The organism is Nocardia sp. NPDC041819 (assembly GCF_055590505.1).
This window is the reverse complement of record NZ_JBVJAP010000015.1, coordinates 1-113,520: the sequence shown is the minus strand read 5'-3', so window position 1 is coordinate 113,520 and position 113,520 is coordinate 1. Positions and strand designations below refer to the sequence as shown.

At 69.3% G+C, this 113,520-nt stretch carries 107 protein-coding genes and 1 pseudogene (1 of these 108 only partly in view); 57 read left to right on the top strand and 51 right to left on the bottom strand.

The features are described 5' to 3' along the window. Positions 1-726, top strand: the 3' portion of a protein-coding gene (locus ACZ6DL_RS31315; RefSeq protein ID WP_062973874.1) for an acyl-CoA dehydrogenase family protein. It extends 447 nt beyond the left edge of the window; only the last 726 of its 1,173 coding nucleotides appear in the window; its start codon lies beyond the left edge, outside the window; its stop codon occupies positions 724-726. A 9-nt stretch (positions 727-735) separates the two neighbouring features. Continuing rightward, positions 736-1,860: an acyl-CoA dehydrogenase family protein gene (locus ACZ6DL_RS31310; RefSeq protein WP_466056494.1), complete on the top strand. Its 1,125-nt coding sequence runs from the start codon at positions 736-738 to the stop codon at positions 1,858-1,860. A gap of 39 nt (positions 1,861-1,899) precedes the next feature. On the opposite strand, the gene ACZ6DL_RS31305 is transcribed toward ACZ6DL_RS31310, so the two are convergent. After that, on the bottom strand, positions 1,900-2,334 hold the full coding sequence (locus ACZ6DL_RS31305; RefSeq protein WP_466056492.1) for a hypothetical protein: 435 nt from the start codon (positions 2,332-2,334) through the stop codon (positions 1,900-1,902). A 291-nt stretch (positions 2,335-2,625) separates the two neighbouring features. On the opposite strand from ACZ6DL_RS31305, the gene ACZ6DL_RS31300 reads away from it, so the two are divergent. Next, positions 2,626-2,907 carry a hypothetical protein gene (locus ACZ6DL_RS31300; RefSeq protein WP_466056490.1) on the top strand — a complete coding sequence of 94 codons (282 nt, stop codon included), beginning with the start codon at positions 2,626-2,628 and terminating at the stop codon, positions 2,905-2,907. 89 nt (positions 2,908-2,996) lie between these two features. Next, entirely contained in the window at positions 2,997-3,404 is a 408-nt protein-coding gene (locus ACZ6DL_RS31295) for a hypothetical protein (protein ID WP_466056489.1), read from the top strand. On the opposite strand, the gene ACZ6DL_RS31290 is transcribed toward ACZ6DL_RS31295, so the two are convergent. The 3 genes from ACZ6DL_RS31290 to ACZ6DL_RS31280 form a co-directional block, all read right to left on the bottom strand. Further along, a complete protein-coding gene (locus ACZ6DL_RS31290) occupies positions 3,370-4,995 on the bottom strand; it encodes a serine/threonine-protein kinase (RefSeq protein WP_466056487.1) in 1,626 nt (541 codons plus the stop codon). The two genes, ACZ6DL_RS31295 and ACZ6DL_RS31290, sit on opposite strands and share 35 nt — an antisense overlap. A gap of 4 nt (positions 4,996-4,999) precedes the next feature. Then, positions 5,000-6,823 carry a serine/threonine-protein kinase gene (locus ACZ6DL_RS31285; RefSeq protein ID WP_466056485.1) on the bottom strand — a complete coding sequence of 608 codons (1,824 nt, stop codon included), beginning with the start codon at positions 6,821-6,823 and terminating at the stop codon, positions 5,000-5,002. A gap of 124 nt (positions 6,824-6,947) precedes the next feature. Further along, the gene (locus ACZ6DL_RS31280; protein ID WP_466056483.1) at positions 6,948-8,081 is read right to left on the bottom strand and encodes a serine/threonine-protein kinase; all 1,134 of its coding nucleotides are present in this window, start codon (positions 8,079-8,081) and stop codon (positions 6,948-6,950) included. A gap of 123 nt (positions 8,082-8,204) precedes the next feature. Here ACZ6DL_RS31280 and ACZ6DL_RS31275 point away from each other — a divergent pair, with 123 nt between their 5' ends. The 8 genes from ACZ6DL_RS31275 (at position 8,205) to ACZ6DL_RS31240 (ending at position 17,401) form a co-directional block, all read left to right on the top strand. Continuing rightward, positions 8,205-8,975, top strand: coding sequence for a deoxyribonuclease IV (locus ACZ6DL_RS31275; RefSeq protein WP_466056481.1), 771 nt, complete (start codon positions 8,205-8,207; stop codon positions 8,973-8,975). Between the two features lie 385 nt (positions 8,976-9,360). Next, positions 9,361-10,290 (top strand): TauD/TfdA dioxygenase family protein, encoded by a 930-nt coding sequence (locus ACZ6DL_RS31270; protein ID WP_466056479.1) that lies wholly within the window; start codon positions 9,361-9,363, stop codon positions 10,288-10,290. 162 nt (positions 10,291-10,452) lie between these two features. Further along, the gene (locus ACZ6DL_RS31265) at positions 10,453-11,673 is read left to right on the top strand and encodes a CaiB/BaiF CoA transferase family protein (RefSeq protein WP_466056477.1); all 1,221 of its coding nucleotides are present in this window, start codon (positions 10,453-10,455) and stop codon (positions 11,671-11,673) included. Further along, positions 11,670-11,837, top strand: a complete 168-nt coding sequence (locus tag ACZ6DL_RS31260; protein WP_157106853.1) for a hypothetical protein — start codon at positions 11,670-11,672, stop codon at positions 11,835-11,837. The genes ACZ6DL_RS31265 and ACZ6DL_RS31260 overlap by 4 nt, the downstream gene beginning before the upstream one ends. Next, complete coding sequence (locus ACZ6DL_RS31255; protein ID WP_466056475.1) at positions 11,834-12,760, top strand: hydroxymethylglutaryl-CoA lyase; 927 nt, start codon at positions 11,834-11,836, stop codon at positions 12,758-12,760. The genes ACZ6DL_RS31260 and ACZ6DL_RS31255 overlap by 4 nt, the downstream gene beginning before the upstream one ends. Before the next feature lie 62 nt (positions 12,761-12,822). Next, a complete protein-coding gene (locus tag ACZ6DL_RS31250; protein ID WP_466056473.1) occupies positions 12,823-13,599 on the top strand; it encodes an ABC transporter ATP-binding protein in 777 nt (258 codons plus the stop codon). Between the two features lie 34 nt (positions 13,600-13,633). Continuing rightward, positions 13,634-16,162 (top strand): ABC transporter permease, encoded by a 2,529-nt coding sequence (locus ACZ6DL_RS31245; RefSeq protein ID WP_466056471.1) that lies wholly within the window; start codon positions 13,634-13,636, stop codon positions 16,160-16,162. Positions 16,163-16,579: 417 nt separating this feature from the next. Then, complete coding sequence (locus ACZ6DL_RS31240) at positions 16,580-17,401, top strand: phosphatase PAP2 family protein (RefSeq protein ID WP_466056469.1); 822 nt, start codon at positions 16,580-16,582, stop codon at positions 17,399-17,401. Between the two features lie 255 nt (positions 17,402-17,656). Here ACZ6DL_RS31240 and ACZ6DL_RS31235 read toward each other — a convergent pair whose 3' ends face one another. The 4 genes from ACZ6DL_RS31235 to ACZ6DL_RS31220 form a co-directional block, all read right to left on the bottom strand. Then, a complete protein-coding gene (locus ACZ6DL_RS31235; protein WP_466056467.1) occupies positions 17,657-18,814 on the bottom strand; it encodes a VWA domain-containing protein in 1,158 nt (385 codons plus the stop codon). 136 nt (positions 18,815-18,950) lie between these two features. Beyond that, positions 18,951-21,359 (bottom strand): DUF5682 family protein, encoded by a 2,409-nt coding sequence (locus tag ACZ6DL_RS31230; RefSeq protein ID WP_466056465.1) that lies wholly within the window; start codon positions 21,357-21,359, stop codon positions 18,951-18,953. After that, positions 21,356-22,456: an ATP-binding protein gene (locus ACZ6DL_RS31225; RefSeq protein WP_466056463.1), complete on the bottom strand. Its 1,101-nt coding sequence runs from the start codon at positions 22,454-22,456 to the stop codon at positions 21,356-21,358. Before ACZ6DL_RS31225 ends, ACZ6DL_RS31230 begins: the two co-directional genes overlap by 4 nt. Then, positions 22,453-25,320: an SWIM zinc finger family protein gene (locus ACZ6DL_RS31220; protein WP_466056461.1), complete on the bottom strand. Its 2,868-nt coding sequence runs from the start codon at positions 25,318-25,320 to the stop codon at positions 22,453-22,455. The genes ACZ6DL_RS31225 and ACZ6DL_RS31220 overlap by 4 nt, the downstream gene beginning before the upstream one ends. 433 nt (positions 25,321-25,753) lie before the next feature. On the opposite strand from ACZ6DL_RS31220, the gene ACZ6DL_RS31215 reads away from it, so the two are divergent. From ACZ6DL_RS31215 to ACZ6DL_RS31200, 4 genes are all read left to right on the top strand, one after another. Further along, the gene (locus ACZ6DL_RS31215; RefSeq protein ID WP_466056459.1) at positions 25,754-28,198 is read left to right on the top strand and encodes an AAA family ATPase; all 2,445 of its coding nucleotides are present in this window, start codon (positions 25,754-25,756) and stop codon (positions 28,196-28,198) included. Positions 28,199-28,205: 7 nt separating this feature from the next. After that, positions 28,206-28,694: a hypothetical protein gene (locus ACZ6DL_RS31210; RefSeq protein WP_466056457.1), complete on the top strand. Its 489-nt coding sequence runs from the start codon at positions 28,206-28,208 to the stop codon at positions 28,692-28,694. 116 nt (positions 28,695-28,810) lie between these two features. Then, positions 28,811-29,200 carry a YchJ family protein gene (locus ACZ6DL_RS31205; protein WP_466056455.1) on the top strand — a complete coding sequence of 130 codons (390 nt, stop codon included), beginning with the start codon at positions 28,811-28,813 and terminating at the stop codon, positions 29,198-29,200. A gap of 18 nt (positions 29,201-29,218) precedes the next feature. Further along, on the top strand, positions 29,219-29,494 hold the full coding sequence (locus ACZ6DL_RS31200) for an Rdx family protein (RefSeq protein ID WP_040869283.1): 276 nt from the start codon (positions 29,219-29,221) through the stop codon (positions 29,492-29,494). Between the two features lie 15 nt (positions 29,495-29,509). Here the strand turns inward: ACZ6DL_RS31200 and ACZ6DL_RS31195 are convergent, their stop codons facing one another. Further along, positions 29,510-29,734, bottom strand: coding sequence for an FmdB family zinc ribbon protein (locus ACZ6DL_RS31195; protein WP_466056453.1), 225 nt, complete (start codon positions 29,732-29,734; stop codon positions 29,510-29,512). 305 nt (positions 29,735-30,039) lie between these two features. Here ACZ6DL_RS31195 and ACZ6DL_RS31190 point away from each other — a divergent pair, with 305 nt between their 5' ends. Then, positions 30,040-31,635, top strand: coding sequence for a carboxylesterase/lipase family protein (locus tag ACZ6DL_RS31190; RefSeq protein WP_466056451.1), 1,596 nt, complete (start codon positions 30,040-30,042; stop codon positions 31,633-31,635). Between the two features lie 128 nt (positions 31,636-31,763). Here ACZ6DL_RS31190 and manB read toward each other — a convergent pair whose 3' ends face one another. From manB to rfbD, 3 genes are all read right to left on the bottom strand, one after another. After that, positions 31,764-32,843, bottom strand: coding sequence for a mannose-1-phosphate guanylyltransferase (manB, locus tag ACZ6DL_RS31185; protein WP_040869274.1), 1,080 nt, complete (start codon positions 32,841-32,843; stop codon positions 31,764-31,766). 44 nt (positions 32,844-32,887) lie between these two features. Beyond that, complete coding sequence (locus ACZ6DL_RS31180; protein WP_040869272.1) at positions 32,888-33,784, bottom strand: glycosyltransferase family 2 protein; 897 nt, start codon at positions 33,782-33,784, stop codon at positions 32,888-32,890. Positions 33,785-33,853: 69 nt separating this feature from the next. Further along, on the bottom strand, positions 33,854-34,723 hold the full coding sequence (rfbD, locus tag ACZ6DL_RS31175; RefSeq protein WP_466056449.1) for a dTDP-4-dehydrorhamnose reductase: 870 nt from the start codon (positions 34,721-34,723) through the stop codon (positions 33,854-33,856). Positions 34,724-34,833: 110 nt separating this feature from the next. Between rfbD and ACZ6DL_RS31170 the strand changes: the two genes are divergently transcribed. The 3 genes from ACZ6DL_RS31170 (at position 34,834) to ACZ6DL_RS31160 (ending at position 38,522) form a co-directional block, all read left to right on the top strand. Then, a complete protein-coding gene (locus ACZ6DL_RS31170) occupies positions 34,834-36,390 on the top strand; it encodes an LCP family protein (protein WP_466056447.1) in 1,557 nt (518 codons plus the stop codon). Between the two features lie 3 nt (positions 36,391-36,393). Next, on the top strand, positions 36,394-37,116 hold the full coding sequence (locus tag ACZ6DL_RS31165; protein ID WP_040869268.1) for a TIGR03089 family protein: 723 nt from the start codon (positions 36,394-36,396) through the stop codon (positions 37,114-37,116). Positions 37,117-37,220: 104 nt separating this feature from the next. Next, a complete protein-coding gene (locus ACZ6DL_RS31160; RefSeq protein ID WP_466056445.1) occupies positions 37,221-38,522 on the top strand; it encodes a cytochrome P450 in 1,302 nt (433 codons plus the stop codon). Here ACZ6DL_RS31160 and ACZ6DL_RS31155 read toward each other — a convergent pair whose 3' ends face one another. After that, a complete protein-coding gene (locus ACZ6DL_RS31155; RefSeq protein ID WP_466056443.1) occupies positions 38,523-39,227 on the bottom strand; it encodes a response regulator in 705 nt (234 codons plus the stop codon). Then, positions 39,224-40,729: a sensor histidine kinase gene (locus ACZ6DL_RS31150; RefSeq protein WP_466056591.1), complete on the bottom strand. Its 1,506-nt coding sequence runs from the start codon at positions 40,727-40,729 to the stop codon at positions 39,224-39,226. The genes ACZ6DL_RS31155 and ACZ6DL_RS31150 overlap by 4 nt, the downstream gene beginning before the upstream one ends. Positions 40,730-40,917: 188 nt before the next feature. On the opposite strand from ACZ6DL_RS31150, the gene ACZ6DL_RS31145 reads away from it, so the two are divergent. Continuing rightward, on the top strand, positions 40,918-42,282 hold the full coding sequence (locus ACZ6DL_RS31145) for a cation:dicarboxylate symporter family transporter (protein WP_466056441.1): 1,365 nt from the start codon (positions 40,918-40,920) through the stop codon (positions 42,280-42,282). A gap of 119 nt (positions 42,283-42,401) precedes the next feature. On the opposite strand, the gene ACZ6DL_RS31140 is transcribed toward ACZ6DL_RS31145, so the two are convergent. Beyond that, a complete protein-coding gene (locus ACZ6DL_RS31140; protein ID WP_466056440.1) occupies positions 42,402-42,617 on the bottom strand; it encodes a DUF4287 domain-containing protein in 216 nt (71 codons plus the stop codon). A 131-nt stretch (positions 42,618-42,748) separates the two neighbouring features. After that, positions 42,749-43,174, bottom strand: a complete 426-nt coding sequence (locus ACZ6DL_RS31135) for a DUF4267 domain-containing protein (RefSeq protein ID WP_466056439.1) — start codon at positions 43,172-43,174, stop codon at positions 42,749-42,751. 107 nt (positions 43,175-43,281) lie between these two features. Between ACZ6DL_RS31135 and ACZ6DL_RS31130 the strand changes: the two genes are divergently transcribed. Continuing rightward, complete coding sequence (locus tag ACZ6DL_RS31130; protein WP_466056437.1) at positions 43,282-43,851, top strand: TetR/AcrR family transcriptional regulator; 570 nt, start codon at positions 43,282-43,284, stop codon at positions 43,849-43,851. Between the two features lie 190 nt (positions 43,852-44,041). Next, complete coding sequence (locus tag ACZ6DL_RS31125; RefSeq protein ID WP_466056435.1) at positions 44,042-45,511, top strand: phytoene desaturase family protein; 1,470 nt, start codon at positions 44,042-44,044, stop codon at positions 45,509-45,511. A 71-nt stretch (positions 45,512-45,582) separates the two neighbouring features. Here the strand turns inward: ACZ6DL_RS31125 and ACZ6DL_RS31120 are convergent, their stop codons facing one another. The 7 genes from ACZ6DL_RS31120 to ACZ6DL_RS31090 form a co-directional block, all read right to left on the bottom strand. Continuing rightward, on the bottom strand, positions 45,583-46,509 hold the full coding sequence (locus tag ACZ6DL_RS31120) for a cation diffusion facilitator family transporter (protein WP_466056433.1): 927 nt from the start codon (positions 46,507-46,509) through the stop codon (positions 45,583-45,585). 74 nt (positions 46,510-46,583) lie between these two features. Continuing rightward, the gene (manA, locus tag ACZ6DL_RS31115; RefSeq protein WP_466056431.1) at positions 46,584-47,804 is read right to left on the bottom strand and encodes a mannose-6-phosphate isomerase, class I; all 1,221 of its coding nucleotides are present in this window, start codon (positions 47,802-47,804) and stop codon (positions 46,584-46,586) included. Continuing rightward, positions 47,804-49,006 carry a serine/threonine-protein kinase gene (locus ACZ6DL_RS31110; RefSeq protein ID WP_466056429.1) on the bottom strand — a complete coding sequence of 401 codons (1,203 nt, stop codon included), beginning with the start codon at positions 49,004-49,006 and terminating at the stop codon, positions 47,804-47,806. Before ACZ6DL_RS31110 ends, manA begins: the two co-directional genes overlap by 1 nt. A 118-nt stretch (positions 49,007-49,124) precedes the next feature. Next, the gene (locus ACZ6DL_RS31105; RefSeq protein WP_466056427.1) at positions 49,125-50,501 is read right to left on the bottom strand and encodes a phosphomannomutase/phosphoglucomutase; all 1,377 of its coding nucleotides are present in this window, start codon (positions 50,499-50,501) and stop codon (positions 49,125-49,127) included. Between the two features lie 51 nt (positions 50,502-50,552). Beyond that, a complete protein-coding gene (locus tag ACZ6DL_RS31100; RefSeq protein WP_040869368.1) occupies positions 50,553-50,933 on the bottom strand; it encodes a DUF3499 domain-containing protein in 381 nt (126 codons plus the stop codon). 299 nt (positions 50,934-51,232) lie between these two features. Next, positions 51,233-51,712 carry a metallopeptidase family protein gene (locus ACZ6DL_RS31095; RefSeq protein ID WP_168434228.1) on the bottom strand — a complete coding sequence of 160 codons (480 nt, stop codon included), beginning with the start codon at positions 51,710-51,712 and terminating at the stop codon, positions 51,233-51,235. 123 nt (positions 51,713-51,835) lie between these two features. Continuing rightward, positions 51,836-52,069: a WhiB family transcriptional regulator gene (locus ACZ6DL_RS31090; RefSeq protein ID WP_029901515.1), complete on the bottom strand. Its 234-nt coding sequence runs from the start codon at positions 52,067-52,069 to the stop codon at positions 51,836-51,838. Between the two features lie 492 nt (positions 52,070-52,561). On the opposite strand from ACZ6DL_RS31090, the gene cofD reads away from it, so the two are divergent. The 15 genes from cofD to hpf all read left to right on the top strand — a co-directional run bounded on the left by cofD (position 52,562) and on the right by hpf (position 68,252). Next, a complete protein-coding gene (gene cofD, locus ACZ6DL_RS31085; protein WP_466056425.1) occupies positions 52,562-53,560 on the top strand; it encodes a 2-phospho-L-lactate transferase in 999 nt (332 codons plus the stop codon). Next, a complete protein-coding gene (locus tag ACZ6DL_RS31080) occupies positions 53,557-54,903 on the top strand; it encodes a coenzyme F420-0:L-glutamate ligase (protein ID WP_466056423.1) in 1,347 nt (448 codons plus the stop codon). Before cofD ends, ACZ6DL_RS31080 begins: the two co-directional genes overlap by 4 nt. A 37-nt stretch (positions 54,904-54,940) precedes the next feature. Then, positions 54,941-55,459 (top strand): NUDIX hydrolase, encoded by a 519-nt coding sequence (locus tag ACZ6DL_RS31075; RefSeq protein WP_466056421.1) that lies wholly within the window; start codon positions 54,941-54,943, stop codon positions 55,457-55,459. 187 nt (positions 55,460-55,646) lie between these two features. Then, a complete protein-coding gene (locus ACZ6DL_RS31070; RefSeq protein WP_466056419.1) occupies positions 55,647-56,894 on the top strand; it encodes an alkane 1-monooxygenase in 1,248 nt (415 codons plus the stop codon). A 73-nt stretch (positions 56,895-56,967) separates the two neighbouring features. Next, positions 56,968-57,141 (top strand): rubredoxin, encoded by a 174-nt coding sequence (locus ACZ6DL_RS31065; protein WP_040869243.1) that lies wholly within the window; start codon positions 56,968-56,970, stop codon positions 57,139-57,141. Next, a complete protein-coding gene (locus tag ACZ6DL_RS31060; protein WP_040869242.1) occupies positions 57,138-57,320 on the top strand; it encodes a rubredoxin in 183 nt (60 codons plus the stop codon). Before ACZ6DL_RS31065 ends, ACZ6DL_RS31060 begins: the two co-directional genes overlap by 4 nt. Before the next feature lie 40 nt (positions 57,321-57,360). After that, a complete protein-coding gene (locus tag ACZ6DL_RS31055; RefSeq protein ID WP_391464519.1) occupies positions 57,361-57,981 on the top strand; it encodes a TetR/AcrR family transcriptional regulator in 621 nt (206 codons plus the stop codon). Positions 57,982-58,172: 191 nt separating this feature from the next. After that, positions 58,173-59,309: an alkane 1-monooxygenase gene (locus tag ACZ6DL_RS31050; RefSeq protein WP_466056416.1), complete on the top strand. Its 1,137-nt coding sequence runs from the start codon at positions 58,173-58,175 to the stop codon at positions 59,307-59,309. A 127-nt stretch (positions 59,310-59,436) separates the two neighbouring features. Beyond that, positions 59,437-60,921 carry an adenosylhomocysteinase gene (gene ahcY, locus ACZ6DL_RS31045; protein WP_062973810.1) on the top strand — a complete coding sequence of 495 codons (1,485 nt, stop codon included), beginning with the start codon at positions 59,437-59,439 and terminating at the stop codon, positions 60,919-60,921. A 144-nt stretch (positions 60,922-61,065) separates the two neighbouring features. Then, complete coding sequence (locus ACZ6DL_RS31040) at positions 61,066-61,713, top strand: dTMP kinase (protein WP_466056414.1); 648 nt, start codon at positions 61,066-61,068, stop codon at positions 61,711-61,713. 78 nt (positions 61,714-61,791) lie between these two features. Next, a complete protein-coding gene (gene mtrA / locus ACZ6DL_RS31035) occupies positions 61,792-62,469 on the top strand; it encodes an MtrAB system response regulator MtrA (protein WP_039800350.1) in 678 nt (225 codons plus the stop codon). Positions 62,470-62,513: 44 nt separating this feature from the next. Further along, complete coding sequence (gene mtrB, locus ACZ6DL_RS31030; RefSeq protein WP_466056589.1) at positions 62,514-64,520, top strand: MtrAB system histidine kinase MtrB; 2,007 nt, start codon at positions 62,514-62,516, stop codon at positions 64,518-64,520. Beyond that, positions 64,517-66,340 carry an MtrAB system accessory lipoprotein LpqB gene (gene lpqB, locus ACZ6DL_RS31025; RefSeq protein ID WP_466056412.1) on the top strand — a complete coding sequence of 608 codons (1,824 nt, stop codon included), beginning with the start codon at positions 64,517-64,519 and terminating at the stop codon, positions 66,338-66,340. The genes mtrB and lpqB overlap by 4 nt, the downstream gene beginning before the upstream one ends. A 349-nt stretch (positions 66,341-66,689) precedes the next feature. Then, the gene (locus ACZ6DL_RS31020) at positions 66,690-67,334 is read left to right on the top strand and encodes a ComF family protein (protein WP_466056410.1); all 645 of its coding nucleotides are present in this window, start codon (positions 66,690-66,692) and stop codon (positions 67,332-67,334) included. A 303-nt stretch (positions 67,335-67,637) separates the two neighbouring features. Continuing rightward, entirely contained in the window at positions 67,638-68,252 is a 615-nt protein-coding gene (hpf, locus tag ACZ6DL_RS31015) for a ribosome hibernation-promoting factor, HPF/YfiA family (RefSeq protein WP_245664033.1), read from the top strand. Between the two features lie 63 nt (positions 68,253-68,315). Here hpf and ACZ6DL_RS31010 read toward each other — a convergent pair whose 3' ends face one another. From ACZ6DL_RS31010 to ACZ6DL_RS30995, 4 genes are read right to left on the bottom strand one after another with little or no spacing between them, the layout of a single operon-like run. Beyond that, entirely contained in the window at positions 68,316-69,392 is a 1,077-nt protein-coding gene (locus tag ACZ6DL_RS31010) for an MAB_1171c family putative transporter (RefSeq protein WP_466056408.1), read from the bottom strand. After that, a complete protein-coding gene (locus tag ACZ6DL_RS31005) occupies positions 69,389-69,913 on the bottom strand; it encodes a hypothetical protein (RefSeq protein WP_396981779.1) in 525 nt (174 codons plus the stop codon). Before ACZ6DL_RS31005 ends, ACZ6DL_RS31010 begins: the two co-directional genes overlap by 4 nt. 47 nt (positions 69,914-69,960) lie before the next feature. Further along, complete coding sequence (locus ACZ6DL_RS31000) at positions 69,961-70,395, bottom strand: hypothetical protein (RefSeq protein WP_466056406.1); 435 nt, start codon at positions 70,393-70,395, stop codon at positions 69,961-69,963. A gap of 10 nt (positions 70,396-70,405) precedes the next feature. Next, entirely contained in the window at positions 70,406-71,107 is a 702-nt protein-coding gene (locus ACZ6DL_RS30995; protein ID WP_357044789.1) for a helix-turn-helix domain-containing protein, read from the bottom strand. A 310-nt stretch (positions 71,108-71,417) separates the two neighbouring features. Between ACZ6DL_RS30995 and ACZ6DL_RS30990 the strand changes: the two genes are divergently transcribed. Next, complete coding sequence (locus tag ACZ6DL_RS30990) at positions 71,418-72,710, top strand: acetyl-CoA C-acyltransferase (RefSeq protein ID WP_466056404.1); 1,293 nt, start codon at positions 71,418-71,420, stop codon at positions 72,708-72,710. A gap of 79 nt (positions 72,711-72,789) precedes the next feature. Here ACZ6DL_RS30990 and ACZ6DL_RS30985 read toward each other — a convergent pair whose 3' ends face one another. The 7 genes from ACZ6DL_RS30985 to ACZ6DL_RS30955 all read right to left on the bottom strand — a co-directional run bounded on the left by ACZ6DL_RS30985 (position 72,790) and on the right by ACZ6DL_RS30955 (position 79,951). Next, positions 72,790-72,957 carry a hypothetical protein gene (locus tag ACZ6DL_RS30985; RefSeq protein ID WP_157172863.1) on the bottom strand — a complete coding sequence of 56 codons (168 nt, stop codon included), beginning with the start codon at positions 72,955-72,957 and terminating at the stop codon, positions 72,790-72,792. Between the two features lie 145 nt (positions 72,958-73,102). Further along, positions 73,103-73,723, bottom strand: coding sequence for a 5,6-dimethylbenzimidazole synthase (gene bluB, locus ACZ6DL_RS30980; protein ID WP_466056587.1), 621 nt, complete (start codon positions 73,721-73,723; stop codon positions 73,103-73,105). A gap of 127 nt (positions 73,724-73,850) precedes the next feature. Next, entirely contained in the window at positions 73,851-75,107 is a 1,257-nt protein-coding gene (locus ACZ6DL_RS30975; protein ID WP_466056402.1) for a fatty acid desaturase family protein, read from the bottom strand. 99 nt (positions 75,108-75,206) lie between these two features. Then, positions 75,207-76,643 carry a fatty acid desaturase gene (locus tag ACZ6DL_RS30970; RefSeq protein WP_466056400.1) on the bottom strand — a complete coding sequence of 479 codons (1,437 nt, stop codon included), beginning with the start codon at positions 76,641-76,643 and terminating at the stop codon, positions 75,207-75,209. 44 nt (positions 76,644-76,687) lie between these two features. Then, positions 76,688-77,845 carry a ferredoxin reductase gene (locus tag ACZ6DL_RS30965; protein ID WP_393239217.1) on the bottom strand — a complete coding sequence of 386 codons (1,158 nt, stop codon included), beginning with the start codon at positions 77,843-77,845 and terminating at the stop codon, positions 76,688-76,690. Positions 77,846-77,970: 125 nt separating this feature from the next. Continuing rightward, a complete protein-coding gene (locus tag ACZ6DL_RS30960; RefSeq protein WP_466056585.1) occupies positions 77,971-78,519 on the bottom strand; it encodes a DUF6912 family protein in 549 nt (182 codons plus the stop codon). 10 nt (positions 78,520-78,529) lie between these two features. Continuing rightward, entirely contained in the window at positions 78,530-79,951 is a 1,422-nt protein-coding gene (locus ACZ6DL_RS30955; protein WP_466056398.1) for a WS/DGAT/MGAT family O-acyltransferase, read from the bottom strand. A gap of 492 nt (positions 79,952-80,443) precedes the next feature. Between ACZ6DL_RS30955 and secA the strand changes: the two genes are divergently transcribed. Together secA and ACZ6DL_RS30945 are read left to right on the top strand one after the other, a co-directional pair. Beyond that, complete coding sequence (gene secA / locus ACZ6DL_RS30950) at positions 80,444-83,308, top strand: preprotein translocase subunit SecA (protein WP_466056396.1); 2,865 nt, start codon at positions 80,444-80,446, stop codon at positions 83,306-83,308. Positions 83,309-83,500: 192 nt separating this feature from the next. After that, a complete protein-coding gene (locus ACZ6DL_RS30945) occupies positions 83,501-83,878 on the top strand; it encodes a YybH family protein (RefSeq protein WP_466056394.1) in 378 nt (125 codons plus the stop codon). A 5-nt stretch (positions 83,879-83,883) separates the two neighbouring features. Here ACZ6DL_RS30945 and rsgA read toward each other — a convergent pair whose 3' ends face one another. After that, complete coding sequence (gene rsgA / locus ACZ6DL_RS30940) at positions 83,884-84,765, bottom strand: ribosome small subunit-dependent GTPase A (protein WP_062973782.1); 882 nt, start codon at positions 84,763-84,765, stop codon at positions 83,884-83,886. Positions 84,766-84,881: 116 nt separating this feature from the next. Further along, positions 84,882-86,174, bottom strand: a complete 1,293-nt coding sequence (gene aroA, locus ACZ6DL_RS30935; RefSeq protein ID WP_466056392.1) for a 3-phosphoshikimate 1-carboxyvinyltransferase — start codon at positions 86,172-86,174, stop codon at positions 84,882-84,884. Between the two features lie 501 nt (positions 86,175-86,675). Here aroA and ACZ6DL_RS30930 point away from each other — a divergent pair. Continuing rightward, a pseudogene (locus ACZ6DL_RS30930) lies at positions 86,676-86,815 on the top strand (hypothetical protein); the annotation flags it as partial. A 380-nt stretch (positions 86,816-87,195) separates the two neighbouring features. Here ACZ6DL_RS30930 and ACZ6DL_RS30925 read toward each other — a convergent pair. After that, positions 87,196-88,704: an aldehyde dehydrogenase family protein gene (locus ACZ6DL_RS30925; RefSeq protein ID WP_466056390.1), complete on the bottom strand. Its 1,509-nt coding sequence runs from the start codon at positions 88,702-88,704 to the stop codon at positions 87,196-87,198. 166 nt (positions 88,705-88,870) lie between these two features. On the opposite strand from ACZ6DL_RS30925, the gene ACZ6DL_RS30920 reads away from it, so the two are divergent. Next, a complete protein-coding gene (locus ACZ6DL_RS30920; protein WP_466056388.1) occupies positions 88,871-89,659 on the top strand; it encodes an SOS response-associated peptidase in 789 nt (262 codons plus the stop codon). 294 nt (positions 89,660-89,953) lie between these two features. Here ACZ6DL_RS30920 and ACZ6DL_RS30915 read toward each other — a convergent pair whose 3' ends face one another. Continuing rightward, on the bottom strand, positions 89,954-90,253 hold the full coding sequence (locus ACZ6DL_RS30915) for a hypothetical protein (protein ID WP_466056386.1): 300 nt from the start codon (positions 90,251-90,253) through the stop codon (positions 89,954-89,956). A gap of 74 nt (positions 90,254-90,327) precedes the next feature. Next, on the bottom strand, positions 90,328-90,822 hold the full coding sequence (ybaK, locus tag ACZ6DL_RS30910) for a Cys-tRNA(Pro) deacylase (protein ID WP_393239243.1): 495 nt from the start codon (positions 90,820-90,822) through the stop codon (positions 90,328-90,330). A 296-nt stretch (positions 90,823-91,118) separates the two neighbouring features. On the opposite strand from ybaK, the gene ACZ6DL_RS30905 reads away from it, so the two are divergent. After that, the gene (locus ACZ6DL_RS30905; RefSeq protein WP_063053296.1) at positions 91,119-91,751 is read left to right on the top strand and encodes a sigma-70 family RNA polymerase sigma factor; all 633 of its coding nucleotides are present in this window, start codon (positions 91,119-91,121) and stop codon (positions 91,749-91,751) included. A 20-nt stretch (positions 91,752-91,771) separates the two neighbouring features. After that, the gene (rsrA, locus tag ACZ6DL_RS30900; RefSeq protein ID WP_393239326.1) at positions 91,772-92,038 is read left to right on the top strand and encodes a mycothiol system anti-sigma-R factor; all 267 of its coding nucleotides are present in this window, start codon (positions 91,772-91,774) and stop codon (positions 92,036-92,038) included. Between the two features lie 79 nt (positions 92,039-92,117). On the opposite strand, the gene ACZ6DL_RS30895 is transcribed toward rsrA, so the two are convergent. After that, positions 92,118-92,192, bottom strand: a complete 75-nt coding sequence (locus ACZ6DL_RS30895; protein ID WP_022597109.1) for a 50S ribosomal protein bL37 — start codon at positions 92,190-92,192, stop codon at positions 92,118-92,120. 90 nt (positions 92,193-92,282) lie between these two features. Between ACZ6DL_RS30895 and ACZ6DL_RS30890 the strand changes: the two genes are divergently transcribed. Further along, positions 92,283-92,498 carry a biotin/lipoyl-binding carrier protein gene (locus ACZ6DL_RS30890; RefSeq protein WP_357131864.1) on the top strand — a complete coding sequence of 72 codons (216 nt, stop codon included), beginning with the start codon at positions 92,283-92,285 and terminating at the stop codon, positions 92,496-92,498. 22 nt (positions 92,499-92,520) lie between these two features. After that, complete coding sequence (locus ACZ6DL_RS30885) at positions 92,521-94,035, top strand: sensor histidine kinase (RefSeq protein WP_357046112.1); 1,515 nt, start codon at positions 92,521-92,523, stop codon at positions 94,033-94,035. A 437-nt stretch (positions 94,036-94,472) separates the two neighbouring features. Here the strand turns inward: ACZ6DL_RS30885 and ACZ6DL_RS30880 are convergent, their stop codons facing one another. Further along, positions 94,473-94,727, bottom strand: coding sequence for a WhiB family transcriptional regulator (locus ACZ6DL_RS30880; protein WP_011211115.1), 255 nt, complete (start codon positions 94,725-94,727; stop codon positions 94,473-94,475). 255 nt (positions 94,728-94,982) lie between these two features. Continuing rightward, positions 94,983-95,927 (bottom strand): diacylglycerol/lipid kinase family protein, encoded by a 945-nt coding sequence (locus tag ACZ6DL_RS30875; RefSeq protein WP_062973767.1) that lies wholly within the window; start codon positions 95,925-95,927, stop codon positions 94,983-94,985. A 199-nt stretch (positions 95,928-96,126) separates the two neighbouring features. Between ACZ6DL_RS30875 and ACZ6DL_RS30870 the strand changes: the two genes are divergently transcribed. Next, positions 96,127-96,540, top strand: a complete 414-nt coding sequence (locus ACZ6DL_RS30870) for a hypothetical protein (protein ID WP_040869183.1) — start codon at positions 96,127-96,129, stop codon at positions 96,538-96,540. Here ACZ6DL_RS30870 and ACZ6DL_RS30865 read toward each other — a convergent pair. The 6 genes from ACZ6DL_RS30865 to ACZ6DL_RS30840 form a co-directional block, all read right to left on the bottom strand. Beyond that, positions 96,519-97,226: an endonuclease V gene (locus ACZ6DL_RS30865; protein WP_466056383.1), complete on the bottom strand. Its 708-nt coding sequence runs from the start codon at positions 97,224-97,226 to the stop codon at positions 96,519-96,521. The two genes, ACZ6DL_RS30870 and ACZ6DL_RS30865, sit on opposite strands and share 22 nt — an antisense overlap. Before the next feature lie 3 nt (positions 97,227-97,229). Beyond that, a complete protein-coding gene (locus ACZ6DL_RS30860; RefSeq protein WP_466056381.1) occupies positions 97,230-97,757 on the bottom strand; it encodes a GNAT family N-acetyltransferase in 528 nt (175 codons plus the stop codon). Continuing rightward, positions 97,754-98,359, bottom strand: a complete 606-nt coding sequence (locus ACZ6DL_RS30855; RefSeq protein WP_466056379.1) for an acid phosphatase — start codon at positions 98,357-98,359, stop codon at positions 97,754-97,756. The genes ACZ6DL_RS30860 and ACZ6DL_RS30855 overlap by 4 nt, the downstream gene beginning before the upstream one ends. A gap of 83 nt (positions 98,360-98,442) precedes the next feature. Continuing rightward, positions 98,443-98,955, bottom strand: a complete 513-nt coding sequence (locus tag ACZ6DL_RS30850) for a nitroreductase/quinone reductase family protein (RefSeq protein WP_466056377.1) — start codon at positions 98,953-98,955, stop codon at positions 98,443-98,445. A 42-nt stretch (positions 98,956-98,997) separates the two neighbouring features. Next, the gene (locus ACZ6DL_RS30845) at positions 98,998-100,227 is read right to left on the bottom strand and encodes an Rv3212 family protein (RefSeq protein ID WP_466056375.1); all 1,230 of its coding nucleotides are present in this window, start codon (positions 100,225-100,227) and stop codon (positions 98,998-99,000) included. 27 nt (positions 100,228-100,254) lie between these two features. Further along, positions 100,255-102,018 carry a DEAD/DEAH box helicase gene (locus ACZ6DL_RS30840; RefSeq protein WP_466056583.1) on the bottom strand — a complete coding sequence of 588 codons (1,764 nt, stop codon included), beginning with the start codon at positions 102,016-102,018 and terminating at the stop codon, positions 100,255-100,257. A gap of 409 nt (positions 102,019-102,427) precedes the next feature. On the opposite strand from ACZ6DL_RS30840, the gene ACZ6DL_RS30835 reads away from it, so the two are divergent. The 3 genes from ACZ6DL_RS30835 to ACZ6DL_RS30825 are packed head-to-tail and all read left to right on the top strand — an operon-like array spanning position 102,428 to position 105,126. Then, a complete protein-coding gene (locus ACZ6DL_RS30835; RefSeq protein WP_466056373.1) occupies positions 102,428-103,285 on the top strand; it encodes an SCO6745 family protein in 858 nt (285 codons plus the stop codon). A 56-nt stretch (positions 103,286-103,341) separates the two neighbouring features. After that, positions 103,342-104,397, top strand: a complete 1,056-nt coding sequence (locus ACZ6DL_RS30830; protein ID WP_466056371.1) for an alpha/beta hydrolase — start codon at positions 103,342-103,344, stop codon at positions 104,395-104,397. Between the two features lie 27 nt (positions 104,398-104,424). After that, entirely contained in the window at positions 104,425-105,126 is a 702-nt protein-coding gene (locus ACZ6DL_RS30825) for a ferritin-like fold-containing protein (RefSeq protein WP_466056369.1), read from the top strand. A gap of 7 nt (positions 105,127-105,133) precedes the next feature. On the opposite strand, the gene ACZ6DL_RS30820 is transcribed toward ACZ6DL_RS30825, so the two are convergent. After that, positions 105,134-105,970 carry a helix-turn-helix transcriptional regulator gene (locus tag ACZ6DL_RS30820; RefSeq protein ID WP_466056367.1) on the bottom strand — a complete coding sequence of 279 codons (837 nt, stop codon included), beginning with the start codon at positions 105,968-105,970 and terminating at the stop codon, positions 105,134-105,136. A gap of 102 nt (positions 105,971-106,072) precedes the next feature. Between ACZ6DL_RS30820 and ACZ6DL_RS30815 the strand changes: the two genes are divergently transcribed. Both ACZ6DL_RS30815 and ACZ6DL_RS30810 read left to right on the top strand, forming a co-directional pair. Then, positions 106,073-106,612 carry a YceI family protein gene (locus ACZ6DL_RS30815; protein ID WP_466056365.1) on the top strand — a complete coding sequence of 180 codons (540 nt, stop codon included), beginning with the start codon at positions 106,073-106,075 and terminating at the stop codon, positions 106,610-106,612. A 66-nt stretch (positions 106,613-106,678) separates the two neighbouring features. Further along, positions 106,679-106,909: a DUF3107 domain-containing protein gene (locus ACZ6DL_RS30810; protein WP_379054191.1), complete on the top strand. Its 231-nt coding sequence runs from the start codon at positions 106,679-106,681 to the stop codon at positions 106,907-106,909. 79 nt (positions 106,910-106,988) lie between these two features. Here the strand turns inward: ACZ6DL_RS30810 and ACZ6DL_RS30805 are convergent, their stop codons facing one another. Beyond that, positions 106,989-107,654 carry a TetR/AcrR family transcriptional regulator gene (locus tag ACZ6DL_RS30805; protein ID WP_040869167.1) on the bottom strand — a complete coding sequence of 222 codons (666 nt, stop codon included), beginning with the start codon at positions 107,652-107,654 and terminating at the stop codon, positions 106,989-106,991. A 281-nt stretch (positions 107,655-107,935) separates the two neighbouring features. Between ACZ6DL_RS30805 and ACZ6DL_RS30800 the strand changes: the two genes are divergently transcribed. The 4 genes from ACZ6DL_RS30800 (at position 107,936) to ACZ6DL_RS30785 (ending at position 113,085) form a co-directional block, all read left to right on the top strand. Further along, positions 107,936-109,105, top strand: a complete 1,170-nt coding sequence (locus tag ACZ6DL_RS30800) for a DUF3152 domain-containing protein (protein ID WP_466056363.1) — start codon at positions 107,936-107,938, stop codon at positions 109,103-109,105. Between the two features lie 424 nt (positions 109,106-109,529). Beyond that, complete coding sequence (gene moeZ / locus ACZ6DL_RS30795; protein ID WP_466056361.1) at positions 109,530-110,714, top strand: adenylyltransferase/sulfurtransferase MoeZ; 1,185 nt, start codon at positions 109,530-109,532, stop codon at positions 110,712-110,714. A 55-nt stretch (positions 110,715-110,769) separates the two neighbouring features. Beyond that, positions 110,770-111,621 carry a TIGR02569 family protein gene (locus tag ACZ6DL_RS30790; RefSeq protein ID WP_393239292.1) on the top strand — a complete coding sequence of 284 codons (852 nt, stop codon included), beginning with the start codon at positions 110,770-110,772 and terminating at the stop codon, positions 111,619-111,621. A 267-nt stretch (positions 111,622-111,888) separates the two neighbouring features. Continuing rightward, positions 111,889-113,085, top strand: coding sequence for a CHAP domain-containing protein (locus ACZ6DL_RS30785; RefSeq protein WP_466056359.1), 1,197 nt, complete (start codon positions 111,889-111,891; stop codon positions 113,083-113,085). 213 nt (positions 113,086-113,298) lie between these two features. On the opposite strand, the gene ACZ6DL_RS30780 is transcribed toward ACZ6DL_RS30785, so the two are convergent. After that, positions 113,299-113,520: hypothetical protein (locus ACZ6DL_RS30780; RefSeq protein ID WP_466056357.1), on the bottom strand; the 222-nt coding region annotated here is incomplete at its 5' end.

Sequence of the window (113,520 nt, the reverse complement as noted above, 5' to 3'; positions counted from 1 at the left end):
TCCTACATCGTCAACGGCCAGAAGATCTGGACCACGCTGGCCCAGTACGCGGACTGGATCTTCTGCCTGGTGCGCACCGACCCCAGCGCGGCGAAGAAGCAGGCGGGCATTTCCTTCCTGCTGTTCGACGTGAAGTCGCCCGGTGTCACCATCCGCCCGATCAAGCTGATCGACGGCGGGCACGAAGTGAACGAGGTGTTCTTCGAGAACGTCCGGGTGCCCGCCGATCAGCTGGTCGGCGAGGAGAACAAGGGCTGGACCTACGCGAAGTTCCTGCTCGGCAACGAGCGCACCGGCATCACCGGTGTCGGCCGCACCAAGGTCAAGATCGGCGTGGCGAAGCAGTACGCGGCGAAGACCAAGTCGGGCAACGGCACGCTGCTGGAGGACCCGGTGTTCGCGGCGCGGGTCGCCGAATTGGAGAACGAGCTGCTCGCGCTGGAACTCACCCAGCTTCGGGTGGTCTCCAACTCCTCGGACGGCAAGCCGAATCCGGCCTCGTCGGTGCTGAAGCTGCGCGGTTCGGAACTCCAGCAGGCCGCCACCGAGCTGCTGCTCGACATCGCGGGCCCGGACGCCATCCCGGTGGGCGCGGACGACATCGCCTCGCCCGGGTGGGCGCAGCGCAGCGGCCCCGCCTACCTGAACTACCGCAAGACAACCATCTACGGAGGCTCCAGCGAGGTGCAGCGCACCATCATCGCCTCCACGATCCTCGGATTGTGAGGCGACACCATGGATTTCGATCTGACCGATGAACAGGTCATGCTCCGCGACACGGTCCGTGACCTGCTCGCCCGCAACTACGACGCGGAGTCACGGCTGAAGGTCGTCGACTCCGAACTCGGCTGGAGTCGCGACGTGTGGCGTCAGTTCGCCGAACTGGGCGTGCTCGGCCTGAGTTTCGCCGAGGAGGACGGTGGCGTCGGCGCCGGTCCCGTGGAGACGATGGTCGTGCTCGAGGAGGTGGGCCGCAGGCTCGCCCCCGAACCGATCCTGGACGCGGTGCTGGTGCCCGGCGGGCTGGTCGCCGCGGTGGGCAGCGCCGAACAGCGTCAGCGGATCCTGCCCGAGGTCGCGTCGGGCACGAAGCTGCTGGCCTTCGCCCACGCCGAGCCCGGTGTGCGCTGGTCGTCGAGCGAGCTGGCGACCACCGCCGCGGCGCAGGGTGATTCGTACACGCTGACCGGTGTGAAGAACCCCGTCCCGCACGGCGACAGCGCCGACGAGCTGGTGGTCAGCGCCGCGCTGCCCGAGGGCGGTGTGGGGCTGTTCCTGGTCGCGCCCGACACGACCGGTGTGGTCCGCAAGTCCTACCGCACGGTGGACGGCCAGCGCGGGGCGCAGCTCGAGCTGACCGACGCGCCCGCCGAGCGGCTCGGCGGGGCTGACGCGGCCGAGGCCATCGCGTCCGTGCTGACGCACGCGCAGGCGAGCCTGTGCGCGGAGTCGGTCGGCGCGATGGAAGAGGCGTTGCGGCTGACGGCCGAGTACCTCAAGCAGCGCAAGCAGTTCGGCGTCACGCTGTCGAAGTTCCAGACGCTCACGCAGCGGGCGGCCGACATGTACGTCTCGCTGGAGCTCGCGCGCAGCATGAGCCTGTACGCCACGGCGTCGCTGGCCGACGGGGCCGACGATCCGGTGATCGCGTCGCGCGCGCGGCTGCAGGTCGGCCGCGCGGCCCGGCACATCGGGCAGGAGGCGATCCAGATGCACGGTGGCATCGGCGTCACCGCGGAGTACCCGGTGAGCCACTACGTGGCCCGGCTGACCGCGATCGAGCGCACGCTCGGCAGCGGACTGGAGCACTTGCGCGTGCTCAGCTCCCGGGTCGGCGACTACGAGCAGCCGGAACTGTAAGGAGTGCCGCGGTGGTGCGTGCTTGCGCACCACCGCGTCTCACTCGTCGTCGCCCGGCGTGGTCCGCAGTTGCGTGGGCCCCTCGCCGGTCGATTCGTTCGTGGGCGTCCGCGCGGTGCTCGTCCTCGGTTCCTCGGCCGGTGCTGCCGCCTGCGAGGTGTCCTCGTGCGGATTACGTGAGGACGGCTCGGCGGTGGTGCTGCTGACGAAGCCCGCGAACGGGGTCGGGTGCTTCTGATCGGCCGGCGCGATCCGCCAGGTGGGGGATGGCGGGATGACGACCCTCGGGGTCGTCGAGCCGCCGGTAGTGCTTTCGTGGGCCACCGGCTCGGCGTACTCGCCCGCTTTCAGCGGCGGGGGCGGCACGTAGGTGTCCTGTCTACCGACGCCACAGGCGCCGATCAGGACGAGTCCGATGGAAACCGCTCCCGCGGCGATCGCCGGACCGGCGATCTTGGCCCTGCTGCTTTCCAACGGTGACACTCCTCGTGTGTATCGAGTGGACTCACCTTAATCGAGGCCCGTCGGCCAGGCGAGGCGAGAGGTCGCTGGGGATACGCCGCTCGGCGCATATAAAACGGTACTAATTCAGATATCGAATTGGTCTCTTCGGCGTGTCGTGGGCACGTGTCGCTATCTTCCGGCGTCCCGGAGTCGTAGCGTGTGTGAGCAAAGTTACGCGTGAGACGCCGGTTTCAGGATGAGAGACACGTTGTGTGAGAACGTGATAGTGGTTCTCTTACCGGCGTCATCGAGGAGTTGATGATGGGAGCTTACTCGACAGCGTCGCGGCGTGGTTCATCCCGCGCCGCCGAGGATGTGGTGTCGGCAACGGCACAGCATCCCGCGTCGAACCAGCAGAGGCACACGCTGTCCACGATTGTGTCGCGGACGCTCGCCTGGTTGATCTTCATCGGCGGACTCGTCGGGGCGGTGCTCGGCATCGCCGGACTGCACGTCGAAATCACGGTCGCCGGACTCATTCTCGCGTGCACCGCGGGACTGGTTCTGCTCAAACTCCGCGAGGGTGGCGGCGAAGCCGACTGAGGCGAACCGGCCGGTCGCCCGGTCGCCGGTCTCGGATCGGCCGCGAGAAAGCAAGGCGCGCAACACTTCAGGCGCCTACCGTGATTTCCATGAGGATCGAGATCACCACCGACGCCGCCGAGTTCCGCTCGGTCGCGGGGTCGTTCCTGCTCCGCGACCCGTTGCGGCACACGGTGCTCACCACGACCGTCGCCGACCACGTCATGGGCATCGACGCCCCGGCCGAGGTATCGCGATTTCTCTCCGTCCGCGGTGAGGATGCCTCGGTGGTCGGTGCCGCCATGCGCGTAGCCGGTCGCGACGTGTATCTCGGTGCGCTACCGCCCGAGAGCATTCCCGCGGTGGCTCGCGCACTGGCCGACGTCGTCCCCGAGAGCGCGGCTGTGGAGGGCGTCGTCGCCGACGCGACCGCTTTCGCTCAGTACTGGAGTAACGCCAGCCGCGTCTCCCTCTGGGGGAAACTCAATTCAGCGGCGCGGATTTCCACCAATCCATGAACTCGGCGTCGGTGGCGATGAATCCGGCGCTGTACATCAGCATGGCCGCCCGGCCAGGATCCGAGGGGAACGCGGTGACCATGCGCGGGCGCAGGTCGCGGCTGCCGCGCAGGGTGTAGTTCGGGTAGCTGCGGCCACTGTCGATGGTGGCGGTCGCGTGGTCGTTGGCCGGTAACGCGGCGAGCACCGCCTGCGCGTCGGCGGGCGAGCCGTAGAGGTAGAAGTCGAAGGACGCCTTGTTCGGGCCGCCGAAGCAGCTCCACATCACCAGCCAGGCACCGAAGTCGGGGTCTTCCGGGTCGCCGGGCGCCGGGGAATCCGGTGTGTGGGCGAAACAGCCCGCCTTGTTGTATCCGGTTCCGGAGTGCACAAGGCGCTGGGCGGAGGTCTCCGGCAGCATGCCCGGGAACGCCGCGCTCAACTCGGCCGCGCGGGCGCCGATCGTGGCACGGTCCGTAGTGGCCGCGACGGTCGTGGCCGGACGGCCGGTGACCGAGGGCGCGGGGGACGCGGTGTTGCGCGGGCGGGCGGTCGTCGTCGGTGCGGCGGTACCGGAGGAATCAGGACTGCTGAGGGCCATCGCGACGGTGCCGCCGAACAGGGCGACCACCAACAGCAGGCCGATCCAGCCGCCCACCGAAGCGTGCCAACGGGAACGTCGTGCCGGGCCGAGGTAGGCGCGTGCCGGTCGCTGCGGGACGGCCGCGTCGGCCCGGGGCGTAGACGAATTCGGCGGGGGCGGTGGTGGCCACGGCGCCGCGGGCGCGGTCAGCGCCTGCCACGCGGCGGCGGCGAACTCCGTGCACGAGTCGAAGCGATCGGCCGCGTGCTTGGCCATCGCCTTGGCCAGCACGCCGTCCAGTGCCACCGGCAAGCCGGGCCGCAGCCTGCTGACCTGCGGTGGCGGTGCGCTGAGATGTCCATGGATCACCGCGACCGGATTGGTCGCGTCGAACGGCACCGTGCCGGTCAGCAGGCGGAACAGCGTGCAGGCCAGCGAATACTGGTCGGCGCGGTGATCCAGCGGCGCACCGGACAGCTGCTCCGGGGCGGCGTAGGCGAGGGTGGCGGTGAAGGTTCCGGTCTGGGTGAGCCGTCCGGTGTCGTCCCGGAATCGGGCGATGCCGAAGTCGGAGAGGAAGACCCGCTCCTGCCCGCCTTCCACCCGCTCCAGCAGGATGTTCGCCGGTTTCACGTCGCGGTGCAGCACGCCGCGGCTGTGCGCGAAGTCCAGCGCCGTAGCCGTCTCGGCGATGATCTGCACCGCCCGCTGCGGCGGCAGCGTCCACGCGTCCAGCGCGGCGGCGTCGGTGCCGTCGATATAGCGCATGCTGATCCACAGCCGATCGCCCTCGACGCCCCGGTCGAACACCGTGACGATGTTCGGGTGGTCGAGCCGCGCGACGAGGTCCGCCTCCCGCTCGAAGCGGGCGCGGATCTCCTTGTCGTCGAACAGCTCCGGGTTCAACAGCTTCATCGCCGTCAACCGGGGCAGCCGCGGATGCCGGGCGAGGTACACCGATCCCATCCCGCCGCGGCCGAGCAGGCGTTCGATGGTGTACCCCGCGAAGACCTCGCCGGTGTGCAGCATCTGGTCAGTTCAGCGGCGCCGAGCGCCACCAGCGCAGCGCTTCGTCGATGGTGGTGTGGGCGAAGCCGTCGGTGTACATCAGGAACTGGGTCCGATCCGGGTCGCCGGTGAACGCGGTGACCATCTTGGCGCCCTCGTCGACGTACTTGTAATTGGTGTAGGTCTTCCCGCCGTTGGTGTCGCTGGACTTGGTGGCCGACGAAGGCAGCGTCTTCAGCACCGCCTGGACGTCGGCCGGGGTCTTGTAGACGTAGATGCGGTAGTACGGATCATCGTTGTTGCCGCCCTTGAAGCAGCGCCACTGCGCGGCCCAGTCGCCGAAGTCCGGGTCGCCCTTGGACGGCGAGGGCGGCGAACTCGGCGAAGCCAGCCAGCACTCCGCTCCGTTGTATCCGACGTCCTCGGTCTGGGAGGCGGGCACCATCCGCGGGAATTCCGCGCTGATCGACTCCGGTGTCGCGTCGACGAGGTTCGGCTTCACCGCCGACGTGGTCGTCGTGCCCGCGTTGTTCGAGCCCGAATCGGAGACGGCGCCGATGATGCCGAGCACCACCAGGATCAGCACGACCACGCCCACCGCGAGACCAACGATCAGCCCGGTGTTCTTCTTCGGCGGCGGCGGGGCCGACGGGTGGAGGTGCGCGCCGTGCGGGGGTGCCGGTGGGGCGGCGAAGCCGGAGAACCCGGATTGCTGCCGGCTGTAGGGGTTGGCGGCCGTCGGCTGCGGCGCGGGGCCGGTCTGCGGCCGCGAGTTCACCACCGGCGCGGGCGGCGGAGTCGCTTGGGCGGCCGAGGCGGCGAGCGCGTTCGGACCGCTGGTGTGCGGAGTGTGCACCTGGTGACCGGGGCCGCTGACGTAGTGACCCTGCGCCACCGGATACGGCGAGCCGGTCGTCGGGATCTGCGGTCCGGTCGTCGGGCGCGGCCCCGCGGTCGGGTGCGGCGGCCCGGTGACCGGACGCGGACCGCCCACCACCGGCATCGACGGCGCGCTCGAACCGGTCAGCGCCTGTTTGGCGGCCGCGGCGAATTCCGCGCAGCTGCCGTACCGGTCGTCGGGCCGCTTGGCCATCGCCCTGGCCAGGACGCCGTCCAGCGCGAAAGGCAATCCCGCCCGGACGCCGCTCAGCGCGGGCGGCGCTCCCTGCAGATGTCCCTGGATGACGGCGGCGGGATTCGTCGCGGAGAACGGGCCGGTGCCGGTGAACAACCAGAACAGTGAGCAGGCCAGCGAGTACTGGTCGGAGCGGTGGTCGAGTGAGGCGCCGGTGAGCTGCTCGGGGGAGGCGTAGGCGAGCGTCGCGGTGAAGGTGCCGGTCTGGGTGAGATGACCGGTGTCGTCACGCAGCCGCGCGATGCCGAAGTCGGTGAGGTACACCCGCTCACCGCGACCGGCGGTGGAGCGGGCCAGCAGGATGTTGGCGGGTTTCACGTCACGGTGCAGCACCCCGTTGCCGTGCGCGTAGTCCAGCGCGTCGGCGGTCTCCTTGATGATCTGCACCGCGCGTTCGGGCGGCAGCGACTTCGGTTCCACCGAGGCGGCGTCGATACCGTCGACGTACTGCATCGAAATCCACAGCTGCTCGTCGTCGAGCCCGCGGTCGTAGACCGTGACGATGTTCGGGTGATCGAGCTGGGCGACCAGATCCGCCTCCCGTTCGAACCGCGCCCGCACCTCCTTGTCGAAGCACATCTCCCGATTCAGCAGTTTCAGCGCGGTCATCCGCGGCAGCCGCGGATGTTTCGCCAGATAGACCGAGCCCATGCCACCACGGCCGAGTTGCCGCTCGATGACATAGCCGGCGAAAACGTCACCGCTGGCCAGCATGACTGCTCCACTTCCCGCCGCCCGCCGGGACCCACCGGCGAACAGGCGTACAGCATAAGAATGCGTGGCCGGAATGGGCCCGACCACGTAAAACATCGAAACCATAGCAGTAGTCGCGCGCCGCCTATCGCTCGTCGAGCATGGCGACGTGCGGGCGATCGGCGTGCGCCGTACCGCCCGGCGGTGGCCGGGGGTCCGGAGGTTGCTGGTGCTGTCGCACCGCGGATCCCGGGCGCATGGGCAAGTTCGGCAACTCGATCAGGCCGGGATGAACGGGCCGGCGCGGGGGGAGGAAACTCGGCAGCGGCCGAGCGGTTTCCGGCTGCCTCGGCCGCGGCGGCGGCGCGGCAGTGCGGTGCGTCGGCTCGGCCGCGCGCCCGTTGGCGTGGATGGCGTTCGGCGGCGCCGTCCAGTGCCCGGCGGGGTTTCCGCCGAGAGCGTGTTTCGCCGCGGCGGCGAACTCGGCGCAACTGGCGAATCGGTCCGCGGGCCGCTTGGCCATCGCGCGAGCCAGCACCGGATCCAGTGCGGGCGGCAGTGCGGGGCGCACGCGGCTCGGTACCGGGATGGGCGCGTACAGATGGTTGTTCACCACGGCCGCCGGGTTGGCGCCGGGATACGGCGGCGCGCCGGTGAGCATCCAGAACAGTGTGCAGGCCAGCGAGTACTGATCGGCGCGATCGTCCAGCGGCTGTCCGATCAGCTGTTCCGGAGCGCCGAAGGCGAGTGTCGCGGTGATCGTGCCCGACGAGCCGATCGTGGACTCCGCGCCACGGATGCCCGCGATCCCGAAATCGGTGAGCAGCACCCGCTCCGGCTGTCCGATCGGCGCTTTCGCCAGCAGGATGTTGGCCGGTTTCACATCGCGGTGCAGTACCTGGTTGGCATGGGCGAAATCCAGTGCCGCGGCGGTATCGGCGACGATCTGCACCGCGCGACCGGGCGCGAGCACGTCGACGTCCGCGCAGGAGGCGTCCGCGCCGGGCACGTACTGCATGGAGATCCACAGCTGCTGATGCTCGGCGCCGCGATCGAACACCGTGACGATGTTCGGGTGGTCCAGGCCCGCGACCAGATCGGCCTCGCGCTCGAAGCGGCGGCGGATGCCGGTGTCGGCGTAGAACTCCCGTTCGAGCAGCTTCAGAGCCGTCAGGCGGGGCAACCGAGGGTGCTGGGCCAGATACACGGTGCCCATGCCGCCCCGGCCGAGGACGCGTTTGATGACGTAGCCCGCGAAGACATCGCCGGTCTGCAACACCGCTACACCCCCTTCTCGAGTCGAGCGCGCGAACACTACCCATGTATCTCGGCGAGCCATGGGGATGCAACAGTCGCGGCGCAACTTCGATTGTCGTCGGTAGCTGCCAGTATGGTGGCCCGCATGCGCATTGGAGCACACGTCCGGCTCGACAGCGACCCGATCGGCTTCGGGGAGAAACTCGGCGCCGACGTCATCCAGATGTTCGTGGTCGATCCGCAGAGCTGGGACAAACCCACCCCGCATCCGCGGACCGAGGACATTCTCGCCAGCCCGATCGAGGTGGTGGTGCACTCCTCCTATCAGATCAACGTCGCGAGCCTGAACAACCGGTTGCGCATGCCGTCCCGCAACGCGGTGGCGCAGCAGGCGAAGGCGGCCGCCGAACTCGGCGCGTTCGGCCTGGTGGTGCACGGCGGGCACGTGCGTTCCGACGCCGAGCTGGAGACCGGGATCGACAACTGGCGCAAATTGTTCGAGCGCCAGCAGGACAAGGGCGGATTCGCGGTACCGATCCTGATCGAGAACACCGCGGGCGGCAATCACGCCATGGCCAGGCATTTCGATTCCATCGCCCGGTTGTGGGACGCGGTCGGCGACTACGGCGCGGGCTTCTGCCTGGACACCTGCCACGCCTGGGCGGGCGGTGAGGAACTGATCGGCGTCGTCGACCGGATCAAGGCGATCACCGGGCGGATCGACCTGGTGCACCTGAACTCCTCGCGCGACGAGTTCAACTCCGGCGCCGACCGCCACGCCAACTTCGCCGACGGCACGATCGACCCGCAACTGCTCGCCGAGGTGTGCCGGACGGCAGGCGCGCCGGTGGTCCTGGAAACCCCGGGGGACGGCCTCGCGGAGGATCTGGCGTACCTGCGCGAGCACTGTGTTTGATTGGCAGCGCCTGCGGCGCTGCGTGTTCGCGGCCCCGGGAAGTCTCGCGTTCGAGCGACCGAGACTCGCGACTACGTCGCCTGCGCTTCGGTCACTCGAACGCGAGACGGGCCGCGAACGGCGCTCGTAAGACGCTGTGTCGGTTTTGGCAGCGCCTGCGGCGCTCGTAAGACTCGCTCCCGTCGGGGGCGGGTCTGCTCGGTGGCGGCGGATTCGCTTGCTCGGTCGCGCGCTGAGCTGCATACGGTGTCGCCGTGTTCGGGGGCGGCGGCTTCGTTTCGCATGCGCTGTTTGCGATCAGCGCGACGAAAACCCTGGTCAGCGGGGTGGTCTCGGTGATGTGCTCTTGGGAGCAGTAACCGATCTCGACAGCGAAGGTGATCTCATGACGGTCGCACCCGCCACCCCATCCACCGCCGTGGTGGCCAAGCTCGGCGCCCGTATCGGCGCGCGCGTCGACAACGTCCGGCTCGGCGGCGATCTGGATCCGGTCACCGTCGAGGTGATCCGCCACGCACTGCTGGAGCACAAGGTGATCTTCTTCCGCGGGCAGGATCACCTCACCGAGGACGCGCAGTACGAGTTCGCCGAGCTGCTCGGCTCACCGACCACGCCGCATCCGACGGTCACCTCGCACGGTGTGAAGAGCCTGGCGATCGATTCCGAGCACGGCCGCGCCAACAGCTGGCACACCGACGTCACCTTCGTCGACCGCATCCCGAAGGCATCCATCCTGCGCGCGGTGCAGCTGCCCTCCTACGGCGGCGCCACCACCTGGGCCTCCACCGTCGCGGCCTACGAGTCGCTGCCGGAGCCGCTCAAGCGGCTCGCCGAATCCCTGCGCGCCGTGCACACCAACGTCTACGACTACGCCCGCGTCGAGGAGACGCCGCGTCCCAACACGGCCGCCTACCGGGCGGAATTCGAGTCCACCTACTACGAGACCGAGCACCCGGTGGTGCGCGTGCACCCCGAGACCGGGGAGCGGGCGCTGCTGCTCGGCCACTTCGTCAAGCACTTCGTCGGGTTGTCCAGCACGGAATCGCACGCGCTGTTCCGGCTGTTCCAGGACCGGGTGACCCGGCTGGAGAACACCGCCCGCTGGAACTGGGCGCCGGGCGACGTCGCCATCTGGGACAACCGCGCCACGCAGCACTACGCCATCGACGACTACGACGACCAGCCGCGCAAGCTGACCCGCATCACACTGGCCGGCGACGTCCCGGTCGGCGTCGACGGCTCGACGAGCACCGTCATCGCGGGCAACGCCGAGCACTACTCGATCATCGAGGACACGCAGCTGCTCGCGTCCTGAGCGAGGACCCCGCATGGTTGCCGGATCTTCCGGCTGTTGAGGGGCCATGCGGTGTCTTCGGGTTCCGGTGCGGGCAGGTTCCGCTGTCGCCGGACTTCTCCGGGGCGCGAACACGCGGCGCCGCAAAACAAACACGGCACCTCATGGTCCAGACTGGTTGCCATGAGTATTCGGCCGCTGGACGGGGTGCGCGTCCTGGAACTCGGCAATTACATAGCCGCGCCGACCGCCGGGCGCATCCTCGGTGATTTCGGCGCCGAGGTGATCAAGGTGGAGCGCCCGAAAGCGGGCGACGAGCTGCGCAACTGGCGGCTCTACGGCGGCGACACCTCGATGCTCTACCGGACGATCAACCGCAACAAGAAGTCGATCACGCTGGACCTGCGCACCGAGGCGGGGCGCGGGATCGTGCTCGACCTGGTCCGCCGTTGCGACGTGCTGCTGGAGAACTTCCGGCCCGGCATGCTGGAGAAGTGGGGCCTGGGCCCCGAGGTGCTGAACGAGGCGAATCCGGACCTGGTGATCACCAGGATCTCCGCCTACGGGCAGACCGGGCCGCTGTCGGAGCGTCCCGGGTTCGCTGCGGTGGCCGAGGCGGTCGGCGGGCTGCGTGAACTGGTGGGCGATCCGGATCGTCCCCCCGTGCGCACCGGCGTCTCGATCGGCGACTCGATCGCGGGCATCTACGCCGCGTTCGGCACCGTGATGGCGCTGTTCCAGCGCGAGCGCCGCGCCGAGCCGGACGCGCAGGTCCCGCTGCGGGAGCGGGTGATCGACGTGGCGCTCAACGAGGCGATCCTGTCGGTGATGGAGTCGCTGGTGCCGGACTATCTCGCCTACGGCATCCAGCGTGAACGCGTCGGCGGCCGGATGGAGGGCATCGCGCCGAGCAACGCCTACCCGTGCGCGGACGGCACCAGCGTCATCATCGGCGGCAACGGCGACGCCATCTTCCAGCGCTACATGGCGGTCATCGATCGGCCCGATCTGGCCGCGGACCCGGAACTCCAGGACAACGCGGGCCGTTGGCGCCACCGCGAGCGGCTGGACGCGGCGATCGGCGAGTGGACGGTCCGGCACACCCGCGCCGAGGCGCTGAAACTGCTCGACGCCGCCGCGATCCCGTGCGGCCCGATCTACACCGCGGCCGACATCGTGGCCGATGAGCAGTATCGGGCCCGCAACATGATCCAGCCGTTCGCCGTGGATGTCGGCGCGCCGGAGCCGAAGGTCGTCGGCTTTCCCGGCATCGTCCCGGTGATCGGCGATCAGTCCCTGCCCATCCGGACCGTCGGCCCCGACCTGGGTGAGCACACCCGGGAGGTGCTGTCCGGTCTGCTCGGCCTGAGCGAGGCCGAGATCGACGCGTTGGAGGCGCGATGAGCACGCAGCCGCACGACCGGAGGCGTCCGAAGGGACGCGGCGCGCGGGAGCTGCTCTCGCCGGGCACCAGCAGGCCCGCCGTCCAGCCGAATCCGACCGGAGCGGGGGAGAAGCCCTGGGGCGGCGTGATGTGCGGGCACCACCGGGCTCGGGAGCAGCGATGACCGCGCCGGTGCTGCGCGACGTCACGTTGCGCGACGGGCTGCAACTGACCGGCAAACTGCTGCCCGTGCAGCGCAAGGTGGACATCGTGCGCCGCCTGCTCGCGCTCGGGGTGCCCGCGCTGGAGATCGGCTCGATGGCGCGCCCGGACCTGGTCGCGCCGATGGCGAACACCATGGAATTGGTCGCCGCGTTGACGCCGGAGGAACTGCGCCGCTGCTGGGTGTGGGTGGCGACGCCGCGCCATGTCGAGAAGGCCGCCGCGGCGGGCGTGCGAAATTTCCAGTACTGCTTCTCGGTCTCCGACGCGCACAACCGGGCGAACATCGGGCGCGACACCGCCGACAGCGTCGCCGCCATGCCGGACGCGGTGCGCCTGGCCCGCGAGGCGGGCGGGTCGATCCAGCTCTGCTTGGCGACGGCCTTCACCTGCCCGTTCGACGGCCCGGTCGACCCGGAGCGGGTGCTGGCCATCGCCCGCGACTCGCGCACCGAGGGCGCGGACGACATCGTCCTGGCCGACACGCTCGGCCAAGCTCATCCCGGCGAGGTCGCCGCGCTGGTCGCCGCGGTCCGGGACCGGACGCCACCGCGCCGCGTGGTCTTCCACGGTCACGACACCTGGGGAATGGGCGTGGCCAACACCCTCGCCGCCGTCGCGGCCGGCGCGGACATGGTCGACGGCGCACTCGGTGGACTCGGCGGCTGCCCCTTCGCCCCCGGCGCGAGCGGCAACACCGCATCCGAGGACATCCTCTTCGCCACCAGACCGGACTGGTTCACCCCCGCCACGCTGGCCGCGTTGGTGAACATGTCGGAGGAGCTACTGGCCGAGCTCGGCGAACCCAACCGCTCGCGCGCCCTCGAAGGCGCCCGCTCGAAAGCCTCGGCCTTCGAGTGGGTGGTCGGCGGAAAGTCGGAGTAGGAAGACCAACACAGGGTCTTCCCTGATGGCGTGGGGCCGCGAAGCCGGTAAGACTGGACGGCATGACTTCCCAAGCCTTGGGCGCCGACATCGCCGACCTGGCGGCATCGACCGATGTCGCGGCCCACGCTATCGAACTGACCAAGGTCTACGGATCGGGTGACACCCAGGTCAGGGCATTGGACGGAGTGTCGGCCGAGTTCGCGAAGGGAGAGTTCACCGCGATCATGGGCCCGTCCGGATCGGGCAAGTCGACCCTCATGCACTGCCTGGCGGGGCTGGACAACGCCAGCTCGGGCACCGTCCGTATCGGCGACACCGACCTGACCAGTCTGTCCGACAAGCAGATGACGCGCCTGCGCCGGGACCGGATCGGCTTCGTCTTCCAGGCGTTCAACCTGGTGCCGACGCTGACGGCGCTGGAGAACATCACATTGCCGCTGGACATCGCGGGGCGTAAGCCAGACCAGGAGTGGCTGGACACCGTGCTGAAGCGGCTCGGGCTGATCGATCGGCTCACCCACCGTCCCAGCGAGCTGTCCGGCGGACAGCAGCAGCGGGTGGCCTGCGCCCGGGCGCTCGCGGGCAAGCCGGAGATCATCTTCGGTGACGAGCCGACCGGCAACCTCGACTCCCGCGCCTCGGAGGAGGTGCTGTCGATCCTGCGCGCCGCGGTGGACGAGTTCGGGCAGACGGTCGTCATCGTCACCCACGAACCGCACGCGGCCGGGTTCGCCGACCGGGTGGTGTTCCTGGCCGACGGGCGCATCGTCGACGAGATGCGTGATCCGACCGCCGAGACCGTGCTCGACCGGATGAAAGCGTTGGATCAGGCGTGACGGGGCGTTCGCGGGAGAATCGGGGGCGGGCGTGATGGCCGGAAGTCCGATGCGCAAAGTCGCGCTGCGCAACCTCGCCGCGCACAAGGTGCGGCTCGCGCTGACCCTGTTGTCGGTGGTGCTCGGGACCGCTTTCATCGCGGGTTCGTTCGTGTTCACCGACACGCTGCAGAGCACTTTCGACGGAATTTTCGCCAACGAGGCGAAGGGCGTCGACGTCCGGGTGAGCCCGAAGGAGCGCCAAGCGCAGGGCGTGCCCAACAACGTGGTGGACGAGCTGGTGAAGTATCCGGGCGTCCGCACAGTCGCGCCGAGCGTGAACGGACCGGTGGTCCTGCTCGATCCGGCGGGCAAGAAAGCGGTGCAGACCGGCGGGGCGCCGACGTTGGGCAAGTCGTACCTGCCACCGGAGACGGCCGTCGCGGAGCCGGAGAAGTTCTTGCAGGGCGTCCCGCCCGCCCGGCCCGGCGAGATCGCGCTCAATACCGGCGGAGCCGAGCGGGCCGGGCTGAAGATCGGTGACCGGACCAAGATCCTCATCCCCTCCCAGCCCGATCCCATCGATGTGACACTCACCGGCATCTACGAAGTCCCGTCCGACACCGGCGGCTTCATCGGGGTGCTGTTCGACGACACGCAGGCGCGCAAGTTGTTCACCGACGGCCTGCACGTCGCCTACGTGGACCTCGCGGCCACCGGCATCCCCGGGGACGAACTGCGCGACAACCTCGCGCGAGAGCTGACCGGCTACAAGGTGCAGAACGGCGACCAGGTGCGCGCGGACCTGAAGAAGGAAGTCTCCAACGCGCTGAACTTCATCAATTACTTCCTGCTCGCCTTCGGCGCGATCGCACTGATCGTGGGCACGTTCATCATCTACAACACGTTCTCGATGATCGTCGCGCAACGGCTGCGGGAGCTGGCGCTGCTGCGCGCGGTCGGCGCGAGTAGGCAGCAGGTCGGCACGTCGGTGGTGGCGGAGGCGTTCGTCATCGGATTGATCGGCAGTGTGATCGGCCTGGCGGGCGGTGTCGGGCTGGCGTTCGGATTGTCGGCGGTGCTCAACGCTTTCGACCTCGGGTTGCCGACCGGCTCGATGGCGGTGCGGCCGCGCACCATCGCGGTGGGACTGCTGGTCGGTCTCGCGGTGACGATGGTGAGTGCCTACGCGCCCGCCCGCCGCGCCTCGCGGATTCCGCCGGTGCAGGCCATGCGCGAGGAGTTCGCGTCGGCGGGGGAGTCGCTGCGCCTGCGCACGCTCTGCGGCGCGGTGCTCGCCGTGCTCGGCGCGGGGTTGGTCGTGCTCGGTGCGCAGCGCACCGGCGGCACGGCGGCCGCCACGGTCGGTGTCGGCGCGCTCGGGCTGATCTTCGCGGTGCTGCTCGCCGCGCCGGCGCTGTCGCGGCCGCTGGTCGGTGGGCTCGGTGCGCTGGTGCGCCCGTTCGGACCGATCGGGCGGATGGCGCGCAACAACGCCGCACGCAATCCTCGCCGCACCGCCGCGACGGCGTTCGCGCTCACTCTGGGACTCATGCTGGTCTCGGCGATCGGCATGCTGGGCGCCTCGGCGAAGGCCAGCGTCGGTGTGCTGGTCGACAAGGGCGTGCGCGCCGACTACGTGCTGGCGGGACCGCAATTGCTCGGCGTGCCGTTCGGCGCGGCCGACGCCGCGCGCACCCAGGTGCCGGGCGTGGAACAAGCGGTGGGCATGCGGGGCGCCGGATTCAAACTCGGCGACGAGCAGGTGTTCGCCTCGTCGCCGGACGGTCCGCTGGCCGGCGTGCTGAACTACGAGATCGTGCGCGGCAGTGACACTCTGGGCGCCAGGGACGTACTGGTGTCGGAGGACGAGGCCGGTGACCGAGGATGGAAGGTCGGCGACCAGGTGACCCCGACCAGTGTGGACGGCAAGAAGGTTCCGCTCACCGTGACCGGGGTGTACAAGAAGAACCCGCTGCTCGGTCCGATGGTGGTGTCGCAGACGGTTTACGACGAGGTCGTCCCGCTCAACTTCCGGACCAACTTCCTGGTGCTGATCAAGGCGCAGCCGGGCGCGAACCTCACCCAGATGCGTGCCGACCTGGAGAAGGCCACCGAGCAGTTCGTGGTGGTGCAGGTGCAGGACCGCGAGGAGTTCAAAGGCGCGCAGGGCAAGCAGATCAACACCCTGCTGGCCATCCTGTACGGCCTGCTCGCCTTGGCGGTGGTGATCGCGATCCTCGGCATCGTCAACACGCTCGCGCTGTCGGTGGTGGAGCGACGCAGGGAGATCGGCATGCTGCGCGCGGTCGGTATGCAGCGCGCCCAGGTGCGCCGCACGATCTACCTGGAGTCGATGCTGATCGCGGTGTTCGGTGCGATCGTCGGCATGCTGCTCGGGCTGGGGCTCGGCGTCGGTTTCCTGCGCACGCTGCGTGATTTCGGCCTCGACCAGATCGCCATCCCGTGGGGTCAGCTGGTGCTGGTCCTGATCAGCTCGGCGGTCGTCGGGGTGCTGGCCGCCCTCTGGCCGGGGGTCCGGGCGGCGCGCACGCCGCCACTGGCGGCCATCGCCGACCTCTGAAAGGCCCGTGCGGCGCACGTCCATCGTGCGCCGCACGCGTCGGTTGCCGGCCAAGCCCGCCGAGTTGTCACATCTGTGCGAAGACGTCCACGCCCTCCCGGATCTCTCGGCGACTCGGCCGTCGGCGAAGCGGAGGATGAACATCGCGTTGTCGGGTGACGGATCAGCCGGTCGGTGGCAGGCCCGCTTCAGCACAGCTCCACGTACCCGGTGACACCATCACCGACGCTCTCCGAGCGGGCGGCACGAATCGCGAGTTCACTTGTGTCGCAAGTGAACTCGTTCCTCGGCGTGCCGGTGTCTGTCCCGTCACATCTTGCTGAAGTTGCCGGTTTCGTAGTGTTAGGTTAAACGGAGGTTACCACTCCACTTAATTCTCGGTAAACGGCCTGATTCAACGGGGAAGGAGGCCGCGCGATGGTCGCTGTGGACTTCGGCGCCGGACTGGAGTTCGCACCGGGCGGAGTCGTCGAACGGGTGCGGGCGGCGGTTCGCGGTCGCGGCGGCGAGGCGGTCGGGCAGCTCGTCCTCATCACGGTGCTCTACCTCGGCTATCGCGCGGGACGGCTGATCACCGCCGACGACACCGGGCGCGCGATGGTCAACGCGCACGGTCTGCTCGGCTTCGAAAGACGGCTCGGCCTGCTGGACGAGCGCACGGTTCAGGCATTGTTCCTCGACCGCGAGTTCCTCGCCGTTCCGGCCAACTTCTACTACGCCAGTGCGCATTTCACCGTAGCCGTCGGGGTCCTGTTATGGCTGTGGGTATTTCGCCCGGGTCACTATCGCTGGACCAGGAACCTCATGGTGGCGCTCACCGGAGCCGCGCTCGTGGTGCACATACTGGTCCCGCTCGCACCGCCGCGCATGCTGCCCGATCAGGGCTTCATCGATCTGGCCGCGCGGTACGGCCAATCCGTCTACGGCGACGCCGATTCCGGCGGGCTTTCCAATCAGTTCGCGGCCATGCCCTCGCTGCATGTCGGCTGGGCGCTGCTGCTCGGGGTGGCGGTGGTCGCCGCGACTCGCACGCCGTGGCGCTGGCTCGCGCTGGTCCATCCGGTGCTGACCACGGTCGTGGTCGTGGGCACCGCCAACCACTATTGGCTGGACACGATGGTCGCTGTCGGATTGCTGGCCGTGTCCGCCGCCCTGCATCCCTTCGTGGTTCCCGCTGCGGCCACCGCCTGGGGCGTGATGGGTCCTGTCTCGCAGAAACCCGTACCGAACCGCTCGTAGTGGTTGCGCACACGCCCGGCGGCGCTGCCCGGGAAAACTCGCCGCGGCGCGTACGATCGCAGAGCCGTCCTGTTCGCCCGCCCGGACAAGGAGTTGCCATGGAGCCGATGACGATCCCGAATCTGCTGTCCTGGCTCGCGATCCAAGTGTTCTCCCTGCTGGGGGGCTTCCCCGGGGGTTACCCCGGCTGACCCGTTCCGGCCGCGGTTTCCGCGCCCTTCGCCCGCCGACCGTCGTCGCGGTGTGCAGTCCGATTCAGTGGTGGGCGGCGTTGGCGTGCGCCCAGGCCTGGACGTCGCCGCGATCGAGTGCCAGCGCCAGTAGCTCCGGGAATTTGTCGGGCGTGCAGGCGAAAGCCGGGATGCCCAGTGCGGCGAGGGCCGCGGCGTTGTCGTGATCGAAGGCGGGCGCGCCGTCGTCGGAGAGCGCGAGCAGCACGACGACCTGCACGCCGGACTCCTGCATCGAGCGGACGCGGCGCAGCATCTCGTCGCGGATGCCGCCCTCGTAGAGGTCGGAGATCAGGACGAACAAGGTGTCGGCCGGGCGGGTGACCAGGGACCGGCAGTAGGCGAGAGCCCGGTTGATGTCGGTGCCGCCGCCCAGTTGCGTGCCGAACAGCACCTCCACCGGGTCGTCGAGTTTGTCGGTCAGATCGACGATCTCGGTGTCGAAGACCACCATCGAGGTGCGCAGCGACCGCATCGAGGCGAGCACCGCGCCGAACACCGACGCGTACACGACGCTGGCGGCCATCGAACCGGACTGATCGATGGCCAGCACCACATCGCGCCGCACCGCTTGGGCCTTGCGGCCGTAACCGACCAGGCGTTCGGGGACCACGGTGCGATGCTCGGGCAGGTAGGTGGCGAGGTTCTTGCGAATCGTGCGATCCCAGTCGATGTCCCGCAATCTCGGCCGGGTGACACGGGCAGCGCGGTTCAGCGCGCCGGAGACCGCGGCGACGGTCTGCGCCGCGACGCGCTGCTCGATCTCCCGCACCACTTTCTCCACCACCATGCGCGCAGTCGCCTTGGTGGTCTCGGGCATCACCCGATTCAGGCTCAGCAGGGTGCCGACCAGGTGCACGTCGGGCTCTACCGCCGCGAGCAGTTCCGGCTCCAGCAGCAACTGGGTGAGGTCGAGCCGTTCCACGGCGTCGCGCTGCATGACCTCGACGACGGAGGCGGGGAAGTAACTGCGAATGTCGCCGAGCCAGCGGGCCACCCGCGGGGCCGAGCCCTGCAAACCGCCGGTGCGCTTGCCGGGCGAGGTCTCGTCATCGGTGTTGTACAGCGCCGACAGCGCCCGATCCATGGCCGCGTCCGTGCCGGAGCCCAGCCCGCCCAGTCCTTCCTCCGCGGCCGCGCCGAGCACCAACCGCCATCGCCGAGACTGTGCTTCGCCGGTCATGCCCTGTCCTCCTCGATGTGAGTGCGGACTCCGCGGCCGTCTCGTCGCGCTGCCTGATCACTCATGCTCTGTCCTTCCCGGCAGGGCCAGGGGTACTCGGTGGTTGGGCTGCGCCGTCGCCTCCGGTCCTGACCTCTCATACCGTCACCCCCAAGATCTCCGCCGCGGTGCGCACCGCGGATGTGGCGCGGTCGACGTCGACGCCCGCGACGGCCGACGCGGCGGCGACGGATCCGCCGTCGCGGACCGCCTGCCCGATCGCGCGGCGCTCACCCGATTCGAACGCGCCGAAGGTGCGGCGCAGCAGCGGCAGGGTTTCGACGAAGGTGTCGTCGCCGAGGCCGCGCAGCCAGTCGTCGATGAGCCGCAACAGTTCCCGGTCGTGCACCAGCAACAGACCGCGACCGCCGAGAAACCCGTCGATCCACGCCGCCTTGGCCGCGGCGGTGGCGCCCACCGAGAGCGCCGCGGAGAGTCTGCGCGCGGCTTCGGCGTCGTCGATGCGGCCGGCGTCGGCGAGCAAACGGACGGCACGCCCCACCAGCGCGCCGTGCACGTCGTCGCGGTCGGCGACGCGGCGCAGCGCGGCCAGCCACTCGCCGGTGGCCCAGTCGTCGTCCCTGGTGTGGATGGCGGTGTGCGCCGCGTCCAGGAGAGCGCGCAACTCGGTGGCGGCGTCGGTGTCCAATCCGGTCACCGCCGCCGACAGGCCCGCGCAGATGCGCACCAGCAGCCCGTCGGCGACGTGGGCCAGCGCCTTGGTGTCGGTGCCGCGCACGTCGCCGTAACGCAGCGTCCGGATCAGGCCGGGCAGCGCGGCCAGCAGGTGGGTGACGTCGTGGTCGAGCGCCGCGGTGGATTCCAGCCGGGCGATCAATCCGTCCGTGGCGCCGCCCAGATCGGCCAGCAGCGCGACTTCCAGCGCGGCGGTCAGTTCGCCGACCGAGCGGTCGGCGCGGCTCGCGGTGTCGAGGATCTTCGACTCCGCCGCGCTGCGGATGGTGGTGCCCCAGCGCGAAGCCTCGATGATCGAGATCGCGTACTCGGGATGCCATTGCAGCGTCCAGGTCTCCCGGAAGGTGCCGGTGCTGCGGACCTCGCTGGTGGTGAGCGTGCCCCACTCGATGTCCAGGACCCGCAGCCGGTGCAACAGACGCGACCGCTCGACCTCGCGCTCCTTACGCAGATCCAGGTCGACGGTGCGGATCGAGGGCTCCTGCTTCATCCGCAGCGACCGGATGGTGGCGCGCAGGTCGGCGTCCAGCGGCACGGTCGGCGTCTGCTCCGGAACGGCGCCGAGCGCCTCGCCGACGACGAGTTCACCGATCACCAACCGCAGCATCGTCTCGTCTCCGCCGCACAGCACCGACCGCGTGGCCTCGGTGACCTCCGACAAACCGGCGAGCGGGCGGGCGCGCAACGCGGCGAGGGCGTCGGCGAGCCGGACGGCTTCGATGACGTGCGCGCTGGAGACGGGCAGATCGTGGGCGCGCAGCACGCCGGCCACCTTGGTCAGCCATCGGGCGATCGGCCGCTCGGTCGCGGTGAACAGATGGTGGTACCAGCCGGGGGAGGTGACTCCCGCGCCGTAGCCGGAGGACGTGGACAGCCGCGAATGTGTCCACGGCACCCAGGTGAGCCGGGCTTTGGTCTTCGGCAGACCTTTGAGCAACCGGGCGTCCGGCGCGGCGGGACCGAGCGCGCCGGTGAGCGCGGGCGCGTGCCACGCACCGCACACCACCGCAAGCCGCCTAGCTCCCTCCTTGAGCGCTTTGCGCATCGTCTGGCGCATGTAGGCCTCGCGCCGCAGTGTGTGGGCGTCGACCACGAGTGGCTCGGATGGTGATTCGCGCGACGGCGATTCGGCGACCGCTTCCGCGACCGAATCGGGCTCCGGTACCGAATCGTCCGCAAGCTCCCCGGTGAGTCCGACCGCCGGCGGGTTGCGGACGGTCTCGACGTCCTCGCCGTTGGAGGGGTTCTCGTTCGCGTCCGGTGGGCCGGTTTCCGGCATCATGTCGCCCTGGCCAACCGTGTGCTCGACGGATTCGCGCAGCGCGCCCATCGCCTCGGTGATCGCCTCGAACGCGTCGGCGTCCGGGACGGTCTCGACGACGGCGTCCCACCAGCGTTCGGCGTCGTCGTAGCCGCCCGCCTCGGCGAGCGCGGCCAGCGGATCGAACCGGTCGCCCGGCTCGTCCTCCGTCGCGAGCGTGACGGTGGCGGGCAGATCGCAGAACCGCACGGGCACGTCGTGGTCCACGGCGTAGCGCAGCGCCTGCCATTCGGGGGAGAACACCGCGTAGGGCCAGAACGCGGCCTTGGCGGGTGCGTCGGGGACGTAGGCCAGCAGCGCGACCGGCGGGGACATCCCTTCGGCGGCGACGAGGCCCACCAGCGGATCGGCGTCCGCGGGCCCCTCGATGAGAATCATGTCGGGCCGGAAGGCCGCCAAGGCCAGCCGCAGCGAGCGCGCCGACCCCGGACCATGGTGACGGATGCCGAAAACCCTGGTCGTCGCGGCGGTTTCGGTGCCGGAGGTCACCCGCTGACCTCACGGCAGGCGCGGTAGAAATCCGCCCAGTCGGGGCGCTCGCGGACCACGGCCTCCAGGTACTCGGTCCACACCACCGCATCGGCCACCGGATCCTTGATCACCGAACCGAGCACCGCGCCCGCGATGTCGGAGGCGCGCAGCACGCCGTCGCCGAAGTGTGCCGAGAGCGCGATCCCGTTGGTGATCACCGAGATCGCCTCGGCCGTGGACAGTGTTCCGGACGGGGACTTGAGCTTGGTCCGGCCGTCGGCGGTGCTGCCGGAGCGCAACTCGCGGAAGACCCGCACCACCCGCCGCACCTCTTCGGCCGCCGCGGGCACGGTGGGCAGTTCCAGTGCGGCGCCGAGCTGCTCGACCCGCCTGCTGACGATGGCGACCTCCTCGTCCTCACTCGCGGGCAGCGGCAGCACCACCGTGTTGAACCGGCGGCGCAGCGCGGAGGACAACTCGTTCACCCCGCGGTCGCGGTCGTTGGCGGTGGCGATGACGTTGAAACCCTTGGCGGCCTGCACCTCCATGCCGAGTTCGGGCACCGGCAGGGTCTTCTCGGACAGGATGGTGATCAGCGCGTCCTGCACGTCCGACGGGATGCGGGTGAGCTCCTCGAGCCGGGCGATGGAGCCCGCCCGCATGGCCGTGAGCACCGGCGACGGCACCAGCGCCGCCTCGCTCGGCCCCTCCGCGAGCAGCCGCGCGTAGTTCCAGCCGTAGCGAATGGCCTCCTCGGCCGTGCCCGAGGTGCCCTGCACCAGCAGCGTCGACGCACCGCTGATGGCGGCGGAAAGATGTTCCGACACCCAGGTCTTGGCGGTGCCCGGCACACCGAGCAGCAACAGCGCCCGGTCGGTGGCCAGCGTCGCGACCGCCACTTCCATGAGCCTGCGCGGGCCGACGTACTTGGGGGTGATCACCGTGCCGTCGGGGAGGGAGCCGCCGAGCAGGTAGGTGACCACCGCCCAGGGCGACAGTCGCCAGGACGGCGGGCGGAGCCGGTCGTCGGCGGCGGCGAGGGCGCGCAGTTCGTCGGCGTATGCCTGTTCGGCGTGGGGGCGCAGCAGATCCGGCGCCGGGTCGGTGGTGGTCACTGCAGCTCCTCGAGCATCATCGAGCGGTGGTTGAGGTCATGGGCGAGCTGGTCGAAGGCCCGCTCCCAGGCTGGATCGTCGCATCGGCGGGCCACCGCGGTCAGTGTGCCCGCGGCGGCGACGGGAAGGTGCACCGCGGCCGCGGCGAGCAGCGACCTGTGCGCGTTCGGTGCGGCGCCGTGCGTCTCGGGACGCCGCGCCGCCGCCCGCGCCCGCTCGAACAGCAGCAGGACCACGTGCTGGGCCAGCGCTTCCGGCCACGGATGGCCCATCGCGGGCAGCAGCGCCTCGATCTCGGAGAGCCACGAGCCGTCCAGTCGCGTCAGGTGCGCGGTCCGATCCGGCAGCGGCAGCAGCGCGAACAGCTCTCGCCTGCGCAGCATCGCCAGGTCCGTTGGCACACCCGCGTCGAACAGCGCTCGCGCCCATGCCGAATCGCGTTGCGCCAGTGCGGCATCCACCCAGCCGTCGAAGACCGGCTGCCGGAACCGGTCGTCGATCGTGGCGCGCACCGCCTGCTGCGGCGTGCCGAGCACACCGGCCCAGTGCGCGAGCGGGGTGGCGGCGACCACTTGCCGGAGCCGGGCCGCGGATACGTCGGGCGCGCCGTTCCAGCGGTAGGCGAATTCCGTCGTGCGGTCGGTGATCCCATCGCGGTGTGCGGCGGCGTCGAGCGTATCCGGCAGTGTGAGCAGCACATTCGTGTGCAGCATACGGTGCTCGGCGCGGATCCACGCGTTCGCCCGCTCGCGCATCCGCTGGGTGAACGCCGACTCCGGCAGCAGGGCGAGCAGTCCGGCGGCGGTGCGGCGCACGTCCGCGCGCCGGTCGTCCAGCGCCGCTTCCAGCAGGGGCTCGTCGTCCGGGCCGAGCCGGTCGGCGAGCACGGCCAGCAGTTCGGCCTTCAGCGGCCCGGTTTCCTTCGGCCACGCCGCGGTCAGCGCCGCCCTGGCCGCCGCCGCGTCGTCGCGCCGGAGTTCGGCGAGCCAGTCGCGGCGTTCGGGCGGTCGGCCGAACAGCCAGGTGTCGCCGGAGCGCTCGGACGCGGCGGACGGCTGCCGGACCAGGTCGCGCCAGTCCGGATGCCGGGCCGCCAGCCAGCTGCCGCGGGCGCCCGCGAGCCGGAGCAGCGGCTCGCGCAAGGTGGCGTTGATCTTCGCGTGCTCGAGCAGTTGCTCGCAGAGCGCGTCCGGCGCCCGGTAATCGTGCGGCCGCGCCGCGTCGAACCATTCGGGCAGAAATGCCGAGCGCTCCCGCAGCATGCGGGACAGGCGTGCCGCCGCGGCGCGTGGCAACGACGGGCGCGGATCGTCCGCGGCGGGCTCGGTTGGGGCCGCGGTGGCGGGTTCGAGGCCGCCACGGAGGAAAAGGTCTTGCAGCGCGGCTGTTTCGAGGAGCCGCACCGCGGGATCGCTCGGCAATCGATTCGCCGCCCGCGCGATCGACGGCGCGAGCGCGGCGAGATCCGGCGCTCGGCGTGCGGTGCCCAGCAGGGCGACGGACGTGAGGTCCGCGCCGGCGGTCGACCCGGCGGGCGGGTGGGACGCTTCGGATCCGAAGATCTCGGTGCGCACCAGGTCGACGACCGCACCGGCGGTGAACACCGAAATCGGCTCCAGCCCGTCGGCGCTCCACTCGCCGACCACGGTCACCGGATGACCACCGGAGACGGCCAGCAGTGTCCACGGTTGCTCGCCCTGCCGGATCGGCAGCGCCGTGCCGTCGGATTCGGTGACGTACCAGCCTTGTTCGGTGCGGGTGGGCACCACGTCGGCCAGCAGCATCGGCCAGGAGCGCAACCACGGATCGGCGCCCAGCGCCGACGCGTGCGCGGCCAGCGCGGCGGCGATCGTAGCGGGACTGTCGGCGGCGGGCAGCGTGGTGAAAGGTTCGGCGGCGCTGTGCCGTTCCCCCCACAGTGCGCGCAGCGGCGCGGCGCCCGGATAGAAATGCAGCTGCGCGTCGGCCATCTGCCCGAGCGCGGGAACGTCGGCGGGGAAGCCTGGGGACCCGAAGGAATGGTCGACCACCAGCGCCCAGCGCCTGCTTGCCCTCCCGTACAGCCAGGTCCGCCGGGTGTAGAGGCGCTCGTCCTCGGTGATCCGCGATCCGAAGACCATCCATCGGTCGCGGGCCGGAGGTTCGGCGCGCACCGCCTCGGCCGGGTTGGGATAGCCGACGTGGGTTCGGATGGTGGCGCGCAGCGCGGGAGCCACCGAGTCGAGCTGCCGGTGCGCGGCGATCAGCAGGTGCGTCCGCGCGTACTCGCGCAGCACCACATCGGGCCAGTCGGTTCTGGTGGCGATGACTGCCGGGAGCCTGCGCAGGGCGGAGGCGAGGACGGGGGCCTGCGCGTCGACCATTCTGGCGGCCACGGCCTCGAAGGCGCGATACGAGCGATCGGCCTGCGCGAGCCCGGTGCGTATCTGATCACCGAGCCAGACGTCGAGTTCCTCCAAGCCTGCGGTCACCCGCACCCGCCGCTGTTCGGCGGTGGCCGGGTTCGCGGTGCGCGGCCGGTCCGCGGTCGCGGTGGCCCGCGCCGCACGGCCGCCGATCCACGACGCCGCGTAGTCGGCGGTCTCGGGAACGACGGCGACCTCGCCGGCGGCCCAGCGCAGCAACAGCGACAGCGCGTGTTTGCAGGGGAACTTGCGGCTCGGGCAGGAGCACCGATATGCCGGGCCGGACAGGTCGACGATCGTCTGATACGGCGTGGCGCCGCTGCCTCGGCACTGCCCCCACAGCGCCGTGCCGTGCTGCCCGCACTCGCGCCAGCGGCTCACCAGCTTGCGGGCCGCTGACAGCGAATTCGCGTCCGGCGCCAGCGCCGTGACCTGGTCTTCGGTCCACGGCGTCGTCATCGGGAGGCTCCAGCTCGGTGGTGGCTCATCGCCTTCCTTCGTTGCTCGGTTGACCGGATTTCTACCGCAGCGCACCGACAAGTGCCGCCACCGGTGCCCGGCCGCGCACGGAACGGCTTGTCCCGGCGCCGTATTCGCCACCCGAACGAATCTTGCGCCGATCGTGGCGCTCTGGCATTCTGTCCTGTTCGGCTCGACCGAGCCACCCGGAACGGGTGTTGACACCATCGAGCTGCCCGCCGGGGTTGGCGAGGGGTGGACATCGAGACGCGGCGCAGGCGTTTCGATGACCATATCCATCCCCGCGGGCAGATTCGCCTGGGTGCGGTGGGCGATCCCGATGCCATCGGGTAGCGTTTCGCACAGCTTCGACAGGCGCCGCGCACGGGGTCGGAGGACGTGTGGCGGCTCGATGGTGGAGGGGATTTTTCGCATGCGCCTGGATCCCGACGCTGTCCAGGCCGCCGGCTCCGCGGACGCGCCGCCCCGGCTCTCGGAGGTGGTCACCCGGCGCCTCGCCGAGGATCCGGCGGTCACGCCTTCGGTCACGCGGACCGTGCTGCGCGCCCTCGGCGCCGCCGAATCGGACGACGCGGCAACGGCATTCGATCACTCCGGGATCTTCCTCAGCGCCATCCGGGTGCGCGGATTCCGCGGCATAGGCCCCGAGACGACGCTACAGCTGCCTCCTGGTCCGGGTCTCACCCTCGTGGTCGGCCGCAACGGCAGCGGCAAATCCAGTTTCGCCGAGGCCGCCGAATTGGCGCTGACCGGCGGGAACCGCCGGTGGGACGGACGATCGGCGGCCTGGCGGGAAGGCTGGCGCAACCTGCACGACGGCACGGCCGCCCGAATCGAGCTGGAGATGCTCACCGCCGGTGACGCGCCCCGGCTCACCATCACCAAGGAATGGGCGCCCGCCGCCGACCTGCCGGACGCGCACTGGACCCAGCGGTATCCGCCCGCGGCGCCTACGGATTTCGACATGGACCGGTGGACGGCCCAGCTAGAGCTCTACCGCCCCTTCCTGTCCTACAGCGAACTCGGCGCGCTGGTGGACGGGAAGCCGAGTGATCTGTTCGACGCGCTGCACCAGCTGCTGGGCCTGGACGAACTCACCCTGGCGCAGGAACGGATCCGGATGCGCCGCCTGGAACTGGAACGCGCCGTGCGGGATTCGCGTCAGGAACGACTGGAACTGCTGGAACTGCTCGCGCCGGTGGCCGACGACCGCGCGATCCGGGTGGCCGGATTGCTGCGGCCCGCCCAGCCCGATCTCGCCGCGGTGGGTCGCGAAGTGCTGGGCGTGGTGGACGATCCGGCCGGACCGGACGGCTTGCGCGCGATCGTGCGGCTCGCGCTGCCCGGCGACGCCGAAGTCGACGCGGTGGCCGCCCGGCTGGAAGCGTGTGGCGCGGCCCTCGCCGAGGGCACGACCGCGGACGCCGAATCCGATCTGCGCCTGCTCGAACTGCTGCGCAAAGCCCGCGAGCACCAGGCGGCGAGCGGAGCGTGTCCGTGCCCGGTATGCGGCCGCGGCGCATTGGACGAGACGTGGGTGCGCGAGACCGATGCCGCCATCGAGCGACTCGCCGCCCGGGTCGACGCGCTCACCACCGCCCGCATCGAACTCGGCGACGCCGTGCGCGCCGCGCGGGCGCTTCCCGACCTCGTGCCCGCCGAATTGGAATTCGACCCGCGCAACCCTCCGTCGGTCGACACCACGGCGGTGCGCGAGGCCTGGGCGGAGTGGGCCGCGCTGACCGCCGCCGAATACACCCCGGACCTGCCCGGCAGGCTGCGCAGCGCGCACGCGCGGCTGGTCGACGAACTCGACCTGCTGCAGAAGGGCACCCGCAAGGAACTCGACCGCCTGGACGAGGTGTGGACGCCGCTGGTGCCGCGAATCGTGGCCTGGCTGGAGGGCGCGCGCGAGGTGGCCGCGCGCGCGGCGGAACTGCGCACGGTGAAGAAGGCCGAGGACTGGCTGAAGTCGGCCACCGCGGGCCTGCGCGGCGAGCGCATGACGCCGCTGGAGACGACGGCCCGATGGGTGTGGCGCACGCTGCGGCAGCAGAGCAACGTGGAACTGGGCGCGATCCGATTGCAGGGCAACGCGGGCACCGCGCGCCGCGTGCTGCTCGACGTCACCGTGGACGAGGTGGACGGCGCAGCTCTCGGCGTGATGAGCCAGGGCGAGTTGCACGCGCTCGGTCTCTCGCTGTTCCTGCCGCGAGCCACGGTGGAGCAGAGCCCGTTCCGCTTCGTCATGATCGACGACCCGGTGCAGGCGATGGACCCGGCCAAGGTGGACGGCCTGGCCCAGGTGCTCGCCACGGTGGCCTGGACCCGTCAGGTGGTGGTCTTCACCCATGACGAGCGCCTCGCCGAGGCGGTGCGGCGGATGCAGCTGGACGCGACCGTGCTCGAGGTGCAGCGGCGCGACCGCTCGGTGGTGGAGGTTCGGGTGTCCAGCGATCCGATCCGCCGCTATCTGGACGACGCCCGTGCCTTGGTGCGCACTCCGCAGCTGCCCGCGGCGATCGCCGACGAACTGGTGGCCACGTGCTGCCGCTCCGCGGTGGAGGCGGCCAGCCTGGCGAGGGCGCGGCGCACGCTGCTCGCCGCGGGCATGAATCACCGCGAGGTGGAACGCCACATCGATGCCGCGCAGTCCACCAGGGCGAAGGTGGCGCTGGCGGTTTTCGGGGTCGGCAGCAAGGTCGACGATCTGAACAAGAACCTCATCGCGGCGGAAGGACGGTGGGTGGTGGACGCACTGCGCGACGCCACGGCCGGCGCGCACGTGCCGATCGGGCGCGACATGCGCGAGTTGATCGGCGAGACCGAGAAATTCGTCGCGTGGCTGGCCCGGTGAGGCGCCGATGAGCGGGCGGCGCCGGCCGGTCGGCGCACGTCGCGGCCCCGCGGGCGGCGGCAGCGCGTCCCGGCCCGGGCAGCGTGGGCGCAACGACGGAGCGCACCGGCCGCGCGGGAATCGGCCGTCGGTCGCCGAGCGGCTGGAGACGGTCGATCTGCTGCTCGCCGGATCGGTGACCGACGCGGGCGGGCTGTGGTCCCGGGCGACGGCCTGGATTCTGCGGATCGCCTTGGAGCAAGCCGTGGACGAATTGTGGCTGCGGCTGGCGCCACCGCTGGTCCGCTGTCCGATGCGGGCGCAGCTGATCGCGCTGCGCGCCTTCGCGGGCCCGGACGAGGCGGCGCGCGTGGCCGTGCTCTGGGCGGCGTTGTCGCGCGCCGCGCACCACCACGACTACGAGCTCGCGCCCAGCCTCACCGATCTGCGGCGCTGGCGGGAGCAGACCGTCGCCTTGGCGGCGGATCTGGCGGCGGTGCAGGCGCGCCGGGATTGACCCGGCGATCATGTCTGGCGGCAAGCTCGGCCGGAACCGGCACGATGGAGCGGATCAGGACAAGCGGTGTCGAACGTGACCATGGACGGCGCTGCTCGGACCGGAAAGGACGTGGCGTGAGCGGAGCACGGCGCTGCCCCTGTGGGCGTGGCGAGGCCTTCGACGACTGTTGTGGTCCGGTGCTTCGCGGCGAGCGTCCCGCTGCCACCGCCGAAGCGTTGATGCGCTCGCGCTACACCGCGTTCGCGGTGGGAGATGTGGCCTACCTGCTGCGTTCCTGGCATCCGCGGACGCGACCGGCCGAGCTGACCCTCGACCCCGCCCAGCGCTGGCTGTTCCTCGAAGTCACTCGGACCGACCGCGGTGGCCTGTTCGACGACACCGGAACGGTGGAGTTCGTCGCGCACTACCGGGACGCGGGTGGTCGCGGCGCGCTGCGCGAGGCCAGCCGATTCGCCCGATCCGATGGCGCCTGGGTGTACCTGGACGGCACGCACGCCGACTGACCGGTAGCGTCGGCGGGCATGGCACGCGTCGCGATCGAGTACTGCACCCAATGCCGCTGGCTGCTGCGGGCGAGCTGGATGGCGCAGGAATTGCTCAGCACGTTCGCCACCGACCTGGACGAAGTCGCGCTCCGGCCGGGCTCGGGCGGGATCTTCCGGATCACCGTCGACGGCGAGCAGATCTGGGAGCGCAAGACCGACGGCGGCTTTCCCGACATCGCGGTGCTGAAGCAGCGGGTGCGCGATCGGGTGGCACCCGAGCGCGACCTCGGTCACGCCGACCGGCGCGACTGAAACCGCGCCGGGAAGTCAGCCGCAGCAGCCGCCACCGCAGCAGCCGCCACCCGCAGGCGGCGCCGGACTCGGCGCGGGCGCGCTCCCGCCGCCCCGGGAGACGGTGGCGAAGGTGGTCAGCAGTTTGACCGTGTCGTCGTGGCCGATCGGGCAGGTCGCAGGCGCCGACGCCTCGGCCATCGGGCGGGAAACCTCGAACGTGTCGCCGCAGCTGCGGCACCGGTAGCTGTAACTCGGCATCCGCTCAGTTTAAGCGCCGCGCTGCGTTCGGCTCGGACCGCGCCGAAACGTTCGCGGCGGCGCGGCACATCCGAACGTCGTTCGAACGACGTCGCGATCATGGCAAGGAGCGAGCGGAGCACCGTTGCGGCTACCGAGGGCGGCGGCGAGTGATGGCCGCCGCAGTGACCGATTCGACATCGCGGCTCCGGACAGGTGCCTGAACAGCGGATGAATCGCAGGCGACGCGGCCATGTCTCGGCAACACAACGTGGACTACCTGATCTTCGACGTACTCTCGAAAAAGAAGTATGAGGAGGTCGGCGATGCGTGCTCAATTCTCCGAGGCGGTGCCCGGTCCCGACGGTTCCGCCGAGCCCATCGCGCGAACGGTTCACGGCGACGTACGCGGCGTGCGCGAGGGTGCGGTGTCCGTCTGGCGCAGCATCCCGTATGCCGCGCCCCCTGCCGGCCCGGCCCGGTTCGCGCGCCCCCAGCCCCCGCAGCCGTGGGACGGAGTGCGCGACTGCACCGCGTTCGGGCAGATCGCGCCCCAGACGATGGGCACCATGGTCCCCATCGATTCGGGCCTGACCATGGGCGAGGACTGCCTGTGGCTCAATGTCTGGTCACCGCGGCCCGAGACCGGCGATCCCGCCCGGATCGCGGAAACCGAACCGCGCCCGGTCATGGTCTGGCTGCACGGCGGAGCATACTGCCTCGGCACCGCGGCGCAGCAGATCTACGACGGGCGCAAGCTGGCCGCGACCGGTGAGGTCGTGGTCGTGAGCGTCAACTACCGGCTCGGCGCGCTCGGCTTCCTCGACCTGTCCTCGCTCGGTGACGACTTCGCGCCGAACCTCGGCTTGCACGACCAGATCGCCGCACTGGAGTGGGTGCGCGAGAACATCGCCGCGTTCGGCGGCGATCCCGGCAACGTCACGCTCTTCGGCGAGTCCTCCGGCGCGGGTTGCGTCACCGCGCTGCTCACCGCACCGCGCGCGGCCGGCCTGTTCCACCGGGCGATCGCGCAGAGCCCGCCCGCGACCACGGTGTTCGGGCCCGAGCGCGCCGCGACGGTGGCGCAGCGCTTCCTGGCGCTGATCGAACTGCCCGCGAGCAGGGCCGAGGAACTGCTGGAATGCCCGATCGACCGGATCGTGGCGGCGGCGGGCGTCCTGCTCGACGAGATACCGCTGAAGGAGCCGGGCAGGCTGGCGGCGGCCCCCGTGGTCGACGGCGATCTGCTGCCGACCTACCCGATCGACCGGTTCCAGCGCGGAGGATCGCACAGGGTGCCGTTGATCATCGGCACCAACAAGGACGAGGCGTCGCTGTTCCGGCTGCTGCGCTCGCCGATCATGCCGGTGACGCCGGACGCGGTGAACGCGATGCTGCGTGATGTCGCCGCGGGCCACCCGGAGATGTCCGCGGAGCGGATCGCCGAGATCACCTCGGCCTACCCGGACCTGAACAAGGCACGCGGCGCGCTGGCGATGTCCACCGACGCGGCGTTCCGGATGCCCGCGCACTGGGTGGCCGACGGTCACGCCGAGCACTCGCCCACCTGGATGTACCGCTTCGACTACGCCACCCCGATGCTGCGGGCGGCCCGGGTCGGCGCGGGTCACGCCACCGAATTGCCGTATGTCTTCGGCAATTTCGGCACGATCAACCGCGACCCCACCTTCTGGCTGGGCGGCCGCAAAGCGGCCACGGAGGTCTCCGGGCGCATGATGCGCCGCTGGCTGGCCTTCGCCACCCACGGCGTCCCCGCAGCGCTGGACGGCTCCAAACACTGGCCGCCCTACCGCCTCGCGGACCGCGCCACCCTGCTCATCGACAGCGTCGATCGTGTGGTCGAGAATCCCGACCGCGACCTGCACACCGCCTGGGGGCAACAGGCCGTCGGCTTCTCCTGACCGGCGACTTCTTGCACCGTCGCGTGCCTGATGTCAGACGGCGTGTGCGGCCCAGGGCAAGCGAAGCCGCACGCCTGGGGCCCGCATCAGCCGGATGATCGCCGTGGGCGCGGCGAGCGGAACGCGCCTCAGACGTCGGTGGAGAAGCGGATGCCGCCGTCGGGAATCACCACACCGGGCCAGACGCGGGCTCCGCGCAGCAGTTCGCAGCGGGCTCCGATGTGCGCACCGTCCCCGATGACGCCGTCGCGGACGAGCGCCCGCGGGCCGATGCGCGCCCCGAACCCGATGATGGTGCGCTCGACCGTGGCACCCGCCTCGATCACCGCGCCGTCGAAGACCACCGCGCCGTCCAGGCGCGCGCCCGCGCCGATCTCGGCGCCGCGGCCGACGACCGTCCCGCCGATGAGCACCGCACCCGGCGCGACGCCCGCGCCGGGATGGACCAGCGATTCACCGCGCTGACCGGGCAGGGCGGGGGAGGGCGCGATGCCGCGGACCAGGTCGGCGGAGCCGCGCACGAAGTCCTCGGGAGTACCCATGTCGCGCCAGTAGGAAGCGTCGACGTACCCCTGGAGGCGGGCGCCCTCGGTCAGTAGCGCGGGGAACACCTCGCGCTCCACCGACACCGGGCGCCCGGCCGGGATCTTCTCGATGTACTCGCGGCGGAAGACGTAGCATCCGGCGTTGATCTGATCGGTCGGCGGATCCTGGGTCTTCTCCAGGAACGCGGTGACCCGGCCGTCCTCGTCGGTGGGCACGCAGCCGAACGCGCGCGGGTCGCTGACCCGGACCAGGTGCAGCGTCACGTCGGCGCGGGTCGACTCGTGGGTGTCGAGCACCGCGCCGAGATCGGTGCCGCCAAGCACGTCGCCGTTGAACACCATCACGTTGTCCGCGCGCAGCTTGGGCAGCACGTTGCGGATGGCGCCGCCGGTGCCGAGCGGCTCGGTCTCGGTGACGTACTCGATCTCCAAGCCGAGCTCGGAGCCATCGCCGAAGTGCTCCTCGAACACCTCGGCCTTGAACGACGTGCCGAGCACCACATGGGTGATCCCGGCCTCCGCGATGCGGGCGAGTAGATGGGTCAGGAACGGCAGCCCGGCCGTCGGCAGCATCGGCTTGGGCGCCGAAAGGGTCAGCGGGCGCAGCCGCGTTCCCTGCCCGCCGACCAGGATCACCGCGTCGGTGCCTGTATTTCCTGCCATCAAGCTCCCCTGTTCACAAGGTCGTTTCTCGCCTGCGCCGCCGGTTACCCGGCGTCGCGCGCCTGCTGGCGCAGGGCAGATCGAACCGCAATCCGCGAGCGGATCGCAAGTCCGGCCCGCAACGCCAGCCGCAGCGGAGCCTGCCACCAGTGCGGATGCCGGTCGGCCTGGAACCGGTAGGCGCTGGCGTGATGGGCGGGCAGCATGACCTCGGGATGGCGGCCCGCCGCGTGGCCCTTGGCATGGGTCACCTCGGCGTCCGGCACGAACACGTTGTGCCAGCCCGCCTTGCCCATCCGGTCGCCGAAGTCGACATCCTCCATGTACATGAAGTAGCGCGAGTCGAAGCCGTCGATCGAGTCGAACGCGGCGCGCCGTACCAGCAGGCACGAGCCGGACAGCCAGCCGACGGCCCGCTCGGAGATCTCCTCGTTCTCCTGCCGGTACCGGCGGGTCCAGGGGTTGGACTTCCACACCGTGCCCAGGATCGCGTGCCCGGCGCCGTCGAGCAGGCCGGGCACCCGGCGGGCCGACGGGTACACGCTGCCGTCCGGCTCGAGCACCAGCGGCCCGAGCGCACCGGCGCGCGGCCAGCGCTTGGCGGCGGCGAGCAGCTTGTCGATGGAATCGGTACCCCAGCGGATGTCCGGGTTGGCGATCACGATGAACTCGATGTCCGGATCGATCTCCGCGACCGCCCGGTTGATCGCGCCGCCGTAGCCGATGTTGCCGCCGGTGCGTAGGAGCCGCACGTGCGAATTCGCCTCGGCGGCCAGCTCCGGCACACCGTCCACCGACCCGTTGTCGGCGAGGATCACCTGCGGTTTCTCCGCGGTGGCCCCGGCCAGGGTGCTGATGAAGTGCTCGAGGTGCTCACCCGGCGAGTAGGTCACCGTGACGACGGCCAGGCCCGCGGGCGCCGCGGAATCGGAATCACTCACGACAGGCAACTCTAGTGGGCGCAGCCGGACTCCGTTCGCCGATGGCCCGTCCGAGGCCGAAGGTACGCGCTAGCCGGACCGTCGTGCCAGCGCGTCCCCCAGCGCGATCCGCCAATCCCGCAGCGGGCGCAGCCCGGCATCGTTCCAGGCCCGCGGCGACAACACCGAATACGCCGGGCGCCGTGCGGGTCTGGGAAAAGCGGACGAGTCGCACGGGCGGACGCGCCCCGGATCGGCGCCGATACCCGCGAATACCGCGCGGGCGAGTTCGAATCGACTGGCCCGCCCCGCATTGGTGGCGTGCACCACCCGGGGGGCGTCCGGCCGGCCCGCCAGTTCCAGCAGCGCGGCGGCCAGATCGGCGGCGTAGGTGGGCGAGCCGACCTCGTCGTCGACCACGTCGACGGTGTCTCGTTCCCGCTCCAGCCGCAGCATGGTGGCGACGAAATCGCCACCGCGCCCGGTGTATACCCACGCGGTGCGCACCACGTGCGCGTCCGGGCAGCGGCTGAGCACCGCTTGTTCACCCGCGAGCTTGGACGCTCCGTACACCGACGTCGGCCCCGTCACATCCGCAGTGTCGTACGGCCGATCCTGGGTACCTGGAAAGACGTAATCGGTGGACAGATGGATCAGCCGGGCACCGAGGTCGGCGCAGACCTCGGCGAGCACGGCCGGTCCGGTGGCGTTGCCCGCGTACGCCGCTTCGGCTTCGGTTTCGGCCCGGTCCACGGCGGTGTAGGCGGCGCAGTTCAGCACCACGTCGCCGGGCGCGAGTACCGCGCGCACGGCGACGGGGTCGGTGATGTCGAGTTCGGCGCGCCCGTAGCCGCTGGCGGCCGGAGCCAGACGCAGCAGTTCCCGGCCCACCTGTCCGTGCGCCCCCGTGACGACGAGGCGGACGGAGGCGGTGGACTCGGGCGCGGTGGGGTCGGTCACGGGCGCAAGTCTGGCACGCCGCCGATTGCGCGGTTGCGGCCGTTCGCGATAACCGTTCGATAGCCTTGAGCTATCGGGGATCCCGAAATCGGGCGGGGCGAGCGGTAACCATGGTGGCGGATCGGTTGCGCACGCATCGCCATGACACCGAGTTTCGGCGAGAGGATTGGGACTTGTCGCAGCGGAGGGGCACATCGGCGTTGCCGCGGACGAAAGGATCGCGCGACCGGTCCTTCGGGCCGCTGCGCTCGATCGCGGTAGCCGCCGCCGTGATCGTGCTGGCGCTCACCGGCTTCGCCTGGCGCAGCGTGGACGCGCTGGTCGCCGACATCGAGCGCTTGGGCGATCTCGGCCTCGGCGGCAATCGCGACGGCGCGGTGGACATCTTGCTGGTCGGTGTGGACAGCCGTACCGACGCACACGGCAACCCCCTGTCGGACGCCGAGCGCGCGATGCTGCACGCGGGCGACGAGGTCGGCACCAACACCGACACCATCGTGCTGCTGCGCGTGCCGAACGACGGGCGCTCGGCGACCGCCATCTCGATCCCGCGCGACTCCTACGTCAACATTCCGGGCCTGGGCATGGGCAAGATCAACTCGGCCTACGGCGCGACCAAGGCGATGCAGATCCAGAAGCTCACCGATCAAGGGGTCTCGGCCGCCGACGCCGATCGGCAGTCCACGCAGGCGGGCAGGCAGGCGCTGATCAAGACGGTGGCCGGGCTCACGGGCATCACCGTCGACCACTACGCCGAGGTCAGCCTGCTCGGCTTCGCGCTGCTCACCGACGCCGTCGGCGGGGTCGAGGTGTGCCTGAAGAACCCGGTGGACGAATGGATGTCCGGCGCCAAATTCCCCGCGGGACGCCAGCGTCTGGACGGGCCGCGAGCGCTGAGTTTCGTGCGCCAGCGCCACGATCTGCCGCGCGGCGACATCGACCGCATCGTGCGCCAGCAGGTGTTCATGGCCCAGCTGGTGCAGCAGGTGCTCAGCGCGAAGACGCTGGCCAATCCGCTCAAACTCCAGCAACTCAGCGACGCGGTGGGGCGCACCATCGTGCTGGACGAGGACTGGGACGTGCTGGCGTTCCTGCAGCGGTTGAAGGATCTGTCCGGCGGCCGGGTGAAATTCGAGACCATTCCGGTCGCCGACCTCAACGGGGAGACCGGCAACGGCGAATCCGTGGTCAAAGTCGAGCCGAAAGCGGTCCGGTCCTATATCGCCTCGCTGGTGGGCGACGCTCCGGCCCCGCGCAACGCCGAGCCGGGCTTCGACCCCGCGACGGTGACCGTCAGCGTCTACAACGCGGGCGGCGTCGGCGGACTCGCGGCCGAGGTGGCCCAGGCGCTGAACACCAAGGGATTCCGTCAAGGCGTGGTGACCAACTACAGCGGCAACCGCGTGACCAGCAGCCGGGTGCTCGCGGCGGACACTTCCAGCCCGAAGGCTCAGGCGGTGGCCAAGGCGCTCGGCGGCCTGGCGGTGCTCGCGGATCCTGCGCTGTCCCCGGATTCGGTGAGCGTCGTGCTGGCGAGCGACTATTCTGGTCCGGGCTCATCGGCGAGCCGGGTGTTCGATCTGTCCGGAACGTCGACCGCGGCCACGCCAGTCCCACCCGCTCCACCGATCGACGCAGGCCAGAACGGACCGAAATGCGTGAACTGAACCATGCGTGATATCGACCAGGCACACACTCTCACCGAAGCGGTACTCGATCCGATCCTGGCCCGCGAACCCGCGGGCCCGCGGGTCACCTACTACGACGACGCCACCGGAGCGCGCATCGAGCTGTCCGGCGCGACGCTGGCGAACTGGGCGGCCAAGACCGCCAACCTGATTCGCGACGAGTTCGGCCTGAGCCCAGGGGCCCGGGTCGCCGTCCTGCTCCCGGCGCACTGGCAGACCGCGGCGGTGCTGCTGGGCTGCTGGTGGGCGGGTACCGAAGTGGTGCTGCGCCCCGACGAGGACGCCGATCTGGCCCTGGTCACCCCGGATCGCCTGGACGACGCCGACGGCGCGGGCGAGGCCGCGGCGCTGTCGCTGGACGCCATGGGCTCCCCGGTGCGCGATCTGCCGATCGGAGTCACCGACTTCGCCACCTCGGTACGCGTGCACGGCGACCAGTTCCTGCCCCGCGGCGCCGGTGTCGCGCTGGACGGCATGCCGGTCTCCGAGGTGCTCGCCGAAGCGCGGAAATCGGCTATGCGCCAGGGCTTCGCCGAGGGGGACCGGGTGCTGTCGAGCACGCCATGGGACACACCGGCCGAACTGATCGACGGATATCTCGCGGTGCTCGCCGCGGGCGCCTCGCTGGTGCAGGTGGTCAACCCCGATCCGGCGTTGCGTGACCGGCGCATCACCTCGGAGCGGGTCACCGCGCAGCGCGGCTGAGCGGCTCCTACCACGGTATAAGCGCCGAATCCGACCTGAGGACGTTCCACAACCTGGGTGACGTTCCGTACGGTGGAGTCACCGCACGACGACGGGGGTTGGATATGAAGCCACAATATTGGTTCCGCTGGTTGTCCGTGCAGGGCGCGCCTCGGCTCGTCCTGCGCGTGCAGGCGCGCCGCGGTGACCCCTTCGCCGAATTGATGGGCGGGACTGCGGGCTTCGACGACCCCTACCCGCTGATCGAGCGGTTGCGCGGGCAGCACAGGCTGTTGCGCACCTCGATCGCGTGGGCGACCTTCGACCACGAGCTGTGCCGGTCCATCCTGCGTGACAGCCGTTTCGGCGTGCGCACCACCGAGAGCTTCAACATCCCCAAGCCGCTACAGAAGCTGGCCGAGCGCTTTCCGCTGCCGCCGAATCCGGTCGAGCCGCCGTCCATGCTGGTGATCGATCCGCCGGAGCACACGGCGATGCGCAAGCCGGTGGCCTCCGCCTTCACCCCACGTGCGATCCGCAGGCTGCGCGACCGCGTCGAGACGGTCACCGAGGAACTGCTGGACGCGCTGCCCGCGCACGGTTCGGCGGACCTGATCCCGTCGTTCGCCGCCCAGGTGCCGATCGCGATCATCTCCGAGATGCTCGGCTTCCCCGACGAGGACAAGGCGAAATTCCTCGACTGGGGCGATCGGATGACGCCCCTGCTGGACGTCGGCATCCCGTGGCGCGCGCACCGCAGAGCACTGCTGGCCATGGAGGTGATGAACGCCTACCTCGACCGGCACATCGAACGATTGCGCCGCGAGCCGGGCGAGGACATCCTCTCCACCCTGGTCACCACCGGTGAGCTGGACTCCGACGCGCTCAAGGCCACCGCCAGCCTGCTCATGGGCGCCGGTTTCGAGACGACGGTCAACCTGATCGGCAACGGTGTCGCACAACTGCTGGCCCATCCGGATCAGCTCGAGCGGCTGCGCGACGAGCCGGAGCTGTGGCCAAACGCCGTCGAGGAGATCCTGCGCTTCGACTCGCCGGTGCAGACCACCGCACGGACCGCGCTGACCGACGTCGAGATCGACGGGATGACGGTGCGCGAGGGAAACACGGTGGTGCTGTCGTTGGCCGGCGCCAACCGCGACCCGGAGATGTTCGACGATCCCGGCCGGTTCGATGTCGGACGGGCCAACGCCAAGGAGCACCTGTCCTTCAGCAGCGGCGTGCACGTCTGTCTCGGGGCCAGTCTGGCCAGGATGGAAGGCGTCCACGCGTTGCAAGCCCTGTTCGAGCGTTTTCCGGACCTGCGCCTGGACGGTCCGCCCAAGCGCCGGGCGCTGTTCACCCTGCACGGCTACGAGCGGATGCCGGTGCGCCTCGGTCAGCGCGCGCAGGCGCCGGAGCCGGTCTGATCAGCCGGTTGTGGTCTTCCAGACGTAGCGGGTCTTCGGGCGTCCGGCCCTTCCGTAGTCCGAGCGGCGCACGACCAGCCCGTCATCGGCCAATTTCTCCAGGTAACGCCAGGCGGTGATGCGCGAGACGCCGATCGAGGACGCGGTGTCCGCGGCCGTCACGCCCTCGGCTTCGGCCGCACGCACGGTGCGGGAGATCTCGTCGAGGGTCTGCGGCGCGACACCTTTCGGGGTGGCCGCGCGCTGGTCGGGGGTGCGCAGGGCGCTCAGCGCCCGATCGATGTCGTGCTGGGAGATGGCGCTCTCACCGGCCGGAAGTGCGGTGCGGAACTCCCGATACCGCTCCAGCTTGTCGCGGAACGCGGCGAAGGTGAACGGCTTCAGCAGATACAGCACGACCCCGTGCGATACGGCGGTGCGCACCATGGCCAGGTCGCGGGCGGAGGTGATGGCGATGACGTCCGGGCGCGGCGCCAGGCCGGTCAGCGCGGCGGCCACGTCGAGGCCGCTCGCGTCCGGCAGGCCGATGTCCATCAGCACCAGGTCGATCGGCGTGCCCTCGGCCGCGGCGTCGGCCGCCGCGCGCATCGCCTCGCGCCCGGTATGGACGACGCCGACGGGCGTGAATCCGGCGATGCGCTCCACATAGGCGCGGTGCGCCTCGGCGATCAGCGGCTCGTCCTCGACGATCAGCACACGAATCATCGTGCTTCCTTCCGTGGAATCGTCACGGTCACCGCGCTTTCGGGGTCCCGTTGCGTGCGGATGCTTCCCCCGTGGCGGGCCACCAGCCGGTGGACCAGCGCGAGTCCGAGCCCGTGGTGATCGGTCTTGGTCGAATAACCCCGCTGGGACGCGCGCGCGAACATCTCCGCCGACATGCCGGGGCCGCTGTCGGCCACCCGGATGTAGAGCAGGGACTCGTCCGTGGCGTTCGCGCGCTGGTGTCGCAAGGTGACCTCCACCCAGCCGGACGTACTGTCCGCCGCCGCATCGATGGCGTTGTCGACGAGGTTGCCCACGAGCGTGACGGTCTCGTGCGGGGACAGCGGGTCCACCGAGTCGAGCGCGGTGTCGTCGGTGATCGTCAGCTCGATGCCGCGTTCGGCGGCCTGATTCACCTTGCCGAGCAGCAAGGCGGCCAGGGCGGGCGCGCCCACCGCGGCGAACAGCCGGTCGATCAGCGACTGGGACAGTTCGAGTTCCGCGGTGGCGAACTCGACCGCCTCCCGGTGGCGGCCGAGCTCGACCATGGTGACCACGGTGTGCAAACGGTTGGCGGATTCGTGCGCCTGCGCCTGCAACGATGCCGCGAAGCCGCGCACGGAATCGAGTTCGCCCATCACCGACTGCAATTCGGTGTGGTCGCGGATGGTCATCACGGTGCCGATCGCCCGGCCTTCCCACTCCACGGTGTCCTGGTTGACCAGCAGGATCCGGTCGGTGGTCACGTGCATCTCGTCACGGACGGTGCCCCAGCTCATCCGCTGCAACGACAGCGGGAGATCGCTGCGCCGGACGTCGCCCGGGGGCAGGTCGAGCAGGCGGCGCGCCTCGTCGTTGACCACCTCGGCGTCCTCGCCGGAGGGCCCGAACACCACCAGGCCCTCGTGCACCGAGTGCAGGACCGCGTCGTGGTGCTCGTACATCGCGCGCAGCTCGTCGGGCGCCAAGCCGTGGGTCTGCCGCCGTAGCCTGCGGCTGAGCAGGAACGATCCGCCCGCGGCCAGCAGCAGACCCGCACCGGCGACGCCGAGGATCACCGGGAGCTGAGTGGCGACCTGGTCGCCGATCTTCGCCCGTGTCACGCCCGCGGAGACCAACGCGACGATCCGCCCGTTGTCGTGCACCGGAGTCACCGCCCGGATGGAGGGGCCCAGTGTGCCGGTGAAGGTCTCGGTGAAGGTCTCCCCGGCCAGCGCGCGATCGATGGTGCCGCTGAACGGCAGCCCGATCATGGCCGGATTGGTGTGCGTATAGCGCGTGCGGTCCGGCGCCATGACCACGATGAAGTCCATGCCGGTCTCGCGCCGGATCTCCTCGGTCACCGGCTGCAACCGCGCCGTCGGATCCGTGCCACGCAGCGCCTCGACGGTGGAGGGCGCGTCGGCCACGCTCACCGCGACGTCGGTGACCTCCCTGGTGGTGGTGACGTCGCTGTCGTGCCTGGCGTCCAGGACCGCGAGCACCACACCGATCGCGATCATCACCGCGAGTACGACCAACTGGAAGACGAACGCCTGCCCGGCGAGGGAGAGCCGACCGCGTCTCACAAGCTCTGCCTCCGCTGAACGTAATGCACCAAACAGTGACCGGGATCACCCGGCCGACCATCATTCTGCCTGGAAGGCGTGAGTCAGTTCGCGTCGGTACCTTTCGAAGGGAAATCCTCGCTATGAGCGACTCGACTCGAACGCGGCGCGACCGCACCCATTGGCTGTATCTGGCCGTCATCGTGGCCGTGGTGGCGGGCGTCCTCGTCGGCTGGCAGGCGCCCGGCACCGCGCAGTCGTTCGCCCCGCTGGGGACCATCTTCGTCAACCTCATCAAGATGATGATCGCTCCGGTCATCTTCTGCACCATCGTGCTCGGAATCGGCTCGGTGCGCGCGGCGGCCACCGTCGGCAAGGTCGGCGGCCTGGCCATCGGCTACTTCCTGGTCATGTCGACCATCGCACTCGGGATCGGGCTCGTCGTCGGCAATCTGCTGCAACCCGGCGCGGGACTGAATATCGCCAAGTCGACCAAGGCCGGTCACGACCTGGCCAACACCGCGCACAGCGCGGGCGGCACCTGGGAATTCATCCAGAACATCGTCCCGTCCACTCTGTTGTCGTCGCTCACCACGGGCAATGTCCTGCAGGCGCTGTTCGTCGCGCTGCTGGTCGGTTTCGCGGTGCAGGCGATGGGCACGACGGGCGAGCCGATCCTGCGCGGCGTGGCGCTGCTGCAGAAACTCGTGTTCCGGATCCTGGTGATGATTTTGTGGCTGGCGCCGATCGGTGCGTTCGGCGCGATCGCCAACGTGGTCGGCAAGACCGGCCTGGACGCCGTGGTGAAGCTGGGCACGCTGATGGCCGCCTTCTACCTCACCTGCCTGGTGTTCGTCTTCGGTGTGCTCGGGGTGCTGCTGTGGAGCGTCTCGCGGGTGTCGATCTTCAAGCTGGTCCGCTACCTCGCGCGGGAGTACCTGCTGATCCTCGCGACGTCGTCGTCGGAATCGGCGCTGCCACGGCTGATCGCGAAGATGGACCACATGGGCGTGGAGCGCACCACTGTGGGCGTCGTCGTGCCGACCGGCTATTCGTTCAATCTGGACGGCACCGCCATCTACCTGACCATGGCGTCGCTGTTCATCGCCGAGGCGATGGGCAAGCCGCTGTCCATCGGCGAGCAAGTCGGGCTGTTGCTGTTCATGATCGTCGCGTCCAAGGGCGCGGCGGGTGTCACCGGCGCGGGGCTGGCCACGCTGGCGGGCGGGTTGCAGAGCCATCGGCCCGAACTACTCGACGGCGTCGGCTTGATCGTCGGCATCGACCGCTTCATGTCCGAGGCACGGGCGCTGACCAACTTCTCCGGCAACGCGGTGGCCACGGTGCTGATCGGCACCTGGACCAAGACCGTCGACGTCGACCGGGTGCGCGAGGTGCTCGATCGCAAGGTGCCCTTCGACGAGCGGACCATGGTCGACGACGACCACGGGACGCCGGAGGCGACGCTCACGCAAGAGGCCGAGGCCGTAGATCTGGTCAAGGCTTGACGGCGGGGGAGAGAGGCCATCCGTAGCGCCGGGCTGAGGCGTGGCAGTCGCCCGGCCGCTGGGTGAATGACGAGGGCCCGCGGATTCGCTGATCCGCGGGCCCTTCGTCGCGTCCGGGATCAGTCCGCCCACTTCTCCGGATTCAGGTGGTGCTGGGTGAGCGCGGTGGCGTGGCCGTGCCCGAATCCGTGCTCGGTCTTCAGCCATTCGACGAGTTCTTTGTGCGAGGTCAGTCCGGTGTCGCGCATGGCGGCCTTCCACTCCTCGATGGCGCGGCCGTATTTGGCCTCGATGGAGGGAAAGTAGGACGCGGGCCCGTGCGGCTTGGTCGCCATGTCGATCTCCTTGCTCGTCGTGCGTTCGATTGTGCGGACGGGGCGGTCGTTCGAAAGTCGTCGGCGGTCCCGGGAAAAGTGCTCCGGATCACCCCCATCGGCGCGAACCTCGTGTCTGCCGAACCGTCGTCTCAGGCAGACGCGCCGACCGAAACGGCCGCGCGGCGCTTGTCCAGACTGTGCTCGCGGATCAACAACCCACCGGTCAGCGCCACCAGGACGGCGGTCAGGCCGTGAATACCGAATGCCGCGGCGGCGGAACCGTTCCAGCTGAGCACGGTGAGCATGTCACCGACCGGCACGAGCGCGACCACCGAAGTCACGATGCCGAGCGCGTACCGCTGGCGCAGGCCGAGCAGGACCAGGATCAACACGCCGAAGACGGTGTCCCGCACGCCTTTGAGGTTCATGAACGCCGCCGCCTCACCGTCCGGCCATGCGGGCAGGCCGAAGCCGGGAGCGATGCCGTCCGGCGCGAACAGATAGCTGATCCCGATGTAGAGGATGAACGCGGCGCCGATCAGGGACAGGACGGTGGTGATGCGGGAAAGGGTCATGGCGGTGCTCCTGGCTGGAAGTCTCGGCTGGAAATCTAGCGACGCTAGAACTGATAGCGATCATAAGTGAGCTTCGATAGCTTGTCTAGCAACGCTAGAATCAAGAGATGACCACTCATGTGCGCAAGGAACGCAGGCAGCGCATCATCGACACCGCACGCGAACTCGCCGAAGCGCAGGGGTGGGAGGCGGTCACCGTGCGTCGTCTCGCCGAACGGATCGAATCCAGCCAACCCGTGCTGTACAGCCACTTCGCGGGGAAGTCTGCGATCGTCTCCGCGGTCGCGGAGCGGGGATTCGCCGAACTCACCGAGCTCTTGCGACAGGCGCGAGCCGAGGACTCCGACGATGCCGACCGACTGCGCGCGGTGTCGCGGGCCTACCTGGGATTCACGGCGGCCAACCCGGCGCTCTACGACGCGATGTTCCTGATGAACAGCGATCTCACCTTCGGACCGGAAGCGCCCCTGCCGCTGCGCGAGGCGTTCGGCGAGCTGGAAGCCATATTCCGCCCGTTCGTCGGCGAATCCGACCTCGGCGCTCGCGCCGAGATCGCCTGGAGCGCCCTGCACGGCCTGGCCACCCTCGAACGCGGATGTCGTCTCCGACCGCAGCTGCGACATCAGCGAGGTGAACTCTTGGTGGCGGCGTGGCTCGCCGCGGTCGGTGCGCGCTAGCGGCGGGTTCGCACCTTCCGGCTCTCGTCGATGAACACGGAGCGTGCTCGGTGACCGGCCGCGCACGTACGGGAGTCCGTGCCAGGAGTCGTGAGCCCGATGCCCGGACTGCTGCTGGGTCGGGGTGTCGGTCGCGCGGGGGTGGTGTCGGCGAGCGCGTCGAAGGCCGGTCGGCCGGTAGCGTGGGGTTATGGCTGATGTGGTGGTGGTCGGTTCCGGACCGAACGGGCTCGCCGCCGCGGTGATCCTGGCCCGGGCGGGGCTCGCCGTGGAGGTGTACGAGGCCGAGGATACGGCCGGGGGTGGTTCCCGCACAGCGGAACTGACCCTGCCCGGCTACCGGCACGACGTCTGTGCCGGCGCGCATCCGATGGCGGCGGCCTCCCCGTTCTTCCGGGCGTTCGATCTGCCCGCGCACGGCGTCGAGCTGCTCGCGCCGGAGGTCTCCTACGCCCATCCGCTCGACGGCGGCGTGGCCGGGCTGGCCTGGCGGGACCTGGAACGGACGGTCGAGGCTCTCGGTCCCGACGGCCCGACCTGGCGCAAGCTGTTCGCGCCGCTGGTGCGGCACTGGCCCGACGTGGTCGATATCGCGATGTCGGATCTGCGCCGCATCCCCTCCGGGCTCGCCACCGCGATCCGTTTCGGCCTGCGCACGGTGGAGCAGGGTACCCCGTTGTGGGACATCCGGTTCCGCGAACAGGTCGCACCTGCCCTCCTGACCGGCATCGCCACCCACGCGATCATCCCGCCGCGCGCGATCACGGCCGCTGGCGCCGCACTGCTGCTCGGCACGCTGGCGCATGCCGGAGGCTGGGTGATACCGCGCGGCGGCAGTCAGGCCATTCCCGACGCGCTCATCGCCGAACTCGAACGTCTCGGCGGCCGGGTGCACACCGGGCACCGGGTCGACTCGATCGACGAGTTCGCCGATGCCCGCGCGGTTCTGCTCGATCTCGCCCCTGCCGAACTGCTGCGGATCGCCGAGCACCGGTTGCCCGCGCGGTATGCGAAGCGGTTGCGGCGTTTCCGGTACGGCGGCGCGGCGTGCAAGATCGACTTCGCGCTCTCCGGGCCGGTGCCGTGGCAGGCCGAGGGCTGCGCGCTGGCCGGAACGGTCCACGTCATCGGCACCCGCGCCGAGGCCATGGCCGCCGAGCACGCCGTGGCCATGGGACGGCACGCCGAACGGCCCTATGTGCTGTCCATCCAGCCCGGTGTGGTCGATCCCACCCGCGCGCCCGCCGGCGGCCACACCTTCTACACCTACGCCCACGTGCCCAACGGCTCCACCCGCGATGTCAGCGAGGACGTGATCGCTCAGGTCGAGCGGTTCGCGCCGGGCTTCCGCGATCTGATCGTCGCCAGGAACGTGATCACCGCCGCGGAAATGCCCTCGCACAACGCCAACTACATCGGCGGCGACATCTCCGCGGGCGCGATGACGTTGCGTCAGTTCGCGTTCCGCCCCGCCCCGCGCTGGAATCCCTATGCCACACCGATCCCCGGTGTCTATCTGTGCTCGTCCGCCACGCCACCCGGCCCCGGGGTGCACGGCATGAGCGGGCTGCACGCCGCGCGCCACGCGCTGCGCGAACGCTTCACCATCCGCACAGATCCGCTCGACCTCTTACGCACTCCCGCTTTCCAGCACCGCTGAACGGCCCGTTCGTCGCCGGTCCCCGCACGGCTCGCGCGCCGTGCGAGGCGCCGTCCCCGATCTAGGCGGACCTATCCCTTGGCGAGTTCGGTGCGGTAGAGATCGGGTTCGAGGTAGATGACGCGCGCCGCGGGGACCGCCGCGCGGACGCGGGACTCGGCGTCATCGATGGCGTCGGCGATCGCGGCGACGTCGAGACCGGGCACCACGCCGATCTTCGCGGCCACGAGCAATTCGTCCGGGCCGAGATACTGCGTCTTGAGGTGGATCACCCGATCGATGCGGGTCTCGTCGACCAGGCTCGTCCGGATCCGCCGGTTCTCCTCCGGCGTCGCGCCCTCACCGATCAGCAAGCTCTGCATCTCCACGATGAGCACCACCGCGATGACGCCGAGCAGGCCGCCGATGGCCAGGGTGCCGATGCCGTCCCAGACCGGGTCGTCGGTGAGCATGGTCAGGCCGACGCCCGCGAACGCGAAGACCAGACCGATCAGCGCGCCGGTGTCCTCCAGCAGCACCACCGGAAGCTCCGGACTGCGCGAATTGCGGATGAACCGCCACCAGCTCGCATCGCCTTTGAGCGGCGCGGACTCGCGCACCGCCGTGGTGAAGCTGTAGGACTCCAACGCGATCGCGAGCACCAGGATGACGACCGCCACGATCGGCGAACTCAGCTCCTCGGGGTGCTGGATCTTGTGGATGCCCTCGTAGACGGCGTAACCGGAGCCGAGGGTGAACAGCACAAGCGCCACGATGAAGGAATAGAAGTAGCGGTTGCGCGCGTACCCGAACGGGTGCAGCTCGTCGGCTTCCTTCGCGGCACGCTGCTGCCCCAGCAGCAGCAATCCCTGGTTGCCTGTGTCGGCCACGGAGTGCACGGCCTCGGCGAGCATCGACCCCGAACCCGTGATCGCCGCACCGACGAATTTCGCCGCGGCGATCCCCGCGTTCGCGGTCAACGCCGCGATGATCGCCTTCTTGCCACCGCCAGCCGACATGGAAGCATGTCCTCTCTGTTTTCGAGATACCCGCGAACAGACTAGGGCACCTGGGGATAGGCGTTCCGGATCGGTCAGTCGGCCGCACCGACGCACGCGCAGAACAGCTGGACGCGACCGTCAACCGCCTGCGCGCGGATATCGGTGTCGGCGGCGGAGATCCACGCCGCGCCGCCGCGGGTGAGTTCCAGCGACGAGCCGTCGCGGAACAGGCGCACGGTTCCCGCCGTGCACAGCACGATGCCCGGCCCCGCCGCGGTCAGCGGCACCCGCGCGGACCCGGCGACCAGGTCGAAGCGGCGCAGCGCGAACTCGGGGGCGGGCGTCCGGTAGCGCACCGATCCGTCACCGGCCGGCTCGGGCAGCACCACCGGCAGGCCGATCGGCTCGAAATCCAGCACCCGCAACAGTTCCGGTACGTCGACGTGCTTGGGGGTGAGGCCGCCGCGCAGCACGTTGTCGGAGTTGGCCATGATCTCCACCCCCACCCCGCGCAGGTAGGCGTGCAGATTTCCGGCCGCGAGGAACAAGCCCTGGCCCGGCTCCAGCGTCACCCGGTTCAGCAGCAGCGCCGCCAGCACACCGGCGTCACCGGGGTAGGCCTCGGCCAATTCGAGCGTCGTGCGCGCCTCGGCCGTGAACTCGCGCGTGCCCTTGCCGGACAGATATCGCACGCAGCCGTCCAGCACTTCGGGCAGCAGCGTGGCGAGCACGTGCTGCGGCAGCGTGATCCAGGTGGTGAACAGGGTGCGCAGACCCGCGGAATCCGGCTGCGCGGCGAGGAGTTCGCAGTAGGAGCGCAACCCGTCCACCGCAAGCGCGCGCAACAATGCGACGGTGCGGTGCGGTTCGCGGAAACCGGCCAGCGCCTCGAACCGCTCCAGCGCGACGACCAGCTCCGGCTTGTGATTGTCGTCGCGGTAGTTGCGCAGTGGTGAATCCAGCGGCACCTTCGCCCGATTCTCCCGGTCGAAGCCGGCCCGCGCCTGCTCGGTGCTCGGGTGCGCCTGCAGCGACAGCGGCTCCTCCGCGGCCAGGACCTTGAGCAGGAACGGCAGCTTCTCGCCGAACCTGGTTGCGGCCGAGCCCAGCTCCCGGTCCGGGTCGGCGGCGATCAGTTCCAGCAGCGAGGTGGGGCTGTCCCCGATCTTGACGTACGCCGGGTCGGCCGGGTGGGCGCCGAACCACAATTCCGCTTCCGGATGCGCCGACGGCACCGGCCTGCCGCACAGCTGAGCGAGCGCGGTGCGCGAGCCCCAGGCATACGAGCGCAGCGCACCAACGAGTTCGTGCACTAGTAGCTTCCCCCGTACTGCCCCTGGCCGTCGGTCGCGGCGGTACGCGAGCCGATCAGCCGCAGGTAGGCGGCGGCCATCTCCAGTCGCAGCGCGAGCACCGCGAGCTGTTCGAGTTCGGTGCCGTTCGCCTGCGCGGGCTCTTCGGCGTGGGCCTGCGCGGGAGCGGCGGGGTCGGCCATCTCGGTGTGCAGCAGATCGACATCGGCGTTCACCAGGTCGGCGTCCACCAGATTCGGTCCACCACCGCCGAAGATCGCGACGCGGCGGCGCGCGGCCGCACGATCGCGATCGGCGCTGAGTACGAACACCCGGATGCGCTCCACGGGCGCGGGGCCGTCCAGCTCCTCGTCGTGGAACATCGGGTCGAAGCCGGGTGCGGGTTCGCCCGCCGCCTCGGCGATCCGGGTCCGCGCCGACACGGCCTCGGCCAGATCCACCGCGGTGGCCACCTTGCCCGCGGTCTGCAACAGCACCTCGGCGCCGTGCTCGGCCAGTTCGGCGGCGGCGGGTGAATCACCCGCGAGCACGATGCCCCGCTGCTGCATGCGGGCCGCCAGCGTCTTGGCGGGGTTGTGGAAGACCTCGTTGTGCGGGCCGTCGCGCAGCGCCTCCGCGTCCAGCACGTCGGCCAGTTCGGCGAGTTCGGGCACGGCGGATCCGGTGCGCTGGGGGTCGACCGCGCGCAGGACCGCGATTCCGGCGGCCAGAAAGCGCAACAGGCGGTTGTGCCCGAGCACCTGCACCCTCGGTTCCAGAACGGCGGCGCGACCGGCCGCGGCGGCGCGCAGCGGCCCCTCGTGCGGCGCGGCGACGACCACCTCGGCACCGCGGCGCAGCGCCCGGTCGACGGCATCGATCAGGCGGGGATCACCCGCGTCGTCGCCGGAGACCAGGACCACGTCGAGCGGCCCCACCCACGGCGGGAGGGCGGTGGCGGGCACGACGGGCAGGCCCGCGCGGTCCCCGAGTGCGGCCACGAGCAGTCCGGCGGCACGCGCGGCACGTCCGGAACCGGAGACCAGCACGACGCTGCGCGGCCGCAGATCGGCCAATCGGGCGAGCGCGTGCTCACCCACGGCGGCCGCGGTAGCGCGCACCTGGGCGCCGCCCGAGGCGGCCGAGCGAAGGGCGCCGCCTGCGTCGGCGGCCTCGAGTGAAGCGGCATCGTCGAGGTCGAGCACCGGTGTTCCAGCGATCATCGGGCGTCCCACCTCCCCTCATCGCGCTGTATCTTTTCCGCCCCCGCGCCCACCCGGTCCAGCTGCCACACCGAGACCGAGCCGGGCGAATCCAAGGCCTGTGATTCCACTATTCCAGTCAGGAGCGCACGATGCTCAGGATCTCGGTCACGAGTGCGTCTACTTCCTCCGCCGATCGGGCCTCGACATTCAGCCGGAGCAACGGCTCGGTGTTCGACGCGCGCAGATTGAACCAGGCGTTGTCGGCCAGCTGCACGGTCACCCCGTCGAGGCGGTCGACCGAGTGCGCCCGGTCCGCGAACGCGTCCACCACGGCCGATGTCCGCGCCGCGGCGTCGGCCACCGTGGAGTTGATCTCGCCGGAGGCCGCGTAGGTCGCGTAGGACGCCATCAGATCCGACACCGGCCGGTCCTTCTCACCGAGCGCGGCCAGCACGTGCAGCGCGGCGAGCATCCCGGAGTCGGCGCCCCAGAAGTCGCGGAAGTAGTAGTGCGCGGAGTGCTCGCCGCCGAACACCGCTCCGGTGGCGGCCATCTCCTGCTTGATGAACGAGTGACCGACCCGGGTGCGCACCGGCGTCCCGCCCAGCTCGTGCACCAGTTCCGGCACCGCGCGGGAGGTGATCAGGTTGTGGATGATCACCGCGCCGGGCTCCTTGCCCAGCTCGCGCTCGGCGACCAGGGCGGTGATCGCAGACGGCGACACGGGCTCGCCGTTCTCGTCCACCACGAAGCAGCGGTCGGCGTCGCCGTCGAACGCCAAGCCGATGTCCGCGCCGGATTCGCGGACCAGCTTCTGTAGGTCCACCAGGTTGGCCGGGTCGAGCGGGTTGGCCTCGTGGTTCGGGAAGTTGCCGTCCAGCTCGAAGTACAACGGCACGATCTTCACCTGGGGCAGCGCGCCGAGCACCGCGGGCACCGTGTGCCCGCCCATGCCGTTGCCCGCGTCCACCGCGATGGTGAGGGGCCGGATGCCGCCGAGTTCGACCAGGCCGCGCAGGAACTCCGCGTATTCGGCCAGCAGGTCCAGTTCGGTCGCGGCGCCGCGCTCGCCCCCGTACGCGGGCACGCCCTCGATCAGCTCGTTCTTGATGGTGGCCAGACCGGTGTCCTGCCCGACCGGAAGGGCTTTGGCGCGGCACAGCTTGATGCCGTTGTATCGGGCCGGGTTGTGACTGGCGGTGAACATGGCGCCCGGGCAGTCCAGGCGGCCGGAAGCGAAGTACAGCTGGTCGGTGGACGCGAGGCCGATGTGCACCACGTCCAGGCCCTGGCCGAGCGCGCCGTCGGCGAAGGCGGCCGACAGCTCGGGTGAGGAGTCGCGCATGTCGTGTCCGATGACGATCCGGTGCGCGCCCTCGGCGCGCATCAGCCGGGCGAAGGACGCGCCGACGTCCCTGACGAATTCCGCGTCGATCTGTTCACCGACCACACCGCGAACGTCGTAGGCCTTGATCACCGCGTTCACGAATTCGGCAGAGCGGGCGACTGTCATGCCCAACACCCTAGTGGTTGCGCCGGAGGGGTCCGACACCGTCCTCGTCGATCAGGACGGCGGGTCGGGCAGGACGCGCAGATGGCCGCGGCGACCCGTTCGCGTGGTACGCGGCGGCGGGGGAGAGTAGTCGTGGTAGCCGCGCTGCTCACGCTCCGGCGGGCGGCGGCGCAGCCCGGCCTCCCGCACCGCCTCGGCGAGCGCGGTCAGATCGTCGTCGTCCGGTGTGCTGGAGGAGAATCCGCCTTCGTGGCGAACCAGTTCCCAGCCTTTCGGAGCGGTGATGCGTGAGCCGTGCGTTTCGCAGAGATCCCAGGAGTGCGGTTCGGCGACCGTCGCGAGTGGCCCGACCACTGCCGTCGAGTCCGAGTACACATAGGTGAGCGTCGCGACGGCCGGATTCTTGCAGCCTGGACGGCAGCAACGACGCATGGGAATCACGCCGATGAGAGTAACCCCCCTGGCGCGTCGATGGGGACAGACACGCTCGAGGAATCTCGGTCCGCATGCCACGAAACGAGGGCAGCACGGCGTTCCGCAGGGCGCGCGACGCGCGCTGCGGCGTTGTGGACGACGTCCCCCGGACGCGCGGGCATCGGTGTCCCGGACGCGCGCGCGAGTGGTCTGTCGAGAGTGGAAGTGCAGGGTACCCAGCAGACGGCCGCCCTACACGTGCCCGCGCTTGCCCCGCAACGGCATTCGAGGACCGCCGCCGCGTGGATGGGTACGACTCACTCGGCTTCCGGATCGATCACGTCCGGGTCGACGCCCAGGTAGGTCGCGACCTGCTGGACCAGCACTTCGCGCAGCAGATCCACCAGATCGTCGGGGTCGCTGGCGCGTAGTTCCAGCGGCTTGCGGAACAGCACCACCCGCGCCCTGGTCGCCGCGCCGTGCCGGTCGACGCCTGCCGGGATGAGCCGGGAGAGCGGGACCGGGCCGTCGGCGACCACCTCGTCCGGCCAGGTGACCGAATCGGGGTGCAGCGGACGAATTTTCGGAACGTCGTCGACCGCGATGTCGAGTTTGGTGAGCCGGTCGTGCCAGCGGGAGTCCAAGGGGGCGAACGCCTCCAGTACCAGCCGGTCGAACTTCTGGCCGCGGGTCCGCCAAGCGGGAACGGTGGGTGGCAGCATCGGCCCGCGCACTCCGCGGCCACGGCGGATCACCGACCGCGCGGTGGGCGGTCGACGCTTACGGGAACGTGCCATGAGACAAAATCTAGGCCAGCGGGCCGCGGCCGTCCGCACCGAGGCGGTGGGAGAACTTCGGCCGTGTCGCGCGCGCCCGGAGCGCCCTGGTGGGCGGGCGGCTCCGGGCGCCGCGTACGTCTGTCAGCCGATGCCGCGCTTGAGGCGGCGGCGCTCCCGCTCGGAGAGGCCGCCCCAGATGCCGAAGCGCTCATCGTGCGCGAGCGCGTATTCCAGGCATTCGTCGCGTACCTCGCAGCCCATGCAGATCCGTTTGGCCTCACGGGTGGAGCCGCCCTTCTCGGGGAAGAACGCCTCCGGATCGGTCTGCGCGCACAGGGCGCGCTCCTGCCACTGCTCCTCGATGGATTCGAACATCTCGTCGAAGCCGGTCACGACCAGGCTGAGCCGGGGCGTCGTGACTCCGTCACCCCCCTCTTGGTCCTTCCAGCCGCCGTTGTCTGCGCAGACGCCACGTGCTGCGCCTGCTGTGGAATCGGTCGGCGAGACCATCTCGTTGGCCATCGCTCCGCCTCCTCACTGTGTGTTAGCGCAGAATGATTCTTTCCGTCGGACCAACACATGCACCGACGGCCATACCCCGCGACGTTGTCCCGCGGACGTCCCCGAGCTTGTCACACCGATGCGAACAGGTGTTCGAAATACCGTTCGCGCGTAGATCTCTCGCGCGAACCCGGAATGACATGACTGTGATTAGACACGCCGGACGCGTCGATGGTCAAGCCGCCGTCGCTATTCCGTTACTATCCGCACCCGCATTCCGAGACGATCTTGTGATCTGCAATAGCAAATAAACAGCAAATTTGCCGTGAACGGGAGCCGCCACGCCAGCGCATAGGCTGTGCGGATGTGACTGGACAACAAGCGGACGCCACACCCGCGAACGGACCCCGGGTCGCCGTGCTGGTCGGCGGCGTCGGTGGCGCGCGTTTCCTTCAGGGCGTCCGGGAGCTGCTGCCCGAGGCGGACGTCTCCGCGATCGTGAACGTCGGCGACGACGTCTGGATGCACGGCCTTCGGATCTGCCCCGACCTCGACACCTGCATGTATACCCTCGGCGGAGGTATCGATACCGAGCGCGGATGGGGCCGCGTGGGCGAAACCTGGCACGCCAAGGAGGAGCTCGCGAAGTATCGCGCCCAGCCGGACTGGTTCGGCTTGGGGGACCGCGATATCGCCACGCATCTGATCCGTACCGAAATGTTGCGCGCCGGATACCGGCTCTCGACGGTCACCGAGGCGCTGTGCAACAGGTGGCAGCCCGGCGTGAAACTGATCCCGGCAACCGACGATCGCTGCGAAACGCATGTCGTGGTGACCGATCCGGACAACCCTGGCGAACGGCGCGCGATCCATTTTCAAGAGTGGTGGGTTCGCTACCGCGCGAACATCGACACCCATGGATTCGCCACAATTGGCGCCGATGAAGCCAAACCTGCCCCAAATGTGATCGATATCATAGAATCCGCCGACGTGGTTCTCCTCGCTCCGTCGAACCCCGTCGTGAGCATCGGCGCCATTCTCGCCGTGCCCGGTATCCGCGGCGCATTGCGCACCACCCCGGCCAAGGTGATCGGCGTGTCCGGCGTGATCGACGGGAAGCCGTTGCGCGGTATGGCCGACGAGTGCCTGTCGGTGATCGGCGTGGAAACCACGGCCGAGGCGATCGGCCGGTACTACGGCGCCCGCTCGGCCACCGGAATCCTGGACGGCTGGCTGATCCACAGCACCGACACCGCCGAGGTGCCCGGAGTGGAGGTACGCAGCGTGCCCTTGTTGATGACCGACCCGCCCACCACCGCCGAAATGGTGCGTCAGGCGCTGGATCTCGCTGGAGTCGCCCTGTGAGCACATCGATCGACCACGCGGCCGGAGAGCTGCGCATCCTGCCCGTCACCGGCCTGCCCGAATTCCGCCCCGGCGACGACCTCGCCGAGCAGATCGCCCGCTGCGCGCCCTGGCTCGCCGACGGTGACGTGCTGGTGGTCACCAGCAAGATCGTCGCCAAGGTCGAGGGCCGCATCGTGGAAGCTCCGTTGGACCCCGAGGGGCGCGACGCCGTGCGGCGCGGGCTCGTCGACCAGGAGGCGGTGCGGGTGCTCGCGCGCCGGGGTCGCACGCTGATCACCGAGAACAAGCTGGGGATCGTGCAGGCGGCCTCCGGTGTCGACGGCTCGAACGTCGAACAGGGTGAGCTCGTGCTGCTGCCCACCGACCCGGACGCCAGCGCCAAGGCGCTGCGCGCCGCGCTCGCCGAACGGCTGGGCGTGACGGTCGCGGTGGTCGTCACCGACACGATGGGCCGCGCCTGGCGCAACGGGCAGACCGACGCGGCCATCGGCGCCGCGGGCCTGCGGGTGCTGCACGACTACGCGGGTGCGGTGGACGGCCAGGGCAACGAGTTGTTCGTCACCCAGGTGGCCGTGGCCGACGAGCTGGCCGCGGCCGCGGACCTGGTCAAGGGCAAGTTGGGCGGTGTCCCGGTGGCCGTGGTGCGCGGGCTGCCGATCGTCGACGACGGATCCGACGCCACCGATCTGCTCCGCGGCGGCACCGACGATCTGTTCTGGCTGGGCACCGCGGAGGCGATCGAACGCGGTCGCAGGGAGGCGATCCTGCTGCGTCGCTCGATCCGTCAGTTCTCCGACGCGCCCGTCGATCCGGAGCGGATCCGCTCGGCGGTGTCGATCGCGCTGACCGCGCCGGCCCCGCACCACACGCGGCCCGTGCGGTTCGTGTGGCTGCGCACGCCGGAGTTGCGCACTCGACTGCTCGAGGCGATGGCGCGGAAGTGGCGCGCGGACCTGACCGCGGACGGCCTGCCGCCGGAGCGGATCGAACGCCGGGTCGCGCGCGGGCGCATCCTGTTCGACGCACCGGAGGTGATCATTCCGTTCTGCGTGCCGGACGGTGCGCACGATTACCCGGACGAGCGCAGGCGGGCCGACGAGCGCACCATGTTCACCGTGGCGGTGGGCGCCGCGGTGCAGGGGCTGCTGGTCGCCTTGGCCACCGAGGGAATCGGCAGTTGCTGGATCGGGTCGACGATCTTCGCGCCCGAGGTCACCCGTGAGGTTTTGGGCCTGGCCGAGGACTGGAGTCCGCTGGGCGCCGTCGCCATCGGCCATCCACTCGAGGAGCTGACCCCGCGTCAGGCGCCCGGCGCGGGCTCCGGGCTGGTCGAGCTGTGATCGGACGAATCGCCTTCCGCGCCACGGCGGGTCACCGGTGAGCGCGGAATCGCTGCACGCCTCGGCGACCGAGCTGCTCGCGACCTGGGGTCCCGCGACAGATCCGGAGCGCTCCCTGCGCGAGGCGATGCTGGCCTTCCTCGGCTCCGCACCGCGTGGTTGCCTGCGCGAGCACGCGCCCGGGCACATCACCGCCTCCGCGGTGGTGTTCTCTCACGACGGTCGCGAGGTGCTGCTCACCCTGCATCCGCGGGTCGGGCGCTGGATCCAGCTCGGCGGCCACTGCGAGGAGGGGGACGAGACGGTCGCGGGCGCCGCGCTGCGCGAAGCGACCGAGGAGTCCGGCATCGCGGACCTGCGCCTGCATCCGGGCCTCTACGGCGCGCAGGCGCATCCCATCACCTGTTCGCTCGGTACGCCCACCAGGCACTTGGACCTCCTGTTCCGCATCACCGCCCCCGCGGGCGCGACCCCGGTGCGCAGCCACGAATCCACCGACCTGCGCTGGTGGCCGGTAGACGCCCTGCCCGCCGACGCCGACGTCCTCCTGCGGTGAGTTAGCCCTGTTCTCTCGAAGGCCGAGCCCCGGTCGGATGCCATCCGGCCGGGGCTTTCGTCGTCCGTCCGCGCCTCATGTTTACAAATTGACTCATTTGTATAGACAAGCGACAAATGTCCATCTATCGTCCATTGGTGAGGTAATGCACGTCACATCTGACGTGCCGTTCGGAATGGAGACAACGATGTCGACGCACGCCGACACGTCCGCACAGCCGGTGGAGGCACCGGATTGGCGGGACCGCAAGCGTTATATGTGGCTGTGGGGATTGTTCGCCCCGGCGGGACTTTTCCTCATCGGCCTGCCGTTGATCTGGGCGTTGAACGAGCTGGGCTGGCATCGCATCGCGCAGGTGCCGTTCTGGCTGGGGCCGATCCTGGTCTATGTGCTGATCCCGATCGCGGACATCTTCTTCGGCCCGGACGGCGACAATCCGCCCGACGAGGTGATGGAGTACCTGGAGAACGACAAGTACTACCGCTATCTCACCTACCTGTACCTGCCGTTCCAGTACGCCACGCTGGTGATGGCGGCCTATCTGATCACCGCCGACCACGTGAGCTGGCTCGGTATCGACGGCGGGCTGCACGTGGTGGACAAGATCGGCCTGGCGATCACCGTGGGCATGATCGGCGGCATCGGCATCAACACCGCGCACGAACTCGGCCACAAGAAGGTCGACCTGGAGCGCTGGCTGTCGCGCATCGCGCTGGCCCAGTCCTGCTACGGGCACTTCTACATCGAGCACAATCGAGGCCACCACGTGCGCGTCGCCACCCCCGAGGATCCGGCGAGTTCCCGGGTGGGCGAGACGTTCTGGGCTTTCTGGCCGCGCACCGTGTGGGGCAGCCTGAAGTCGTCCTGGCAGCTCGAGAAGGCCCGGCTGGAGCGGCTCGGCAAGAAGCCGTGGAGCCCGCGCAACGAAGTGCTCAGCGCCTGGCTGATGTCGGCGGCGCTGTTCGCGGTCCTGGTCGCGGTGTTCGGCGTCGAGTTGCTGCCGTACCTGATCCTGCAGGCGGTGGTGGGCTTCAGCCTGCTGGAGGCGGTCAACTACCTGGAGCACTACGGCCTGGTGCGGCAGCGCACGGCGAGCGGCCGGTACGAGCGGCCCGCCCCGGTGCACAGCTGGAACAGCGACCATATCGTCACCAACATCTTCCTGTACCACCTCCAGCGGCACAGCGACCATCACGCCTACCCCACCCGGCGCTACCAGACGTTGCGCAGTTGGGACGGCGCGCCGAACCTGCCGAGCGGCTACGCCAGCATGATCCTGCTCGCCTACTTCCCGCCGCTGTGGCGTCGTGTCATGGACAAGCGGGTGCTCGCGCACTACGACGGCGACATCACCCGCGCCAACATAGATCCGCGTAAGCGGGACAAGGTGCTGGCGCGTTACGGCGCCGCTCAGACGGGAAAGGCCACGGCATGAGCGTCCGAGGCCGGAGGTGGCGGCGAGTAGTGACCACCACGGAGGAGTCGGTCCGGGTCCGGAAGGAGGCGGCGTGAGCGCGTATCGCTGCCCAGTCTGCGACTACGTCTTCGATGAAGCGAAAGGCGCTCCGCACGAGGGCTTTCCGCCGGGCACCCGGTGGGAGACGGTGCCGGACGACTGGTGCTGTCCGGACTGCGGCGTGCGGGAGAAGATCGACTTCGAGCCGATGGGGAGTATGAAATGACCGAGTACAAGCTGTATCAGTGCATCCAGTGTGGCTTCGAGTACGACGAAGCCGAGGGCTGGCCGGAGGACGGCATCGCCCCGGGCACCCGCTGGGACGACATCCCCGACGACTGGACCTGTCCGGACTGCGGCGCCGCCAAAGCGGACTTCTTCATGGTCGAAATCGAACGGTCGTGAGATTTTGACTGCGGCAGGCGCCCGTGACAGTGTCGCGGGTATGCCGCGGAACGGAACCAGGATTCCCTACCAGGAGGCCGCGCGGGATCTGCTGCGGACGTCGGTCCTGGACGCGATGCGCGAGCTGCTCACCGAGCGGGATTGGTCCAAGATCACGCTCGGTGACGTCGCGACCAGGGCCGGCGTGAGCAGGCAGACGCTGTACAACGAATTCGGCTCGCGCAGCGGACTCTCCCAGGCCTACGCGCTGCGCTTGGCCGACTTCCTGGTCGATCACGTCGACGCGGCCATCAACGGCAATGTCGGTGACGTCCGCGCGGCTTTCCGCGACGGGATAACGAATTTCCTGTTCGACGCGGCGTCCGACCCGTTGGTGCAGTCGCTGGTGGCGGGCGAGGTCAAGCTGGATCTGCTGCGCCTGATCACGCTCGACGCGGGGCCGTTGCTGGAGCACGCGACCGAGCGGCTGTCGGGTGCCTTCCAGCACAGCTGGGTGGCGTCGACGGCGGCCGAATCCGACGTCATCGCGCACGCGCTGGTGCGAATCGCCCTCAGCTACATCCCCACTCCGCCTGGTCCTGGGCGCGACGCGCCCGAGGAGTTGAGCGCGCTGCTGAGCCCTTACGTCGAAGCGATCCTCGCCGCGCGGGTGCAGAGCTGAGCCCTGACGGGCAACCTGCTCGCGACCTGGCGCATATGCAGCACATTGAAAACAGACTGCCCGGCTTGTAATAGCGATCACGTTTCAACCGACGGCATCGTTGTAACGGACCACAACTCAGGAAGTATTCTCAGGCGACGGTGTTCGGGTCTTCTCTGAGTGGAGCAAAAGTGCAAACGGTTGGCAAACCGATGGGATCGGTCGATCCCAAACGCCATCTGTGGGTTCTCGGCTTGCTCGCGCCCTCGTCGGCATTACTGCCGTCACAACTGGTGCTGCACACCGGCTCCGCGGTCTTCTGGTGGATCGGTCCGATCATCGTGCTGATCATCATCCCGGTGCTGGACTGGGCGGTCGGCGTGGACGGAAGCAACCCCAGGGACGAGGACTACGAGCTGCTGTCCAACGATCGGTACTACCGGTGGTGCACCTATCTGATGCTCCCGGTCCAGCTGATCGGCTTGGTCATCGCGAGCTACATGTGGGCCGGTGACGAACTGAGCACGGTCGACAAGTTCGGTCTGGCCACCACCCTCGGATTCGTCAGCGGCATCGGCATCAACGCCGCCCACGAACTCGGGCACCGGGTCGAGCACATGGAGCGATGGCTGGCCAAGATCGCGCTCGCGCAGTCCGGTTACGGGCACTTCTTCGTCGAGCACAACCGCGGCCACCACGTGCGCGTGGCCACCCCGGAGGATCCGGCCAGTGCCCGGCTGGGCGAGTCGCTGTGGGAGTTCCTGCCCCGCAGCGTGTCCGGCAGTTTCCGCTCCGCGATCGCCCTAGAGCGCGAACGGCTCGCGCGCAAGGACAAGGGCTGGTGGAGCGTGCACAACCACATCCTGCAGGCCTGGTCGATGACGCTGGTGCTGTTCGGCTCCCTGATCGCGGCGTTCGGCTACCAAGTGCTGCCCTGGCTGCTGCTGCAGGCCGTGATCGGCTTCGGCCTGCTGGAGACGGTGAACTATGTCGAGCACTACGGCCTGCTGCGGGCCCGCCGCCCGAACGGCAGGTACGCCCGCTGCTCGCCGCGCGACAGCTGGAACAGCGACCATCTGGTCACCAATATCTTCCTGTTCCACCTGCAGCGCCACAGCGATCACCACGCCAATCCCGGCCGTCGCTACCAGACGCTGCGGACCTCCGAACAGGCCCCGCAACTGCCCGCGGGTTATGCCGCCATGATCGTGCTTGCCGCCATCCCGCCGCTGTGGCGCTGGATGATGGACGACCGCGTCCTCGCCCACTACGGCGGCGACATCACACTGGCGAACATCCAGCCGCGCAAGCGCCGCCGCATCCTGGCGGCCCGCGGGGTCACCGCGTAACGGGCGCATCGGTGCCCCGGCGCGGCCTCGGTCCGCGCCGGGCCGGGGGTAGAGGACGGCCGCGTAGTCCGCACCCGGCCGTGAGCGACTAGCCTTGCCTCGGTACTTGCCGAACCAGGAGAGGCTGATGACCACCTCAGAACTTCCCGCACGCACGTCGTTGACCGCCGATGTCCGCAACGGCATCGACTACAAGGTGGCGGATCTGTCGCTGGCCGATTTCGGCCGCAAAGAGATCCGCCTGGCCGAACACGAGATGCCCGGTCTGATGGCGCTGCGCCGTGAATACGCCGAGGTGCGGCCGCTGCAGGGCGCGCGCATCTCCGGCTCGCTGCACATGACCGTGCAGACCGCGGTGCTGATCGAGACCCTGACCAGCCTCGGCGCCGAGGTCCGCTGGGCCTCCTGCAACATCTTCTCCACCCAGGACCACGCGGCGGCCGCCGTCGTCGTCGGCCCGAACGGCACCGTCGAGGAGCCCAAGGGCACCCCGGTGTTCGCCTGGAAGGGCGAGACGCTGGAGGAGTACTGGTGGGCCGCCGAGCAGATGCTCACCTGGCCGGGTGAACCGGCCAACATGATCCTCGACGACGGCGGCGACGCCACCATGCTCGTGCTGCGCGGCGCGCAGTTCGAGAAGGCGGGCGTGGTGCCGCCCGAGGACGAGGACCACTCGGCCGAGTACAAGGTCTTCCTGAACCTGCTGCGCGAGCGGTTCGAGACCGACCGGGGCAAGTGGAGCAAGATCGCCGAGTCGGTGCGCGGCGTCACCGAGGAGACCACCACCGGCGTGCTGCGGCTCTACCAGTTCGCGGCGGCGGGTGAGCTGGTGTTCCCCGCGATCAACGTCAACGACTCGGTCACCAAGAGCAAGTTCGACAACAAGTACGGCACCCGCCACTCGCTGATCGACGGCATCAACCGCGGCACCGACGTGCTCATCGGCGGCAAGAAGATATTGATCTGCGGCTACGGCGATGTCGGCAAGGGTTGCGCGGAATCGCTTGCCGGACAGGGCGCCCGGGTGCAGGTCACCGAGATCGACCCGATCAACGCGCTGCAGGCGCTGATGGACGGCTACGACGTGGTGACCGTGGAGAACGCGATCGGCGAGGCCGACATCGTCATCACCGCGACCGGCAACAAGGACATCATCACCCTCGAGCACATGAAGGCGATGAAGGACCAGGCCATCCTGGGCAACATCGGCCACTTCGACAACGAGATCGACATGGCGGCGCTGGAGCGTTCCGGCGCAACGAAGTTGACCATCAAGCCGCAGGTCGACCTGTGGACGTTCAAGGAGAGCGGCCGCTCGATCCTGGTGCTGTCGGAGGGGCGTCTGCTCAACCTCGGCAACGCGACCGGCCACCCGTCGTTCGTGATGTCCAACAGCTTCTCCAACCAGGTGATCGCCCAGATCGAGCTGTGGACCAAGCCCGAGCAGTACGACAACGAGGTCTACCGGCTGCCGAAGCACCTGGACGAGAAGGTCGCCCGCATCCACGTCGAAGCGCTCGGCGGCGAGCTCACCAAGCTCACCAAGGACCAGGCCGAGTACATCGGCGTCGACGTCGAGGGCCCGTACAAGCCGGACCACTACCGCTACTGAGCGCGCCGCCGGGTGTCCCGTCCGCTTCCGGCGGCGGACATCCGGCTCGCCGGGCAGCCCCGGCGCACCCGGCCTGGGCGCCCGGCATCCTCGCTGGTCAGTCGGTGCGAGCGCCGGTTAGCGGGCGGGGTAGTCTGCCTGGTCATGGGAGTGCTGATAGCGGTCGAGGGGCTCGACGGCGCCGGCAAGCGGACGCTGATCGAGCGGGTTGTCGCCGATCTGCGGGGGCGCGGGCTGCGCGTCGCGACGGTGGCCTTCCCGCGCTACCGCGTCTCGGTGCACGCCGATCTTGCCGCCGAGGCGCTGCGTGGCGCGCACGGCGATCTCGCGGGCTCGGTCAGCGGCATGGCCCTGCTGTTCGCGCTGGACCGCGCGGACGCGCTGGACGAACTGTCGAAGCTGTTGGCCGACAACGACGTTGTACTCCTGGATCGCTACGTCGCCTCCAACGCCGCCTACTCGGCCGCTCGCCTCGGGCAGTCCGCCGACGGTGAAATCGTGGACTGGGTGGGCGAATTGGAGTTCGGCAGATTCGCGCTGCCCGTGCCTGCCCTGCAGGTGTTGCTGGACGTGCCCACCGAACTCGCGGCCGAGCGTGCCCGCAAGCGTGGCGAACTCGACGCCGAGCGCGCCCTCGACGCCTACGAGCGTGACGGCGGTCTGCAGCACCGGACCGGCGCGGTGTACCGTGAGCTGGCCGAACGCGACTGGCGCGGACCCTGGTGGACATACCGATCCGACGACGGTCCGGCTGAGCTGGCCGCGCGGATCGCCGAAATCGTTGGTCGATAAGGTTGGCTGTGCCGTGGGTTCGCACCAGTGTTGGCGTGGCGGCCCGATCCTGGCCTGGGAGATGACAACATAGTAGTTATGAAGCCGAAGATTCTGGTCGTCGACGACGATATGGCACTCGCCGAGATGCTCACGATCGTCTTGCGCGGGGAAGGGTTCGACCCGCACGTGGTCGGCGACGGCACACAGGCCCTGGCGGCGGTTCGCGAGATCCGCCCCGATCTGGTGTTGCTGGACCTGATGCTGCCCGGCATGAACGGCATCGACGTGTGCCGTGTGCTGCGGGCCGATTCCGGGGTTCCGATCGTGATGCTCACGGCGAAGACCGACACGGTCGACGTCGTGCTGGGTCTGGAATCGGGCGCCGACGATTACATCGTCAAGCCCTTCAAGCCGAAGGAGCTCGTCGCCCGGGTGCGGGCGCGCCTGCGCCGGACCGAGGAGGAGCCCGCCGAGCTGCTGTCGATCGCCGATATCGTGATCGATGTGCCCGCGCACAAGGTCAGCCGCGGCGGCGCGCAGATCTCGCTGACGCCGCTGGAGTTCGACCTGCTCGTCGCCCTGGCTCGTAAGCCGCGTCAGGTGTTCACCCGTGAGGTCCTGCTCGAGCAGGTCTGGGGCTACCGGCACGCCGCGGACACCCGCCTGGTGAACGTCCACGTGCAGCGGTTGCGGGCGAAGGTGGAGAAGGATCCCGAGAACCCGGAGATCGTGCTGACCGTCCGCGGTGTCGGTTACAAGGCCGGACCGCCGTGATCCATGGCGTGATCACGCGTCTGGAACGATCGCTGGCTCCGGTGGTGGCCTGGTTCCAAGCGGTCGGCATTGCCTTAGGCCACCTGTGGCGTCGTTCGCTGCAGTTGCGCGTCATCGTGTCCACGCTGACGCTGTCGCTGATCGTCATCACGATCCTGGGCGTGGTGCTGACCAGTCAGATCACCGACCGGTTGTTGGACGCCAAGATCAACGCCGCGGTCGAGGAGATGGACCGTGCGCGCAACACGGTGGAAAGCCAGCTGGCGGGTGTGCACGACATCGGCGCCCAACCGCAGCGGTTGGAAGAGGCCCGCAACGCGCTGTCCAACCGCGGCGGCACCGGCCAGTCCACCGGCGCGGCGGGCAGCTTCGATTCGGCGCTGAGCGTCATCGGCGGGATGCCGCCGCAGCAGATTCCGCGCGGCCCGATCCAAGAGGTGCCCGACGAACTGCGCCGGTTCGTGCAGCGCAACCAGGTCAGCTACCAGTTCGCCACGGTCGACGACGCGGATGGCTACCGCGGGCGCGCGCTGATCATCGGCAGCCCGAGCGCGGAGATCCCGACCCTGGAGATCTACCTGATCTTCCCGCTGGCCAACGAGGAACGCAGCCTGTCGCTGATGCGCGGCACCATGCTGGTCGGCGGCATCGTGCTGCTGGTGTTGCTGGCCGCGATCACCGCGCTGGTCACCAGGCAGGTGGTCCTGCCGATTCGTTCCGCCGCCCGGATCGCGGGCCGGTTCGCCGACGGCAGGCTCAAGGAACGCATGCTGGTGCGCGGCGAGGACGATATGGCGCGGCTGGCCCAGGCGTTCAACGAGATGGCCGAGAGCCTCTCCAACCAGATCACCCAGCTGGAGGAGTTCGGCAATCTACAGCGCCGGTTCACCTCCGACGTCAGCCACGAGTTGCGCACGCCGCTGACCACCGTGCGCATGGCCGCCGACCTGATCCACGGCAGCAGCGACGACCTCGACCCCGCCCTGGCCCGCAGCGCCGAGTTGCTGGTCAACGAGCTGGACCGGTTCGAGGGCCTGCTCAACGACCTGCTGGAGATCAGCAGGCACGACGCGGGCGTCGCCGAACTCCAGGTCGAGTCGCTGGACGTGCGGATGTGCGCGCGGGCCGCGATCTCCACCGTGCGGCACCTGGCCAAGGACGCCGGGGTCGAGGTGATCAGCGATATGCCGGAGGACCCGCTCGTCGCCGAGGTCGATCCGCGCAGGGTGGAGCGCGTGCTGCGCAACCTGCTCGCCAACGCGATCGACCACAGCGAGGGCAAGCCGGTGCTGATCCGGATGCGCGGCGACGTCGAGGCCAACGCCGTCGCCGTCGTCGTGCGCGATCAAGGCGTCGGTCTGCGGCCGGGCGAGGAGAAGCTGGTCTTCAACCGGTTCTGGCGCTCGGATCCGTCCCGCATGCGCCGCTCCGGCGGCACCGGTCTCGGCCTGTCGATCAGCGTGGAGGACGCGAACCTGCACGAGGGCAAGCTCGAGGCCTGGGGTGAAGCGGGCATCGGCGCCAGCTTCCGCCTGACGCTGCCGCTGGTGCGCGGCAAGAAACTCGGCCCGAGCCCGCTTCCGCTGGAACCGGCGCGCAAGTCGATGCGCCTGGTCGAGCCGGAACCGCCCGTCGAACCGGAGAAGGCGCCGCCGGTCGCCGCCGAACCGGACGATGCCACTAACGACTCGACCGCTTCGAGCGCTGCGCAGGGGACGAGCGCCGTGCCGCATAGCGCGCAGCCGGGCAGTTCCGATCCGGCCGGTGCGCAGCAGGGCGATTCCGGGGCGGCGCTCGACAACGGGCGTTCGGAGCACGCGAACGAGCCGGACGGCGACAGGCCGAGCGGCGATGAAGGAGACAGCAGGGGCGCGGAAGGCGGCTCGGAGGCTCGTGCGAATGAACCGCACGCCCCGGCCGGCAGCACGCAGCCCACCGACACCGCCTCGACCGACGAGGCGCACGCGTCGGGAACGAACGGCTCATCGGCATCGGAGTCGGCGCAACCCGGGGGCGGCGGGGCGCGCGAACCGGGGGACGTACAGTCATGAGAATGCGTGTCAGATCTGCGCGGGAGCGGCGACTGACAGTGCTGGTGGCGACGATCCTCGCGGTCGTGGCACCGCTCACCGCCTGCGCCAGCCTGCCCGAGTCCTCCGCGCCGGAGGCGCTGGGCACCATCAACCGGGAGCCCACCTCCGAGGGTCCGCCGCCACCGGTCGCCAACCGCGATCCCGATCTGCTGCTGCGCGACTTCCTCCAGGCCACCGCCGATCCCGCCAACCGGCATCTGGCCGCCCGGCAGTACATGACCCCCGCGGCTTCCACCCAATGGGACGACGCGGCGGGCACCGTCATCGTCGAGAAGCCCGATACGTTGCGAGAGTCGCGCTCCGGAGACAAAGCCAACTATCTGATCCGCGCGCGCAAGGTCGGGGAGCTGTCCGCCGACGGCGGGTACCGTCCCAACGACGACATCCCCTTCGTCGAGAACAAGATCGAGCTGACCAAGATCAACGGCGAGTGGCGCATCGACGAATTGCCCGACGGCGTCGTCATGGACTCCACCGCGTTCTTCAAGTCCTACCGCCGCTACGTGCTGTACTTCATCGATCCGAGCGGCAATATGGCCGTCCCGGACCTGCGCTGGCTCGCGGTGCCGAAAGCCCAGCTGGCCCAGCGATTGCTCAGCTCGTTGCTCGAGGGGCCGCAGCCCGCGCTGGCCTCGGTGCTGCGCAGCGAGCTGACGCCACCGATCGCGCTGCGCGGGGCGATCACCAAGGCCAACGGTGACCCCGACGGCGTCGGCATCGGGCTCGGCGGCGTCAAAATCGACTTGGCGGGCGCATCGGCGTTGAATCCGCGCGAGCGCGAGCTGCTGGCCGCTCAGGTGGTGCTCACGTTGTCCAGCGCCGACGTCCTCGGGCCGTACATGCTGCTCGCCGACGGCAAGCCGCTGGACGAGCGGTTCGCCGCGAACGGCTGGAGCGTGGCCGACGTACAGCAGTTCAATCCGGCCACCTCCGTGCGCAACCAGACCGGGCTGCACGCGCTGCGCGGCGGGGGGCTGGTGCAAATCGCCGAGAACGGTGGCATCATCCCCGCTCCCGGCTACTTCGGCGGAGTGAACAACCTCCAGTCGGCGACGTTGTCCCCGGACGGTCAGCTCGTCGCCGCCGTCGCGGAAGCCGGAAGACCACCGGGCGTGCCGTCGCGCACGCTGATGGTCGGCACCTACGGCGGCAATGCCTTTCCGGTGGCCGAGGGCTTCACCATCACCCGGCCCTCCTGGACCGCGGACGGCAGCGCGGCATGGGCGGTGGTCGACGGCGACCGGGTGATCCGCGCGGTCAATGACCGGGGCAGTGGCAACGTATCGGTGCAGAACGTCGACATCTCCGGGCTGACGGCAGCATCCTCGGCCACCTCGCCTCGGCTGCCGATCACCGAACTACGGATCTCCCGGTCCGGAGTGCGGGCGGCGATGATCGCCGACGGCAGGGTGTACGTCGCGGTCGTCGTGCCCAAACCGGACGGAAAGGTGGCGCTGACCTCGGCGCTTCCCGTGGGCGTCGGACTCAGCACGGCCGCCGTCTCGGTGGACTGGCTCGACGCGGACACCATCATCATCGCCCGTGAGGGCAATGTGGACCCGGTCAGCACGGTGTCGGTCGACGGCTCGGAGCCGACCCCGCTGACCTCACAGAATCTGACGGCGCCGGTGCGCTCGGTGAGCGCGAGCCCGGACCACCAGTACGTCGCCGACTCCCGCGCGGTGCTGGAGCTGACCTCCGCTCCGGACCAAGGGCAGCCGTACTGGCGCGAGGTTCCGGGTCTGGGCGCGAACGCCATACCCGTCCTGCCCGGCTGAGGCTGAATCCCGCCCGAGTACGCGGTGCGGGATCGGTGCTACCGCTCGGGCGACCGAGAGGTACACGCGGCGATGGTGCAGGTCCTTCCGCGAGCATCGCCCGAGGGTGATCCAGCTGGCTCGATGCCATGGCCCGCCGCCGGGACCTACTCGAATGTGGGCGCCCCGGGCGGGTCTCCGGGCGTTGTTCCCGAGGCGGAACACCCGTGGACTGCCTCAGGGGTCTCCATGGGTTCCGAGTTGGGGGGCGGCGACCGTAGCGCGTAAATGTCCTTGCCGCAGAGGCATACGACCGCCGCCGTCGACCTGAGCGAGCGAACTTGTCGGGGGCCGGGCGCACACTCGGTCGATGCGAACCCTGCTCGATCTGGTACTGCCCGCCGCCTGCGCGGGCTGCGGACGTTCCGGAGCCGATTGGTGCGCCGCCTGTGCCGTCACCCTGACCGGCCCTCCGGTGCGGGTGTGGCCGCGCACCGATCCGGGCGTTCCGTGCTGGGCGCTCGGGCCGTACGCCGGGCCCGCGCGCCGGGCGGTGCTCGCCGTCAAGGAACGAGGCAGGCGGAATCTGGCGAAGCCACTCGGGGCGGCGCTCGCGGGCGCGCTCGCCGAGTTGCGTTCGCCGCGCCGTCCTTTGGTGCTGGTTCCCGCGCCGAGCAGGGGCGTGGCGGCGCGACGCCGAGGCGGCGATCCGGTGCTGCGGTCGGCCGCGGTAGCCGCGCGATGGCTACCGGAGACCAGCATGGTACCCCTGTTGCGAGTGGGGCGAGAGGTGCGTGATTCGGTCGGCTTGACACCCGCCGAGCGGGTTCGCAACCTAGAGGGGCGGGTGCGCACCGTCCCCGGCCGTTTCGCCGAGCGGGGAATACCGGCGAACGCCGAGATAGTGCTGGTCGACGACGTGTTGACCACCGGTGCCACGGCCCGCGAATCGGTGCGTGCACTGTGGCACATCGGATTGCCGACACATGGCGTTCTGGTTACGTGTGTTGCTTGACTCCGGGAAATTTGCGTGAACACTGGCGATCAGCGCGTCGGCGGACTAGCGTCGCGGACACACACCCGAACCGCAAGTTTGGAGGTGGCGCCTCGGACAACTTGTGCCGAGTAATTGTCGATCGGCACGGCTCAATCCCGCCGCACTGGAATCGGTCGGTGCGGCCAGATCCGGGAGGTACGCGTGACGACTTCTTCACGACCTTCAGTGAAAGATCCCGCTCCTTCGGTGCTGGACTCCGGCACCCAGGAAGCAGCACCCGAGCAACCCGCAGCGGAACGACCACGTGCGCCACGCGGCGACATCGTGGTGAAGGGCCGCAACGTCGAGGTGCCCGACCATTTTCGTATTTACGTCGCGGAAAAACTCTCCCGATTAGAACGCTTCGATCCATCGATCTTCCTCTTCGACGTGGAGCTGTTCCACGAGCGCAACCGGCGTCAGCGCAAGAACTGTCAGCGCGTCGAAATCACCGCGCGCGGAAAGGGTCCCGTCGTGCGGGCCGAGGCCTGCGCGGACAGCTTCTACGCCGCCTTCGAGTCGGTGACCGCGAAGCTGGAGAGCCGGCTGCGCCGCACCAAGGATCGGCGTCGGGTGCACTACGGCGACAAGACGCCGCTGTCGGTTGCCCAGGCCACCGCCGATCTGGTGGATGACTCCCTCTTCGAGCGGCTCACCGAGTCCGATGCCGCGCACACCCACCTCGAGCAAGGGCGCGAGCAGGATTACGAGGCCGGTCCCGGCCACATCGTGCGCACGAAGGTGCACTCGGCGACGCCGATGTCCGTCGACGACGCCCTGTACCAGATGGAACTCGTCGGTCATGACTTCTTCTTGTTCCACGACAAGGAGAGCGACCGGCCCTCGGTGGTCTACCGCCGCCATGCCTTCGACTACGGCCTGATCCGTCTGGCCTGACGGCACCGAACCATCCGTCCCACTTCTCCGGGCATTCAGCTCACCGGCTGGATGCCCGGAGAATCATGTCGAGACGCCTCTCGCACCCTGCGGCCAGTCGCGTGCCATCGCGAGTAACAGCCGCAGATCCGCGTCGATGTCGCCCACCGGCGGCCCGACCGGATGGTCCGACTGCCGCGTCCGCACCGCCGCGCCGCTCGATTTCGCGGCGATGGCGCACTGGATCTGTGCCACGTAGTCGGCGCCGGCGGCGTCCTCGGGCAGGTAGTGCCGCAGGTGCATCAGGGCGTCGCGGATCTCGACCGTCATGCGGATCAGCCGCGCGTCGGATTCGGCCGCGGGCAGGTCCGGCTCGAGCACGACCTCCGGCACCGCCGCGGTCAGATCGCGCCACAGCGGACGCAGGCGTCGGCAGTATCGTCCGGCGCGGTCCCAGCCCGTGCAGGCCCGCAGCCAGGTGACCAGCGGCACGGCCAGGAGCGCCGCGCCGAGCGCCGAGACGGCGAAAGTCGGTGCGGCCCAGCGCACCAGAGCCGGGTCGGCCGTCGCGCCGAGCCCTGCGAGCTGTATCGCGGAGACGACCAGGCCCGCGGATCCGACGACCAATGTGGCCAGCAGAGTGGCGTAGACGATCCGCTCCGCGGCGGTCGATTCGTCCGAGCGCAGTTCGCGCACCGCCGCGCGCCAGCACAGCCGACCGGCGGCCAGCAGCGGAAACCACAGGATCGCCCACACCACCAGCGCCTGCCAGTCCGGCGATTGCCCCACCAGCCGTCCCCCTTGGCGTGCCGCGGTCCCCACGACCAGGATGATCGCCGCTCCGGCCAGTCCGGCGAGGTCGTAGACCCGCTGCCGGGCGAACGCGGACGCGGGTTCGGCGCCGGACCACAGCCGGGCCGCCCCGTAGAGACCGACCACCTCCATCAACAGCGTGCCCATCGAAAGCTGGTGCAGCAGACTGCCGATCTGCGGTGCGATGCCGCGTTCGAGCAGGATCAGCGTGGCGATGCCCCACAGCATGGCCCGGTTGAGCAGGCGATCCACGGTGGAGTGGTGCAGCACGAGACGGCGCCCGAGCACGACCACCGCGACGAACACGATCAGCGGAATCGCGATCGGCGCCGGGACCGGCGAGGTCACCGCCGCCGGTCGCGGAAGAACGTGCGGTGCAGCAGCGAATCGCGGCTCGGCGGACGCATGGCGTGCAGCATCACCATGTCGGCGAAGGTCTCCGCGTCTCGTTCGCGCCGGGTGCCGTAGTCGGTGCGGCCGAGCACGTGGGCGATCGACTCGGGCGAGATCGAGGGCAGCAGGTCGGCGACCGCGGCCACGGTCGGTGCGCTCGCGGGCGCCTCACCGGATTCGGATTGCTCCGGACCGTGTCCGAGCAGCATGTGCCCGAGCTCGTGCACGATGATGTGCTCGGCGTGCCATTCGGTGGTGTCGGCGCCGTAGGCGATGACATCGCTGTCCTGCTTCGCGATCCACAGGCCGCTGCCCGTGCCGCATCCGGTCCCCGCGAGCAGCGCGGTATCGATCGGCAACAGACTGATGCTGCGGCCCCGGTACGCCGCGACATCATCGAGATAGGTCTGCAAATCCCATGGGTGGGGTATGGGGAGGTCCCGGGTCAAGCTCCGGAACCGGGCCTGGATGGCCATGCGATCGGTCTCCTACAAAAGCTCAGTGGCCCATGTAGGGAAGCATGCTACCGACTCGGCGGCATCGACCCTGCCGTGCTCTGGATGATCTTGGCGAGCATCCCCCGATCGATGTTGGAACCGCGCAGCGCGATGCTGGCGACGTTGGCGTCGCGCATGGTGGCGAGCAACTCGAGTTCCCGGTCGATCGCCTCGGCGGCGGGGCCACGGGTGAGCAGATAGTCGGCGGCCACGCCGAAGCTGCGCGCCACCGCGGCGAGGATCTCGGGATCCACCGCGCCCGCGTTCTCGTCGTCGAACTCGCCGTCGCGCAGGCGCGTCAGGAGGCCGGGCGGCACCGGGCGACCGAGAAAATCGCCTGCCTGCTCGGCGACGGATTCGACGCTGCGTTCCGGTGCGTCGCGCGGATGCACGACGGCGAACAGCCGATTGATCTTGCGGCTCAGCGCGAGTGCCGCGCGGTCGGGGCCGTTGTCGGTCATGGGTGCCTCGTCACTCACCGTTTCGAACCGTTGTCGTCGCCATGTTGGCCGCCAGCCACCGTGCGCGGAATCGGGCTTCGGTCGCCGCATCGATATCCTCCGATCGACCGGCCAGCCAGCGGCGGTACCGGCGTTCCTGTAGCTCGCCGGGGTCGCTGGCCTCCGCGGGGATCGCGAGCAGGTGCGCGAAGGCCATCTCCACCAGCGGATGCACTTGCCTGCCCGGTCCGCCGTTGCGTTCGAGCATGGCGGTCGCGTACCGCGCGGACAGCTTGGAGACCACCCGGTTGAGTTCCGCGATCGCCGCGACCACCTGCGGGTCGGTGGTGCGGCCGTTCTCGACGGCGTCGGTGAGCCTGCCCGACGCCGCGAGAAGACCGGTGAGATCGGAGATTTCGAAGCGGATCGCGTCCGGGCCCGCCACCACCGATTCGCCTGCGCCGCGCGGAGCGTTCGCGGGTTCGTCGGCGGCGGGAACGCCGCCCGCGTAGGTGCGGGCGGCGCTGCCCGGCAACCATCGCAGCGGGGCGTCGAGCTTGTTCAGCGTCTGCATGCTGATGGTCGCCTCGCCGTCCTCGATCTTCCGGATGGTCGGCGCCGAAGGTCCCCCGAGGTCGCCGATCTGTAGCTGGGTGAGGCCGAGCTCGTCCCGGCGTTCTCTGATGATTCGCCCGAATCTCTTCTGCCGCGACAGCTCCGAAGGGCTATGCATAGTGCGTTCATGGTAAGCCGCTAGGAGGTCTTAGGCAAATCAATAGAAACTATTTGGAAAATTAGTCGAAAGTTTGTTACGGTTCTTTGCGTCGGAAGGTCCCGGGGAGGGCCTGCGGCGGTTCCGGGACGGGCAGGGGCGTTCGCCGGGACGGGCGTCTCCGGTCTGCCGCTCAACGGCGCGCGGCGGACCGGTTCAGCGGCGGCGGAGGGGAGTGCCGCTACGTCGGGTTCACCGTCGGCGAAGGGGGTCGACGGTGAACTTACTTTAGAGTAAGTTTGGTGGACCGAGGCTTTCGAAAGGAAATCGCATGGCCACCAGAGCTGCTCGCCGTGCCGTGATCGTGTCCGGTGCGCGCACGCCGTTCCTGCGCGCGTTCACCGGATACACGCGGATGGATTCCATCGCGCTGGCCGACGCCGCGGCACGGGGGCTGCTGGAGCGAACCGGGCTGCCCGGCGCGCAAGTGGAGGCGATCGTGTGGGGCGGTGTCATCCTGCCCGGCGCGGCGCCGAACATCGCCCGGGAGATCGCGCTGGACCTGCGGCTGGATCCGGGTTGCGAGGGCTACACGGTGACCAGGGCCTGCGCCTCCGGTTTGCAGGCGGTCACCTCGGCGGCGGCCGCGATCGAGCGGGGCGAGTACGACATCATGATCGCGGGCGGCAGCGATTCCACCTCGAACGCCGAGGTCAAGTTGCCGCAGAAGGTCGTGCACGCGGCGGCGCCGCTGGCGCTGGGCAAGCCGAAGCCGAAGGACTACCTGTCCGCGGTCGCGCGCCTCGCGCCGTTCACCGATCTGCTGCCGAGCCGGCCCAGGATCGCCGAGCGCACCACCGGTGAGGTGATGGGCGAGTCGGCCGAGAAGATGGCTCGCATCCACGGCGTGAGCCGCGCGGACCAGGACGAGTTCGCCGCCCGTTCGCACCATCGCGCGGCGGCCGCCATCGAGTCCGGCCGGTTCGATGACGAAGTGCTGCGGGTCCGCACTCCCGAAGACGTGGAGATCCTGCGCGACGGCTTGGTGCGCGGCGATACCAGCATCGCGAAGCTGGCCGCTCTGAAGCCGGTCTTCGCCGCGGACGGCAGCGTGACCGCGGGCAACGCCAGCCCGCTCACCGACGGGGCCGCCGCGGTGCTGTTGATGAGCGAGGAGAAGGCGCACGCCCTCGGGTATCGACCGCTGGCTGCGTTCCGGTCGTGGAGCTACGTGAGCGTTGATCCTGCCGATCAGGTGCTGATCGGCCCGGCCATCTCGATGCCTCGGGCGCTGGAGAAGGCCGGGATGTCGCTGGGCGACGCCGATCTCGTCGATATCCACGAGGCCTTCGCCGCCCAGACCTTGGCGGTGCTGACCGCGCTGGCCAGCGACGAGTGGGCCAAGACCCGGCTGGATCGCGACACCGCCGTCGGTGAGGTGGACATCGACAAGCTGAACGTGCACGGTGGCTCGATCTCGCTCGGCCACCCGTTCGGGGCCACCGGGGCGCGCATGGTGACCACCATGGCCAACGAGCTGGCCCGCACGGGGAAGAACACGGCACTGCTGGGGATTTGCGCCGCGGGCGGCATCGGCGCGTCGGCGGTGCTCGAACGCGTCTGACGCGAGCGGGGTCGCCGCACCCGCCGGCCATAGGCCCGCCCCGGCGGCGGTCGCCTCGGCTACCGTCGCCCCGGCGTCCTCACTTGCCCGTGGCGCCCCGCCGCTTACGTCCCTCGTCCGCGAGGATCCGCAGACAGGTCTGGTGCTTGGTCTCGCCGGGGATGCCTTCCCGACGCAGGCGCAACGTCGCCTGTGCCAGATCGATGCCCAGCTCGCTCGACAGCCGAACAGCATCGACATTGGCCATATGCAAAAACCTCCTGGAACCGACGAACTCCCGTGAAGAACACTGCGTCAGAGGCAGTTTCGCCCTTGTCGTACCCAGTGGGCATCCGATTGAACCATGAACGATCCACACATTTGCGTAACGATGCGCGACCGAGACGGGGAGATCAGCCGCGATAGGTTTCGCGGTGCACCGCCTCGGTGAGCGGTCTGCCCGAGCGCCAGCCGAAGCGCTCGAGATCGGGGACGCGCTGGAATTCGTGCACCGGCCCGACGCACAGCCAGGCGACCGTGCGGACGCCCTCCGGAAGGCCGATCAGGTCGGACAGGAAGCCGGGATCGTAGAACGACACCCACCCGACGCCGATATCTTCGGCGGTGGCCGCCAGCCAGAGATTCTGGATGGCGAGAACCGCGGAGTAGATACCGGTTTCGGGCACTGTGGCCCGCCCGAGCACCTGCGGTCCGCCGCGCTCGTGGTCGTAGCAGACCACCACTCCGGTACCGCTCTCCAAAATGCCCTCGATCTTGATCGGCTCGAAGGTGGCGGCACGCTCGGGCGGCAGCGCGTCCCGGAACTCGTTGCGCTTGCGCGCCACATGGTCGGCGAACTTGCGCAGCGTCGCCGGATCGCGGACCACCACGAAATCCCATGGCTGCGAATTCCCCACGCTGGGCGCCCGGTGCGCGGCGTCCAGCAGCCGCCACAGCGTCGCCTCGTCCACGACCTCGCCGGTGAACTCGGCGCGCACGTCGCGGCGCCGCCGGATGGCCTCGTAGACGTCCAGAACCTCAGGATGCACCGTCTGAGTCAATCAAATCCGGCGAACTCACCGCACACGGCCCGGCCGACCGACCCGTGACGCCCGTCGGCGCGGATCCCGAGACCGAGCCGACGTCACCGCGCGAGTGGAATCAGCGCGCCGCGGGCGCGCCACGCCGGGCGAGCCGCCGCCGCCCCTGGGCGAGCGCGGTGCGCAGACCACGACGCCGACCGGTCACCGGATCGATGGTGGCCGCGGCACTGCCCCCGAACTTGCGTTCCGAGGCGGTCTCCGGCGCGTCGTCGGCGGTGGCCCGCAGGTACTTGTTCGGCAGCGACAGCTTGAGGATGGTGCGCCACGCCTTGAAGTACTGCACCGGCAGCGAGCCGGTGGTGTAGGGCAGGTCGTACTTGTCGGCCAGCTCGCGCACCCGCACGGCGATGTCGGCGTACCGGTTGCTCGGCAGGTCGGGGAACAGGTGGTGCTCGATCTGGTGGCTCAGGTTGCCGGTCATGAAGTGCATGACCGGGCCACCGGAGATGTTGGCGCTGCCGAGCATCTGGCGCAGGTACCACTGGCCGTGCGTCTCACCGTCGATGTCGGCCTTGGTGAACTTCTCCGCCCCGTCGGGGAAGTGCCCGCAGAAGATGACCGCGTTGGACCAGACGTTGCGGATCGCGTTGGCCGCCAGGTTGGCCGTCAGCGTGGAGAAGAACGCCGGGCCGGTGAGGGCGGGGAAGATGACGTAATCCTTGAGGATCTGTTTGCCCATCTTGGTGAGCGCCTCGCTGCGCTTGCGCTCGAACTCGGCCCGCTCGGGGGAGCCCGGCTTGTACCGGCCCGCCACCAGCTTGCCCAGTTCCATGTGCTGGATGGCGACGCCGTACTCGAAGAACAGCTGCAACACCAGGTTGTAGATCGGGTTGCCCAGGTTGAACGGCTTCCAGCGCTGGTCGCGCGTCACCCGCAGCAGGCCGTAGCCGATGTCGTCGTCCATGCCGAGCACGTTGGTGTACTTGTGGTGCAGGTAGTTGTGGGTGTGCTTCCAGTGCTTGGCGGCACCGGTGTTGTCCCATTCCCACGAGCTGGAGTGGATCTCCGGATCGTTCATCCAGTCCCACTGCCCGTGCATGACGTTGTGCCCGATCTCCATGTTCTCGATGATCTTGGCGGTGCCGAGCAGGGCGACGCCGGCCAGCCACGCGGCGCGCACCGGGCTGGCGAACAGCACCGCCCGGCCGCTGATCTCGAGGGCTCGCTGCAACCTGATGACATTGCGGATGTACTTCGCGTCGCGCTCGCCGCGCGAGGCTTCGATTTCCCGCCGGATCGCGTCGAATTCCGCGCCGAGTGCTTCCACGTCGGCCTCGGTGAGGTGCGCGTATTCCTTGACATCCGAGATCGCCATACGGGTTACTTTACCGTAAGTTACGAAAGCGTAGGTTGCGAGGTGCGCCGCGAGGATGTGTCAATCACCCTATTGCGGTCCTGGTCGTCGGCTGGTAGGTTAGCGCGCCCTTCGGAGAAAGCGAAACCGCCTGTCCCGCATGGCTTTTTCGCGCAGCGCCGCTTGTTCGTGCCGGGCTCGCTCCTGGAGCGCGACCGTGGCTTCCCGCAGTACCTGGCCCTCGTGCTCGGCCTTCTCCTTCAGTGCCGCTTTGGCCTCGCGCAGCATCTCCTTCTCCTGCCGCGCCTTGTCCTTCAGTACGACCTTCGCCTCGTGCAACGCCGAGCGCAGACCGCGCCGCTTGCCGGTCTCCGGATCGATGCGCAGCCAGTGCGTGGACTCCGTGCCGAGCGACGGCAGCGTGATACCGGCGAACTTGCGTTCCGACGAGGTCTCGGGCGCGTTGTCGGCGGTCGCCTTGAGGAACCGGTCCGGCAGCGCCAGCTTGTGGATCGTGCGGAAGGCGAGCAGATACTGCTTGCCCAGCGATCCGGTGGTGTAGGGCAGGTCGTACTTGTCGCACAGCTCGCGCACCCGCACCGCGATCTCCGGGTACCGGTTGCTCGGCAGATCGGGGAACAAGTGGTGCTCGATCTGGTAGCAGAGGTTGCCGCTCATGAACGCCATGGCGGGCCCGGCCTTGAAATTCGCGCTGCCGAGCATCTGGCGCAGGTACCACTCGCCGCTGGTCTCGTTCTCCAGCTGCTCGATGGTGAACTTCTCCGCGCCGTCCGGGAAGTGGCCGCAGAAGATCACCGCGTACGCCCAGAGATTGCGCACCAGGTTCGCCGTCGCGTTCGCTTTCAGCGTCTGCTTGAACGCCGGGCCGGTGAGCGCGGGATAGAACAGGAAGTCCTTGGCCACCTGGCGGCGGATCTTGCGTCCGAACACCACGTTCGGCTCCGACATCAGCTCCCGGGGAGGGGTGCCGGCCAGCTCCTTCTCGATGCTCCAGTCGTGCAGCGCGATGCCCCACTCGAAGGTCGCGGCCAGCAGCAGGTTCGCCAGCGGCTGCACCAGGTGGATCGGCCGCCACGGCTCGTCCCGGGTCATCCGCAGGATGCCGAAGCCGAGATCCTCGTCCTTGCCCAGCACATTGGTATAGGTGTGGTGGGAGTAGTTGTGCGCGCGGCGCCACTGCGCGGAGGGGCCGGTCATGTCCCACTCCCACGAGGTGGAGTGGATCTCCGGGTCGTTCATCCAGTCCCATTGCCCGTGGCTGACGTTGTGCCCGAGCTCCATGTTCTCGATGATCTTGGCGACCGACAGCAGCGCGGTGCCGGTCAGCCAGGCCCAGCGATTGCGGCTGCCGAAAAGCACGGCGCGAGCCGCGACTTCGAGACCGCGCTGTGCCGCGATCGCGCGCCGGATGTACTTCGCGTCACGCTCGCCACGGGACAGCTCCACCGAACGCCGGACGGAATCGAGTTCCTGCCCCAGTGACTCGATATCGGCCGCGGTGAGATGGGCAAATGTCTTGATGTCGGTGATTGCCACCGGGGTCCTTTCGCTACTCGATCTCCTCGAGGGTACCCGCTGGACTACACGTCCAGGGTGCAGTCGCCCGCGGCCGCCGAGATGCAGGTCTGCACCTTGTCGCCTTCGCGGCGCTCCTCACCGTTGCGCAGGTCGCGCGCGTGGCCGGAACTCAACGTGACCACGCAGGTCTGGCAGATGCCCATCCGGCAGCCGAACGGCATCTGCACGCCGGCGGACTCACCGGCCTCGAGCAGGCTGGTCGCGCCGTCGGCCTCGACGGTGCGACCGGTTTTACCGAAGGTGACCGTGCCGCCCGCACCGACCGACGAGCGCTCGATCTCGAAGCGCTCCACGTGCAGCCGTTCCGGCAGGCCCGCCGCACGCCAGTGGTTCTCGAGCTCGTCGAGCATCCCGGCCGGGCCGCACGCCCAGGTCTGGCGTTCGCGCCAATCCGGGAACTCGGTGTCGAGTTCGGCGAGCGCGAACTTGCCTTTCTCGGCGGTGAGATGCAGACGGGTGTCGAAGCTCGGGTTGCGCTCGTGCAGCGCCCGCAACTCCGCACCGAACATCACGTCGTCAGCGGTCCGGGCCGAGTGCAGATGCGCCACGTCGGTGAACAGCTCACGCCGGTCCATGGCGCGCAGCATGGACATCACCGGGGTGATGCCGCTGCCCGCGGTGAGGAACAACACCTTCTCCGGCGGCGGGTACGGCAACACGAATCCGCCCTGCGGGGCGGCGAGCCGGACGACGGTGCCGACCGGCACGCCACTGACCAGATGGCTGGACAGGAAGCCCTCCGGCATCGCCTTCACGGCGATGGAGATCAACCGCTTACCGGCGTGGCCCGGCACCGACCAATCCGGCGGACAGGTCAGCGAATACGAACGCCAATGCCAGCGTCCGTCGACCAAGAGGCCGATGCCGATGTATTGGCCGGGCTGATATTTGAAGTCGAAGCCCCATCCGGGCTGAATCACCAGCGTCGCGGCGTCGGCGGTTTCCTTGCGCACCTCCACGATGCGCCCGCGCAGTTCGCGCGCCGACCACAGCGGGTTGGCCAGGTGCAGGTAGTCGTCGGGTAGCAACGGCGTGGTCACCCGCGCCACGGCGCCGCGCAGCACGTTCAGTTTGCCGCCACGCTCGGCGACGCTTGCGGCGGGCGCCTCCAGCCACGCGCGGACGCTTCGCACGGAGAAGCTCCCAATTTTCGAACCCATCGCTGCCGTTGATCTCCCTGTCGTCCGGATGCGCAGGCCGCCGTCTCGCCGATCGGATGCCTCGCCAGCAAGGTTACGGCATCGTAGGTTATCGCGGTGGGTGAGCCCGCGTACGCGGCCGCGAGTCAGAGCAGTTCGAGCAGGAACGGCAGCTCCTGAGCGGCGTACCAGGCCAATTGATGGTCCTCGGCGTCCCCGAGGACGAACTCCGCGTCGGTGTCGCCGAGATCGGCCGCGTCCACCACGTCGACGGCCTTGGCCACCTGCGGTTCGGCGTCGGCCAGATCGACGTGCACCGAGGCGATCTGCTGGTAGCCGATCGGACCGGCCAGCCGGACCACCGCGTCATCGAGGTCCGGCCGCAGTTTCGCGCCGGTCACGTCGGCGGCGATCACCGCGCGCCGGTAGACGGGACTGCCGCCCGCGGCCGGCGAGGCCTCGTCGTCGGACTCCTCCGACGATCCGATCGCCTCGCGTTCGGCGGCGAGCAGCCGCAGCGAGGCGCGGGCGGCCTCGTTCATGGCGACTTCGCCGAGTTCCTCGTCGTCGCCGGAGGCGTAGGCCTCGCGCAGCGCGGGCGTCACCGCGAACGCGGTCCCGCCGACGGCGGACAGTTCCCGGTTGTCGACCAGCTCGCGCAGCATCGGCACCGTAGCCGGGATGTAGACCCGCAGCTTGTTCTGATCAGACGCAGGCACCGAGCATCTCCTCCATGGAATCGCGCACCGCCGTGGCGAGCACGCCGATGTCGGCCATCGCGTCGCGGTCGGCGTTGAGACCGTAGAACACTCGTCCGTCGTAGGACGTGATCCCGATGCTCGATGCCTGATTGCGCAGCAGTGGCGACACCGGGTACATCTCCAGCATCCGCGCGCCGCCGATGTACATCGGCGCCTGCGGACCCGGTGCGTTGGTGATCACCAGATTGAACGTGTGTTCTGCGAACGTACTCGCCGCGCGCACGCTCATCGCATGCAGGCTGGCCGGAGCGAAACCGGCCAAGTGCACGAGGGTGCGCGCGCGGACGCCACGGCGCTGACGTCCGTTCAGTTCGGTCGCGTGCGCGATGTGCGACAGCCGCATCACCGGATTCGGTTCGCCGACCGGCAGGTCGATCAGGAACGACGACACCTCGCTCGCCGTCTGCGCCTGGTCGCCGTCGGCTCCCTCGACGTACACCGACATCGGCACCACTGCCCGCAGCGCGGTCGACTCGGTGAGCGCTTCCCCGCGCGAGAGCAGCCAGTTGCGCAGCGCTCCGGTGACCACGGCGAGGATCGCGTCGTTGATCGAGCAACCGAAACGCCTGCGGATGGTGCGGTAGTCCGCCAGGTCGGTGCGCACCACGTCGAAGCGCCGGTTGCGCGAGGTACGGGCGTTCAGCGGGCTGGCGGGCGCGCCGGTCGCCGCGGTGCGCACCGCGGCGACCACCGACTCGACCGCCTTGCCCGCCGTCCCGAGCACCGCGAACGCGCCCGCGCTCGCGTCGCGGGCCACTTCCAGCGCCTTACGCGGCTGCGCTGCGAGATCGGCCAGCGCGCCCACCAGCAGCTCGACGTCGCCGGGTTCGCGCGGCGCGATCCAATCGTCACCGGCCAGTTCGCGGGGCGCGGGCCCCGCGTCGAGGATCACGTGACCGATCTCCAGCGCGGTGTCCCCGTCCACCAGGGCGGAATGCGTCTTGGTGAAGAGCGCGCAGCGGCCGTCGGACAGCCGTTCGATCAGGTACATCTCCCATAGCGGCCGGGCCGGATCCAACGGGTGGGAGGTGAGCCGGGCGACCAGGTCGTGCAGTTGTTCGTCGGTGCCGGGACCGGGGAGCGCCGAGCGCCGGATGTGGTAGGTGATGTCGAACCGGCTGTCCTCGACCCAGACCGGCCGCCCGAGCGACAGCGGGATCTCGCGCACCTTGCGCCGGTACCTCGGCACCAGCGGAAGCCTGCTCTCGACCAGGTCGACCAGCCGGTCGTAGTCCAGAACCGCCCGGCCCGCGCCGTCGCCGGGTTCGGTGTTCCGCAGGATCGCGAGAGAGCCGATATGGATCGGATTGCTACTCGACTCGAGCCGGTAGAAGGCCGTGTCCTGCGGCGTCAGTCTCGTGATCACGCTGCCCGGTACTCCTTTTCCCGATGCCGTCCCCCGCTTCATTGTGCTGCCGCGGTGACCGTTACCCCCACCGTTGCGGCATTTCCGATGAATCTCGTACACCCTATTCCCGCACCCCTGGATTCGGTGGCACGCCGCCCACTCGCCCTCGATGCCTCGATCCGATCACCGTCCGCACCGGGTCGCATGACAACCACATCACCCGCCCACATCGGCTCAACCACCGGTTTCGAGCGCAGGGAGACCTAGCATGGTCCGTTCGCGGGCCGGCTCGCGTTCCAGCGGCCGGTGCGTCCGCGCCGGAGTCGCCTGCGGCGGGTCGCTCGGACGCGAGCCAGGAAGGGGCCGCGAACACACAGCGCCGCAGGCGCTGCACATCGGATAGAGCATTACCATGAAACATGCAGCGGATTCCGCGCAACCGCGTGGGCCCGCACCGGCCCGGGGGCCGACGACACGATTTGACCACCGACCAGAGGACTGACGAGACCCGTGCCTGCGCTGACACTGACGAGGTTGCTACGGATTGGTGAGGGTCGCATTGTCAAGCGGCTCGCGCATTTCGCCGACCAGGTCCTCGCCCTCGAACCGGATTACGAAGACCTCAGCGACGCGGAGCTACGGGCCAAAACGGACGAGTTCCGCGAGCGCTACGCCGAGATGGCCGAGGAAGGCGAGACCGATCCGCTCGGCCAGCTGATGGCCGAGGCGTTCGCGGTCGCGCGTGAGGCGTCCTGGCGGGTGCTCAACCAGAAGCACTACAAGGTGCAGATCATGGGCGGCGCCGCGCTGCACACGGGCAATATCGCCGAGATGAAGACCGGTGAGGGCAAGACCCTCACCTCGGTGCTGCCCGCCTATCTGAACGCGATCAGCGGTGATGGCGTGCATGTTGTCACCACCAACGACTACCTGGCCAAGCGCGACTCCGAGTGGATGGGCCGCGTGCACCGCTTCCTCGGCCTCGAGGTGGGCGTGATCCTGTCCGGCATGAGCCCGGCGCAGCGGCGGGTGGCCTACGGCGCCGACATCACCTACGGCACGAACAACGAGTTCGGCTTCGACTACCTGCGCGACAACATGACGCACTCGCTGGACGATCTGGTGCAGCGCGGGCACAACTTCGCCATCGTCGACGAGGTCGACTCCATCCTCATCGACGAGGCGCGTACCCCGCTGATCATCTCCGGCCCGGCCGACGCCTCCTCGAAGTGGTACGCCGAGTTCGCGCGCATCGCGCCGCTGCTGAAGAAGGACCTGCACTACGAGGTCGACATCAAGAAGCGCACGATCGGCGTGCACGAGGCGGGCGTCGAGTTCGTCGAGGACCAGCTCGGCATCGACAACCTCTACGAGGCCGCCAACTCGCCGCTGGTGAGCTACCTGAACAACGCCATCAAAGCCAAGGAGCTCTACACCCGCGACAAGGACTACATCGTCCGCGACGGCGAGGTGATCATCGTCGACGAGTTCACCGGCCGCATCCTGGTCGGGCGCCGCTACAACGAGGGCATGCACCAGGCGATCGAGGCCAAGGAAGGGGTGGAGATCCAGCCGGAGAACCAGACCCTGGCCACGATCACTCTGCAGAACTACTTCCGCCTCTACGACAAGCTCTCCGGCATGACCGGTACGGCCGAGACCGAGGCCGCCGAGCTGCACCAGATCTACAACCTCGGCGTGGTCCCCATCCCGACCAACAAGCCGATGGTCCGCGCCGACCAGTCCGACCTGATCTACAAGACGGAGGAGGCCAAGTTCTCCGCCGTGGTCGACGACGTCACCGAGCGGCACGAGAACGGCCAGCCGGTGCTGATCGGCACCACGAGTGTCGAGCGCTCGGAGTACCTGTCCAAGCAGTTCACCAAGCGCGGCATCCCGCACAACGTGCTGAACGCGAAGTTCCACGAGAAGGAAGCCGAGATCATCGCCGAGGCGGGCAGGCCGGGCGCGGTGACCGTCGCGACGAACATGGCAGGCCGTGGTACCGACATCGTGCTCGGCGGCAACCCGGACATCATCGCCGACATCCTGCTGCGCAAGCAGGGCTTCGACCCGGTCGAGACGCCGGAGGAGTACGAGCGCGCCTGGCTGCCCACCCTGGACCAGGTGAAGGCCCAGACCGCCGAGGACGCCGACGCGGTGCGCGACGCGGGCGGCCTCTACGTGCTCGGCACCGAGCGGCACGAGTCGCGCCGCATCGACAACCAGCTGCGCGGCCGCTCCGGTCGTCAGGGCGACCCGGGCGAGTCCCGCTTCTACCTGTCGCTGGGTGACGAGCTGATGCGCCGGTTCAACGGCGCCGCGCTGGAAGCGATCATGACGCGGCTGAACCTGCCCGACGACGTGCCGATCGAGGCGAAGATGGTGTCCAAGGCCATCAAGAGCGCGCAGACGCAGGTCGAGCAGCAGAACTTCGAGATCCGCAAGAACGTCCTCAAGTACGACGAGGTGATGAACCAGCAGCGCACCATCATCTACGGCGAGCGCAACCGGATCCTGCGCGGCGAGGACATGGAGGGCCAGGTCCAGAGCATGATCACCGACGTGATCACCGCCTATGTGGACGGCGCCACCGCCGATGGCTACGTCGAGGACTGGGATCTGGACAAGCTGTGGACGGCGCTGAAGACGCTGTACCCGGTGAGCCTGGACTACCGGGACCTGACCGGCGAGACCGAGATCGGCGAGGCGGGCGAGCTGACCCGCGAGGAACTGCTCGAAGCGCTGCTGGACGACGCGCACGACGCGTACGAGCGCCGCGAGTCCGAGATCGACGGCCTGGCCGGCGAGGGCAGCATGCGCAATCTGGAACGGCAGGTGCTGCTGTCGGTACTCGACCGCAAGTGGCGCGAGCACCTCTACGAGATGGATTACCTCAAGGAGGGCATCGGGCTGCGCGCGATGGCGCAGCGCGACCCGCTGGTGGAGTACCAGCGCGAGGGCTTCGACATGTTCACCGCGATGCTCGACGGTCTCAAGGAGGAGTCGGTCGGCTTCCTGTTCAACCTGCAGGTCGAGGTGCAGCAGCCGCAGCCGGAAGGCGTCGCCGTCGGTCCGGGCCTGCGTTCGCCGGTCGGAGCCCCGCCCGCCCCGCCCGCTTTGCCCACCGAGGAGGCTCGGGTCGCCAACGGGCACGCCGCGCCCGCGGCCCTGCGTGCCAGGGGCATCGATGAGACCGCCCAGCGCGGTTTCAGCTACTCCGGCCCCGACGAGGGCGGCCGGGCCGCGGTGCACAGCGACGCCGAGGAATACGGCGCGGACGGTTCCCCGCAGCCCACCCGCCGTGAGCGCCGCGAGGCGGCTCGCGCGGACGCGAAGGGCCGGCGCGGCCCGAAGTCCCGCCGCCGCCACTGAACCGCTGAAACCGAAGGCGCCCGAGGTCTCCTCGGGCGCCTTCGCCGTGTATGGGGTCCGTACGGATCGGACGGTTCGGCTGCACCGACCGGGCACGGCCGCACGGACGGCCGGCCCGCCGGTGCATCACGACACGCGAGTGCTAAGCCGAACGCGCCGCAACAGCCGGGCGGACCGGCGTATCTTCCTGGCGTGGACCGCGCAGCTGTCGAAGCATGGGTCGCCGGATACGAGCGAGCCTGGCGGTCGGCGGGCACGGAACAACTCGCCGACCTGTTCGCCGCGGACGCCGGATACCTCGTCTCGCCGTGGGCGCGGCCGCTGACCGGCCTCGACGCGCTCGCCGACTTCTGGGAAGGCGGCCGAGACGGGCCCGGCGAGCAGTTCGCCCTGCGATCGAGCATCGTCGCGGTGGACGGGGACACCGCGGTGGTCCGGGTGGAGGTGGAATACGCACGGGACACCCCGGCGCGGTGGCGAGATCTGTGGATCCTGCGCTTCGATCAGGGTGGCCGCTGTGTGTGGTTCGAAGAGTGGCCGTTCGCGCCCGGACAGCCGGACGGGCACTGACCCGCTTACCAGGGGTCGTTGGAGGTCAGGGCGACGAGCAAGAGGCGGATGGCGGCCACCCGGCGTTCCTTGCCGGGAAGCTCGTCCAGCGCGCATTCGGGGTCGGCGGGCGGGCCGAGATGGGTGCAGCCGCGCGGGCAGTCCTCGATGGCTCCGGCGAGATCGGTGAAGGCGGCGATCACGTCGTCCGGGGTGATGTGGGCCAGACCGAACGATCGCACCCCGGGTGTGTCGATGACCCAGCCGCCATCCGGCAACGGGAGTGCCACCGACTGGGTGGAGGTGTGCTTGCCCTTGCCCACCCCCGACACCACGCCCACGGCCCGCTCCGCATCCGGCACAAGACGATTGACCAGCGTGGACTTGCCGACGCCGGAGTGGCCGATCAGCGCGGTGAGGTGGTCGGTGAGCAGTTCCAGGACCGGCTCGAGCGGATCATCGATGCCGCCGTAGACGATGGTGAGATCGAGATCGTCGAAGGCGGCGGCGAATTCGGAATCGGCGGCCAGATCGTGCTTGGTCAGGCACAGAACCGGTTGCAGCCCACCGGCGTACGCGGCGACCATCGCCCGTTCCACGAAGCCGGTGCGCGGAGGCGGGTCGGCGAGCGCGACCACGATGAACAGCCGCTCCGCGTTGCCGACCACGAGTCGCTCGTACGGATCGGTGTCGTCGGCGGTGCGGCGCAACACCGTTCGCCGGTCGGCGACCCGGACGATGCGGGCGAGGCTGTCCGGTCGCCCGGACAGATCGCCGACCACGTCCACCTGGTCGCCGACCACGATAGGGGTGCGACCCAGTTCCCGGGCCCGCATCGCGACGATGCGGCGCTCCGGATCGCCGCCGAGGACACACCCCCAGCGCCCCCGGTCGACCGAGACCACCATGGCCGGCTCGGCGTCGTTGTGCTGCGGCCGGGTCTTGGTGCGGGGACGGGAACTCCGCCCCGGACGAACCCGGACATCGGATTCGTCGTAGCTGGCCGCGGAGCGCCGTCCCCCGCTCAGCGCGCCTCTCCTTCGTCGGATAGCGCGGGTTCGAGCATGCGTTCCCAGAGGGCGACGAAGTTCGGCAGAGTCTTGGCCGTGGTGCCGATGTCCTCGATCTCGATGCCGGGCACCCGGAGGCCGAGAATGGCTCCCGCCGTGGCCATCCGGTGATCGGCGTAGGAATGCCACTTGCCGCCGTGCAGGTCGGTGGGCACGATCTCCAGCCCGTCCTCGGTCTCGGTCACCTTGCCGCCGAGGCGGTTGATCTCGGTGGAAAGCGCTGCGAGACGGTCGGTTTCGTGCCCGCGCAGGTGGGAGATCCCGCGCAGCACGGACGGGGAATCGGCCAACGCCGCCAGCGCGGCGACGGTGGGCGTCAGCTCGCCCACGTCGTGCAGGTCGATGTCGATGCCCGCCAGCCGGTCAGGGCCGTGCACGGTGAGCACGCCGTCGAAGATCCGCGCTTCGGCGCCCATCCGCACGAGGATCTCGCGGATCACGTCACCCGGCTGGGTGGTCAGCCGCGGCCAGTGCGGGATGCTGACCGTGCCACCCGTGACCGCGGCCGCGGCCAGGAACGGGGTGGCGTTGGACAGATCCGGCTCGACCTCCCAGTCCACCGCGCGGATCGGTCCCGGTTCCACGGTCCAGGTCTGCGCCTTGAAGCTGTCCGCGGGCGCCTGCACCCGCACGTCGGCGCGGCGCAGCATCTCCACCGTCATCTCGATGTGCGGCATCGACGGCAGCGGCTTGCCGTCGTGGTGCACCACCAGGCCTTCGTCGAAGCGCGCGGCCGACAGCAGCAGGCCGGAGACGAACTGCGACGATCCGGACGCGTCGATCGTCACGGTGCCGCCGCGCAGCGCGCCCTTGCCGTGCACCGTGAACGGCAGCGTGTCGCCGTCGACATCGGCGCCGAGCGCGCGCAGCGCGTCCAGGATGGTGCGCAACGGACGGATCCTGGCCTGTTCGTCACCGTCGAACGCGACATCGCCCGACGCCAGCGCCGCGACCGGCGGCAGGAAGCGCATCACCGTGCCCGCGAGCCCGCAGTCGACCGTGCCGCCTCCCAGCGGCGCCGGGGTCACCGTCACCGTGTCACCCGCACCCTCGATGTCCGCGCCGAGCGCGCGCAGTGCGGTGATCATCAGGTCGGTGTCACGGCTGCGCAGCGCGCCGGTGATGGTGGAGGGGCCGTCGGCCAGGGCGGCCAGAATGAGCGCCCGGTTGGTGATCGATTTCGATCCGGGCAGGGTCACGGTCGCGTGTACGGGGACCTCGACATGGGGCGCTGGCCAGAAGTTCACTCGTCCATCATCACACGGTGTTGTTTTCCAGCGCCTGCGGCGCTGGGTGTTCGCGGCCCCTTTGTGGCTCGCGTTTGCGCGACCGCCGCTCGCTCCTTCGTCGCCTACGCGACGGCCGCGCAAACGCGAGCCGGGCCGCGAACGGAACATGCTCGGTCTCGCTTCGCTCGAAACCTGGAGTTGGGTGCGCTGGGCGCGTAGGGGCGCGAGCTCTGGGCATCGTGCACGCGGTTCGTTGTGGTCGGCGGTTGTCCCGTCGACCGGTGATCAGGCGCGACCGCGGCGGCCGTGCGAATTCGAGCCGGGCCGCGAACGGCGGATGCTCGGTTTCGCTTCGCTCGAAACCGGGGGCGGCGGGGCGCTGGGCGCGTCGGTATCGGAACTTCCTTACTAGTGCACGGTTGTGTAGTGGCTGGGCGTTGGTTGTCGGCTCGGCTGTCGCTTGCTTCTTCGTCGTCTGTGCGGCGGCCGCTTCGGCGCGAATCGGGCTGTGTTGGTGTTTCCTGGAATCTGCTCGGCGACGCGTGCCACGGGCTCGCCGATGTCGACGGCGCCGGCCTGGACACCACCCGCGAAGCCGCGCGGGTGCGGCGCCCGCTCGACCGTCTCGGCGCTATGAGCGGTACTGGCTGTACCCGGGCGGCGTCCGCACGCTGGGTAGTCGAGCGCTCTTTCGGCTCGGGCCGCGAACGGCGGACGGTTGGTCTCGCTTCTGCATGGCGGCCACTCGGACGTGAGTGAGGCCGCGACCGGCGCATGCTCGGAGCGCTTTGTACACCGACCGGGAGTTCGGCCGAAGTTGTTGCGCGAGAAGGGATATACCGGGTGGGATGTGGTGGTGCCGACCGCGTGCCCCGTTTGCGCGGTTCCCGGGGCGCGGACGTTGCCCGACCGGCTTTCATAGCGCTCGCCGTCGCGATCAGCGGCGCGCAAGGCGTTCTACAGGCGGACTGCTCTGGCACCTATGCGCGGGGCAGGGTACGCGACGACGTCGAGTACCCGGCCCCGGCCGTTCGGATTGTTACTTGTGCCGCCCGTGCAGGAACGGAACGAGCTTGCGCAGCAGCTTCATCGTGGAGTCGGTGCGGCTGTAGCTCAGCAGCGCCATTCCGGGAACGGTGAAGCGCTGCACCGCGATCGAGTGCGGGCGGGTGAACTCGCGCAGACCCGGCTCGCCGTGGATGCGGCCGATGCCGGAATCGCCGACGCCGCCGAAGGGCAGGCCGGGGATGGCGGCGAAGGCGAGCACGGAGTTGACCGAGGTGGCGCCGACGCGCAGCCTGCGCGCGATGTCGAGGCCGTTCTTCTTCGAGTAGACCGCCGAGGACAGGCCGTACTTGGAGTTGTTGGCCAGTTCGACCGCCTCGTCCACGCCGTCGACGGTGCGGATGGTGATGGTCGGGCCGAAGGTCTCCTCGGCCACCGCCTCGGAGTTCTCGTCCACGTCGACCAGCACGACCGGTTCGATGAACGGCGCCTTGACCGACTCGGGGCCGCCGAGCACCGCGGTGCCGCCGTTCTTCAACGCGTCCTCGATGTGGCGGCGCACGATGTCGATCTGGCTCGGCATGGTCATCGGACCGTAGGCGGCCTTGTCGTCCGAGCCGGGCTTGATGTCGGTGAGGATGCGCTTGACCTCGGCGACGAACTCCTCGCGCACCGAGCGGTCGACGTAGACCCGCTCGACGCCCGCGCAGGTCTGGCCGCTGTTGGCGGTGGCGCCCCAGGCGACCGCGTCCGCGGCGGCCTTGATGTCGGCGTCGGCGGCGACGATCACCGCGTCCTTGCCGCCGCACTCCAGCAGCACCGGGGTGAGCCGCTCCGCGGCGGCGGCCATGATCCGCTTGCCGGTGGCGGTGGAGCCGGTGAACGCGATCTTGTCGACCTCCGAGCGGACCAGCGCCGCGCCCGTCGCGCCGTAACCGTTGATGGTGAGGAAGACGCCCTCGGGCAGCTCGGGGTTGGCCGCGGCGAACGCGTCGGCGAGGAAGTTGCCGATGCCGGTGGAGTATTCGCTCGGCTTGAACACGACGGTGTTACCCGCGGCCAGCGCGTAGGCGATGGAGCCGTTCGGCGTGTAGACCGGGTAGTTCCACGGGCCGATCACGCCGACCACACCGAGCGGGCGCTGCTCGAGCCGGGCGCTGAAGTTCGACATCAGCGCGCCGGGGGAGACCTTCTTGGGTCCGAGCACCTTCTTGGCGTTCTTGGCCGCCCAGGCGATGTGCTCGAGCGCGAGCATCAGTTCCAGGAAGGCGTCGTCGAGCGGCTTGCCGTTCTCGGCGTGGATCAACTCGCAGAATTTCTCCGAGTCCTGCACCAGCTTGCTCGACCAGCGCAGCAGGTGCGTGCGCCGTTCGTCGAAACTCAGCGCGCCCCACGTGGCGGCCGCGGCGCGAGCCTTGGCGACCGCGGCGGCCACCGCGGCGTCGTCGGCGATGACGTGCGTGCCGATCACCTCGCCTGTCGCCGGATTGACCGACGTCAGTGCCGTGTCGTGATCGGCCGGTTTGGTGTCGGTGGATGTCACAGTGGGTCTCCTCTTGCCGTCTCCGGTGGACGGTCGATGCGCGTGTCCGAGTGGACGGGCAGCCCGTCCTTCCGATGAGAGAATGCTATGCCACAACTCTCAACTGGTCACCAGCTATGTACCAATTGTCCCCGACTCTGTCGGTGGCGAGTGGGACTATCGGGATATGTGCGGACGATATGCGACCACGACCAACCCCGGCAGGCTCGCGGTCGAGTTGGATGCGATCGACGAGACCGACTCCGCGGACCAGAGCTCTTTCACCAACTACAACGTCGCTCCGACCACCCAGGTTCTCACCGTGGTCGAGCGGCACGACCAGGGCGGCGAGCACGACGACCCGAAGCGGCGGATCCGGCGGATGCGCTGGGGATTGATCCCGGTGTGGACCAAGGCCGCCGAGCCCGGTGTCCCGGTGAAGGGCAAGCCGCTGTTCAACGCCCGCGCGGACAAGGCCGCCACCACGCCCTCGTTCCGCGACGCCGTGAAGTACCGGCGTTGCCTGGTACCGATGGACGGCTGGTACGAGTGGATCGTGGAGCCGAACGGCGAGAAGGGCGCGAAGGGGAAAGTCGCCAAGCATCCGTACTACATGGCCCACGCGGACGGTTCCCGCCTCTACATGGCCGGTCTGTGGTCGGTTTGGCGCGACCGGTCCCAGCCGGAGAGTCAGCCCCTGCTGTCGTGCACCATCCTGACCACCGACGCGGTCGGCGACCTGACCCGCATCCACGACCGGATGCCACTGCCCATGCCGCGCCAGCACTGGGACGCGTGGCTGGACCCGGATCACCCGGCGCCCGCGAGCCTGCTCGAGACGCCGTCGGAGGAAGCGGTCGCCGATATCGTGGCCCGTCCGGTGCCCGCGCTGGTCAACAGCGTGCGCAACAACGGACCGGAACTGCTTGCCCGGGTGGAGGATCAGAAGGACGCCGAGCAGATCAGCCTGTTGTGAACGAGAGTCCGGGCCCGTATCGATCGGCCTCCGCACGCTCACGCAGTTCGATTGGGTAGCCAGGCACTCCTGGCCCAGCAATATCTCGCGGGCCGAGGTGCCGGTGTGACCGCCTGGCGCGACCACACCGGCCCGACTACCGGTTTCGAGCGAAGCGAGACCGAGCATGTTCCGTTCGCGGCCCGGCTCGCGTTTGCGCGGCCGTCGCGTAGGCGACGAAGGAGCAAGCGGCGGTCGCGCAAACGCGAGCCATAAGGGGGCCGCGAACACGCCGCGACGAAGTCGCGGCCAAAACTACAGCGAGCACTTCACGCTCGGTGAGGCGATATTGAGCCCGCATTTGATGATTCCAGCGACCAGGTCGATCAGCTTGGTGGTGACGTTCCCGCTGAGTTTCTCGGCCTTTCCGGCCTTGTCATCACTCTTCGATCCCTGACCGTCGAAGTCGAACACGGAATCGCTGACCTGCGTGACCGGCGAGGTGCCCGGCGAGGCGGCGGCCTCGGGCGCTAGGAGCGTTACCGGACCGAGAGCCAAGACGAGCACTCCGGACAACGCGACGATCACGGCGCGCACACGCTGGTGCGTAGACATTCGCATCACATCCTCACGAGTCGGGTCGATCTGGCCAGTTCAGTAACGCACAGATCGCGCCGATGGTGGACGAATTACGCGGATGTCACGGGGGCGGTCACCGCGGCGGTCAACCGGATCAGGTCGGCGGGCGCCAGCTCGATCTCCAGTCCGCGCCGTCCGGCGCTGCACAGCATCCGGTCCCAGCCCAGCGCCGACTCGTCGATCACGGTGGGCAGCGGCTTGCGCTGACCGAGCGGGGAGATGCCGCCGAGCACGTACCCGGTGGTCTTCTCCGCCCGCGTCTTGTCCGCCATGCTCGCCTTCGGCGCGCCGAGCGCCGCGGCCGCGGCTTTGAGCGACAGGGTGTTCGGCACCGGAAGCACGGCCACCGCGAGCGAGCCGGTGGCGAGTTCGATGACCAACGTCTTGAAGATCTGCTCGGCCGCGACGCCGAGTTCGGCGCCCAGCGCGTCGACCGCCTCGGTGCCGTAGGAGTCGGCGCGCGGATCGTGCTTGTAGGCGTGCACCCGATGGGACACCTTCGCCTGGGTCAACGCGCGGATCGCCGGAGTCGAGCCTGCTGCCATGGCCAAACCTTAACGGCGGCCGTAGCCCGGCCTGCAACGGGATTTCCTGCGCATTCACCGCGAGCGGGAGGAACCCGGGAACACCGGACGGGTCGCGCATGTTGTAGCCGGTACACCGCGCTCGGACTGGTTTCCAGCGCGTGAGCAGGCCCTATGGATACGTGAAGGAGATGCCTGTGCCCGTGCTGCTCGACGACCGCCCGGTATGGACCGAGGTGTCCCCGGCGGACGGCGGATTCTCCTTCGATATGCCGATGCCGGTAGATTTGGCAGGTACGGCGATCGAAGGGACAGGTGTGACGAGCGACGATGACGTGGCGGCCGACGATGTCGGCGCCGTCGACGATGCCGAGCTGGCACAGCGGTTCGAACGGGACGCGCTCCCGTTGCTCGACCAGCTCTACGGCGCCGCGCTGCGCATGACCAGGAATCCGGCGGATGCCGAGGACTTGGTCCAGGAGACCTACGTCAAGGCCTACCAGGGCTTCAAGTCGTTCCGGGAGGGCACCAACCTGCGTGCCTGGCTGTACCGGATCCTGACCAACACCTACATCAACTCCTATCGCAAGAAGCAGCGCCAGCCCGCCCAGTATCCGACCGACGAGATCACCGACTGGCAGCTGGCCGCGACCGCCGAGCACACCTCACAGGGTCTGCGCTCGGCCGAGGTCGAGGCGCTGGACGCGTTACCGGACGACGACATCAAGGCCGCGCTGCAGGAACTTCCGGAGGAGTTCCGCATGGCGGTGTACTACGCCGATGTCGAAGGCTTCCCGTACAAGGAGATCGCCGACATCATGGGCACGCCCATCGGTACGGTGATGTCCCGGCTGCATCGCGGCCGCAAGCAACTGAAGGGTTTGCTCGCCGATGTCGCGCGCGAGCGCGGTTTCAACCGTTCGGGGGAACGCCAGGAGGTCAAGCAGTGAGTACCGAACGGGACCCCGACATGGAGCTCGACTGCACGGCGGTGCTGGCCGACGTGTGGTTGATGCTGGACGGGGAGTGCGACGAGGCGACCAGGGCGCGGTTGCAGCACCACATGGAGCACTGCAGTCCGTGTATCGAGGCATACGGCATCGAGGAGAAGGTCAAGAGCCTGCTCAGCCGCAAATGTGGCGGTGATCGCGCGCCCGATTCGTTGCGAGAGCGCCTGACCATCGAGATCCGCCGGACGTTCGTCGTCGGGGAGACCTCGGTCGACACCTCGGAGTAGCCGGTCGGTGAAACGTGAGCGGCACGCATTCCCGCTGGAAGTGCGTGCCGCTTCGTGCTTTTCGAGCCGAGCGTCGCGCTCAGGCGTTGGGCCGCTTGCCGTGGTTGGCTGCGTTCCCCTTGCGGCTACGCTTCTTACGTCCGCGCTTACCCATGAGTAGTCTCCCTTCTGATTGAAGGCCATTCTTTCACGTGTGGTTGGCTGTACCGTCAGCGGATACAGGCCAACGAGTGAATGGGGTGCCATGGCTGAGGAAGTGCTCGCCGAGCTGGTGTCGGTCGTCTACCAGGTCGTCGCCAAGGAGGGCGACGAAGTCCGGGAGGGCGACACCCTGGTGATCCTCGAGTCGATGAAGATGGAGATCCCGGTGCTCGCGGAGTCCAGTGGCACAGTGACTTCGATCGGCGTCAAGGAGGGCGACGCGATCAAGGCGGGCCACCTGATCGCGGTCATCTCCTGATCGATTGCGGCGGTAGATCTGCATGGCGACACTGAGCGAGCTGCTGGCCGAGCACACCGACCTCCCCGGGGTCGCCGTGGACCATCTGCAGCGGGTGGTGGGCGATTGGCAGCTGCTGGCCGATCTGTCCTTCGCCGATCTGCTGCTGTGGGTCGGTGCGGGCCCCGTGACGGAGGGCGCGGACATCGTCTGTGTCGCGCAGTGCCGTCCCACCACCGCACACACCGTGCACCAAGAGGATCTGGTCGGTACGTCCGCGGTACAGGCCGAACATCCGCAGGTTTTCGAGGCGCTGGCCAGCGGCGATATCGTGCGAGCCGACAGCGACGTCGAGACATCCGGCGTCTACCACCCGCGTCCGGTGCACGCCATCCGCGAGGCCATCCCCGTGCGCTGCGGTGACGATGTGATCGCCGTGCTGAGCCGGGACACCGATCTGCAACGCTCCCGGGTGCGCAGTCAGCTGGAGAGCGCGTACGTGGCGTGCGCGGACGATCTGTGCCAGATGATCGCCGACGGCACCTTCCCGACCACCGAGGATCGCGCGGCCACCCATTCCAGCCCGCGCGCCGGGGACGGCTTCATCCGGCTCGACACCGACGGCATCGTCGTCTACGCCAGTCCGAACGCGCTGTCGGCCTATCACCGGATGGGCCTGCAGGCCGACCTGGTCGGCCAGGATCTCGCCGTCACCACCCGGTCCCTGATCACCGATCCCTTCGACGCCCAGGAAGTGGTCGGCGACATCCAGGCCGCGCTGGCCGGGCGGACCGGCCGCCGGATGGAGGTCGAGGCGCGCGGAGCCACCGTGCTGCTGCGCACCCTCGTGCTGCGCCCGCACGGCGAGTTGGCCGGCGCCGCCGTTCTCGTCCGCGACGTCACCGAGGTCAAGCGGCGCGATCGCGCCCTGCTGAGCAAGGACGCCACCATCCGGGAGATCCACCACCGGGTGAAGAACAATTTGCAGACCGTCGCCGCGCTGCTGCGCCTACAGGCGCGCCGCACCGAGAACGAGGAGGCGCAGGTCGCGCTCACCGAATCGGTGCGCAGGGTCACCTCCATCGCGTCGGTGCACGAGATGCTGTCGATGTCGGTGGACGAAGAGGTCGATCTCGACGAGGTCGTCGACCGGCTGCTGCCGATCATGGCCGACGTGGCCACGGTGCACACCACGCGCATCAAGGTGCGCCGCGCGGGCTCGCTCGGTGTGTTCTCCGCCGAACGCGCCACCCCGCTGGTGATGGTGCTCACCGAACTGGTGCAGAACGCCATCGAGCACGCCTTCGATTCGGGCGAAAACGGCACGGTGACAATCCGTTCCGAGCGTTCGGCGCGCTGGCTGGACGTGATCATCAGCGACGACGGCCGCGGCCTACCGCCCGGGTTCAGCCTGGAGTCCTCCGATCGGCTCGGCCTCCAGATCGTCCGGACCTTGGTCACCGCCGAACTCGGCGGTTCCATCGGCCTGCATCCCGGCGCCGATATCGGCACCGATGCCGTCCTGCGGGTCCCGCTGGGCCGTCGTTCGGGCCGCTGACCGATCGGCGGTGGACGGACCCGCCGCTTCGGCACCGGTCGCGTGCGAACTCCCGGGACCTGTTGCTCGGAGGTCGCGGGCGGGCGCTACTCGGGTGCGGTCGGCGGCTTGCGGCGCAGTACCCCTCCGAATGTCCGTATCGGGTGGAATGCGAGGTGCGGGCCGGATTCGCTACTCGTCCCGTGCGCTGGAGAACCGACTACTTTCGCACAGGTCCCGCGCATTCGCGAGTCGAATCGCCGACCGGTCGCAATTGCCGCAATTGCCGTTGCACGCAACCGTATTGGGTCGGTTCCCGTTTCCTCCGCGAAGCGAGACCGGGTATTTCCAGTTCGTGATCCGGCGGGCATAAACAACACAGCCCGGCACCTATGGGTGCCGGGCTGAAATGCGTTACCGGGCCGGGCTGAATGGCCCGGTAATGCTGATCGTCTGGCTCAGACGACAGTGCGGGTGCGGGTGCGCGCGTTGCGACGCTTGAGCGCCCGGCGCTCGTCTTCGCTCATACCACCCCACACGCCGGCGTCTTGTCCGGACTTCAGGGCCCAGGACAGGCAGTCGGCGGTTACGGGGCAGCGAGCGCAGACCAGCTTGGCATCGGCAATCTGCGCGAGCGCCGGACCACTGTTACCCACCGGGAAAAACAGCTCGGGGTCCTCATCGCGACAGATGGCCTTGTGGCGCCAGTCCATTCCTCTGCTCCTTTGCTGGGCGCCGCATGGGGCGCCTATGGGTTTGTGGTTCGTTCACTTGTGCGACTCGAATGTTTCCGCACGGTTGCTTGTGAATGCTTTCACGAACACCGTAGATGTCAATAGGCACGCGGTGCACCGTGGGGAAGCTCACGCTCTGAAGGCCCCCACAGGGGGAAGCCTGCCCGGTCCTTTGTACTCGCTCCACCGGGTTTTCGCAGCACTACCCGCGATGTTTTCGGGGGTGTTTCGCCCTCAGTGCGGCCGCGGAGCGACGACCGCGAGGACGTCGGGCACGGCAGTGAAATCCACCACGTTGCGCTTGCCGATGAAGTCGCCATCGATTTGCAGGCCGATGGGTTCTTTGGACTCGATTCGTACGGTGGGAACGTCGTCTTCGCGAAATAAATTGCGGGACTTGGGGTTTCCGTCGGCTGCGAGGAGCTGGCGCGCGAGCAGCAGGGTGGGGACGACGGCCATGGAGCGCACCGCAAACACTCCGAGCCCCGTTTCGAACCGGGTGCCGGGGTTGGTGTGCACCGGCGTGGCGTTCAGGTAGGTCCACGGTGTGGTGTTGGTTACGAAGGCGTAGTGCACCCCGTCCACCGGATCACGACCGGGAATTTCCACTTGAACACCCGGTTCGTTGCGCTTTGCCCGGAAAAATTGCCGAACAGTCGTTCGAACATATCGCGCGGGGGTGGCGGCGCGGCCGCGGGCGCGGCTGGCATCGATCGCCTCGCACACGTCGGCGTCCAATCCGACGCCCGCGCTGAAGCAGAACCAGCGGTCGTCGGCCAGTCCGAGACCGATTCGGCGATCGGTTTCCACCGTGAGCAGGTCGATGAGCTGATTGGTGGCGGTCACCGGGTCCGGGGAGATGCCGAGCGCTCGGGCGAAGACGTTGGCCGAGCCGCCGGGGATCACACCGAGGCGCGGCAACCAGGCTTGACCGTCGTCGAGGACCGGCAACGGCAGGAAGCCGTTGATGGTCTCGTTGACCGTCCCATCGCCGCCGTGCACGACGACGAGGTCCATCTCGTTGGTCGCCGCCCATTGGGCCAGTTCCGCGGCGTGGCCGCGGTGCTGAGTGTGCGCAACGGTCAGCTGGGTGCGGCTCTCCAGCGCGTGCGCCAAGAGGTCCCTGGTCGCCGGCGTGGTGGAGGTGGCATTCGGGTTCACGATCAGCAGCGTCCGCACGATGGCAGCCTAGTTGCCCGCCGGCCCGCGCCGGAAAAGCGGCGAGTGGCGCCCCGTCTGCCATTGCGCGGGCATACGCCAGGACGAGGGCGGCACTGAGCGGGTCGTAGGCTTGCCGCGTGAACGAGCGTCAGCGAGGCAAGCGAGGACACCGTGCGCCGTCGCGCACGACGGAGCCGAGTGTGGGCGAGGCGCTGGCGTGAGCGACGAAAAAGCGGGGGCGGTGCCGACGACGGTGCGGGCGGCGGGTGCCCTGGTGACGCTGGAAGGCGTCGTCGCGGTGGGCGTTGCCATCGTGCTGGTGGTGCGTGGGCTGCTCGGTCACGATCAATCCACGACCAGCGGCTACGGCACCGCGGCCTGGTTCGGCATCCTCGGCGGCGCGGTGCTGGCCGCGGGCGCGGGACTGCTGCTGGGGAAGCGCTGGGGGCGCGCGATCGCGGTGATCGCGCAGTTGCTGCTGCTCCCGGTCACCTGGTCGCTGCTCACCGACTCGCATCAGCCGGTCTACGGCGCTGCGCTCGGGGTCGTGGCGGTCGCCGCGCTGGTGCTGCTGTTCGCGCCTGCCTCCACCCGCTGGATGGCCCAGGACTACGGGGTCGAGCCGGAATAGTCCGCGGCAGCCGCGCGCAGCGCCGCCCGGCAGAGCTGGTCGGCGTGGCGGGTGGTTTCCGGTAGCCGGTACCGCGGGGTCAGCGCCAGCACCTGGGCGCATGCGGTGTCGAGGTCGATGCGATGGCCCACGGATACGAACACCGGCTTGACGCCGCTTCTGGTGCGCAACGCGCGCCCGACCACCACCGCGTCGATGGTGATGTCGGTGGCCGCGCCCCGTTCCGGACCGGGTTCGGCATACTCGCCCCACACGGTTTTCGCCACGCCGATCGTCGGGATCCCGGTGAGCAGGCCGAGGTGGCAGGCGAGGCCGAAGCGGCGCGGATGCGCCAGTCCCTGCCCGTCGCAGACCAGCAGATCGGGTGCGCTGTCCAGTTTTCCGAGCGCGGCGAGGGTCGCCGGGATCTCCCGGAAAGCGAGCAGGCCAGGCAGGTACGGGAAGTCCGCGACGCCGTGCGCGACGGCGGAGGTGACCTGGTGCAGGGTGTCCGCCGCCAAGACCACGGCGGCCGCGGCCACCGCGCCGGTGTCGTCGTAGGCCGAGTCGAGTCCGGCCACCGTCCGGAACGGCGCGCCCGGCGGGGTCACCGGCGAGACCAGCGGCCGCAATTCGTCCTGCATCGCCATGGCCGATTCGGCGGTGGTGGGCCAGGCCCCGAGGTCGAGCGGCGGGAGCCAGGACATGCGCTACCGGGCCTCGGCGGCCAGCTTGCCGAGCGCGTCACCCGCCAGCCGATAGCCCGCCCACTCGACCTGCGCCACCGCGCCGATCGACTCGTAGAAGTCGATCGATGGCTTGTTCCAGGTCAGCACCGACCAGGCCACGCGGCTGTAGCCGTGGTCGACGGCCTCCTTCGCCAGGGCCGTGAGCAGCGCCTTGCCGTAGCCCTTGCCCCTGGTCTCCGGTTTGACGTAGAGGTCTTCCAGGTAGATGCCGTGCACGCCGTCCCAGGTGGAGAAGTTGAGGAACCAGATCGCGCAGCCCAGCAGGCCCGACTCGTCCGCGACCACATGCGCGAACACCTTCGGCTCCGGCCCGAACAGCGCGGCGTGCAGCTGCTCGGCGGTGACCGTGCATTCGTGGCGCGCCTTCTCGTATTCGGCCAGCTCGTAGACGAGATCGACCAGAGCGGGCACGTCGGAAGGGATCGCGCGGCGCAGGACGGCGGCGCCGAGGTCGACGGCGGTGGGGTCGGCGGGGCCGGTTCGGGTCACAGTGACGCTCCGTTGGGTACCAGGTTGTGCGCGCGGATCGCGCGCGCGTCGTGTTCGTAGCCGAGCACGGTCAGCGCACCGGTCGACATGGCGAACCGGCGGCCCTCCCGAATGTCGAATTCCGCCCAGCGGGCGATCAGTGCGCGGGAGAAGTGGCCGTGCCCCACCAGCACGATATCCCGCTCCGGCAGCACCGGCTGCACGGTGGCCAGCACCCGATCGGCGCGCTCGCATACCTGCCGGGCGGTCTCGCCGTCCGGGACCGGACCGGTCCAGATGGTCCATCCGGGTACGGTCTCGCGGATCTGCGGGGTGGTCAGGCCCTCGTAGGCGCCGTAGTCCCATTCGGCGAGTTCGTCGTCCACCACGGCGTCGGTGAGCCCGGCCAGCTCGGCGGTGCGTCTCGCACGGAGCCGAGGACTGGTGCGTATCAACGGGTTTCGCAGTTTCAGCGTAGCGAGCAGGCTACCCGCGGCCTTGGCCTGCTCTTCGCCGCGCTCGGTGAGCGGGAGATCGGTGCGGCCGGTGTGCCGCCGCTGTGTGGACCAGCTGGTCTCGCCGTGCCGGAGCAGCACAACGCGGGCATCGTCGAGTGCGGACATGTCTCCATGATGGTCCACCGATGATCATGGCGGTGCGCTGGATCGGACGCCCTCCGGATCCGAACCCGCGCCCACCGCCGGGACTAGGACTCGATCGGGTCCCCCAGTTCGAGCACCACCAGGGGAAGCGGCCGCGTGACCTTGGCCTGGTAGTCCGCGAGCAACGGATTGTTCGCCATCGCCCACGCCGCGAACTCGTCGTACTCGGCTCCCTCCAGCGCCCGCGCCGTGCCTCGATGGGTGGTGGGCCCCAACTCGACGGTGACGGCGGAATCGGCTTTCACGTTGTGGTACCAGGCCGGGTACCGGTCCTCGATGAACGAACTCACGTAAAGGGTTTCGCCACGGCGCAACAGGCCGAGCGGGACCGTGTGCGTCTTGCCGCTCTTGGCTCCGGTGGTGGTGAGCAGGATCAGTTCACCGCCTTCGTACGCGCCGCCGACCTTGCCCGCGTTGTCGCGGAACTCCTGGATGACACCGTCGTTCCAGTGCGCGATGTCTTCATCGGAGTACCGCTGGTTCCACGGCGCGTCCGGATCGTCGTAGGAGGTGATAGCAGCGCTGTTTTCGCTTGCGGCGGGCGGGGTTTCGCTCATGCCCCAGAGTGTGCTCCACGGCACCGACAAGTTCGCCGGGCCTCACGCGAAGGCGTGCAGTTCGCCCTCGCGCAGTTCGAGTACGGTCGTGCCGATCACGGTGAGGGAGATGGGGCCGCCGCCGTAGCCGGGTCGCTCCACCGGGATGCGCCCCGCTTCGGTTCCCGTGGCGGGGTCGAGGACGGTGAGCGCGCCGGCGGTGGGCAGCAGCAGCTTTCCCGCCATCAGCGCCGGTGCGCCCAGCGCCGCGCCCGCGGTCCACAGCGGGTCGAAAGTGCTGCCGTTCAAGGCGATCACGCTGTTACCGGTGAAGACCAGATAGGCCGACCCGATGCGTGTGGTCGTCGCCGTCTGGCTCAGCGGCGCCGAAAGCTGATGCACCACAATAGGATTGCCGTTCCCGTCGTAGACGGCCAGGCGCGGCGGCAGCGACTCCGCGCCGGTGGTGGCGCCGGGGAAATAGAGCACGATCCGGCTGTCGGACACCGCGATCATCCGGGCTTCCGCGGAATCCGCTCCGGGACCGGTCAACACGTGCGAGCCGTACTCCTCCGGCACCGTGTTGTCCTTGGGGGCCGGGTTCAGCACGGTGAGCCGTTCGGCCGGGTCGGCGGGGCAGCGTTCCAGCACGGCGAGCCGGGACGGGCTGGAACCGGACGACAGCAGCGTGCAGCCCCTGCGCGGCTGGGTCTTGACGTTCACCGGGGCGTCGACGAAGCCGTACTCCACGGTGCGCACCAGGTCCGAGCGCCACATCTCCAGCCGCTGCGGTCCCTGCGCGAGCAGGTAGGTGCCGTCGACCGACAGCCGCACGTCGCGGTCCATGTAGCTGCTGCGCGCCGTGCGGCGGGCGCCGCTGTCGCCCGCCAGCATCGTGGCCTGGCTGCACCCGCGCTCGTCGCGGTAGACCGCGATCACCATGCCGTACTGGCCCTCGAGCCCGCACAGCGGCAAGTCGCGCCGGTACTTCCACAGCTGGTCACCGCTGCGCGGATCCCGGCCGGTGACCGTGTCGCCGTCGCCGGTCACCGCGACGCCGCCGGACACGAGCGCACGAGCGCTCGCACCGTCCGGCGCGTGCCACAGTTCGCGCAGCGCGGCAGGCAGTTGATCGGCCGCCGCCGGGGTCGGCACCGTGGAGGACGCGGTCACCGACTCGGTGCCGTGCGCGTCGCCGCGCACCCACACCAAGGCCCCGGCGATCACCACGAGAACCGCGATCGCGACTGCGGAGATGATATCGGCGCGCGTCCGCCGCTCGGGTGCGAGCACGAAAGCGAGACTAGCCGATCCGAGCGGTCAGGCCGAGGCCGCTGCCGCGGGCTCCGCCGCGCTCCCGGCGTCCTCCGCCGCCGCGTCGCCCTCGCCGGCACGACGGCGCCTGCGCCGACGGCGAGCGGGCCGGTCGACGGTGCCGGTCTCGTCCGCGTCGTTGTCGTCCGAGCTGCCGTGCTCGTCCGAGGCCTCGGTGCTCGACTCGTCGCCGGCGGTGTTGTCGGTCCCGTCGGTGCTCGGCTTGCGCCGCCTGCGCCTGCGGCGGGCGGGCTTGTCGGCGTCGGTCTCGGCTCCCGCCTGCTCCGAAGACGTGCTCTCGGCGTCCGCGGGCGAGTCGGTCTCGTCCGCGTCGGTGACGTTCGTCGTCCCGTCGATCGGCTGGCCGGCGCGGGTGCGCCTGCGGTTGCGCTTGCGGGGGGTGCGGGCCGGGCGTTCGACCACGACCGCGTCCGCCTCGCGTTCCACCTGCGCCTTGCGCACCACGCCCGTCACGCCCTCGGGAATACCGAGATCGGAGTACAGATGCGGCGAGCGCGAGTACGTCTCGACCGGGTCGGGGATGCCGAGGCCGAGCGCTTTGTCGATCGCCGACCAGCGGTTGAGCTCGTCCCAGTCGATCAGCGTGATCGCGACGCCGGTGCGTCCCGCCCGGCCGGTGCGCCCGATCCGGTGCACGTAGGTCTTCTCGTCTTCCGGGCACTGATAGTTGACGACGTGCGTGACGTCGTCGATGTCGATGCCGCGCGCCGCGACGTCGGTGGCGACCAGCACGTCGATGGTGCCCTTGCGGAACTTGGTCAGCGCCTTCTCGCGGGCGATCTGCCCCAGGTCGCCGTGCACCGCGCCCACCGCGAACCCGCGCTCGGCGAGGTCGTCGGCCACCTTCTGCGCCGTACGCTTGGTGCGCGTGAAGATCATCGTCGCGCCGCGGCTCTCGGCCTGCAGGATGCGCGCGATCAACTCGCTCTTGTCCAAGGCGTGCGCGCGATAGACGAACTGCGCGGTGCGGTCGTGCACCGCCGAGTCGTGCGGCTCCTCGGCCCGGATGTGCGTGGGGCGGGTGAGGAAGGTGCGCGCCAGGGTGATGATCGGCCCGGGCATGGTCGCGGAGAACAGCATGGTCTGGCGCTTGTCCGGGACCATGCCGAGGATGCGCTCGATATCCGGGAGGAAGCCCAGGTCGAGCATCTCGTCGGCCTCGTCGAGCACCAGCACGCCGATCTTGCCGAGGATCAGGTGCTGCTGGTCCGCCAGGTCCAGCAGCCGGCCGGGCGTGCCGACCACCACGTCGACACCCGCGCGCAGCGCCGCGATCTGCGCCTCGTAGGGACGGCCGCCGTAGATGGACGCGACGCGCAGCGGGCCCTGGTGATTGGTCAGGTACTTGCTCGCGTTCTCCAGATCCTTGGTGACCTGGATGCACAGCTCCCGCGTCGGCACGATGACCAGTGCGCGCGGTGTGCCGTCCAGTGGCGTCGTGCCGGATTCCGCGGTCGCGATGCGGTGCAGCAGCGGAACGCCGAATCCGAAGGTTTTACCCATACCGGTACGGGCCTGACCGATGAGATCTTCCCCGGCGAGCGCCAGTGGAAGGGTCAGTTCTTGAATGGCGAAAGTACGTTCGATTCCGATCTCGCCGAGTGCGCGGACGATTTCCGCGCGCACGCCCAATTCGGTGAAAGTCGGGGCGGTGTGCGTTGCGTCCAGCTCGGCCGTCAACAGGGTCTCCGCCAGACCTGGTTCCTGATCGACTGTGATCTTGCTCAGGGTTCGTGCCTTCCTCGTAATCACGTCCCGCGCGCACGAGGTGGGGCGGACCGGGCGGTCCGCGACGACCACGACTCCGCAGGCGATACTTCACCCGGCCACGCTCCGGATGCCGGGCGCCTGCCGGGATAAGCGGCGGCTACCTCGCAAAACATCGGCGCGGCGCATTGGTGACGCGGATTGGTGCGCGCACATTTTCTTGTCCAACGAAAACTTCGCACCCGAAACCGGTCAGCGGTCGCAGCGGCGTCTCCGCGATGTGCGTGAGCGCGACGTCCGGCAACTCTGTCGAGCGAAACTTTCCGTTGTCCGACGCGATTGTAGCGTGATATTGTGCGTCGCTCGAATTGCCACTGCGGCGCGCGCCCGGAAATCCGCCGGACCCGTCGCGTGCTTTCGCCGCACCGCGCCCCCACGTACGCTGCGCCACATGGGAATTCATCCGGCCCGGCAAATCTGGGCGACGCTCGAACCGCTACACGATGTGGTCTATTTCGGAACCGGCGTCAAGGAGGCGGGCGTCGGTATCGGCCTGCGCGGCTACTGGCAGACCTACTTCGCTTTCCGCGCCGCGCCGCTGGGCGCGGTGACACCCGCGACGGTGCAAGCGGTCTTCGCCGGATTCCACCCCGACATGGTGCGGCGCGCGCTGCCGGAGGCGTGGGAGCGGGCGACGCCGCAAAGCTGCCTGACCGCCCGGCTCGACCTGGCCACCGGTCTGCTGCGCGGCATCGGCGCGGGTGACGCGGTGTGCGCTCGCGCGGTGGAGTTGCTCACGCCCGCGCTGCGGGAGGCCGATCCGACCGGCCGGGCGTTGTTCGCCGCGAACGCGGACCTGCCGCTGTCGTCCGACCCGGTGGCGGCGCTGTGGCAGCTGAGCACCGCGCTGCGTGAGCACCGTGGCGACGGCCATGTCGCGGCGTTGGTCACCCACGGTCTCAGTGGCCGTCAAGCGCTGGTCGCCCAGGTGGCCGCTGGTAAGGCGCCCGAATCGGTGATGCGCCCCGCGCGCGGGGTGTCGGAGGCGGAGTGGGCCGATGCCTTCGACGAGTTGCGCGCCCGGGGCTTGGTGGCAGGCGAACCGGTCACACCCACCCTCACCGGCAGCGGCGCGCAGCTGCTCGCCGAAGTCGAGGCCGAGACCGACGACGCGGCGTGGACCGGCGCGCTCGCGGTGCTGTCGGCCGACGCGATCACCGAACTCACCACGTCGCTCGAGCCGCTGGTGCGCAGCGTGCAAGAGGCCGTGGTCCCGCCGCTCAACCCGGTCGGCATGGGCCCGCGGTAGCGTGCTCCGGGACTTGCCTGTTACCGGCGGTATCGGCATATGAGACTCTCTTCGATGTGAGCCTTGCCGACACTGTCACCCTCGCCGCACGCAACGCGTGGGCACTGACCTTCGGCTCCGGCATCGAGGCGCCGGACCCGACTCCCGCGACGATCCTGTGGGACCAGCCGCATCGGCAACTGCGGCGCTTCGAGCGAGCGGACGCCACGGTGCCGGAAGAGGATTCGGCGGTCCTGCTGGTCCCACCGCTAGCCGCGCCCGCCAGCTGTTTCGACCTGCGGCCCGACCAGAGCCTGGCGCGCTTCCTGCTGGAGATCGGCCGCCGCCCGTATGTCGTCGACTACGGCGAGATCACCTTCGCCGACCGGCACATGGGTTTCGAGGACTGGATCGATGACATCCTGCCCGAGGCGGTGCTGCGCACCAGCGCCGATCGCGACGGACGCGCGGTCGATCTGGTCGGCTGGTCACTCGGCGGCACGCTGGCCTTGCTGACCGCCGCGGCGCACCCCGAGCTGCCCATCCGGTCCATCACAGCCGTCGGCTCACCGCTGGACTACGACCGGATGACCGGCGTGCCGCAACTGCGCGCCGTCGCCAAACTCACCGGCGGCCGGGCCACCTCCACCGTCATCCGCGCGGCCGGTGGCGTTCCTGCGACACTGACTCGAATCGGCTACAGGGTCACCGCCTGGGACCGCGAGCTGACCCGGCCGTGGTTCGTCGCGAGCAATATCGCGCGCACCGAGGCGCTGGCCAAGATGGAGACGATCGATCGGTTCATGGCCGAGATGCCCGGCTACCCCGGCCGTTTCTACGGCCAGCTGTGGGGCCGGTTCATCCTCGCCAACGACATCGGGCGGGGTGTCGTCGTGCTGGGCGGACGCCGGATAGAACTGGCGGATGTGACCGCGCCGGTCCTGCTCGTAGGCGGGCCCTCCGACGTGATCACCCCGGCTCCCGCCGTCGAGGCGGGCGCCCGCGTGCTCACCGGAGCGGCGATGGTCCGCTACGAGAGCGCTCCCGGCAGCCACTTGGGCATCCTGGCCGCACCGACCGCGCGTGACACGACATGGAGTTATCTCGAGAAGTTCCTGGCCGAGACCGCCTGAATCGCCGTGAGTATTACGCTGGGGCACATGGGAGCACAGTCACCTGCCGCGTCAGGTGTTTCGTCGACCGACCCAGCAAACCTCTTCATCCCCGCGAGTCATCCCGGCGTGACCGACCTGTTCGCGGTGCTCGCCTACGGCGAGATCTCCGCGTTCTACCGGCTGGCCGAGGAGGCCAAGCTGTCGCCGACCCTGCGGGGCAAGGTGGCGGTGGCGAAGATGGCCGCGGCCGAGATGGAGCATTTCAAGACGCTGGAGTCCGCGCTGGCGGCGCGGGGCGCCGATGTGTTCGACGCGATGGCGCCGTTCGTGCGCGCGCTGGACGATTACCACGCCTCCACCGACCCGTCGACGTGGCTCGAGTCGATGGTGAAGTTCTACGTCGGTGACGGCATCGCCGCGGACTTCTACACCGAGATCGCGGGCGCGCTGACTCCCGATGTCGCCGCGGTGGTCCGCGACGTGCTCGCCGAGACCCGGCACTCGGAGTTCGTGGTCGAGGAGGTGCGCAGCGCGGTCACCGAGAGCCGCTCCGAACGCGACCGGCTCACCCTCTGGGGCAGGAGGCTGCTCGGCGAGGCGCTCACGCAGGCCCAATACGTCATGGCGCAGCGCGACGAACTCACCGACCTGGTGCTCACCGCCACCGGCGACCTCAACGGCATCGCGGCGCTGATCGAGCGGATGCAGGACAGTCACGCCGAGCGCATGGCGGTACTCGGCATCTGAGCGCGGGCTAGGCGTTCGCCGCGCGGTCGGTCACCAGCCGCAAGCCGGGCGCGAGCGTGCTCGCCCGGTCGGCCAGCCAGACGACGACGCTCTGGTCGCGGTCGGCTTCCAGGGTCTCGAACGGCACCTCGACCATGCCGTGCACGGGATGGTCGAGGTGCAGCATCCCGGAGCCCGCGGCGCCGACCCGATGCGGTTTCCAGCGCTGCGCGAATTCCGGGAGTTCGCGCAGCGCCTCGATCGTCTCCAGCAGTGCGTCGTCGCCCGGCCAGTGCAATTTGGCGCGGCCGAGCGCGGCGGCGAAGGCGTCGGCGGCCTGCTCCCAGTTGCGCAGGACGCGTCGCGCCGCGGGATGCGCGAAGGTGTACCACGCGAGGTTGGGCCGGTCGGCTCCGTCCAGCAGCCCTAGCGGGGCGGCGAAATCGGCCCACGCCTGGTTCCAGCTCAGCACGTTCAGCCTCCGGCCGACCACGAAGGCCGGCGTCGGATGCAAGGCCCGCAGGATGGTCTCGATCGTCGGGGCCACCTCCTCCGCGGCGGATTCGTTGCCGGGGCACCGGGATTCGTTGCCCGAGGTGAGTGCGAGCATGCCGAAGTGCTGGCGTTCGTCGCCGCTCAGCAACAATGCGTCGGCCAAGGCGTCGATCACCGCGACCGACGGGTTGGTGTCGCGTCCCTGCTCCAGCCGGGCCAGGTAGTCGGCGCTCACCCCCGCGCGGACGGCGACCTCTTCGCGACGCAGGCCAGGGGTCCGGCGGCGTCCGCCCGCGGGCAGGCCGACGTCCGACGGCCGCAATTCGGCGCGCCGCGCGATGAGGAATTCCGCGAATCCGTTTCGAGCCATGTGTCCCATCGTGCCCGGTCCGAGGACAGTTATCCGCGCCCTGTCGGGTCCAGGATAACGGCGGTCTGGCTAGCGGACCGCGGTCCGTTCATTGTCGGAGGTATGACATCCACCTCGGAATCCACCACGTTGAAAACCGGTTCGTGGGCACTCGACACCGCGCACTCCTCGGTCGCCTTCACCATTCGTCATCTCGGCATCTCCAAGGTGCGTGGCGGATTCACCCGGTTCGAGACCGACTTCGTGGTCGACGAATCGGGCGCGGCCACCATCGGCGCGACGATCCACCTCGACTCCTTCGACACCGGCAACGCCGACCGCGACGCCCACATCCGCACCGCCGACTTCCTCGACGTCGCCAACCGCCCCACGCTGACCTTCCGCGCCACCCGGCCGGTATTCGTCGCGGAGACCTTCGAGGTCGAGGGCGAGGCGACGCTCGGCACGATCACCAAGCCGGTCACCCTGGAGGTCGAGTGGGGCGGCGTGCAGGACTTCGGCCCGACCGGCGACCGGCACGCGGGCTTCTCCGCCACCGGCGCCATCAAGCGCACCGACTTCGGCGTCGGCGGCCCTCTGCCCGGCATGCTCGGCGACACCGTCAAGATCGAATTGGAGATCCAGCTCATCGAGCCGAAGTGAATGCCGTCGGCGGCCCCCACTAGCCTGGACTCGACAGCACAGGACTCTCAGGTTCGGAGGTTGGCCGTGGAGGTCAAGATCGGTATTTCGGATAGCCCGCGCGAGCTGGTGATCAACAGCGCGCAGACCCAGGAAGAGGTCGAGGCGCTGGTGTCCGGTGCGTTCGGCGGCGGCGACGGTGGCGTCTTGTCGCTCTCCGACGAGAAGGGCCGCAAGTTCCTGATCCAGGCGTCGAAGGTCGCCTACGTCGAGATCGGTTCCACCACCGGCGGCCGCGTCGGTTTCGCCGCGGTCTGATTCACGGTCCGCCCCATACGCAATCGAGCCCCTGCCCCCGATAGCTCGGGGACAGGGGCTCGTTCGTCGTCGGGACCGCTCAGTCGATCGGGTGCAGCGGCACGTGCTTCAGGCCGCCCCACGCGAGCGAGACGGTGGTGTCGACCGCCTCCTCCTTCGGAATCGGCCGATCGGCCTCCAGCCAGTACCGCGCGGTGAACTGGCTCGCGCCGACCAAGCCGACGGCCAGGATGCGGGCACGGTAGGGGTCCAGGCCCGAGTCGTGCGCGACCAGGTCGAAGACCGCGTCCACGCAGGCCTCGGTGGCCTGCTCGACCCGGCGCTGCACCTGCGGCTCGCTGGTCAGGTCGGACTCGAAGACCAGTCGGAAGCCCTGCATCTCGTTGTCCACGAAGTCGAAGTACGCCTGCACCGCGGCACGCACACGCTGCTTGTTGCTGGTGGTGGAGCGCAGCGCTTGGCGGACGCTGGACACCAGCATGTCCACGTAGTTCTGCAGCACCGCGAGATAGAGCTCCAGCTTGCTGCTGAAGTGCTGATACAGCACCGGTTTGCTCACCCCGGCGCACTGCGAGATCTCGTCCATGCCGGCGGCGTGGTACCCGCGCTGCACGAAGACTTCGCTTGCCGCCGCGAGTAGCTGTTGACGTCGCTCGTCGCGCGGAAGCCGGGTACCGCGTTTGGCGGGTGCCATGGCCTCGGACGACGATCTACGGGACGTCATCCGGTCCACGAGGTCAGTCATTTCGGCTCTCCCAGTCGATTCCCCGGCAAAGGGGTGTGCACCGGGTTATCTCATGAACGATACCCGGTTGTCGCCCGCCCGCGGATCGGGGCCGGGCAACTGGTGCCACCCGGAAAGGATTCTCGCACCGACCGGGCCGCGAGGTGTGCCCGTGAGTGGGGATTCGCTGCTGTGAGACGCTGGTGAACGTGACCGACCGACCGGAGAGACCCCCCGCCGGACGGCGCGGTGCGCGCCGCCCGGCTGGCTCCGGCGCGTCCGGTTCCGTAGGGTCGGACCACATGGCGAGAACCTGGCCAGAGGCGCGATCGGATGGTGCGGCTCGAACCGGCGCGGCCGAGCGGTCGGGGGCGGGCGGCGGGTCACCCGGTCGCGGGAAGAAAGAGCGCAAGCGCCGCAAACCGCCCGAACCCGTTGTGTCACAGCCCGATCCGGAGCAGCCCGATCGAGACGCCGTCGAGGTCTACGACCCGCTGGGTCTCTACTCGCACAAGTCCGAACGATCCCATCAACCACTGCGCGCCCGATGGGATCCCACTTCCCCCGACGACGGCAGGGACCGCGGCCGACCCGAGCGCGACGCCAAGAAGCAGAGCGCGCTCGGCAGATTCGTCTCGACCTACGGCTGGCGGGCGTACGCGTTGCCCGTGCTGGTCGTGATCACCGTCCTGGTCGTCGTAGACGCGATCCGCGCCGCCGACCCCGACAGCATCGCGGGCTCGGATCCGGGGCTCGGACGCCTCAGTACCGCCACCGCCACCGCGGGCATCATCGGCGCACCGCCGGGCGACGGGCACTTCTCCACTGATCTACCCGCCGGGGCACTGCCCGAGGGCGGCGCGTTCGCCGAGACCGGCGCGGGCGGCTGGCACGTGGTGCCCGGCGCCACCGCCCAGGTCGGCACCGGAACCACCACCGTCTTCCGCTACACCGTGGAGATCGAGAACGGCGTGGACACCTCCGGCTTGGGCGGGGACGAGGCCATCGCCAAGATGGTCGATTCCACCCTGGCCAATCCGAAGAGCTGGGTGCACGACCCCAAGTTCGCGTTCCGCCGGGTCGATCAGGGTGACGCCGACTTCCGCGTCTCGCTCACCTCCCGGGGATCCAGCCGCAAGGAATGCGGTTTCGACATCCCGATCGATACCTCCTGCTACAACGCCGACGACCGCCGTGTGGTGCTGTCGGACGTCCGCTGGGTGCGCGGCGCGCTCGCCTTCGAAGGCGACATCGGGTCCTACCGGCAATACCTGATCAACCACGAGGTCGGCCACGCCATCGGCTACCACCAGCACCAGCCGTGCGAGACCGACGGTGGGCTGGCTCCGGTGATGATGCAGCAGACCTTCGGCACCAAGAACGACGACATCGCCTCCCTCGATCCGCACGGCGTGGTCCCGATGGACGGCAAGCACTGCCGCTTCAACCCCTGGCCCTACCCTCGGGGATAGGCTGTGTTGGTTTTCCAGCGCCTGCGGCGCCGGGCCGCGAACGGCGCGTGCTCGGTCTCGCTTCGCTCGGAACCGGGAGTTCGGTTGGTGGGGTCGTGGGGCGGTGGCCGTGTGATCTGGGTTTCGCCGTGGTTGGTGGCGTGGCCGGGTGCTTTTCGTCGCGGACGCGGCGAGTCGCTCGGGCGCGGGCCGCGAACGGCGGATGCTCGGTCTCGCTTCGCTCGGAACCCGAGGTCAGGCCGATACCGTCGCTATGGGAGGGCAGCGTTCGTCGGATGGAGAGGGTGGTAGTCGCGGCGCGCCGGTCATACGGAACGATGGGCGGGAAGAACGGCCCGGTCGTCGGTGTTGCACAGTTGAGCCAGCCCGATACGGGCGTCACACCGCCGCAGCGATCGGCCAAGCGATTCGAGGAGTCCTGGACGTGTCATCACCCAAGTCCCTGCCGCCACTTGTCGAGCCGGCCGCGGAGCTGACCAGGGATGAGGTAGCCCGCTACAGCCGACACCTGATCATCCCCGATCTCGGCGTGGACGGGCAGAAACGTCTGAAGAACGCCAAGGTGCTGGTGATCGGCGCGGGCGGTCTCGGCTCGCCCGCCCTGCTGTACCTGGCCGCCGCGGGTGTCGGCACGCTCGGCATCGTCGAGTTCGACGAGGTCGACGCCTCGAACCTGCAACGTCAGATCATCCACGGCGAATCCGATATCGGCCGCCCCAAGGCCGACAGCGCGCGTGATTCGATCCTGGAGATCAACTCCGGCATCGACGTCCGGCTGCACAAGATCCGGCTGGAACCGGAGAACGCGATCGAGTTGTTCCGCGAGTACGACCTGATCGTCGACGGCACCGACAACTTCGCCACCCGCTACCTGGTGAACGATGCCGCGGTGCTGGCGGGCAAGCCGTATGTCTGGGGCTCGATCTATCGCTTCGAGGGCCAGGTCTCGGTGTTCTGGGAGGACGCGCCGGACGGGCGCGGCATCAACTACCGCGATCTGTACCCGGAGGCCCCGCCGCCCGGCATGGTTCCGTCCTGCGCCGAGGGCGGCGTGCTCGGTGTGCTGTGCGCGTCCATCGGTTCGGTGATGGTGACCGAGGCCATCAAGCTGATCACCGGCATCGGCGAGCCGCTGCTGGGGCGGCTGATGGTGTACGACGCACTGGACATGAACTACCGCACCATCAAGCTGCGCCGCGATCCGGAGCGTCAGCCGATCACCGAGCTGATCGACTACGAGGCGTTCTGTGGCGTGGTGTCCGACGAGGGCCAGGCGGCCGCGGCCGGATCCACGATCACCGCGCGCGAACTCGAGGAACTGCTGGCATCGGGCAAGCCGATCGAGCTGATCGACGTACGCGAGCCGGTCGAGTGGGACATCGTGCACATCGAAGGCGCCAGACTGATCCCGAAGGACCGCATCCTGTCCGGCGAGGCCTTGGCCGAGCTGCCGCAGAACCGTCCGATCGTGCTGCACTGCAAGACCGGCGTGCGCTCCGCCGAGGCCTTGGCCGCCCTCAAACGCGCGGGCTTCTCCGACGCCACCCACTTGCAGGGCGGCGTCATCGCCTGGGCCAACCAGGTGGACAAGTCGCTGCCGGTGTACTGAGGCGAATACGGCGCGCCGAAGGCGCGCCAAAACAGACACGACGTACCGTACGGCCGTGACTTCTGTGGAACCTCCCGAGCATGTGCGTGCCACGTTCGGTCTGCGCGAAGTGACCCCGGTTTCGATCGGCGACTGGGAAGGCGGCTGGCGCTTCGGTGACGTGGTGCTCAGTCCGGTCGCCGATCACGCGCGCGCGGCGTGGTCGGCGAAGATCCGCGAGACGCTGAAGGTGGACGGGCTGCGGCTGGCGCGTCCGGTGCGGGCGACCGACGGCCGCTACGTGGTGTCCGGGTGGCGCGCGGACACCTATCTGGAGGGCGCGCCCGAGCCACGGCACGACGAGGTGGTCTCGGTGTCCCTGCGCCTGCACCAGGCGACGGCGCACCTGGAGCGGCCGCGCTTCCTCTCGCAGCCTCCCGTCGTGCCATGGGTGGACGTGGACGTGTTCGTCGCGGCCGATCGCGCCGCCTGGGAGCCGGTGCCGTTGCGCAGCCTCCGCGCGGGCGGCGCTTCGCTGTCGACGTCTCCGGACGGGCGGCGCAGCATCGAACTGATCGGTCAGCTGGCCACCCTCCGCAAACCGGTGCAGACGCCGCCGCAACTGGTGCACGGCGACCTGTTCGGCACCGTGTTGTTCGCGGGCGCGCAGGTCCCCGGCCTCGCCGACATCACCCCGTACTGGCGGCCCGCGCCCTGGGCGGCGGGCGTGATCGTGGTGGACGCACTGGCCTGGGGCGGCGCGGACGACGGGTTGCTCGAACGCTGGGCGGACCTGCCGGAGTGGCCGCAGATGTTGTTGCGCGCGGTCATGTTCCGGCTCGCGGTACACGCGCTGCACCCGAGGTCGACTCCGCAGGCCTTCCCGGGTCTGGCGCGGACCGCGGACATGGTGCGCCTGACCCTCTGAGCCGGGCTTCCCGCTGTTCACAGAACATTCGTGCGGTGACACATCGAATCCCGCGACCGGGTGTCGGTGGCGGCGCTGCGCGCCTCGGCGATCAAACGCAGCTGAGTGCTCGCGCCCGTGAGAAACGGCCGTCGCGGGCGTCGCGAGTTGCCAATGCCGGGAATGCCCGATACTCGGCCGTAGAGATGAGTGTGCCGCCACGACGTCCGGCGGTCTCGGCCGAGTGAGGTTACGGATGCTGTTTGTCGGCCTGCGGGGAACGGCCGTGTGGACCGCGCCGGGTGGAGGGCGTGCATGACTACTCTGAGTGATATAGATCTCGAAGATCTTCCGCATCCCGCCTATGCCAGCGACGGTCTCAATGCGGTTGTCGACGCGGCCAATGTGTACATGCAGAACGCGGTCGTGCTGTTCGCGTCCGGGTGGGACGGTGGGCAACCGGACATGATCGCTTGGCTGGCGGATAAGAAGCTGCTGAGCGCCGACGGCCGCAAGCTCACCAAGGATGGCGCCCAGACGCTCGATCCCGGATCGTCGGTGCTGGTCGACAACTACGACGACAAGCGCGGTGCGTTCCGGGACAAAACGTCGCAGCTGCAAGCGCAGAACGACGGTGTGAACGAAAGCGCCATCGCGAGCTTCGACACCTCCAACAAAGCGTTCCAGGATGTCAAAGGGATTGTGGCCGGGCTCAAAACGGAGTTGAGTCGCGCACCAGGGGAGCACCAGCTGACCCGTCTGCCCGATGGGAACTTGCACCTGACCGCCGCCGAGGAGAATCGGCTGTTACAGCTGATCTTGGAGGGCGTGGACCGTGTGCACGACACGATCGAGGACGCGGACAACGGTATGCAGAGGGACGCGGGCGATATCTACAAGAGGATTCCCGACCTCCCGCGCAACCCCTATGGCAACGCGCCGGATGTAGGGTCCCGGTCTCCGTGGGCGCCGACCGCGAGCAACGCCACTTGGACCCGAGGTACGGGGACTCCGGACGACATCGTCGCGAAGGCGCGAGAGCAACTGGCGCTCGGTGTCTCCGAAAGCGGAGGCAACAACGTCCCCATGTTCCGCGGCCCGGACGGCAAGCTCTACAAGGCCCCGTACAACATCAACGACGCGTGGTGCGCGGCCTTCTCCACCTGGACGTGGGATCAGGCCGGGTACAACGTCGACTGGACCAACAAGAACTATGTGCCCGCCATTTGGAACGATGCCAAGCACATGGGGTTGGCTTCGAACATCTCGAATGCCCAGAAGGGGGACATGATCATCTTCGACTGGGAAGGCGACGGAACCCCCGACCATGTGGGAATCGTGGAGTCCGTGGACCCCCGAACCGGCCGGATCACCACCATCGAAGGCAATTCCAGCGATCAACTGAAATCCAACAGCTATTCCATGAACGCGGGATCGCTTGTCGGAGTGGTCAAGCCGCCGTCCAACAACGCCTCGCGGGTATAACGAGTTCCACTCGCGGTTTTCGGCCGGTTACCCGGCCGGCCCGTGCTGCTGATGCGAGTTCGGTGTCCCGGCCGGACGTGGTCGCCTACTTCCAACCGTGGCGTTGCACTGAACCGTGGCAGCACAGACCTTCGCCGCACATGTTCCGGTGCACCGCGCACGGTGTCTCGCGACAGTTCCGTGCGCGGTGCCCTGAATCGCGCGACAGCCTGCTCAGATCGAAAGATCGTTCACTGAAGCGGACTCGTTGCCGGACACGTTGATGCCCAAATTGGCGGCGGTGCGATCGATCTCGTCGTCGGCGTGCTGGAACTCGATGGCCGAACCCGCTGAGAGCACTTCGACGTTGAGGCACAGCGACTGGAGTTCCTTGAGCAAGACCTTGAACGATTCCGGAATGCCCGGCTCCGGGATGTTCTCGCCCTTGACGATCGC

Coding starts and splice junctions, on each gene's coding strand:
- ACZ6DL_RS31160 (WP_466056445.1), top strand. CDS start 37,221: ATGAAGCCACAATATTGGTTCCGCTGGTTGTCCGTGCAGGGCGCGCCT.
- rsrA (WP_393239326.1), top strand. CDS start 91,772: ATGGAGCTCGACTGCACGGCGGTGCTGGCCGACGTGTGGTTGATGCTG.
- ACZ6DL_RS30805 (WP_040869167.1), bottom strand. CDS start 107,654: ATGACTGACCTCGTGGACCGGATGACGTCCCGTAGATCGTCGTCCGAG.
- ACZ6DL_RS31275 (WP_466056481.1), top strand. CDS start 8,205: ATGCGCATTGGAGCACACGTCCGGCTCGACAGCGACCCGATCGGCTTC.
- ACZ6DL_RS31070 (WP_466056419.1), top strand. CDS start 55,647: ATGTCGACGCACGCCGACACGTCCGCACAGCCGGTGGAGGCACCGGAT.
- ACZ6DL_RS31265 (WP_466056477.1), top strand. CDS start 10,453: ATGAGTATTCGGCCGCTGGACGGGGTGCGCGTCCTGGAACTCGGCAAT.
- ACZ6DL_RS31290 (WP_466056487.1), bottom strand. CDS start 4,995: ATGCTGCACACCGGCGAGGTCTTCGCGGGGTACACCATCGAACGCCTG.
- ahcY (WP_062973810.1), top strand. CDS start 59,437: ATGACCACCTCAGAACTTCCCGCACGCACGTCGTTGACCGCCGATGTC.
- ACZ6DL_RS31195 (WP_466056453.1), bottom strand. CDS start 29,734: ATGCCGAGTTACAGCTACCGGTGCCGCAGCTGCGGCGACACGTTCGAG.
- ACZ6DL_RS31245 (WP_466056471.1), top strand. CDS start 13,634: ATGGCCGGAAGTCCGATGCGCAAAGTCGCGCTGCGCAACCTCGCCGCG.
- ACZ6DL_RS31055 (WP_391464519.1), top strand. CDS start 57,361: ATGCCGCGGAACGGAACCAGGATTCCCTACCAGGAGGCCGCGCGGGAT.
- ACZ6DL_RS31220 (WP_466056461.1), bottom strand. CDS start 25,320: ATGACGACGCCGTGGACCGAAGACCAGGTCACGGCGCTGGCGCCGGAC.
- ACZ6DL_RS30880 (WP_011211115.1), bottom strand. CDS start 94,727: ATGGACTGGCGCCACAAGGCCATCTGTCGCGATGAGGACCCCGAGCTG.
- ACZ6DL_RS31190 (WP_466056451.1), top strand. CDS start 30,040: ATGCGTGCTCAATTCTCCGAGGCGGTGCCCGGTCCCGACGGTTCCGCC.
- ACZ6DL_RS31105 (WP_466056427.1), bottom strand. CDS start 50,501: ATGACAGTCGCCCGCTCTGCCGAATTCGTGAACGCGGTGATCAAGGCC.
- ACZ6DL_RS31005 (WP_396981779.1), bottom strand. CDS start 69,913: ATGGCCATCCAGGCCCGGTTCCGGAGCTTGACCCGGGACCTCCCCATA.
- ACZ6DL_RS31095 (WP_168434228.1), bottom strand. CDS start 51,712: ATGGCACGTTCCCGTAAGCGTCGACCGCCCACCGCGCGGTCGGTGATC.
- ACZ6DL_RS31215 (WP_466056459.1), top strand. CDS start 25,754: ATGCGCCTGGATCCCGACGCTGTCCAGGCCGCCGGCTCCGCGGACGCG.
- ACZ6DL_RS31285 (WP_466056485.1), bottom strand. CDS start 6,823: ATGCTGGCCAGCGGTGACGTTTTCGCCGGCTATGTCATCGAGCGGCAA.
- ACZ6DL_RS30850 (WP_466056377.1), bottom strand. CDS start 98,955: ATGAGCGAAACCCCGCCCGCCGCAAGCGAAAACAGCGCTGCTATCACC.
- ybaK (WP_393239243.1), bottom strand. CDS start 90,822: ATGGCAGCAGGCTCGACTCCGGCGATCCGCGCGTTGACCCAGGCGAAG.
- ACZ6DL_RS30915 (WP_466056386.1), bottom strand. CDS start 90,253: ATGTCTACGCACCAGCGTGTGCGCGCCGTGATCGTCGCGTTGTCCGGA.
- ACZ6DL_RS30985 (WP_157172863.1), bottom strand. CDS start 72,957: ATGGCCAATGTCGATGCTGTTCGGCTGTCGAGCGAGCTGGGCATCGAT.
- ACZ6DL_RS30815 (WP_466056365.1), top strand. CDS start 106,073: ATGACATCCACCTCGGAATCCACCACGTTGAAAACCGGTTCGTGGGCA.
- ACZ6DL_RS30835 (WP_466056373.1), top strand. CDS start 102,428: ATGGGAATTCATCCGGCCCGGCAAATCTGGGCGACGCTCGAACCGCTA.
- mtrA (WP_039800350.1), top strand. CDS start 61,792: ATGAAGCCGAAGATTCTGGTCGTCGACGACGATATGGCACTCGCCGAG.
- ACZ6DL_RS31260 (WP_157106853.1), top strand. CDS start 11,670: ATGAGCACGCAGCCGCACGACCGGAGGCGTCCGAAGGGACGCGGCGCG.
- ACZ6DL_RS30825 (WP_466056369.1), top strand. CDS start 104,425: ATGGGAGCACAGTCACCTGCCGCGTCAGGTGTTTCGTCGACCGACCCA.
- ACZ6DL_RS31255 (WP_466056475.1), top strand. CDS start 11,834: ATGACCGCGCCGGTGCTGCGCGACGTCACGTTGCGCGACGGGCTGCAA.
- ACZ6DL_RS31145 (WP_466056441.1), top strand. CDS start 40,918: ATGAGCGACTCGACTCGAACGCGGCGCGACCGCACCCATTGGCTGTAT.
- ACZ6DL_RS31170 (WP_466056447.1), top strand. CDS start 34,834: ATGGTGGCGGATCGGTTGCGCACGCATCGCCATGACACCGAGTTTCGG.
- lpqB (WP_466056412.1), top strand. CDS start 64,517: ATGAGAATGCGTGTCAGATCTGCGCGGGAGCGGCGACTGACAGTGCTG.
- rsgA (WP_062973782.1), bottom strand. CDS start 84,765: ATGGTGGTCTCGGTCGACCGGGGGCGCTGGGGGTGTGTCCTCGGCGGC.
- ACZ6DL_RS31235 (WP_466056467.1), bottom strand. CDS start 18,814: ATGACCGGCGAAGCACAGTCTCGGCGATGGCGGTTGGTGCTCGGCGCG.
- ACZ6DL_RS30920 (WP_466056388.1), top strand. CDS start 88,871: ATGTGCGGACGATATGCGACCACGACCAACCCCGGCAGGCTCGCGGTC.
- ACZ6DL_RS31090 (WP_029901515.1), bottom strand. CDS start 52,069: ATGTTCGAATCCATCGAGGAGCAGTGGCAGGAGCGCGCCCTGTGCGCG.
- ACZ6DL_RS31110 (WP_466056429.1), bottom strand. CDS start 49,006: ATGATCGCTGGAACACCGGTGCTCGACCTCGACGATGCCGCTTCACTC.
- ACZ6DL_RS30965 (WP_393239217.1), bottom strand. CDS start 77,845: ATGGGTTCGAAAATTGGGAGCTTCTCCGTGCGAAGCGTCCGCGCGTGG.
- ACZ6DL_RS31130 (WP_466056437.1), top strand. CDS start 43,282: ATGACCACTCATGTGCGCAAGGAACGCAGGCAGCGCATCATCGACACC.
- ACZ6DL_RS31310 (WP_466056494.1), top strand. CDS start 736: ATGGATTTCGATCTGACCGATGAACAGGTCATGCTCCGCGACACGGTC.
- ACZ6DL_RS30990 (WP_466056404.1), top strand. CDS start 71,418: ATGGCCACCAGAGCTGCTCGCCGTGCCGTGATCGTGTCCGGTGCGCGC.
- ACZ6DL_RS31250 (WP_466056473.1), top strand. CDS start 12,823: ATGACTTCCCAAGCCTTGGGCGCCGACATCGCCGACCTGGCGGCATCG.
- ACZ6DL_RS30820 (WP_466056367.1), bottom strand. CDS start 105,970: ATGGCTCGAAACGGATTCGCGGAATTCCTCATCGCGCGGCGCGCCGAA.
- ACZ6DL_RS31300 (WP_466056490.1), top strand. CDS start 2,626: ATGGGAGCTTACTCGACAGCGTCGCGGCGTGGTTCATCCCGCGCCGCC.
- ACZ6DL_RS31165 (WP_040869268.1), top strand. CDS start 36,394: ATGCGTGATATCGACCAGGCACACACTCTCACCGAAGCGGTACTCGAT.
- ACZ6DL_RS30995 (WP_357044789.1), bottom strand. CDS start 71,107: ATGCATAGCCCTTCGGAGCTGTCGCGGCAGAAGAGATTCGGGCGAATC.
- ACZ6DL_RS31060 (WP_040869242.1), top strand. CDS start 57,138: ATGACCGAGTACAAGCTGTATCAGTGCATCCAGTGTGGCTTCGAGTAC.
- ACZ6DL_RS31140 (WP_466056440.1), bottom strand. CDS start 42,617: ATGGCGACCAAGCCGCACGGGCCCGCGTCCTACTTTCCCTCCATCGAG.
- ACZ6DL_RS30975 (WP_466056402.1), bottom strand. CDS start 75,107: ATGGCGATCTCGGATGTCAAGGAATACGCGCACCTCACCGAGGCCGAC.
- ACZ6DL_RS31295 (WP_466056489.1), top strand. CDS start 2,997: ATGAGGATCGAGATCACCACCGACGCCGCCGAGTTCCGCTCGGTCGCG.
- ACZ6DL_RS31120 (WP_466056433.1), bottom strand. CDS start 46,509: ATGTCGGCTGGCGGTGGCAAGAAGGCGATCATCGCGGCGTTGACCGCG.
- ACZ6DL_RS31270 (WP_466056479.1), top strand. CDS start 9,361: ATGACGGTCGCACCCGCCACCCCATCCACCGCCGTGGTGGCCAAGCTC.
- ACZ6DL_RS30800 (WP_466056363.1), top strand. CDS start 107,936: ATGGCGAGAACCTGGCCAGAGGCGCGATCGGATGGTGCGGCTCGAACC.
- ACZ6DL_RS31135 (WP_466056439.1), bottom strand. CDS start 43,174: ATGACCCTTTCCCGCATCACCACCGTCCTGTCCCTGATCGGCGCCGCG.
- ACZ6DL_RS31125 (WP_466056435.1), top strand. CDS start 44,042: ATGGCTGATGTGGTGGTGGTCGGTTCCGGACCGAACGGGCTCGCCGCC.
- ACZ6DL_RS31040 (WP_466056414.1), top strand. CDS start 61,066: ATGGGAGTGCTGATAGCGGTCGAGGGGCTCGACGGCGCCGGCAAGCGG.
- ACZ6DL_RS31200 (WP_040869283.1), top strand. CDS start 29,219: ATGGCACGCGTCGCGATCGAGTACTGCACCCAATGCCGCTGGCTGCTG.
- ACZ6DL_RS30890 (WP_357131864.1), top strand. CDS start 92,283: ATGGCTGAGGAAGTGCTCGCCGAGCTGGTGTCGGTCGTCTACCAGGTC.
- ACZ6DL_RS31100 (WP_040869368.1), bottom strand. CDS start 50,933: ATGCGTCGTTGCTGCCGTCCAGGCTGCAAGAATCCGGCCGTCGCGACG.
- ACZ6DL_RS31210 (WP_466056457.1), top strand. CDS start 28,206: ATGAGCGGGCGGCGCCGGCCGGTCGGCGCACGTCGCGGCCCCGCGGGC.
- ACZ6DL_RS31000 (WP_466056406.1), bottom strand. CDS start 70,395: ATGACCGACAACGGCCCCGACCGCGCGGCACTCGCGCTGAGCCGCAAG.
- ACZ6DL_RS31150 (WP_466056591.1), bottom strand. CDS start 40,729: ATGATCGCGATCGGTGTGGTGCTCGCGGTCCTGGACGCCAGGCACGAC.
- ACZ6DL_RS31240 (WP_466056469.1), top strand. CDS start 16,580: ATGGTCGCTGTGGACTTCGGCGCCGGACTGGAGTTCGCACCGGGCGGA.
- manB (WP_040869274.1), bottom strand. CDS start 32,843: ATGGCAGGAAATACAGGCACCGACGCGGTGATCCTGGTCGGCGGGCAG.
- ACZ6DL_RS31155 (WP_466056443.1), bottom strand. CDS start 39,227: ATGATTCGTGTGCTGATCGTCGAGGACGAGCCGCTGATCGCCGAGGCG.
- ACZ6DL_RS30855 (WP_466056379.1), bottom strand. CDS start 98,359: ATGTCCGCACTCGACGATGCCCGCGTTGTGCTGCTCCGGCACGGCGAG.
- ACZ6DL_RS31050 (WP_466056416.1), top strand. CDS start 58,173: ATGGGATCGGTCGATCCCAAACGCCATCTGTGGGTTCTCGGCTTGCTC.
- ACZ6DL_RS31020 (WP_466056410.1), top strand. CDS start 66,690: ATGCGAACCCTGCTCGATCTGGTACTGCCCGCCGCCTGCGCGGGCTGC.
- ACZ6DL_RS30865 (WP_466056383.1), bottom strand. CDS start 97,226: ATGTCCTGGCTCCCGCCGCTCGACCTCGGGGCCTGGCCCACCACCGCC.
- ACZ6DL_RS30885 (WP_357046112.1), top strand. CDS start 92,521: ATGGCGACACTGAGCGAGCTGCTGGCCGAGCACACCGACCTCCCCGGG.